The sequence below is a fragment of the Conexibacter arvalis genome (genome assembly GCF_014199525.1).
In the GTDB taxonomy this organism is placed as follows: domain Bacteria; phylum Actinomycetota; class Thermoleophilia; order Solirubrobacterales; family Solirubrobacteraceae; genus Conexibacter; species Conexibacter arvalis.
In genome coordinates, this window is record NZ_JACHNU010000001.1 from 846,182 (window position 1) to 955,577 (window position 109,396).

Below are 109,396 nucleotides of genomic sequence, written 5' to 3' on the forward strand. Positions count from 1 at the left end.
CGGCGCCGCCCCGGGGGGCGCGGCGGGCGCGCGGTCGGGTCCCCGGGGGGGGCCGCCGCGGCGCCCCCCCCCCCCCCCCCCGGGCGGGGGGGGGGGGGGGGGGGCCCCCCCCCCCCCCCCCCCGCCACTGCTCCCCCGGAGCTGAGCGGAGAAGGCGGCGCTCAGACCTGCGCGTGCTGGGGGACGTGGGAGGCGGCTTCGAGGAACAGCGCCATCGGTCTCGCCACCCCTTCGTTGACCCAGCCGTCGAGGACTCTCAGCTCGTCGACGACGAGCTGGGCGTCGATCGTGATGCGCTGGAAGCGCTCGTCCTCCTTGACCGCGTCGAGCTGGTCGTGGCTGCCGTGGAGCAGCATCATCCCGTCGATGCCGCCGCCCGGTCCGAGCAGCACCACGTCGAACCGCTCGATCCGGCCTTCGTCCTGCAACGTCGCGTAGTAGCCGACCGCGTCGTTGAAGACCTCGAGCGAGCGCGCCTCTCGCCCGCGGGCCACCTGGCCCCACGTCAGACAGAGCGTCCTGTCGGCCATGGTCACTCCTCTCTCTGTCGGCCGAGCCGGCCGCTCGGCCGTTCGGCACCCGACCCTCCCACCGGCTTCCGGTGCGCGCAAGGCCGCACGCGTGCCAGGCTCGCCGACGGCAAAATGAATACAGTTTGCGGACCAGGATGGAAGAGGAGGCCGCAGCGTCGTGAGTGTCGCCATCGTCAACATCGGTCGCTCGCATCGGGGCGATCTCGCCGGGACGCCGTTGGAGGGCGACGCGCTCGTCTGCGCCGACGGCGCGATCGCGTGGGTCGGGTCGTCGGCCGACGTGGCGCGCGGCGATCACGAGCGGGTGCTCGACGCCGGCGGCGCCGGCGTCGTCCCGGGCCTGATCGACTCGCACGTCCACATCACCTTCGGCGACTACACGCCGCGCCAGCAGACCGTCGGCTACCTGGAGAGCTATCTGCACGGCGGCACGACGCGCGCGATCACCGCGAGCGAGGTGCACACCCCCGGCCGGCCGTCGGACCCGGCCGGCGTGAAGGCGCTGGCGGTCGCCGCGCAGCGCTGCTTCGCCGGCTTCAGACCGGGCGGGGTGACCGTCCACGCCGGCTCGGTGATCCTCGAGCCGGGCCTCGAGCGCGCCGACTTCGACGAGCTCAGAGCGCAGGGCGTGTGGCTGGCGAAGGCCGGCTTCGGCGCCTTCGACGGCCCGCTCGACTACGTGCCGGTGGCGCAGGCGGCGCGCGCGGCCGGACTGCTCGTGACCTGCCACACCGGCGGCGGCTCGATCCCCGGCTCGCTCGACCGGATCGACGCCGGCGCGGTGATCGCGATGGGCGCGCACGTCTCCTTCCATGTCAACGGCGGGCCGACCGCGATGTCGCCCGAGGACAACGAGAAGATCGTCGTCGAGGGCGGCGAGGTCGCGCTGCAGCTGGCGATGGCCGGCAACCTCCGCTCGGCGCTCGACATCTGCCGGCTGGTGCGCGAGCACGACAGATACGACCGCCTGCTGATCTCGACCGACACGCCGACCGGCACCGGCGTCGTGCCGCTCGGTATGTTCCACCTGATCGCCGAGCTGGTGTCGCTGGAGGGCTTGAGCGCCGAGGCGGCGATCGCCGCGGCGACCGGCTCGGTCGGGCGCGTCTACGGGCTCGACGCCGGCCTGCTGGAGGTCGGCCGCCCGGCCGACCTGCTGGTGCTCGACGCGCCCCTGGGGTCGATGGGCGACGACTGGGCCGGCGCGCTGCGGGTCGGCGACGTGCCGGCGCTCTGCGCGGCGCTGACCGGCGGCGAGGTCCGCTTCACGAAGAGCCGCAACACGCCCGCGCCGAAGCGGCCGGTGCGCGAGCTGTAGCGAGGGGAGCGGCGGCGCGCCGGAGGCCGCCGCCGCGCCAGACGCCGTATCGTCCTCGGCATGGCCGCCGCCCCTCTGGCGCGGCGCAGCGGGGCGACGATCGCGAGCCTCACGCTCGCGTCGCTCGCCTACGCCGTGATGCAGATGATGGTCGTGCCGGCGCTGCCGGCGATCGAGCGCGACCTCGGCGGCGGGCCGGGCGGCGTCGCCTGGCTGATCTCGGCCTTCCTGCTCAGCACCGCGATCGCGACGCCGGTGCTCGGACGGCTCGGCGACATGTTCGGCAAGGAGCGCGTCCTCGTCGCCGTGCTGGCGCTGTTCGCGGCCGGCGGCCTGCTCGGCGCGCTCGCGACCTCGCTGCCGATGCTGATCGCGGCGCGCGCGATCCAGGGCTTCGGCGGCGCGATCTTCCCGCTCGCCTTCGCGATCGCGCGCGACGTGCTCCCGCCGCGCCGGCTGCCGCTGGCGATCGGGCTGATGTCGGGCACGTTCGGCGTCGGCGGCGGCATCGGCGTCGTCGCCAGCGGCGTGATCGTCGACCACGCCTCGTGGCACGGGATCTTCTGGCTCGGGATCGCGATGCCGCTCGTCGCGATCGCCGGCGTGCGGCTGTTCGTGCCGCCGTCGCCGGCGCGCGAGCGGGTCCGGATCGACTGGGTCGGCGCGCTGCTGCTCGCCGGCGGCCTGGTGCCGCTGCTGCTGGCGGTCTCGCGCGGCCAGGCGTGGGGCTGGGCCTCGCCGCCGGTCGTCGGGCTGTTCGCGGGCGGTGCGCTGACGCTGGCCGCGTGGGTGCGCTGGGAGCTCGGCCGCCGCGAGCCGCTGATCGACGTGCGGCTGCTCTCCAACCGCGCCGTGTGGACGGTCAACGCCGCCGCGCTGTGCATCGGCTTCACGCTGTACGCGACCAGCTACCTCGTGCCGCAGCTCGTCCAGAGAGATCCCGCGACCGCCGGCGTCGGCTTCGACGCCAGCACGACCGAGGCCGGTCTGTTCCTGCTGCCGGCGATGCTCGCCGGGCTGGTCTTCGGCCCGCTCGCCGGTCTCCTCTCCAGCCGCGTCGGCGCGAAGCGGCCGCTGCTGCTCGGCGTCGCGGTGATGGCCGCCGGCCAGGCGCTGCTCGCCTTCGCCCACGACGAGGCATGGCAGGTCCACGCCGGCACCCTGCTGGCGTACGGCATCGGCCTGACGTTCGCGATGACCGCGACATCGAGCCTGATCGTCGGCGGCGTCCCGCGGGGGCAGACCGGCGAGGCGACGGGGATGAACACGATGGTCCGCACCGTCGGCGGGGCCGTCGGCAGCCAGGTCGTGACGGCGCTCGTCATCTCCAGCGGCGCCGTCTCCAGCCACGGCTTCACGCTCGCCTTCGCCGTCTGCGGCGCGCTGCTGCTCCTCGCCGTGCCGCTGTGCGCGGCGGTCCCGGTCGCGCGGCGGCGCTGAGCCTAAGCGGTCGGTGCGACGAGCGCGTCGATCTCCTCGACTGCGTCGATCGCGTCGGAGAGCTCGATATGAGGCTTCTTCGCGATCAGACGCTCTGCTCGGGCGGGCACGGAGGCGTCGTCGTGGTGGCGGGTCATCCACATGGCAGTGGCGAGCCGTTCGAGATCTGTGACTCCCCGGCCTCCGAGCCATGACGCGACCCAATCGAGATCCTCGCCATACCGAGCCATCGTCTTCTGCATGCGGTGCTCGAGCGCTCGGCCGCGGTCGGTGACCTGCAGCTGCGGGCCGTACGGGAGACGGCGGGGCTCTCGCTCGATCAGGCGGTCGGACTGCATCGACGCCAGCTCGTCACGAAGCTCGAACGAGAACGGCCCGTGCTTGTACAGGATGAAGTCGAAGGCGAAGGGCACGCCTCTCAGCTCGTGGAGCAGGTACGCGGCCTTTTGGACATGCGTCTCTCCACCCCAGCTGTCCGCGTCTCGGAGACGGCGGACAAGTCCTACGAGCACAGCGTCTTGCGCCAACCGGTTCATGTCGTCACCTCCTCGTCGATCTCTTCGGTCTGCGCGTCGAGCGCCTCTTCGAGAATCTGCTCGCGCTCGCGCGAGATCCAACGCGCAAGCTCCGGGCGAATCGATCTGTCGGCCAGAACATATTCGTCCGGAGACGTCGGAAGCTTCCCGAAGACGTCGGACAGGCCGAGCGCCGAGACGCTTCTTCCGTCTCGGTCAAACACCGGGAAATCGGGGGCTGCGCCGCGTGAAGGGCTCGCGCCGTGGCGGACGAGCTCGGGGCTGAAACGCTCGGCAGCCGCATCGGCAAGAGCGCGAACGTCATCGCTGGAGTCGTCGGGAGAGCGGACATAGGCGACCTTGAAGTGGTCGCGGCTTACGATCCGTCGCGCGGCGCGATGGCCGGGAGCGCTCGGGCTTCTTGCGGCGAGCTTGATCGCGCACAGGACATCGCTGTCGTCTCGAGCGAGATGCGCGGATGGGTCGGCGGCAAATCTCCCGTCGGGCAGCCATTCGACGAGAAAATCCTTCAGATGCTCGTTGTACGCCAGACGCGTCGGGTGGTAGTAGACCTGGGAGAACATGAAGTACCGGGCGAGCAGGAGTGCCTCTGCGCTCTGGAGCCCACCGCGTTCACATCCGAGTGTCGGCTCCGCGAGGCCTTCACCTTCCCCTTCCTCGCGCGGAGCGGACGGCATGATTCGCAACGTGTCGATCAGGCGGTGGTGATCAAACCGGCCGTAGGTCGCACCAGTGTGCAGCGAGTCGCGCAGCAGGTAATCCATGCGATCGGCGCCGAACGCGTCGCCGACGATGATTTCCGCCAGGATCGCCTCCCAAGGGTCGAACTCGAGTCTGAGCCCGAGCTTCTCCGCCTTGCGCGGTCCAAGCGCAAGCTTGCCGACGAGGTCCGGTCTCACCGGTGGCACGAGGTCCGCGAGGATCGTCGCCATATCAGAGTGGAGGATGTCCCACGTGATCCGCTCGTGATCGACCCCGTCGGGCAAGAGCGCGTCCTCGGCCGCATGCGAGAACGGCAGATGGCCGAGATCGTGGCAGAGCGCGGCCATGCGGACCACGGTTCGCCAGTAGCCATGGTCCTTCGCACTGGGGAAGACATCCCGGACGGCGTCAGAGCGCTTGTCGTCCCGTGTGACCGTGTCGTAGATGCGCCCGGCAAGCTCCATCACGCCAAGGGAATGCTCGAAGCGCTTGTGAGAGGCGCCGGGATACACGAGGTAGGTGAGGGCGAGCTGATGGATGTTGCGAAGCCGCTGGAAGGGCACCGAATCGATGACCGCTCGTTCGTCATCGTCGAAGTGCACGAATACGTGAACGGGATCTCGGACCTCGTGAATGCGCTTGCTCACAAAGCGGAGTGTTCCTGAACCGGAATGGCGTCGCGCCAGGAGAACGGTCATGCGAACTTACGTTCGCAGTTGTGGTCGCGGTTCGCTACCCCATGTAACTGGGAACGGCGGCTGCAGCGGTTCCGGCGCCGTTCAGTGGACGTGCGCGTGGCCGTGGGCGGCCTCGTGCTCGAGCTCGGCGCGCGAGGTGTGCAGCGCCAGCCACGCCGCCAGCGCGGTCGTGAATGGGACGGCGGCGATCAGGCCGATCGAGCCGACGAGCGTCGCGACGACCTGCTCGGAGACGAGCTCGAGGTTGAGCGCCTCGTCGACGCCGAGCGCGCCGGAGGCGAAGATCAGCAGGACCGGCAGCGACGAGCCGGCGTAGGCGAGCACGAGCGTGTTGACGGTCGCGGCGACGTGGTCGCGGCCGACGTCCATCGCGCCCTTGAACAGCTGCGCGAAGCCGAGCGCGGGGTTGGCGGCGCGCAGCGCGAAGACGGTCGAGGACTGGCTGACGGTGACGTCGTCGAGCACGCCGAGCGCGCCGATGATCATGCCCGCGATCAGCAGCCCCTGGAGCGAGACGGTCGGGTCGGCGAGCCGCAGCGCGAACGCCTCCTCGCCGGCGAGCCCGGTCAGCCGCGTGGCGCTCGTGAAGAAGGCCGCGAGGCCGGCGGTGAGGAGCAGGCTCGCGATCGTCCCGAGCATCGCGGCGACCGATTTCGCGCCGCGCCCGTGGGCGAGCGCGATCGCGATCATCCCGATCGCCAGCGAACCGGAGATCGCGACCGCGACCGGCGGCTTGCCGTCGAGGATCGCCGGGATGATGTACAGCAGCACGATCAGCAGGCTGATCCCGAGGCCGGCGAGCGACAGCAGGCCGCGCAGCCGCGACAGCACGAGCACCATCACGGCGAACAGCCCGAACAGGACCAGCAGCGCCGGGCCGCGCTGGAAGTCGACGAGGTCGTAGGTGCTCTGGCCGTACTCCTCGTAGCCGGGGATCTCCTGGGCGCGCGCGACGCGCAGCTTGTCGCCGACGTGGACCGGCGGGTCGACGCCGTTGGCGTTCCACTGGATCACGCCCCTTCTGCCGGCGTCGTCGCCGCTGTCGACGTGGATCAGCACGCGCACGCAGCGATCGCTGACGGTCGCGCCGCACGGCCGGTCGTCGATGCCGGTGACGGTCGCGCGGTCGCTCGGCTGGACGACCTCGCTGAAGCGGTCGGCGACGCCGGTCGGCCGCATCACGACGATCGACACGATCGTGCCGAGCGCGACGAGCAGGATGAAGGCGCGCGCGGCGCCGAGCAGCGTGAAGCGGGAGATCGACGCATTGAAGCAGCGGAGCCTTAAACGCAACTCCGACGCCTCGCTTCACGTCTTGGAAGACATGAGCACGGGACAGGGACGGACCATCGCGGCGACGGCAGGGATGCTGCTGGGGCTCGCCGCCGCAGCGGCGGCACCGACCGCGATCGCCGCGCCGAAACCGGCCAAGCCGGCGATCGCGGTCGGCAGAAGCGCCGACGGGAAGGCGAGCTTCCGGCTCGAGGGGCGGAGGCTGATCGTCACCTTGCGCCAGCCGTTCGCGAGACGCAGAGCGGGCACGCGACCGCACGTGACGGCGATCTGCGGCGAGGCGCTCGACGGCGCGCCGGCCTCTCGCTACCGCAGATTCCGGGACGTCTTCCTGCTCGACCCGGCGCGCCGCGCCTTCACCGTTTCGCCGCGGGTCCGCAGACTCCGGCTGCAGCTCGACCGCGACATCGCGGCGCGGGCGAACTGGTGCGGAGTGCGGTCGAGCGTAAGAGGCGGGAGGCGCTTCCTCTGGGCGCGGACCACGCTGCGACGGGGCAGCCGGCCGGGCTGTGTGGCGACCGCAAGAAGCCCCGTCGAGTCCGAGCGGGCGATCGCCGAGTACGTCTACGGCTGGAAGAACGGTGCGGGTTCGGTCGGCGACTACGCGCTGCGGGCGTGTCTGAGACCCGACGGGCCGTGGCGGGTGCTCACGAGGGGCGTGTGGACGAAGTACGGGTCCACGGGACCCTGGGGCGCCGTCCTGAGCGGGAGCCGGATCGTCTGGGCTGTCGGCCCGACCGGCGACGGCTGCTCGATCTGGCGGACCGATCTCGCCGGCGGCGCTCCCGAGCGGCTCGCCTCCTCGCCCGATCCGACGCTCGCCGACGCCTGCCCGCGCGAGCACGGACTCGCGATGAACGGCAACCAGGGCGTGCTCGTGCTCGGCGAGGCCGGTGGTCTCGCGTGGATCGTCCGCGGATACGGGGAGCCCGTGCTCGATCAGCTCAACGTGGCCGACTCCGACGGCAGCACGGTCACGCTCGCGTCGGCGCCCGCAGAGTCGATCTCGGACATCGCGATCTCCGCCGACGGCCTCACCGTCACCTGGCGCGAGCACGGGATCGGGAGAAGCGCGCCGATGCCATGACGACTTCGACGTAATGCCCGGTGGGGAGGCGGCAGAAGGTCGTCGTGGGCCGCCTTCCTCTCACTTCGCTCTCAGCCAGATCGGCGAACATCGGGAGGATCGGCAAAGATTTATGTCGACGAGACGAGCGCAACTTGGTTGCGCTTGTCGTGTTGGCAGTGCCGGTAGGACCCGGATCCCCCGAGCTGGAGCGAAATTTGAGCTGTAGAGTCGCGGCGTGCGCCGCATCCGTGAGGCAGTAGCTGATGGCGGCGCGGCGATTCACACGACGCGGAGCGCTGAAGGCGGGCGCGGCCGGAGCGGCCGCGGTCGGCCTGTCCGCCTGCGGTGACGAGTACGAGCCGACCGGCGCGCGGTCCTCCGACGCGCCGAACGTCATCCTGGTCGTGCTCGACTCGACGCGGGCCGACTACATCGGCGCGTACAACCAGAACGCGCTCGCGAGAACGACGAACATCGACGCGCTCGCGAAGCGCTCGCTGAAGTTTGACCTGGCGATACCGGAGGCGATGCCGACCGGCCTCGTGCGCCGCACGCTGCTGACCGGGATGCGCAGCTTCCCCAACCGCGACTGGGTGCTGTCGCCGCCGATGCCGGCGGAGGTCGGCTGGACCCGCCCACTGCCCCACCAGCAGCTGATCACCGAGGTGCTCGGTCACGCCGGCGTCACGACCGCCTACGTCACCGACAACCCGTTCCTGATCGGCCCGCGCTACCTCGACTTCCGCCGCACGCTCGACATCGGGCGCCCCGACTTCTCGCAGGGCGCCTACCGCGCCTTCAACTCGCCGTTCAGACGCCCGGCGCCGCGCAGCGCGATCGAGAAGTACCTGATGCCGGCGCTGTCGGACACCGTCGAGGTCCGCCGCCTGCAGGACTACGTCGGCTGGAACTCGATGTACCGCGTCGGCGAGCGCAACTACTCCGCTGCGCGCGTCATGCGCGGCGGGATGGACGCGCTCGACGACCTCAAGGACAGACAGCCGTTCTTCCTCGGCGTCGACTCGTTCGACCCGCACGAGCCGTTCGACGCGCCGCCGGTCTACGTCCGCGAGATAGAGGGGCAGCCGAAGGGGATCCAGAAGAGAGGGATCCTGCCGATCCAGCCGTTCCTGACGCCGGCTTCCAGACTCGAGAAGGTCGACATCGACAGCGACACGCTCCAGCTGATCCGCGAGCTGTACGCCGCCGAGCTGACCTTCGTCGACGTCTGGCTCGGCAAGCTGCTGAACAAGCTCGACGACCTCGGCCTCACCGACAACACGGTCGTCTACTTCATCTCCGACCACGGCATCACGCTCGGCGAGCACGGCATCATCGGCAAGTCGACGCCGCGCCCCTATCGCGAGATCCACCAGATCCCGTACCTGATAAAGGACCCCACCGGGCGGATGGCCGGCAAGACGAGCAGATACTTCGCCTCGACGCACGACGTCGCGCGGACGATCCTCTCCTTCCAGGGCGTCCGGGCGCCCGGCGCGATGAACGGCGAGGACCTGACCGTCCTGTTCGACGGCCGCGAGCCGACGCCGCGCCCCTACTACACCTCCTGCTACCAGGAGACCTGGATCTGCGGCGACTACGAGTGGCTGATGATCTCGACGCCGGACGGCTCCAGAAGAGAGCTGTACGACCTCGTCAACGACCCGGGCAACACGAGAGACGTCGCGGCGACGGCGCCGGGCGCCAGAGAGAAGATCGACGAGCTGTGGAGGGTGCTGGTGAACGAGGCCGGCGGCACGCTCCCGGTCTTCCACGACCACATCGGCGTGGTGGGCGGCTGATGGGCGACCAGCGACGGATCTCGCGCCGCGCCCTGCTGCGCGGCGGCGGCGCCTCGGCCGGCCTCGCGGCGCTCGGCGGCGCCGGGCTGCTGTCGGCGGCCGCGAACGCACAGGCGCAGGAGGGCGAGAGAAGACGCCCGAACGTCGTGCTCGTCGTCCTGAGCGGCGTCCGCGCCGACTACGTCGGCGCCTACGACGACGTCTTCGACGATCGCGACGCCAAGACGCCGAACCTCGACAAGCTCTCCGACCAGTCGCTGCGCTGGAGATACGCGACGCCCGACGGCCTCGGCGCGGTGCCGATGCGCCGGGGGCTGCTGACCGGGATGCGCAGCTACCCGTTCCGCGACTGGCGGCGGACCGCGGGGATGCCGGCCGTCCCCGGCTTCAACAAGGTCTACGACTTCCAGCCGCTGCTGCCGGAGCTGGCCGCCGCCGCCGGGATCAGAACGGTCTACGTGACCGACAACCCGACGCTCGACGGCCCGCGCTTCCGCCCCTTCGTCCGCCGCACCGGCCGGCTGCCGCTGTCGAGCGGCTTCCAGCCGACCGAGCGCGACTACCTGCTGCCGCTCGGCGGCCCGGTGCAGCGGAGACGGGAGGAGCCGACGACGAAGACGCTGCGCGCCGGCGTCAGGCTGATCGACGAGCTGAAGGGGAGACAGCCGTTCTTCCTCGCGCTCGACGCCTTCGATCCGGCCGACGCGTTCACGATGCCGCGCCAGTACCGCGCCGGCGTCGGCCCGCTCCACGACGACGTCTCGCTGCCGAAGGACCACGTCTACACCGACAGCATCAAGGTCGAGGCCGGCGACGCCGTCAAGCGCGAGGTGCGCTCCCGCTACGCCGCCGAGGTCGAGGCGATCGACAAGGAGCTCGGCAGGCTGCTCGACAAGATCGACGACGCGGGGCTCGCGGACGACACGGTCGTGATGGTCGTCAGCGACGGCGGCGTCGCGCTCGGCGAGCAGGGCGTCTACGGCAGCCCCGTCGGCGTCTGGCACCGCCGCGCCTACCACGTGCCGTTCATGCTGCGCGACCCCGAGCGCCGCTGGGCCGGCGACACCAGCTCGTGGTTCGTCTCCACCCACGACATCCCGACGACGCTGCTCGCCTTCTGGGGGATCGTCGCGCCCGGCAAGATGCAGGGCGAGGACCTGACGACCCTGCTGGAGGAGTTCGACCTGCCGCCGCGGCCGTACTACACGACCGCGATCGACACGCACGTCGTCGTCGGCGATCGGCACTTCCTGCTGATAGGCCGCGCCGACCAGGACCGCTGGCGGCTGTACGAGGCCGAGGACGAGGACGATCCCGACGACCTGCGCACCGAGACCGTCAAGTCGCCGACCGTCCTGGAGCGGCTGAGACGGTACGCGCTGACCGCCGCCGGCGGGACGCTGCCGCAGTTCGACGACTTCTCCGCGATCCAGCCGCGCGAGCCCGACCCGCCGGACAAGAGAGTCGCCGACGACGGCACGCTCGACGAGGACGAAGCGAGAGCGAACGAGCTGCGATGAGCGCGAAGAAGGCAAAGACACGCGTCAACCCGCCCGCAGAGACCCTCCACGCGATCAAGTGGAAGGTCTTCGGCGTGATGATGATCGCGTGGTTCATGTCGATGCTCGACATGTCGATCATGAACACGGCGCTCCCGGAGCTGCAGCACGACTTCGAGACCAACCTCCCGAACGCGTCGTGGGTCGTCAACGTCTACAACATCGTCTTCGCGGTGCTGCTGGTCGCGACCGGCCGCCTCGCCGACCAGTTCGGCCGCAAGAAGATGTTCATCGGCGGTCTGCTCGTCTTCACCGTCGGCTCCGGCCTCTGCGCCGCGGCGTGGGAGATCGGCTGGCTCATAGGCTTCCGCGCGGTGCAGGCGATCGGCGCCGGCATGATCGCGCCGCTCGGCTTCGCGATGACGGCGCTCGTCTTCCCGCCGCAGCAGCGCGGCAAGGGCCTCGCGATGATCGCCGTCGTCGCGCTCGTCGCCAACGGCCTCGGCCCGGTGATCGGCGGCGGGCTGATCGAGATCGCCAGCTGGCACTGGATCTTCATCGTCAACCTGCCGCTCGGCGCCCTCGGCGTCGTGCTCGCGTGGCGCTGGTGGCCCGAGACCTACGACCTCAGCGCGACGCGGCGGATCGACTGGGTCGGGATGGCGCTGCTCGGCCTCGCCGTCTCGATGTTCACCTACGGCCTCGTCGAGGCCAACGTCAGAGGGTGGAACGACCCCCAGATCCTCTTCTTCATCCAGCTGTCGGTCGTCGTCGGGATCGGGTTCGTCTTCTGGCAGAACCGCGCGAAGGACCCGATGGTCCCGCCGGCGCTGCTGAGAAACCGGCAGTTCCTCTCGGCCAACCTGGCGATGGTGATCCTTGGCGCCGGCGCGGTCGGCGGCCTGTTCCTGCTGGCGCAGGTGTTCGTCAACCTGTGGGGCTTCTCGCAGCTGGAGGCCGGGCTCTGCCTGCTGCCGATCGGCGTCTGCGGCGGCCTCGTCTGGCCGCTGGTCGGACGGGCGGCCGACAACGCGCCGGCCTACCGGCTCGCGATCCCGGCGCTCAGCTCGCTCGCGATCGGCCTGATCTGGTTCTCGTTCATGCCCTCCACCTACGAGGGGGTCGGCGACTACCTGATCGTGCTGCCGGGCCTCGTCTTCATCGGCATGGGCATCGGCGTCGGCTTCCCGACGCTCAACGTCGGCGCGATGAACGCCGCGATGGGGCCAAACCTCGGCGTCGCCTCGGGCATCATCAACACCTCCCGCCAGCTCGGCTCGGCGCTCGGCGTCGCGCTGCTGATCACCGTCTTCACGACGACCGCGGGCTGGCACCTGTCGTGGAAGCGCGACCCGATCCACGACAACTCGTTCGTCTACGCCGTCCCCGACCCCGTCGCGTTCGGCGCCGTGCGGGCCGACATAGCCGAGTTCTCCGGCGCGGCGAAGCGCAAGGAGACCGCGCCGGTCGGCTACGACCGCTGGCTGCGCCGCGAGGCCGCGGGCGTCGCGCGCGACGGCTTCGGCTGGGCCTTCCGGATCGCCGCGCTGCTGCTGCTGGCGATGATCCCGGTCGCGCGCAAGCTGACGCTGACGCCGGCCGAGGCGCGCGCCAACGCGGCGCGGATGGCGCAGCAGGCGTCCGCCGGCGCGGCGGCCGCGCCCCCGGCCGGCGCGGGCGTCGGAGCGCCCGGCGTGGCGGCCGGCGTGCCCGCGATACCGGCGGGCGCCGGGGCGGTCGCGGCCGGCGCCGGCAACGGCGGCGTCGAAGGGCGGATCGCCGAGCTCGAGTCCGCGCTGCGCGGGCTGCGCGCCGAGCTGTCGGAGAGACAGGAGCGGCCGCGGTGAGCAGCCGCCCCCGCTGTCGGGGCGCGCGCCCCGCCCTCCGCGCGGCCGCCTCAGGCGGCCGCTTCGGCGGCGCGCGCCGCCGCCTGCTCCAGCTTGGAGAGGTCGGGCGCGTACCCGTGCAGCTCGTGCGCGAGGAAGGTTCTGAAGAGACGGTGCTCGGGACCGTGGTAGTCGGAGGAGCCGGTCGTCAGCAGGCCGAGCGCGGCGCAGCGGTCGGCGAGCAGCTTCGTCTGCGCGGCGTCGTGGGTCGGGTAGAAGACCTCGACGCCGTCGAGCCCGGCCGCTGCGAAGCGGTCGATCGCGCCGAGCACCTCGGCGTCGGCGTCGATGTCCCAGAAGGGATGCGCCCAGATCGCCAGGCCGCCGGCCTCGTGGATCCAGTCGATCGCCTCGAAGACGGTTGGATGCGTGCGCGCGAGGTATCCGGGCGTACCGGGTATCAGGTACGCAGGGATGAACGAGGAGACGTCATCGTGCCCCTCGCGCTCCAGGCGCTCCGCGTTGTCCGGGTGGATCAGGACCGCCTGCGCGAGGTGGGGACGCCCGATCGGCTTGCCGGCCGCGCGCCGGGCGGCGAGCGGCGCGTCGTCGACGGCGAAGCCGAGCTCGTTCAGCTTCTGCGCCATGCGCTCGGCGCGCAGCTCGCGGTCAGCGCGGGCGGCGCGCAGGCGCTCGGCGAGGGCGGGATCGCGATGGTCGATCCCGTAGCCAAGGACGTGGAGGTCCTCGTAGGACCCGTCGACCGCGGAGATCTCCGTGGACGGGACGATCGCGACGCCGTGGCGGGCCCCCGCGGCGATCGCCTCGCCGACGCCGTCGACGGTGTCGTGGTCGGACAGGGCGAGCAGCTGCACGCCGGCCGCGGCCGCGTTCGCGACCACCTCCGCGGGCGCCAGGACGCCGTCGGAGTGGAGCGAGTGCGACTGCAGGTCGAAGGTCGGCTTCGTCATGGCCGGTCACCTTATCGGTCGCGTGCGGACCGGCTGCCGCCCGGCGCATGCGCAGGTCGAGCAGCGGCGACGAGGAAGGAACGATGATGACGAGTGCCAACGTCACCTGGCACGAGGGAGCGGTCGGCCGCATGGAGCGGTGGCAGTCGCTCGGGGCCCGTGGCGCGACGCTCTGGTTCACCGGCCTGCCGGCCTCGGGCAAGTCGACGGTCGCCGCGGCCGTCGAGGCCCGCCTCGTGCGTGACGGTCGGGCCGCCTACCGGCTCGACGGCGACAACCTCCGCCACGGCGTCTGCGGCGACCTCGGCTTCTCGCCCGCGGACCGCGAGGAGAACGTCCGCCGCACCGCCGAGGTCGCGCGGCTGCTCGCCGACGCCGGCACGATCGCGATCGTCTCCGTCGTCTCGCCGTTCGCGGCCGGCCGCGCCGCCGCGCGCGCGCTGCACGAGCGCGACGGCCTCCAGTTCGTCGAGATCTTCGTCAACACCCCCGTCGAGGAGTGCATCCGGCGCGACCCGAAGGGGCTGTACAAGCGCGCCCGCGCCGGCGAGCTGCAGGGGATGACCGGCGTCGACGCGCCGTACGAGGCGCCGGTGGACCCCGACGTCGAACTGACCTTCGGCTGCGACGTCGGCGAGGCGGTCGAGCGGGTCCTCAGCGCGCTCGACCCGGCGCCCGCCGCAGTGCGAGGTACGCAGCCCGCGCGCTGAAGGTCTCGCGCATCTGCGCGGTGACCTCGTCGCGGAGCTCTTCGCGGTGGCGATGGCGCCGAGCGCCAGCCCAGCTCCGGCTTCACGCCGATCGGCTGCACGCGGCACCGCCGCCACATCGATAGGGGCGACAGCGCAAGTAGGAATCGCTACGCTCGATGTATGAAAGCGATCGTGTCCGAGAAGGGCCAGGTGACGATCCCGAAAGCGCTGCGAGATCGGCTCGGGATACGCGCCGGCGAGGTACTCGACTTCGAGGCCGAGCGCGGGCGCTTGGTCGCGCGCAAGCAGGTCGAGAACGATCCTGTCGACGCCGTGTACGGGATTCTCGACCTCGGCGCCTCGACTGACGAGCTGCTGACGGAGCTGCGCGGCAGCGCGTGATCACCGCCGTCGACACGAGCGTCCTACTCGACGTCTTGGGCGCTGATCCCGACTACGGCGACGCATCACGCGCTGCGTTGAGGGAATGCCTGCGCGACGGCGCGCTCGTCGCCTGTGACGTCGTCTGGGCGGAGACGGCTGCCTTCTTTCCCGACGCCCGGCGCGCGGCAACCGCGCTGGACCGGCTCGGCGTGCGCTTCTCCGCGCTCGATGAGGAGGCGTCGCTCGCCGCCGCGAGAGCGTGGCGGGCCTACCGCCGAAGGGGCGGCAGACGGGCGCGGGTCATCGGGGACTTCCTGGTCGGCGGACATGCCTCCATCCATGCCGATCAGCTGCTCACGCGCGACCGCGGCTTCTCGCGGACGCACTTCAGAGGGCTGCGGCTGCTGGACCCGTCGCGCTGACCGGACGGTCGGGGCGCGACGGATCGCTGGCGCCGCTCAGCCGCCGGTCACGTCGCGGCGCATGAAGACGAGCAGGGCGGCGATGAGCGACGGGACGGCGTAGAGGGCGCAGACCCAGGCCGAGCGGACGATCGGCGCCCAGTCGATCGGCTCGCGCAGCAGGCCCTGCCAGGCGTCGAACTGGGTCGACAGCAGGTAGGGGCGGATCGCGTCGAGGCCGGAGATCAGGCCGATGATCTGGAGGATCAGCGAGAACATCAGCGCGCCGACGACCGCCGCCGCCGAGTTGCGCGTGACGGTCGACAGCAGCAGCGCGATCGACGCGATCGCGAGCACCGGCATCAGGTACGCGAGCAGCGCCGCGCCGAGCAGCGTCAGCCCCCGCCCGGTCTCGATCGTCGTCCCCGACAGCGAGACGAGCGGGTCGAAGCCGTAGCGCAGGCAGCCGAGCAGCAGGCCGGTGCCGGCGAACAGGACCAGCGCCGTCACCGCGTAGGTGAACGCGGCGAGCACCTTCGCGACGAAGATCTGATGGCGGTCGACGGAGCGCGTGAGGATCGTCTTGAGCGTGCCGTTGCCGTCCTCGTTGGCGACGATGTCGCCTGCGACCAGCGAGACGATCAGCGGGAACAGCCAGATCGAGCTGAACAGCAGCAGCACCGGCGGGATCGCGAGCCCGGTCTGCGTCACGTAGCGGCCGAACGGGACCTCGTCGGGCCCGCTTCCCTGTGCCTCGAGCGCCGCGAGGAAGATGATCGGCACGATCACCGCCGCACCGAGCCCCAGGTACGTGCGCTTCTGCGCGCGCAGCTTCAGCAGCTCCCACTTGTAGACCGCGGCGGTCCGCGGCCGGCGGGCGCGGGCACGCGCGGCGCGCGCCGCCGCGGGGGCGGCCGCGCCGGAGCGGGCGTCGGCCGCGCCGCGCGCCGCCTGCCCGGCCGGGGCGCCGGGTGCGGAGGCGCGCGCGGCCGGCGCGGCGCCGCGGGCGGCGATCTCGGGCGGGCTCATGCGGGCACCTCCTGCTCGTCTCCTTCGGTGAAGCGGAAGAACAGCTCCTCCAGCGACGCCGCCGCCGGCACCAGCGCCGTGACGCCGACGCCGTTGTGCGCCAGCGCGAGCGACAGCAGCGCCGCCTCCTCCTCGTCGGCGGCGAAGGTGAGGCCGTCGGGGCCTCTGCGCAGATCGCTGACGTCGGGGCGGTAGGAGCAGACGTCCCACGCGCGCTCGTCGTCGGTCGTGCGCAGCCGGTAGCGCTGCCCGGTCGAGCGCAGCAGCGCGTCGAGCGCGCCCTCGTAGATCACCCTGCCGGAGCGGACGATCGCGACGCGGTCGCACAGCTCCTCGACCTCGCCCATCAGGTGGGAGGAGAGCAGCACGGTGATGCCGTCGGCGGCGAGCCGTCTCACCAGCTCGCGCATGTCGCGCATGCCGGCCGGGTCGAGGCCGGTCGTCGGCTCGTCGAGCAGCAGCAGCCTTGGGTCGCGCAGCAGCGCGGCGCCGATCCCCAGCCGCTGCTTCATCCCGTGCGAGTAGCCCTTCACCTTGTCGCCGTCGCGGCCGGCGAGGCCGACCGTCTCGAGCGCCGCGTCGATCCGGTCGGGGGCGTCGCCGCCGTCGAGCGCGGCCATCAGCTCGAGGTTGCGGCGGCCGCTCAGGTACGGGTAGAAGCGCGGCGCCTCGACGAAGCCGGCGACGCCGTCGAGCGCGGCCGCGCCCTCTTCGAGCGGGTCGCGGCCGAACAGCTTCGCCGTCCCCTCGTCGGGGCGGATCAGTCCGAGCAGCATCCGCAGCGAGGTCGTCTTGCCGGCGCCGTTGGGACCGAGATAGCCGTAGACGGTGCCGGCCTCGACAGTGATGTCGACGTGGTCGACCGCCGTCAGGTGGCCGTAGCGCTTGACCAATCCGCGCGCCTCGATCGGGTGGGGCGCGGCGACGGTCGCCGTCGGGGCGGAGGAGCGCGCCTCGGGCGTCAGCTCCTCCGACGCGATCCGAGGCCGCTGGTCGAGTGACGGGGCCATCAGCGCAGCTCCCGCGCCGCCGTCTCGGCCGCCTGCGGCGGGATCGAGCCGGCGACGACGTGGCCGACGCCGTCGCGCTCGAACGTCACGAGCGTGCCGAGCGCGGTCGCCAGCTCGCTGCCGGTCGCGCCGTCGATGTTGATCCGCGGCAGCTGCAGCCCATGGTCGCCGCCGCCGAACAGCGGTCCCCCGGCCGTCTCGTCGCCGACCTCGAACTGGGCGACGACGATCGCGCCGAGCCCCTCGCCGTAGGTGACGATCGCGGTCGGTCTGCCGTGCGGGCGCGCCAGCCAGACGGCGCGGCGCGGGAGGCCGGCGAGCGTCTTGGGCGCCGCGAGCTCGAACGGCAGCCGCGCCTGGACCGCGTCGACGCCGCGGACCGCGCCGAGCTTCGCGCCGCCGGCCGCGCCGGGCGCGCCGCGGCCGGAGGCGTCGTCGGCCGGGCTGAGGTCGGTGACCTCGGCGTCGTCGGGCAGGTCGGCGGCGAGGTCGTCGGCGTCCAGCGCGCCGTAGGAGACGTCGGTCGCCTCCAGCTCCAGCACCGGGTCGGACTCGCCCTCGGCGTAGACGGCGGCGCGCAGCGGTACGCCGTTGGCCGCGTCCCACGCCAGCGTCGCGGCGCCGAGCAGGCCGCCGTCGTGCTTGGGCGCGATCCGCACCGAGTAGCTCGGCCGGCCGGCGAGGTTGACCGCGTCGGGGCCGGCGAGCGACCACGTCTCGGCGAGCCGCGCGAGCCCTCTTCTGACCTGCTCGAGCGTCGGCGGGGTGCCGTGCGCTCGCTCCCCGCGCGCGTCGCCGTCGGCCTCGTCGGAGGGCAGCGCGATCCGGTAGGCGGAGTTGGAGCGGGCGTCGTAGACGGTCAGCGCTCTGCCGTCGGAGCTCACCTGCGCGTCGCCGCCGTCGGACTGCAGCTCGAGCCGGAAGCGGCCGTCCTCGGCCCACCACAGCCGGCCGGAGGCGCCCGACAGCAGCGGCGTCGGGCCGCTGTGGCCGCCGCTCGGCATCGCGCCCGACGGGATCAGGCGGTTGGTGAACTCGATCCGCGCGCTGACGCCCTCCACGCGCGGCGCCGTCAGCGCCTGGTGGATCGCGTTCGCAAGCGGGACCCGCGGCGGCACGCGGTCGCTGCCGCCGAGCGCGGCCTGCGCGATGCCGGCGCCGGCGATCAGCACGACCAGGCCGGCGATCACGGCGATCAGTCTGCGGGTCGAGATCGTTCGCAAGCGGTTCATGACGGTTCCTTCGCGTCGGGTGGCGCGTGAGTTGTATGCCCGTTCTTTGAGAGATCCTTGAGAGGGAGCTCCAACGTGAAGGTCGCGCCGGCGACGGTCGCGCGGCCGCCGTGGCGCGCCGCCGTCGCCTGCACGATCGCGAGCCCGAGCCCGGAGCCGCCCTCCGCCGCGCCCTCGCCGCGCCAGAAGCGCTGGAAGGCCCGCTCGGCCTCGTCGGGGCCAAGGCCCTCGCCCTCGTCGCTGACGGCGATCCTGGCGTGCCGCGCACCGCCGCTGACGGCGATCTCGATCCGGCCCTTGGGCGGGCCGTGGCGCTCGGCGTTCTCGACGAGGTTGCGGACGGCCCGCGCGAGCGCGTCGCGATCGCCGCGCACGAGCGCGTCGCCGCCGGCCGTCACGACCGTCGTGCGCGGATGGTCGGCGGCGACGTCGCGCGCCAGCGCGGCGAGGTCGACCGTCTCGCCGCCGGCCTGCGCGGCCTCCTCGGCGGCATCCTCGCGCGCGAGCGCGAGCAGGTCGTCGAGCAGCTGCGCGAGCCGCTCGGCGTCGTGCTCGATGTCGGCGAGCGCCGCCTCGTCGGCGCCGTGGCGGGCGACGTAGGCGGCGTTGCCGCGCAGCGCCGTCAGCGGCGTGCGCAACTCGTGCGAGGCGTCGTCGACGAAGCGGCGCTCGCGCGCGCGGGCGCGTGCGAGCGAGTCGAGCATCGTGTCGAGCGTCGCCGTCAGGCGCCCGACCTCGTCGCGCGCGGCGGCGCCGCGGCCGCCCAGCCGGCGCGACGGGTCGCCGGTGCGGGCGATCTCCTCGGCGTCGTCGGTCATGCGCGTGAGCGGTCGCAGCGCGCGCCGCGTCAGCCAGACGGCGAACAGCGCCGCGAGCGCCGCCGCGACGATCGCCGCGACCAGCACGAGCCCGCGCAGCGGGTCGACGATGTCGGCGATCCCGCTCGTCGTGCCGGCGACCGCGACCGCGCCGCCCGCCGCCGGCCCGCCGCCGACCGTCCCGATCGGCGCGGCGTAGACGCGCAGCTCCTCCTCGCCGAGCCGCACGTCGCCGAAGTCTGCGTCGCGCTCGTGGAGCGCTCGCCGCAGCGCCGCCGCCTCGGGCAGCACGCGGCCGCCGAGCGCGCCGGAGCGGGCGACGATCCGGCCCTGGTCGTCGACGACCTGAACGTACGCGGCGCTCGTGCCGACGCGCCCCTCCAGCACGCCGGCCGCGGTCAGCAGTCTCGGCGTCGTGGCGGCGAGGCGGGCGACCTCGACGGCGCGGTCGCGCAGGCCGTCGTCGAGCGAGCTGCGCAGCTGGCGGTCGACGAGCGTCAGCGTCGCCGCGCCGAGCAGCGCCACCGCGATCGCGATCGCGAGCGCCGCGGCGAGCGCGACGCGCACGCGCAGCGAGAGGCGGGACATGCGCTGAAGCGTAGTGCCGCGCGCCGCCGCCGACAGCGCCGGGCGGCCACGGATCTCCGACGGCACCGCGGCGCTGCTCCCGTCGCGTCGCGAACGCGGCTCCAGGTCCCTCGTCGGGTCCCGCGCGGCTCTCGCAGGCGGCTTCTCGGTTGACACACATCCGCTCTCGTGTCAATCTCGCGTACGCAGGTTGCGTTGACGATCCCGGAGGAGACGCAGTCATGTCATCTGTTGAGGGCGCGCACGACTCGTACGGCGACGAGGCGCACCACCACCATCACCACCACGACGACGGCGTCGAGCTGACGCCCGCGACGTGGAAGGACGGCAAGCGGTACGCCTGGCTGCTGGGGCTGATAGTCCCGCTCGCCCCGTTCATCGCCTGGGGGCTGGTCGAGGCGACCGGCGTCGACGCCTTCTGGTTCCTCGGCCCGGTGCTCGTCTTCGGCGTCTTCCCGCTGCTCGACCTGGCGATCGGGACCGATCCCGACAACCCGCCCGACAGCGTCCTCAAATGGCTCGAGCAGGACCGCTACTACCGCTGGTGCACCTACGCGTTCATCCCGCTCCAGTACGCCGGTCTCGTGCTCGCCTGCTGGCTGTGGGCCGACGGCGGGCTGTCAGTCGCCGCGTCGATCGGGCTGGCGCTGACGATGGGCGTCGTCAGCGGGATCGCGATCAACACCGCCCACGAGCTCGGCCACAAGCGCGCGAGCAACGAGCGGTGGCTGTCGAAGGTCGCGCTCGCGCAGAGCGGCTACGGCCACTTCTTCATCGAGCACAACCGCGGCCACCACGTCCGCGTCGCGACGCCGGAGGATCCCGCCAGCTCGCGCGTCGGCGAGTCGTTCTGGGAGTTCCTGCCGCGCACCGTCAAGGGCAGCGTCACGTCGGCGTGGGAGCTGGAGGCGGTCCGGCTCGACCGGCTGAGAGCGCGCCACCTGAGCCTCAAGAACGACATCGTCAACGCCTGGCTGATGACGGTCGTGCTGTTCGCCGCGCTGACGCTGATCTTCGGATGGGTCGTGCTGCCGTACCTGCTGCTGCAGGCGGTGATCGGATTCTCGCTGCTGGAGGTCGTCAACTACCTCGAGCACTACGGCCTGCTGCGGCAGAGACGCGAGGACGGCCGCTACGAGCGGACCCGCCCCGAGCACAGCTGGAACAGCAACAACGTCGCCTCGAACGTCCTGCTCTACCACCTCCAGCGCCACTCCGACCATCACGCCAACCCGATGCGGCGCTACCAGGCGCTGCGCCACATGGACGGCGCGCCGCAGCTGCCGACCGGCTACGCGGGGATGATCGTGCTCGCATGGATCCCGCCGCTGTGGCGGCGCGTGATGGACCACCGCCTGCTCGACCACTACGGCGGGGACGTGACGCGCGCGAACATCCACCCGCGCACGCGCGACAAGGTGCTGCGCCGCTACGGCGGCGGCAGCGGCGCGGCCGGGGCCGGCGGCGCGGCCGGCGCGGCGGCGGCCGGAGGCGCTGCATGAGCGCGGCGGGCCGCGCCCAGGGGGCTTGCCCGCTTGGCGCGAACTCGCCAGGGGCTCGTTCGCGGAAGTCGGCGGTGTCCCCATGAGCGCGTGGAGATGCCCCGGCTGCGGCTACGTCTACGACGAGGCCGCCGGCCACCCGCGCGAGGGCTTTCCGGCCGGGACGCCGTGGAGCGAGGTCCCCGACGACTGGGCCTGCCCCGACTGCGGCGTGCGCGACAAGGTCGACTTCGAGCCCGAGGAGTGAGGGCGACGGCCGTCCCGGCTGCCACCATTGGGGGGATGCGCCAGGCCCGCACCCCCTACGCCGTCGCGGCGAGAGAGCTGCTGCGCGAGACGCTGTTCGACGCCGCCCGCGACCTGATCCAGGAGCGGCCGTGGGCGGAGGTCACGATGGCCGAGGTCGCGGCCGCCGCCGGCGTCAGCCGCCAGACGCTCTACAAGGAGTTCGGCTCGCGCGACGAGTTCGCGCAGCTGTTCGTCGTGCGCGAGGGGACCCGCTTCCTCGAGGCGGTCGAGCAGGCCGTCCGCTCCCACTTCGGCGACTCCCGCGCCGCCCTCGCCGCGGCGCTCGGCGTCTTCCTCGACGCCGCCGCCGAGGACCAGCTCGTGATCGCGCTGCTGCGCGATGACGGCACCGGCGGGATGCTGCCGCTCGTGACGACCCAGTCGCAGCCGGTCGTCGCCTTCGCCTCCGCGCGGCTGGTCGACGTGATCTGCGAGGGCTGGCCGCAGGCCGAGCGCGCCGACGCCGAGGTGCTCGCCGAATGCCTCGTGCGCCTCGCGCTCTCCTACGCGATGCTGCCGAAGGACCCGCCGGAGCAGACGATCCCGACGGTGATGGCGCTGATCGAGCCGTTCGTCGAGCGGGCGCTCGGCGCGGGCTGAGCCGGACGGCCGGCGGGCGCGCGCCGGCGGCGGGCCCGATCCGCCGGGCGGCCGCCAGCGAACGCGGCGGGCGCGCGCCGGCGGCTCAGCCGGCGAGCACGAAGCCGACGCCGCGGACCGTCTTGATCAGCGGCGGCTCGCCGAGCTTCCTGCGCAGGTAGGCGACGTAGCGGTCGACGACGTTCGGCTGCGCCTCCCATTCGCCGCCCCACACCTCCTCCAGCGCCCGCTCGCGCGAGATCACCGCGCGCGGGTCGCGCAGCAGCAACGCGAGCAGCTCGGCCTCGCGCGGCGTCAGCTCGAGGTCGCGCTCGCCGCGCGTCGCGCGGCCGGTCGAGGGGTCGAGCGTCACGTCGGCGAAGGCGAGCAGCTCCGGGACGGCCTTGCCGCGCCGCAGCAGCGCGCGCAGCCGGGCGCTCAGCTCCTCGGTCGCGAACGGCTTGACGAGGTAGTCGTCGGCGCCGGCGTCGAGGCCGGCGACGCGGTCGGAGACGGCGTCGCGCGCGGTCAGCAGGAGGATCGGCGTCGCGAGGCCCTTCCCGCGCAGCCGCCGCGCGACGGCCAGCCCGTCGAGGCCGGGCATCGCGACGTCGAGCACGACGGCGTCGGGCACGGCGCGCTCGACGGCCGCCAGCGCCGCACCGCCGTCCGCGACCGCCTGCACGCTCCAGCCCTCGGCGGCGAGCGTCCGCTCGAGCATCCGTCGGACGGGGGCGTCGTCGTCGACGACGAGCACGGTCTGCTGCGGCATCGGCCCAGCGTAGCCCGCGCTCGGATGGCGGTCGGTACGGGCTGCACGAGGGTCGCGCCGCCCGCGTTCGCCGGGGCGGGCGCCGGACCTGGCGTAGACGCTGACGCGCCCGCTTGACGGGAAGCTGCTCCGAGATGCGGACAGACGGGAATCCGGCGTTAGGATGCCCTAAGTCGCGTGCCGCCCTCCCCGGCGCGGCAAGGCCCACACGACCCAGGAGTGACGATGACGACGCCCACTCCGCGCTGGCGGAAGGCCCTCGCCATGCTCGCTGCAGGCGCGGCGCTCGCGTTCGCGCTCGGCGCATGCGGCGGAGACGACGACGGCTCGGCCGGCGCGACGACCGACGCCGCCACGACCGCGACGGCCTCGATCGACTACCGCTCGATCCAGGCGTACCTCTTCGACCACACGCGGCGGCTGGTCGACCACACCGCGACGCTGCGCAGAGACGCGGAGGCCTACCACGCGCTCGCCGAGGCGGCCGACTTCGACTACGCGCGGCTGCTCGCGACGAGACGGGCCGAGGTCGCGAGAGCGGTCAGAGCGCTGCAGCGGGACCTGCGCACCGCCAACCCCTCCTACGAGGAGATGGAGGGCGTCGTCGCGGGCGTGCCGGAGCTGGCCGACTACGACCTGATCATCGACGCCGGCAGCGACGCCAGCGACCCGGAGAACGCCGTCCCCTTCTCGATCAGGACGCCGGCCGGCAGAACCTACAGACAGCCGGGCAACTTCTTCGCGCTGGTCGAGACCTCGGTCTTCGGCACCGAGCCGAGATTCACCGTCAGCGGCGTCAGAGCCGACCTGGACGGCGACGGCACCGTCGAGTTCGGGGAGGCGCTGCCCGACGCCGACTTCCTCGTCGCGACCGCGCGCGACTTCCACGCGACCGCGAGAGAGCTCGACGCCGCCGCCCATGACTGGGAGCCGGCGCCCGAAGACGTCTTCACCGCCGTCGTCGTGATGACGCCGACGATGTCGGAGTACTTCGAGGCGTGGAAGAACTCGCGCTTCATCGCCGGCGGCAGAGCGACCGAGTCGGGCTTCGTCGGCACCTCGCGCCTCTCCGACATCGCCGACATCCTTGGCGGGCTCGTGCTGGTGTACGACTCGATCGAGCCGACGATCGCCGACGTCGACGCGCAGCAGGCGCGGCAGACCGGCACGTCGCTGCGGCAGCTCACCCGCTTCGCCGAGCGGCTGCGCGACGAGGAGGCCGGCGGCCGCAGATTCACCGCCAGCGACGCCGACGCGCTCGGCGGCGAGGCGCAGGACCGGGCGGAGGCGATCGCAGGACAGGTCTCGCAGGCGGCGACGCAGCTCGGCGTCACGCTGCAGGAGTAGCGCGACGATGACGCACCGCCTCCGCGCCCTTCCACTGCTGCTGGCGCTCCTCGCCGCCGTGCTGGCGGCCGGGGCGGCCGGGGCGGCCGCAGCGGGAAGCGCCAGCGCCGCGGCGGCCGGGCAGGCGCCGCCGTGGCAGGTCGCGCAGCGCGTCAGCGGCCAGCTGTTCGAGGCGCAGACGGCGCTGATCCTTGGCACGCGCGCCGACGCCGTCCGCGAGGTCGACGGCGCCCGCGCCCGCTACGTGCGCGCGCTCGGCGCGACGGTCGGCGCGGCCGACCGCGACGCCGACGCGACGATCCGCGCCGGCTTCGCCGACGCCCGCCGCGCCGCGGCCGCCGGCGACCAGGCGCGGCTGGCGGGCGCGCGCGGGGAGGTCCGCGCCGCGCTCTTCGCCGGCTCGTTCGCCGTCACGCTCGACGCGGTGCAGGACGGCGACGCCGCGACGGCGCGGGCGTGGCTGCTGCTGCGCGAGTTCCGCACCGCGACCCGCTTCACCCGCCCCGGCGGCGACGCGACGCTCGCCGTGCGCCAGCTGAGCCGTCGCAGAATCCCGCCGGCCGAGGCGCGCGCGATCGTCGCCAAGGACCTGCTCGACGCCTACCAGGCGCGGCTGCGCGAGCTGCTCGACGACGCCGCCCGCGGCGACGCGCGCGACCTGCCCAACCGCCGCGCCGAGGCGGCGGCGCAGGCGGCCGGCTACTTCGCGATCCTGCTGCCGCGCTACGTGCAGGAGATGGGCGACGCGAGCGCCGACCGCGCGCTCGCCGCCTACGGGCGGCTGGCGCGCGCGGCGCGGGCCGGCGACCGGCCCGCCTTCCGGGCGGCGCGCGACGACGCGGTCGCGGCGCTGGAGGGCTTCACCGCCGCGCCGTTCACCGACGAGGAGGCGGCCCGCCGCGCCCAGCAGCTGCTGCGCTTCCTCGCGCTGGTGCCGGTCGAGTACGGCCGCGGCGTGAAGGACGGGCGCGTCACGCTCGACTTCGAGATCCAGGAGGCCGACGCCTTCCAGAGAGGCGCCCTCGCCGCCTTCCAGGACCTCCAGTCGACGCTCGCCAAGCGCGACCCCGCGAGCACCGAGCGGGTCGCCGGCCAGCTCGAGCAGCTCGGCGCGATCGTCGACGCGGCGACGAGAAGAACCGACGGCGTCGCCGATCCCGGCGAGGTCGAGCGGCTGACCTCGCGGATCGAGGACGGCCTGGAGGCGGCGATGCCCTCCGCCTGGAAGGAGGAGACCGACGAGTCCGACTACGACCTGATCGCGCTGACGCTCGACCGCATGGAGGCGGCCGCCGGCGCCGGCCAGTACCGCCAGGCCGAGCAGGCGCGGCTGGAGGCGTACGCCTTCTTCGAGTTCGGCCCGGAGCGGCGGCTGAAGGCGTTCGACCCCGGGCTCGCGCTCGACGTCGAGGGGCTGATCTGGTTCGGCGCGCTCGACCACGAGGGGCTCGCGAACCTGATCGACCGGCGCGCCCCGCGCCGCGAGATCCACGCGACGCGGCTGGCGCTCGACGAGCGGCTCGCCGACTCGGCCGCGACGCTCGGCGACAGCGCGAACAAGGCGCAGGTCGTCGTCAACTCGGCGATCCTCGTCTTCCGCGAGGGGCTCGAGGCGGTCCTGATCCTCGCCGCGATCACCGCCTCGTTCATCGGCGCCAAGCGGCGGATGCGGCGGCCGGTGCTGATCGGCGCCGGCCTCGGCCTCGTCGCCTCGCTGATCACGTGGGCGCTGGCGCAGACGATCCTGACCTCCCTGGACCGGTACGGCGAGAAGCTGGAGGCGATCGTCGGGCTGGTCGCGATCGCCGTCCTGCTGCTGATCACCAACTGGTTCTTCCACAAGGTCTACTGGTCGGAGTGGATCGGCAAGTTCCACCGCCGGCGCAGGCGGCTGGAGAGATTCGACACGATCGGCTTCCTCTCGGCGCAGGTGATCGGCCTCGTCCTGCTCGGCCTCACGAGCGTCTACCGCGAGGGCTTCGAGACCGTCCTCTTCCTGCAGTCGCTGGAGCTGAGCGCCGGCACCGCGACGGTCGTCGAGGGCGCCGGGCTCGGCCTCGCGATGGTGCTCGCCGTCGCGGTGCTCACCTTCGCCCTCCAGCGCAAGCTGCCGTACAAGAAGATGCTGGTCGTCACCGGCGTGATGATCGGCTTCGTGCTCGTCGTGATGGTCGGGCAGACGGCGCGCACGATGCAGGGGACCGGCTGGCTCCCGATCACGCCGATCGACGCCGACCCGCCCTACTGGCTCAGCCTCTGGTTCGGCGTCTACCCGACGTGGGAGACGGTCGGCGCGCAGGTCGCGGCGATGGCGTTCGTGATCGGCTCCTACTTCCTCGCGCAGGAGGTGCGCGTGAAGCGGCCGCAGCGGATCGCGCGCCGGCGCCGCGCGACGGCATCGGCCGAGCCGGCGCTCGCGGGCGCCGGCAGCGACGCCGGCGACGCGGGGGATCGAGGAGCTGGCTCCATCGCGCAGGCGGGGGCTGGCTCCAACGCGCCGCGCGCGGACGACCGCTAGCCTCCCCGACGTGCTCGACAAGATCACCGAGGTGGCGCGGGATGCCGTCACGACGGCCGGCTACCCCGGCATCTTCGCGGCGATGGTCGCGGAGAACGTCTTCCCACCGATCCCCTCAGAGGTCGTCCTCCCGCTCGCGGGCTTCGAGGTCGACGCCGGCAAGCTGGAGTTCCTGCTCGTCGTCCTGGCGGCGACGCTCGGCTCGCTCGCCGGCGCGCTGATCCTCTACGCGATCGGCCTCTACGGCGGCCGCCCGCTGACGCTGCGCTGGGGCAGAGTCCTGCGCGTCACCGCCGCCGACCTCGACCGCGCCGAGCGCTGGTTCGACCGCTGGGGCGACTGGGTCGTGCTCGTCGCGCGGGTGATCCCGATCGCGCGCAGCGTCGTCTCGATCCCGGCCGGCATGATGCGGATGACCTTGCCGCGCTTCATCGTCCTGACGACGATCGGCAGCCTCGTCTGGAACCTGATCCTGGTCTACGCCGGCAAGCAGCTCGGCGCCAACTGGGAGGACGTCACCGACGTCGTCGAGAGATACGGGCTGCCGCTGAGAATCCTCGTCGTGCTCGGGTGCGTCGCCGGGCTCGTCTGGCTGCTGCGCCGCCGCGCCCGCCGCGGCGACGCGACCCCGGCCGCGTAGCGGCGCGCCGCTAGATCATCCGCCGCTGCGCCGCCCACCGGGTCAGCTCGGCGCGGTTGGAGAGCTGCAGCTTGCGCAGGACGTTGGAGACGTGCGACTCGACCGTCTTGCGCGAGATGTGGAGCCTCGCCGCGATCTCCTTGTACAGGTAGCCGCGCGCGATCAGCAGCAGCACGTCCTGCTCGCGCGCGGTCAGCTGGTCGAGCTCGGGATCGGCGGAGGCGCCCGGCGCGCCCGCTCCGCCGTCGCCGCCGCCGCTGCCGAAGGCGTCGAGCACGAAGCCGGCCAGCCACGGCGAGAAGACGGCGTCGCCGTCGGCGACGCGGTGGATCGCGTCGAGCAGCTCGTCGGGCGCGATCGACTTCGTCACGTAGCCGCGCGCGCCGGCGCGGATCACCGCGACGACGTCCTCGGCGGCGTCGGAGACCGACAGCGCGAGGAAGCGGACGCCCGGCCGCTCGGCATGGACCGGGCCGATCACCGCCTGGCCGCCGCCGTCGGGCAGGTGGACGTCGAGCACGACGACGTCGGGGTCGAGCGAGCGGATCAGCGGCACCGCCTCCTCGACCGTGCCGGCCTCGCCGACGACGTCGATCGTCGGGCCCAGGCCGGCCTTCAGGCCGGCGCGGAAGATCGCGTGGTCGTCGACGATCACGACCTTGCGCAGCGGGCGGTTCATGGCGTCTTCCTCGGCAGCGTCAACTCGATCTCGGTGCCCTCGCCGGGCCGGGCGTCAATCGTCGCACGGCCGCCGTGGCGGGCCATCCGCGCCTCGATCGACTCGCGCAGGCCGCGGCGGTCGGGCGCGACGAGGGCGCGCTGGAAGCCGCGCCCGCGATCGCGCACGAAGACCGACGCCTCACCGTCGGTGACGCGGGCCAGCACCGAGACCTCGTCGACGCCGGCGTGCTTGGCGGCGTTCGTCATCGCCTCGCGCGCGGCGGCGACCAGCGCCTCGAGGTCGGCGTCGAGCGCCGCGTCGCGCGGCTGCACCAGTCTGATCCCGACGCCATAGTCGGCCTCGACCTCGTCGGCGGCGTGGCGCAGCGCGGCGGCGAAGGTCTGCGGAGCGCCGGCCTCCTCGCCGCCGTACAGCCACGCGCGCAGCTCGCGCTCCTGACGGCGCGCCAGCAGCTGGGCTCTGCGCGCGTCGGAGGTGCGCTGGATCAACGCGAGCGTCTGCAGCACCGAGTCGTGCAGCCGCGCGGCGACGAGCGCTCGCTCCTCGGTGCGGATCCGCTCGCCGCGCTCTGCCTCCGCCTCGACGCGGGCGCGGCGCAGGCGCGGGCCGACCAGCAGGCCGATCCCGGCGGCCGCGATGCTCGCGGCGATCGCCGCGGAGACGAACGCGGTCGCGTCGGCGCCGAGGCGCAGGAACAGCAGCGCGCCGCCGCCGACGAGCATCAGGCCCAGCAGCGTGCGGGCGACGTCGCGGGAGTCCGGCATGCCGGCCTGGGCGGCGAGCTCGGGGACGCTCGGCGCGCTGTCGGGCGACGCCTGGCGCCAGATCAGCGCCAGCCCGCCGAGCAGCAGGACGCCCGGGCCGAGCACGTCGAGCGGCAGCAGGATGCCGCTCTGCGACAGCACCGCGGCGCCGACGAACAGCAGCATGCCGAGCCCGAGCGCCTCCTGCGCGCGATGGCGGTACGGCCGGTGCGGGGCGCCGGGCGGCGGGCCGGGCAGCAGCAGGACGGCGGCGAGGTAGACGGCGATCCCGATCCCGCCGGCGACCGCAGCGACCGCGAAGGCGAGCCGCACCAGCACCGGGTCGACGCCGAGCGCCTCCCCGAGCCCGCCGCACACCCCGAACAGCACGCGGTGCTCGGCCGAGCGGACGAGCGGTCTGCGCGGGGCGGGCGGCGCGGGTGCGGCGTGCGGCGGCCGCTCAGCCACCCGGCGCGACCACCGAGGCGGAGCCGAGCGCGACGTCGGCGTCGAGCTGGAGGACCGGCGGGACCACCCGGGCGCGGCTGCCGGCTCGCCGCGCTGCGGCACGGTCGCCATCGCCCCGGCGCCCGGACCCTCGTCTCGCGCTGTCGGCGGCGGCCGCGCGCGACCGTCGCTCGGCCGCGACCTCGCGCGCGAGGCGGTTGACGCGCGCGACGCCGGTCGGCTCGGTCGGCCCGACCGACTCGACGCGCACGCCGCGCGGCAGGAAGACGGTCAGCGAGCCGGCGGCGACGCGGGCGCGCAGGTCGGTCGCGCCGGCCGGGAAGCTGACGTCGCGCAGGTCGAGGTCGAGCGATCCCACGCCGAGACGGTACTGCGAATGCAGATCGCCGGCCGTCGCCGGCCGCTCGCTGCGATCGCCGACCCCGCCGATCGCCGCGAGCGCGACCGCGCCGGCCGTCGCGATCGCGGCGAGCACGAGCGCGATCGTGCCGGCGACCAGCAGTCCGGTCCGCTGCTTGCGCCGCGGCCGCTCCGGGACCGTCGGTACGTGGACGGCGGTCGGCGCGGCGGCGCTGAGCACGGCCGTCGGTTCATCCGCGGGGTCGGCGGGCGGCTCGGCCCGGTCGGCGGCGCCGCCGCGCACCGCGGTCTGATCGTCGGTGCCGCCGCGTACCGCGGTCTCGTCCGCGGCGTCGGCGGGCGGCGCGGCCGGCGGCTGAGCTGGCACCGCCGGCCGCGAGACCGGCACCGGCAGCGGCGGGATCGCCGATGCCGCCGTCGATGCGGCGGCGTCCGCGCTGACAGCCGCGGCCGGCCCGGACGAAGCCGGCGCGACGCCGGCGGGCGGCGCCGCCGGGGACGGGGCCCCGGGGGCGACCGGCGCCGCCGGCGATGGCGTCCCGGAGGCGGCCGGCGCCGCCGCGACCGCGGGGCCGCGCGCGTCGCGGATCGCGAGCCAGACGATCGCGAAGCCGGCGAGCAGGAGCGAGCTGCGCGACAGCGCCGGCCAGACGAGCTGGCCGGGCTCGAAGCCCGCGGCCAGCAGCAGGAAGCCGGCCGACAGGACGACCGTCCAGCCGAGCAGCTGCTCGCGCCCGTCGGCCGGCTCGCCGCCGAGCAGCACCCGTCCGTCGTCGCGCGGGACGATCAGCGCCCCGGCCGCGTAGGCCGCGAGCACGAGCGGGAAGGCGAGCGCGGCGAGGAGCGCGGCCGCGGCGCGGACGAGCAGCGGCCGCACGTCGAGCGTGCGGGCGATGCCGCCGCAGACGCCGAGCAGGACGCGGTCGCCGGAGGCGCGCCGCAGCGGCGGCGCCGGGGAGGCGTCGTGAGGCATCGTGGGGGTCCTTTCGGGCGGTTCGGGGACGCGGGCCGGCCGCGCCCTCCGGGTCGGGGTCTCAGGTCGTGCCGATCACGATGGAGCAGCGCCGTGCGCGCCACCATCCGGCATGACCCGGAAGCGACCCTGAGAACGCTCCGGGACGGTGCAGGGTCGCGACGCCCGCTGGTCCGGGCGCGGGCGGCTCGGCGCCGCGGCGGGACGGTGCCGGGCCGCGGCGCCCGCCCGTCCCGACGCGGGCGGCTCGGCGCCGCGTCGCGATGCCGCGCCGCATGCGCCGCCCGATGCGCGGGAAGGTTGAGTGGGGCGAATGGCCGAGACGACGACACCCCACCGCGGCGCCACGGAGGAGGAGGTCGGGCCCCACGGTCGGCACGAGACCGAGTCCGAGCGGCTCGACCGCAACCTGCTCGAGCTGCTCAACGAGCTGCGCGTCGCGCTCCCCGGCGTCCAGGTGCTGTTCGCCTTCCTGCTCGCCGTCCCGTTCCAGCAGGGCTGGAGCGACGTCACCGCCTTCCAGCGCGACGTCTACTTCGCGACGCTCTGCTGCGCGCTGATCGCGACGGCGCTGATGATCGCGCCGACGGCGTACCACCGGCTCAACTTCCGCGCCAGACGCAAGCGCGAGCTGGTGATGATCTCCAACCGCCTCGCGATCGCCGGCGTCGCCTTCCTCGCGCTCGCGCTCGTCGGCACGATGGTGCTGATCGCCGACTACCTCTTCGGCGCGGTCGCGACGGCGGTCTTCGGCGGCCTCGCGCTGCTGCTGTTCGTGCTGCTGTGGTTCGTGCTGCCGAAGGCCAAGGACCTCGGCAGCGAGAGCGACGCCGAATGAATTAACATCTCGGTCAAATCCGCGCGCGAGCGGGTCGTTACGGTGAGGCGTCGATGCCGGCCCTCTCCGCAACGCGCCGCCGCCTGGCGCTCATGCTCGCGCTCGTCCTGATCGTGGCGGGGGCGGTCGCCGTCGCGGCGGTGGGCGGCGACGACGCTCCGGCGACCGTCGTCAAGGACGCGCACTTCATCGACGCCGACGAGCCGGGCGTGCTCACGTTCGAGAATGGCGACTGCTTCCGCGACCCGGAGAAGAATCGCGCGCACGGCGAGGAGATCCTCAACACGGTCGAGTGCGTCGGCGCCGACAACGAGGTCTTCGCCTTCCTCACCCTGCCCGACGGCCCGTGGGACGCCGCCGCGGTCGAGCGCGAAGGGGTCGCCGGCTGCGAGCGCGCCTTCGGAGAGCTGTGGGGCGAGCCGGGCTCAGGGCCGGCGAGGCTCGACGTCTATCCCGTGCTGCCGACCGAGCGCTCCTGGACCGGCGACGGCGACCGCAACGTGATGTGCGTCGTCTGGTCCCACCTCGGCGAATTCACCGCCGACCCGATCTCGCAGCGGGCGCAACGATGATTCACCTCGTCTTCACCGGCAGGTAACGACTCGCCGCCGGCGCGCGGGAAGCATCGACGTCGGTGCGGCCGCATGCCGCGCCACATCCCTCACCACGATGAATGAAGGAGAGCGCGTGACGTCCCTCCGTCCCGCTTCATCGCTCGCCGCCGGCAGGATGCTGCGGCGGGCCCTCTCGGTCTGCGCCGTCGCGACGGCGCTGCCCGCGGCCGCCCTGGTGCCTGGCACCGCCTTCGCGGCCGACGCCCCGATGCCGGCGATCGAGCGCTACGCCCCGTCGGCGTTGCCCGACCGCGTCGTCCTGATCCCGACCGACGACCCTGCGCGCAGCCAGCGCGTCAACTGGCGCTCCAACGCCGAGACGCCGAAGGCCCAGATCATCGAGGCGCCGGCCGCGTTCGGCGACGTGATGGTCGGCAACAGAGCGGTCGACGGCACCGACTACACGAGAATCGTGACCGTCGAGGCGACGACGACCGAGATGGACCCGAAGACCGGGTACAGAAACCGGTACCACATGGTCGAGTTCAGAGACCTGAAGCCGGGCACCCGCTACGCCTACCGCGTCGGCGACGGCAGCGACCCGACGAGAACCGGCTCGGGCGCCGGCAGCATCAACAACTGGAGCGCGTGGGAGGACTTCACGACCGCCGAGGCCGACCTGGAGCCCTACTCGTTCATCTACTTCGGCGACGCGCAGAACTACATCGACTCCTCGGTGCCGCGCGTCTTCCACCAGGCGGTGCTCGACCGCCCGGAGGCGAAGCTGATGCTGCACGCCGGCGACCTGATGAACCAGACCGGCACCTCCGACTCCTCCCTGCAGGTGCAGGACAAGGAGTGGGGCGAGTGGTTCGCCGCCGCCGGCTACAACAACCAGACGCGCAACGTGCTGGCGACGCCGGGCAACCACGAGTACAACAGCTCGACGGCGATCTCGGCCTTCTGGAAGCCGCAGTTCCCGTTCCCGGAGAACGGCCCCAGAGGCGCCGACGGCAGCGTCATGGAGGCGGTCGAGCGCAGCGCCTACTTCGTCGACTACCAGGGCGTCCGCTTCATCTCGCTCGACTCCAGCCCGCTCCAGAACGGCCCCGTCCAGCAGGACGTGCTCGAGGCGCAGACGAGATGGTTCGAGGAGGTCCTGAGCGATCCCGAGCGACCGAAGTGGACGGTCGTCACCTTCCACCATCCGATCTTCGCCGGCACCAGCTCGCGCAACAACCAGCTCGTGCGCGACAACTGGAACCCGCTGATCCGCAGATACGGCGTCGACCTCGTCCTGCAGGGGCACGACCACGTCTACAACCGCGGCAACATGGTCGCCGACGACAGCGCCGCCGACCCGGCGAAGTCGCACGGGCCCGTCTACTCGATCTCGGTCTCCGGCGGCAAGATGTACGCGCTCAACGCCGGCCAGAACTGGACCGCCAACGGCGCCAGACGCCGCGTCTTCGAGCAGAACATCCAGCTCTACCAGCTGATCGACGTCAAGCAGAACTCGCTGCTGTACCAGGCGCGCCTGGCCAACGGGAAGTTCTTCGACGGCTACCGCGTCGACAAGCCCGGCGACGGCTGGGACAACCCGAAGACGGTCACCGACCTCGAGCGAGATCCCGACGCGAGCCCGGTCGCGCCGGGCGAGGCGCGCGGCACGAGAACGACGCTCGGCGCCTCCAAGCGCCAGATCGGAAGCGGCGAGCAGGTCGTGCTCGAGGCGCGCGTCAGCCGCAGAGCGGTCGGCAGCGTGCAGTTCCACGACGGCGGCGCCGCGCTCGGCGAGCCGGTCGAGCTGGAGGACGGCGTCGCGACCTTCCGCACCGCGGTGCTCGGCGTCGGCGGCCACGCGCTGACGGCCGCCTTCACGCCGGATGACCCGACGAGATTCGCGGCCTCCAGCTCCGCCGGCGTGCTCGTCACCGTCGGCGACGGCTCCGGCGGCGGCGGGCAGGGCCCGAAGGGCGACAAGGGGGACAAGGGCGACCCGGGCGAGCCCGGCCCGGCCGGTCCCGTCGGCGCCGACGGCAGAGACGGCGCGCCCGGCCCGGCCGGCGCCGCCGGTCCCGCCGGCCCGGCCGGCCCCGTCGGCCCGAAGGGCGACAAGGGCGACAGAGGCCTCAACGGCCGCGACGCGCTCGTCACCTGCAAGGTGACCGGCTCCGGCTCGGCGCAGAGAGTCAAGTGCACGGTCACCTACGGCGCCCGCAGCGCTGCGGCGAGAGCGAGAGCGACCGCGAGAGCGCGCCTCCTCAGAAGAGGGCGCACGTACGCGAAGGGCCGCGTCCGCGCGCTCAAGCCGACGCGCAAGGTCTCGCGCGGCCGCTACACGCTGCGGATCGCGCAGGGCAAGAGAATCGTGACCGCGAAGGTCGCGGTCCGCTGACCCGCCGGCGCGGCCGGCCGCTCGCCGCGGCCGGCCGCGGCCGCCCGCGGGACGCAGACCTCCCGGTCATCGGCCTACTTCGACATCGCCTGGTACTTCCGCACCGCGAGCGGGGCGAAGATCGCGGTCAGCACGAGCGGCCAGACGATCGCCATCTCGATCGCGTGCTGGGCGACCCAGCTGTCGCTCGCCGGGCCGCCGTTGCCGAACAGCTCGCGCGCGGCGCCGACCGTCGAGGAGAGCGGGTTCCACTCGGCGATCGTCTGCAGCCAGCCGGGCATCTGCGACGGCGAGACGAAGATCGACGAGATCATCGTGAACGGGAACAGCAGGCCGCTGACGTTGCCGGCCGTCTCGATCGAGCGGATCTGCAGACCGGTCCAGATCCCGATCCACAGGACCGAGAAGCGCAGCAGCAGGAGCAGCAGCACGGCCAGCAGCGCGTTGACGATCCCGTCGTGCCAGCTCCAGCCGACGACGAGGCCCATCGCGATCATCACGACGAAGTTGACGACCGCGTTGATCATCGCCGCGACGCAGCCGCCGCCAAGGATCGCGACGCGCGACATCGGCATCGCGCGCAGCCGATTGGTGATCCCCCGCTCGGTGTCCATCGCGATGCCGAACAACGTCTCGGTGATGCCGAAGGCGGCCGCCATCACGAACAGGCCGGGCATCAGGTACTCGCGGTAGTCCTCGCCGCCGGGGACGACGATCGCGCTGCCGAAGACGTAGCCGAACAGCAGGATCGACATCACCGGGAAGGCGAGCGTCCAGGCGATCCGCGACGGCTCGTAGCGCCAGTGCAGCAGGTCGCGCTTGGTCAGCGTGAGCGTGTCGGAGATCGTCCAGCGCAGCGAGCTCATGCCGCCACCTCCTCGGCGTCGTCGGGGGTCGGGTCGGCCTCACCGCCGTCGGCGCGGCTGCCGGTCAGCTGCAGGAAGACGTCGTCGAGCGTCGGCTGGCGCAGCGCGACGTCCTCGACCGCGACGCCGGCGGCCTGCACCGCCTGCAGCACCTCGGTCAGCGACGCGACGCGGTCGTGGACCGGAGCGCTGACGCTCCGGCGCGAGCGGTCGACGACCGGCTCGGCGTCGGAGACGCGCGCGAGGATGCCCGCCGCGGCGGTGACGCCGTCGTCGTCGCGCAGCACGAGGTCGACCTGGCTGGCGCCGAGGCGGCGCTTGAGCGCGTCCGGCGTCCCCTCGGCGATCACGCGGCCGCGGTCGACGACCGAGATCTTGTCGGCGAGCTGGTCGGCCTCGTCGAGGTAGTGGGTCGTCAGCAGCACCGTCGTCCCGCCGGCGACCAGCTCGCGCACGACCGACCAGACCTCCATCCGGTTGCGCGGGTCCTGGCCGGTCGTCGGCTCGTCGAGGAACAGCACCTGGGGCGCGGTGATGAAGCTGACGGCGAGGTCGAGCCGCCGCTTCATGCCGCCCGAGTAGCCCTTCGCCTGGCGGTCGCCGGCCTCGGTCAGCCCGAACTGCTCCAGCAGCTCGGCGGCGCGCCGCTTCGACTCCCGCGGCGAGAGGTGGTGGAGACGCCCGAACAGCTCGAGGTTCTGGCGGCCGCTGAGGATCTCGTCGATCGCGTCGGTCTGGCCGGTGAGGCCGATCCGCGCGCGCACCTCCGGCGCATGCGCCGCGACGTCGAGGCCCGCGACCTCCGCGCGGCCGCCGTCGGCCCGCAGCAGCGTCGTGAGGATCGAGACGGCGGTCGTCTTGCCGGCTCCGTTGGGCCCGAGCAGGCCGAGCACGGTGCCGGCCGGCACCTCGAGGTCGAGCCCGTCGAGCGCGACCTTCTCGCCGAACCGCTTGCGCAGCCCCGCGGCGACGATGGCGGGTCTGCCATCTGTCACGGCATCGCTCCCTTCGTGAATTGGGTACAGCGTACGCTGCATTGCGTACACCATACGCACTTATACTGCGGCGTGCAATGGCGAGCCGGTCCAGAGACGCGCGAGCTGCCTTCGAGCAGACGATGGAGCTGCTGTGGGGAGCGAGCCCGCGGCCGGCACGCGGCCCGAAGCCGAGACTGACACGCGAGCGGATCGTCGAGGCGGGGATCGAGATCGCCGACCGCGACGGCCTCGCGGGCGCCTCGATGCGCGCCGTCGCCGGCGCGCTCGACGTCGGGACGATGTCGCTCTACCGCTACGTGCCGAGCAAGGACGCGCTCGTCGACCTGATGTTCGACGCCGTGCTCGCGCGGCAGCCGAAGGCCGACGCGCTGCCCGGCGACTGGCGCGCGAAGCTGGAGGCGCTCGCCCGGCTCGACCTCGCCCTCTACCTGCGCCACCCGTGGATCCTCGAGGTCTCGATCAACCGCCCCCCGCTCGGCCCCGGCGTGCTCGACACCTACGAGTCCGTGCTGCATGCCGTCGCCGACAGCGGGCTGCCGATGCGGGAGCTGAACGCCGCCGCCCACGGGCTCGCCGCCTACGTCCGCGGCGCCGCCCAGACGAGGCTGACCCAGCTGCGCGTCGCGCGCGAGAGCGGGATGAGCGACGAGGAGTGGTGGTCGGAGCGCAACGACTTCTGGGAGCGCTACTTCGATCCCGGCCGCTACCCGACGCTGACCGCGATCTACGCCTCGGGCGCCTACGACGACCCGCCCGACCCGTTCGACTGGGGCCTGCAGCGGCTGCTCGACGGGATCGCGGCGCGGATCGACGCCACCCGCGAATAGCGCGCCGCTCACAGCGCCAGCTCCCGCTCCAGCCGCAGGCCCTCGCGCAGCCGCAGGTCGTGGGTCGCGACGACGAGCGCGCCGGGCCATTCGGCGAGCGCCGCCTCCAGCGTCTCCAGCGAGGCGACGTCGAGGTGGTTGGTCGGCTCGTCGAGCAGCAGGCAGGTCGCGCGCCGGTGGCCGAGCAGCGCCAGCTCCGCGCGCGTCCGCTCGCCGGGCGAGAGCGTCGCCGCCGGCCGGGTCGCGGCGTCGGCCTCCAGCCCGAACGAGGCGAGCGCCGTGCGCGCGTCGGCCTCGCCAAGGCCGGTCTGCTCGCGCACCGCGGCGACCAGCGGGCGCGGATCGGCGGCGAGCAGGTCGCGCGCCTGGCCGAGCTGCGCGACGACCGCCGTCGGCGCCAGCCGCCGACGGCCGGCGGTCAGCTCCAGCTCGCCGGCGAGCGCCGCCAGCAGCGTCGACTTGCCGCTGCCGTTGGGGCCGCGCAGCAGCAGCCGCTCGCCGTGCCGGAGCTCCAGGTCGAGCGGACCGAGCGCGAAGGCGCCGCGGCCCACCACCGCCCCCTCCAGCGCGACGACGGCCCCGCCGCGCCGCTCCGCCGCGGTCAGCCGCAGCCGCAGCGGCCGCTCCTCCCACGGCTTGTCGGGCACCTCGATCCGCTCGGCCCGTCTGGCGACGACGCTCGCGCGATGTCTGACGCCGTCCGCGCGCGACTTGACCCATTCCTTCGCGTGCTTGTCGCCGTCGTTGGGGCGACGCGCGAAGCGGCCGGCCATCGCATTCGCACGGCGGCGCGTCTCGGTCGCGGCGGCGGTCAGCTGGGCGCGCCTGGCGAGCGCCTCCTCGTGCTCGGCGAAGGCGCGCTCGCGCGCGGCGTCGCGTTCGCGCTCGTAGGACTCCCAGCCGCCGGCGTACGCGGTCGCGCTGCCGTCGTGCGGGTCGAGCGCGATCACCTCGCGCGCCGCGTCGGCGAGCAGCGCGCGGTCGTGCGAGACGAGCACGACGCCGCCCGCGCGCTCGGCCAGCAGCGCGCGCAGCCGCTCGAGGCCGTCGGCGTCGAGGTGGTTGGTCGGCTCGTCGAGCAGGACGACGTCGAAGCGGGCGGTGCGCAGCGCGGCGAGGCCGGCGCGCGCCGCCTGGCCGCCCGAGAGCGTCCGCAGCGGACGGTCGAGCAGCCCGTCGTCGAGGCCGAGCTCGGCCGCGGCGGCGTGCAGCCGCGCCTCGGCGTCGGCGCCGCCGAGCGTCACCCAGCGGACGAGCGCGTCGGCGTGGGCGTCGATCGCGTCGAGCTCGCCGGCGTCGAGCCGCGCGGTCTCGCGGTCGAGCGCGCGCGTCGCCGCAGCGACGCCGATCCGCTCGAGGATCGTCTGGCGCACGGTCGCCTCGCCGGCGGCGCCGTCGTCGGCCGCCAGCTGCGGCAGGTAGCCGATCGTGCCGTGGCGCGCGACGGCCCCGCCGTCGGGCGTCTCCAGCCCGGCGGCGATCCGCAGCAGCGTCGACTTGCCGGCGCCGTTGGGCCCGACGAGCGCGATCCGGCTGCCGGCGTCGACGCGCAGGTCGACGCCGTCGAGGACGGTGCGCTCGCCGTGGCGGCGGACGATTCTGCGGGCGTCGAGCAACGCCGATGACATACGGACTCCTTCGGGGCGCGATCTCTACGGGGCGGGGCAGGCGCGGGGCCTGCGAGCGGGGTGACAGCCGCGGCGACCGGTGCGGGACCGGTGCTCGTTCGTGGCGGCTGTTATCGAGATCTGCGCATAAGAACGGCTGAAAAGCCGGCGGAGACCGTAGCACGGCTGTTGCGGATGGCGCAAGGGCGCGCGACGAATCGCCGCACCGCGCCGCGCCGCGGAGCCGCGTGTTACAACGGTGCGACGATGACGCGACGCGCCGCCCCGCTGGAGAACACGCGCGGCATCCTCGCCCCGGCCTCCGTCGCGACGACCTTCCGGCTCGCCCGCTTCCCGGTGGCGCCCGACCTCGCGCACGCCGTCGAGCGCCACTGGACCGTCGCCTGGGACCTGCGCGGTCGCGCGCCGTTCACGCAGGAGATCCTCAACCACCCGAACGTCAACCTCTCGATCGAGCCGGAGGGCGCCTTCGTCTGGGGCGTCGGCACGACCCGCACGCGGCACCGGCTCGACGGTCGCGGCTGGGTGCTGGGGACGAGATTCCGCGCCGGCGGCTTCCGCGCCTTCGCCGGGATCCCCGTCGCGCGGCTGACCGACCGCGTCGTCCCGCTCGCCGAGCTCTTCGGCGTCGCCGACGCCGCCGCGCTGGAGCGGGCGGTCCGCGCCGGCGAGGGGCCGGAGGAGCGGATCGCGCTGGTCGAGGCGTTCCTGCGCGAGCGCGACGCGGGGCCCGACCCGCGCGTCGCCGAGGTCGCGGCGATCGTGCGGATGCTGCTCGACGACCCGTCGATCACGCGCGTCGACCAGCTCGCGCGCCGCTGCCACCTCTCCGCGCGCACGCTCCAGCGGCTGTTCCACGACTACGTCGGCGTCAGCCCGAAGTGGGTCGTGCAGCGCCAGCGGCTGCACACCGCGGCCGAGCGGATCGCGGACGAGCCGGGCCTCGACCTCGGCCGCCTCGCGCTCGACCTCGGCTACTTCGATCAGGCCCACTTCATCAACGAGTTCAAGGCGGTCGTCGGCCGCCCGCCGGCCGAGTACGCCGCCGCCTGCGCGGCAATCTCGGCGCTGGCGGCGTAGCCGGCGGGCGCCGCCGCTACCCGACCGCCTCGACCCGGGCCGGGACGTGCTTGTGGAGCGGGGTCAGCGCCAGCGGGTCGCGGTGCTCCAAGGCGGTCAGCTCGTTGAGCGCGACGCCGGTCACGACCGGCGCGCCGTCGTCGTCCGGGTAGTCGACCCCGAGGCCGTTGGGCAGCGAAACGTGGCCGGGCTGCATCGCCTCGCTGACCTCGACGACCGCCTCGACCGCGCCGCGCGCCGTCGTCACGCGGGCGCGCCCGCCGCTCTCCAGCCCGAGCCGCTCGGCGTCGGCCGGGCTGACGCGCAGCGCGCCCCGCCCGTCGCGCTTGCGCCATGACGGGTCGCGGATGATCGTGTTCGCCGTCGAGCTGCGGCGCTCGCCGGCCGACAGCACCAGCGGCAGCTCCTTGGAGGTCCAGCGCGGCGGCTCGGCCGGCAGCGCGCGCAGCTCCTCCAGCAGCTCGGGGATCTCCAGCGCGATCCGCCCGCCCGGCGCTCTCACGTACCTCCACGCGTCCTCGTAGTCGTCGAGCGTGAAGGTGATCCCGGAGCGGCCGGCGAGCATCGCGTCGAACAGCGCCTCGCCGAGCGCCGGCCCCTCGCCCGCGTGGCCGGCGCGGCGGACGGCGTCGGGGTAGGTGAGCGCGCAGCGGTGGGCGAGGCCCCACAGCGCCGCGGCGCTCGCGGCGCCGTCGGGCAGCGTCGGCCCGAGCGTCTCGTACAGCGCCCACGGCGCCAGCGCGGCCAGCCGCGGGTCGGCGCCGGCGGCGGTCAGGAAGGCGGTCGCGAACTGCGGCCGGCCCTCGCGCGCGGCGGCCCGCAGCGGCTCCAGCGCGGCGTCGGGCAGCGGCGCCAGCGCGCGCACGATGCGGGCGTGGATCTCCGGCTCGGGCAGCGTCCCCGGCAGCGGCTCCAGCAGCGGGGCGCGCAGGTGGAAGGTGTTGCGCGGGAACTCGAGGTTGAAGAAGGTCGCCTCCCACTTCTCGAACTGGCTGGCGGCCGGCAGCACGTAGTCGGCGCAGCGGGCGGTCTCCGTCATCGCGACGTCGATCACGACGACGGTGTCGAGCGCCGCGAGCGCCTCCCGCCAGCGGGCCGAGTCGGCGAGCGAGTGGGCCGGGTTGGCGCTCTCGACCAGCATCGCGCGCAGCCGCCGCGGGTGGTCGGTGAGGATCTCGCCGGGGATCGCGTTGCACGGCACCATCCCGCCAAGGATCGGCGCGCCGGTCACGGGCGTGCGCGGCACGTCGACCTTGTAGCGCGCGAGCGGCGCCATCCACGAGTGGAGGTGCATCGCGCCCCGGCTTGCCGAAGCTGCCGCGCAGCAGCCAGATCAGCTTGTCGAGGTACGAGCAGAGGACCGAGTTGGGCGCCTGCTGGATGCCGAGGTCCTCGAAGGTCGCGACCGACTCGGCGGCGCCGATCCGGCGCGCGGCCGCCTCCAGCTCCGCGAGCGGCACGCCGCACGCCTCCGCGCAGGCGCCGATCGGCACCGCGCGCAGCGCCGCCAGCACGGCCTCCGAGCCGGTCGTGTGCGCGGCGAGGAAGGCGTCGTCGACGCGGCCGTCGCGCACGAGCAGCCCGAGCAGCGCGGCGAGGCACCAGGCGTCGGTGCCCGGGCGGACCTGGAGGTGGTGGTCGGCCAGTCTGGCGGTCTCCGTCGCGACCGGGTCGATCACGATCAGCGCGCGCTGCGGATCGGCGGCGATCTCCTTCAGGACGACGCGGGCGCGCGGGAACGACTGCGACTGCCACGGGTTCTTGCCGAGGAAGAGCGCGACCTCGGCATGCTCGAAGTCGCCGCGCGTGTGGCCGCCGTAGAGGTGGGCGTCGACGAAGCCCTCGCCCATCTTCTCCTGCGCCAGCGCGCTCGAGCGGTATCTCGCCCCGAGCGCCGCCATCACCGCGCGGGCGTAGGCGCCGCCGAGGTGGTTGCCCTGCCCGCCGCCGCCGTAGTAGAAGATCGTCTCGCCGCCGTGCTGGTCGCGGACGGCCGCCAGCCGCGCCGCGACCTCGGCGATCGCCGTCTCCCAGTCGATCTGCTCGAAGCCGCCGTCGGGCCGGCGCCGCAGCGGGCTCGTCAGCCGGTCGCGGCCGTTCTGGTAGTGGTCGAGCCGCAGCGCCTTGTTGCAGGTGTAACCCTGCGAGGCGGGGTGGGCGCGGTCGCCGCGGATGCGCGCGAGGCGGCGGCCGTCGAGCTCCACCTCGATCCCGCAGTTGCACTCGCAGAGGATGCACGCGCTCTGCCGCCAGGTCCGCTCCTGCTGCGCTTCGGCCATCGCTCCACCCTCCGCTCGCGCGCGTCTCGCGCGAAATAGGACGCCTGTCTTAGTGCTTGCCGACCCTACTAGGATGGGTGTCCTAGTCAAGCGGGTTCTCCCGCGTCCACGGAGCGGAGCAGGTCCTCAGATGGCATCGGACAGCCGGGAGCGAATGGTGCGCAGCGCGGCCTTCCTGCTGCGCGAGCACGGCTACGCGGGCACCGGCTTCCGCGACGTGATCGCCCACAGCGAGGCGCCGTGGGGCTCGATCTACCACCACTTCCCCGGCGGCAAGGCGCAGCTCGCCGAGGAGGCGGTGCGCTACGCCGGCGACCTCGTCGCGCAGCTGATCGAGCACAGCCCGCCCGACGACCCGGTCGCGACGCTGCGCGGCTTCATCGCGATCTGGAGACGCGGGCTGGAGGAGAGCGACTTCCGCGCCGGCTGCCCGGTCGTCGCCGTCGCGACCGAGGCGCCGGCCGATCAGCCGGCGCTGTCGCAGGCGGCCGCCCACGCCTTCGCGCAGTGGGAGCAGGCGCTCGCCGCGACGCTCCGCCGCGCCGGCATACCAAGGGCCCGCTCCCGCCGCCTCGCGACGATCGTCGTCGCCTCGATCGAGGGGGCGATCGTCCTCGCCCGCGCCCGCCGCACCACCCAGCCGCTCGACGACGTCAGCAGAGAGCTGGAGCTGGTCCTGCGAGCCGCGATCGCCGACGCCGCCGCCTGACCTCGGAGGTAATCGACGCGGTGACGGCGCCGCGGGAGAGTGGTCGCCAGACACCGACCACCGATCACCAAGGAGGCCGACATGGCTGAGATCGCCACCGTCGTCGACGACTACATCGCCGTCTGGAACGAGCCGGACCCGGAGCGCCGCGAGGCCCTCGTCGCCCGCACCTGGACCGAGGACGGCACCTACCTCGACCCGCTGATGAGCGGCGAGGGGATCGCCGGGATCAGCGCGATGGTCGGCGCCGCGCAGGCGCAGTTCCCCGGCCATCGCTTCGAGCTGACCGCCGGTCCCGACGCCCACAACGACGTCGTCCGCTTCACGTGGACGCTCGTCGCCGTCGACAGCGGCGCGCCGGCCGCCGTCGGCGTCGACTTCGCGACGGTCGCCGACGACGGCCGGCTGCGCAGCGTCACCGGCTTCCTGGAGCCGGTCGCGGCGGGCTGAGCGGAGCCGGAGACGTGCGGCGGCGGGCCTGGCCGCCGCGCGGGCGAGGCAGGGCGGGACGGCGCCGTGCTGAACTAGGTCGACGTGCGTCGCCCCGCCCTCCCGCTCCTGCTCGTCTGCCTCGCCGGCCTGCTGGCGCTGATCGCGCTGCCGGCGGTCTACGTCCGCGGCGAGATCGTCGATGAGCGGGCGCTCGCCGACCGCGTCGGTGCGGCCGCGACCTCCGCGCCGGTGCGGGCGGTCGCGGCGCAGCGGATCGTCGACGCGGCCGTCGACGCCGGCGCGGAGCAGCTGCTGATCACGCGCCCGCTCGCGATCGCCGGGATCGAGTCGCTGCTCGACACGCCGGTCGTCCGCCAGCTCGCCCGCGGCGCGGCGCGCGACGCCCACGCGCTGCTGGTCGAGGGCAGGGAGGGCACCTTCGTGCTCGACCTCGGCCGCGGCACCGCGCTCGTGCTCGACGGGCTCCGCAGCGTCTCGCCGAGAGCGGCCGAGGCGCTGCCGGAGGGCTTCGACCCCGAGGTGCTGCGGATCGACTCAGACGACCCGGCGCTCGCCGGCGTCCGGCGGCTCGTCGCGATCGGCGACTGGCTGGCGTGGGTCGCGCCGCTCGGCGCGATCGCCTGCGCCGCCGGCGCGCTGCTCCTCTCGCGCGACCGCAGGCGGACGCTCGTCCAGCTCGGCGGCGCGCTCGCCGTCGCGTCGACGCTGCTGCTCGTCCTGCTCGCGGTCGCGCGCAGAGCCGCGGTGCCCGGCGCCGAGGCGGCCCCCGACGTCGCCGCGGCGGCCGGCGCGCTGTGGGACGCGCTGCTCGGCGACCTCTCGCTGTGGGCCGAGACGGCGCTGCTGGCGGGCCTCGTCGTCGCCGTCGTCGCGGCCGCCAGGCGCGATCAGCAGCCGCAGGGGACGGTCAGCCGCCTGCTCAGCACCGTCTCGCGCGTGCGCCAGGCGCAGACCCCGCGCTGGCGGACGGTGCGCGCCTTCGCGCTGCTCGCCGCCGCCGCGCTGATCGCGTGGGAGCCCGAGCTGGCGCTGAGATTGACCGCGATCGGCCTCGCCGTCTACGCGATCTCGGAGCTGGCGGCCGTCCTCGACGCCTCCAGCGCGAGCTGGCTGCGCCAGCGGGCCGAGCAGCGCGCGGCGGCCGAGCGCGCCCGTGCGGCGGCCGAGCGCGCGGCGGCCGCGGGCGCGAGCGGCGGCGCGCGGGGCGCGGCGGCCGGGCCGGGCGGTCCCGGCGCGGGCAGAGGCGGCGGCGCGCGGGGCGCCGGGCGCTCCGGCGGAGGCGGAGGCGGCCGCCTGCGCGGCGCGTTCGCCGCGGCGCGCCAGCCGCGGCTGGCGATCCCGGCGGCGGCGGTCGTGCTCGCGGTCGCGATCGCGGCCGTCCTGACCGGCGACAAGCCGCAACCGCCCGCGAGGGCGGCCGTCCCCGCGACCGGCTGCAACGGCGCGCGCGCGTACTGCGACCTGCGCCTCGACCAGTACACCTTCGCCGGCACCCACAACTCGTACTCGGCGGCGCAGGAGCCGGGCTGGCTGATCCCCAACCAGCGCTTCGGGATCGCCCGCCAGCTCGACGACGGCATCCGCGCCTTCCTGCTCGACGTCCACGTCGGCGAGCAGACCGACCAGCTCGTCCGCACCGACCTGCGGGCCGAGGGGATGAACCGCAACAAGGTGACGCGCGCGATCGGGGCCGACAACGTCGCGCTCGCCGACCGCCTGATCGCGCGTGCCGGCGCCGGCACGCTGCGCGGCCGCCGCGAGCTGTTCCTCTGCCACACGCTCTGCGAGCTCGGCGCCGCGCCGGCGCTGGCGCAGATGCGCGCCTACGCCCGGTGGCTCGACAGACACCCGGGCGAGGTGCTGCTGTTCATGCTCGAGCCGTACGTGCCGCCGAGGCAGATCGTGCAGCTGTTCCGCCGCGCCGGCCTGCTCGACGACGTCTGGACGCTCGACCGCCAGGCGCCGCTGCCGACGCTCGGCGACCTCGTCCGCGCCGACCGCCGCCTGCTCGTCTTCACCGAGGCCGACGGCGGCGCGCCGCCGTGGTACATGAAGGCGTGGTCGTTCTTCCAGGACACGCCGCTGGGCGCCACGAAGGCGAGCGAGCTGCGCTGCCGGCGCCAGCGCGGCGACGCCGACAGCCCGCTGCTGCTCGTCAACCACTGGATCGACGCGTTTCCGCCGAGCCCCCGCGCCAACCGCGAGATCGGCGGCGCCTTCCTCGAGCGCCGGCTCGACAGATGCGCGCGCGAGCGCGACATGCAGCCGAACGTCGTCGCCGTCGACTTCCACCAGACCTCCGGCGTCGTCGAGGCGGCGAGCGCGCTGAACGAGGCCTCCGTCGAGGCGGCGCGCAGGCTGGAGGCGCTCGACTAGCCTCGCCGCGTGTCCGGTTCCCAGCGCGACGATCGTCCGAGAAGGCGTATGCGAAAGCGCACCCTTCTCCTCTCCGTCGCGCTCGGGCTGCTGGCGCTGCTCGTCGTCGTCAACTGGACCTGGGGCGACCTGCCCGGCGAGCCGCCCCCGCGCGGCGCCGCGGCGACGCTCGCCGGCATCGACGTCCGCTGGGTCGAGCGCTCGCCGGCCGGCGAGCGCCGTGCCGCTCCGCCGGTCGTGCTGCTGCACGGCCTGCCCGGGACGGCCGACGACTTCGCCCGCGTCACGCCGCTGCTGTCGGCCGCCGGCCACCGCACGATCGCGCTCGACCGGCCCGGCTTCGGCTTCTCCGACGGCGGCCACCACCCGCTCGACGAGCAGCTCGCGACGCTCGACGCGCTGCTCGACCGGCTGGCGCCCGAGCGCCCGATCGTCGTCGGCCACTCCTTCGGCGGCACGCTCGCGCTCGCCTACGCGGCGCGCAGACCGGAGCGGCTGCGCGGCCTCGTGCTGGTCGCGGCGTCGGCTGGGCGGCCCTCGACCGGCGCCGAGCGCGCGCAGGCGCGCTTCGCCCAGATCCTCTCGTGGCCGGTCGTCGAGCCGCTCGCGCACGTCACCTTCGGCCAGGCGCTCCTGCGCGTCTCGGCGCGCGCGGGCGTCGAGAGGGCTTTCGCGCCCGACCCGGTCGACCGGGAATACGAGCGGCGGCTGCTCGCCGTCTCGATGCAGCGCAGCGACCTCGACGCGATGGCCGGCGAGCGGCTCGCGGCGAACGACGTGACCGCGCGGGTCGGCCGGCAGATCGGCGCGATCGACGTGCCGGCGGTCGTGATCCAGGGCGCCGGCGACCGCCTCGTCGGCGCGGAGATCGGCCGCCGGCTGGCGCGCGAGCTGCCGCGTGCGCGGCTGGTCGAGGTGGCCCGCGGGCACATGGTCCCGCTCGTCGCCCCGGCGGTGATTGCCGAGGCGGTGAGAAGCTGCGCCGCCGGTTGTGGTACCCATTAAGCGCTCGATGAGCGAACCTGCCCTAGACGAACCTCCCGGTAGCAGTCCCAAGCGCATCCGTCCCCTGCGGCATTGGACGGGTGCGCGATGACCGAGCTGCTCCTGCTTGCGGCGGCGTTCGCGCTGGTGATCGCGTGCGGCCTCTTCGTCGCCGCCGAGTTCGCCTTCGTCACCGTCGACCGCGCGACCGTCGACCGCGCCGCCGAGGCCGGCGACGGCAAGGCGAGAGGCGTCCAGTCGGCGCTGCGCTCGCTCTCGACCCAGCTGTCCGGCGCGCAGCTCGGGATCACCGTCACGAACCTGCTGATCGGCTTCCTCTCCGAGCCGGCGATCGCGCAGCTGCTCGAAGGGCCGCTCGGCTCGCTCGGCGTGCCCGACGGGGCGACGAGAGGCATCTCGCTGACGCTCGCGCTGCTGCTGTCGACCGCCTTCACGATGGTCCTCGGCGAGCTGGTGCCGAAGAACCTCGCGATCGCGATGCCGCTGCAGACCGCCCGCGCGGTCCAGGGCTTCATGCGCAGCTTCACGCGCGTCAACCGCCTCGTCATCAGCGGCTTCAACGACATCGCCAACGCGACGCTGCACCGGCTCGGGATCGAGCCGCAGGAGGAGCTGGCCTCGGCCCGCTCCGCCGAGGAGCTGACCTCGCTCGTGCGCCGCTCGGCCGAGCAGGGGACGCTCGAGCTGGAGACGGCGACGCTGCTGCAGCGCTCGCTCGCCTTCGGCGACCGCCGCGCCGACGACGTCATGACCCCGCGCGTCCGCATGCGCACGGTCGCCGCCGACGAGCCGGCGATCCGCGTGATCGAGGCGGCGCGCGAGTCCGGCTTCTCGCGCTTCCCGGTCGTCGGCGAGAGCCCCGACGAGGTCGTCGGGATCGTCCACGTCAAGCATGCCGTCGGCATCCCGCACGAGCGCCGCGACGAGGTGCCGATCGCCGAGGTGATGGCGAGACCGGTGCTCGTCCCCTCCTCGATCGAGCTCGACCCGCTGCTCGCGATCCTGCGCGAGGGCGGCCTCCAGATCGCCGTCGTCGTCGACGAGTTCGGCGGCGTCGACGGCCTCGTCACGCTCGAGGACGTCGTCGAGGAGATCGTCGGCGAGGTCGTCGACGAGCACGACCGCCGCGACATGAGCGCGCGTCGGCGCCCGGACGGCTCGTGGACGCTGTCGGGGTTGCTGCGCCCCGACGAGGCGTCGCGCGCGACCGGCCTGCTGCTGCCCGAGGACGAGGAGTACGAGACGCTCGGCGGCCTGATCCAGGACGAGCTGAGCAGAATGCCGGCCGTCGGCGACGAGGTGCTGCTGCGGACGAGAGACCTCGAGGGCCGCCGCTGCGAGGTGACGCTGACGGTCGTCCGGCTCGACGGCCTGCGCGTCGACCGCGTCCTGCTCGAGTCCGCGTGCGTCGAGGACGAGGACGACGACGAGCCGCGCAACGGGAACGGCGGCCGCAACGGCAACGGCAGCGGCAACGGCGCCGAGCGAGGGCGCGCCTGATGGGCGGCGACCTGTTCGCGATCGGGCTGACGGTCGTCCTGCTGGCCCTCAACGCCTTCTTCGTCGGCGCCGAGTTCGCGCTGATCTCGGCCCGCCGCAGCGCGATCGAGCCGCGTGCGGAGGAAGGGACGTGGACGGCGCGGATCGCGCTCTACGCGATGGAGCATGTCTCGCTGATGATGGCCGGCGCCCAGCTCGGCATCACCGTCTGCACGATCGGCCTCGGCGTCCTCGGCGAGCCGGCGATCGCCCACCTGCTCGAGGGCCCGTTCAGCGACATCGGCATCCCGTCGGCGCTGGTCCACCCGATCGCCTTCGCGCTCGCGCTCGGCCTGATCGGCTTCCTCCACGTCGTCTACGGCGAGATGGTGCCGAAGAACATCGCGCTCGCCGGCCCCGACCGGGCCGCGCTGATCCTCGCGCCGCCGTTGGTCCTGATCGTCAGAGTGCTCCACCCCTTCATCGCCTCGTTCAACTGGGTCGCGAACGTGCTGCTGCGGCTCGCCGGCGTCAGACCGAAGGACGAGGTGACGAGCGCCTTCACGCGCGACGAGGTCGCGGGCCTCGTCGAGGAGTCGCGGCGCGAGGGCCTGCTCGACCCCTCCGAGGGCCACGTCCTGATCGAGGCGCTGAAGTTCGTCGAGCGCGACGCCAGCTCGGTGCTGCTGGGGCTCGACAGGCTCGTGACCGTCCGCGACGACGTCACGCCGGCCGAGGTCGAGCAGCTCGCGGCCACCACCGGCTTCTCGCGCTTCCCGGTCCGCGACGCCGACGGCGACTTCGTCGGCTACCTCCACCTGAAGGACGCGCTCGAGCTGAGAGAGCGCCACCGCACGCGCCCGATCGCCCAGCGCTGGATCCGCCCGCTGCCGCACGTGCAGGCGACCGACACGCTGCGCAAGGTGCTCGCGACGATGCAGCGCTCCGGCGCCCATCTCGCGCAGGTGCTCGACAGAACCGGCAGGGTCCTCGGCGTCGCCGCGCTGGAGGACGTGCTCGAGGAGCTCGTCGGCGAGATCCGCGACGAGAGCCGCGCCGCGTAACGGCGCCGGCCGAGCGACCGCCGCCCGCCTTTCGCGACCGTCGACGCTCCACTTCCCGGTTGCGCGCCGGCGCGCCGCCTGCTTGGATGCTCGCCGGCGTGCGCCCGCACGCCCGGAGTCAGAGCCGGGGACAGGGGAGCGTTGGCATGAGGAAGGTCCTGGGAGCGGTCGCTGCGGTGCTGCTCGTCCTGTGTGCGACGGCGGTGCCGGCGCGGGCCGCGACCGACGTCGTCGTCGTCTTCGACACGACCGGGTCGATGAGCGGCGCGATCGACGAGGCCAAGGACGAGATGCGCAACGTGATCGACGAGGTCGGCGCCCGCTTCGGCGACGTCCGCTACGCCGTCGCGGCGGTCTCCGACTACGGCGCGGTCGACGACTATGGCGACGACGGCGACGAGCCCTGGACGCTCGTCCAGCCGCTGACCGACGACCGGCTCGCCGTGCAGGCCGCGATCGACGCCCTCGACGCCTCCGGCGGCGGCGACGAGGCCGAGGCGTACGGGCGGGCGCTGCGCGAGGCCGACACCAGCGCCGCGATCGGCTTCCGCCCGGGCGCCCAGCGGCTGGTCGTGCTCGTCGCCGACTCGGTCCCGCACGACGACGACCTCAACGAGGGCGTCCCGGATGAGCTGCAGACCTACTCGTCGCCGTTCGACACCGGCGTCGACCCGGGGCCCGACGAGCGCTTCGGCACCGCCGACGACATCGACTGGCAGACGCAGCTGGCCGAGCTGAGAGCGCACGGGATCCCGCTCTACTTCGTCCTCTTCAAGGGCGGCAGCGACCTGCTCGGCTACTGGCGCCATTGGGCCGGGACGACCGGCGGGAGCGCGTCGACCTCCGGCGCCGGCGACCTCGGCTCGACGCTCGTCGACGCGATCAGCGCCGGCGCCGGCGGCTGCGCGCGCAGCTACAAGCGGGTCGGCACCGTCGACGTCTGCGCCGACGCGATCGCCGAGCAGGGCGACGGCACCTTCAGCGCCACCGGCGCGGTCCGCGTCGCCGCCGGCCTCGCGGTCGGCGACGGCCCGGTCGCGATCGACACCGGCGCGCAGACGGTCGCCGGCAGCGGCGCGCTCGCCGTCGTCCGCGGCGCGACGACGGTGCCGGTCGGCAGCGGCGCCTTCTCGATCGCGGCGGCCGGCGTGAACGACGCGACCTCCGGCCGCGAGCGGCTGGCGACGCTGTCGCTGGACGGGGCGACGCCGGCGTCGTTCGCGGTCGGCAAGATCGGCCTCAGCCCGTTCGCGGCGCTGTACGTCGACCCGGCCGACGGCGGCGGCGTCGTCGCGGTCGCCAACCCGCTCTTCAAGCTGCGCGGCGTCGGCCCGACCGGCACGCTCGCGATCGGCCTCCACGCCCGCTCCGCGACCGCCTACCGGGTGCTCGGCGGCTCGGCCGGCTGGTCGCTCAAGGTCGGCGAATGGGGGATCGGCGCGTCGCTGCAGTACGACGGCGGCGAGGACGTGTGGAAGCTCGAGGGCGAGGCCGACCTTCCGGGAGCGATCGGCGGCGCGAAGGTCTCCGGCTCCCTGCGCAAGGGCGAGATCGACGCGATCGGGATCGCGGCGAAGGCCGGCGATACCGGCGTGCCGCTCGGCGCGACCGGCTTCTTCTTCGACAGCTTCTCCGGCGAGCTCGCGGGCCTGGCGGGGAAGACGCAGCGGCTGAAGCTCGGCGTCACCGGCGGCTACGGCCCCAAGATCCCCGTCGTCAAGAAGCGCCCGATCGCGCTGGAGAAGGCCGACGTCACGGTGCGGACCGACCTCAGCGGCGCGATCGACGGCCGGATCGGGCTGGTCGACCGGCGGCTGGCCGGCGGCGACCTCGACGTCTCGATGCGGATGCGGCCGTCGTTCAGCGCCAGCGGCCGGCTCAACGCCGACGTCTCGCTGCTCGGCACCGGCTTCTTCGCGCGCACCGCGATCGACATGACCTCGCGCCACTTCACCGCGACCGGCGGCGCCGAGCTGCGAGTCGCGGGACGGCGGGCGCAGGGCGCGAGCGCGATCGTCTCCGACGAGGGCGCCGGCGCGAGCGGCAAGCCGTGCGCGATCTGCCCGACCGTCGGCGTCGGCATCCGCTGGCGCGACGCGTTGAAGTTCCCGCCGCAGCCGGAGTGGATCGGCGCCGACATCGAGCGCTACCGGACGACCCGCGCCGCGGCGGCGGCCGGCCGCCGCGGCCGCGTCCTGCGCGTCGCGCCGGGGACGGCCGTGCTCGCCGTCTACGGCAGCGCCGCGCGCGGCGGAGAGGCCGACGTCGAGCTGGTCGCGCCGGGCGGGCGCCGCTACCGGCTCGGGCGCAGAAGCGGCCCGTTCGCGCAGGTCGTGCGGGCGCCGGACGGCCGCATCGCCTTCACCGTCCTGCGCCCGAAGCCGGGCCGCTGGCGCCTGCTGAGCGGCGCCGCGACGACCGTCGAGGCGCAGCGCGTGCCGCGGATCGGCACCGTGCGGGCGCTGCGCGCGACGCCCCGCAGCGGCAGACGCGACCGCCTCCGCAGGGGGCGCGTGCGCGTGCGCTGGCGCGTCGACGGCCGGCTGCCGCGCGGCGCGCGCGTCGCCGTCCAGCGGGCGAAGGGCCGCGGCGGCGGGGTCACCGTCGCGACGGCCGCGGTGCGCCGCCGGACGGTGACGTTCAAGGTGCGCAGACTTCGCCGCGGCGCCAACCGGCTGTCGCTCGTCGTCAGCGCGAAGGGGGTGCCGTTCCGCCGGGTCGCGGTTCCCGGCGTCGTCTACCGCCGATGAGCAGCGCGGCGCCGAGCAGGCCGCTGACGAGCGAGCCGGCGAAGATGCCGACCTTCGCCGCGTCGGTCAGCGCGGCGTCGGCGAACGACAGGCCGGCGATGAAGATCGAGACGGTGAAGCCGATCCCGCCGAGCGCCGCGACGCCGTAGATCTGGTTCGGCGCCATCCCCGCCGGCAGCTTGCCGATCCCCGCCCGCAGCGCCAGCAGCGTCGCGCCGGAGATGCCGGTCAGCTTGCCGAGCACGAGGCCGGCGGCGACCGCCCACGTGACCTCGCTGGAGAGGGCGTCGCCGAGCATGCCGCCGCCGAAGTCGACGCCGGCGTTCGCGAGCGCGAACAGTGGCACGATCGCGTAGGCGCTGACCGGGTGGAAGCGGTGCTCGAGGAAGGTCTGGACGTCGCGGCCGCGGAAGGGGCGCGCCGGCACGAGCAGGCCGAGCGCGACGCCGGCGATCGTTGCGTGCACGCCCGACTCGTAGACGGCGACCCAGATCACCGCGGCGACCGGGAGGTACGCGAGCGCGCGCGAGACCCCGGCCCGCTGCATCAGCACGACCGCGAGCAGCCCGCCGAAGGCGACGACGACCCACAGGAACGACAGCGCGTCCGAGTAGAACAGCGCGATGATCGCGATCGCGATGATGTCGTCGACGATCGCGATCGTCAGCAGGAACAGCCGCACGCCGGCGGAGATGCGCGGGCCCATCAGCGCCAGCACGCCGACCGCGAAGGCGATGTCGGTCGCGGCCGGGATCGCCCAGCCGGCCGCCCCGTCGCCGCCGGCGGCGATCAGCGTGAAGATCAGCGCCGGCATCGCGACGCCGCCGGCCGCGGCGATCGCCGGCAGGACCGCCGCGCGGCGGTCGCGCAGCTCGCCGGTCACCAGCTCGCGCTTGATCTCCAGGCCGACGACGAAGAAGAAGACGGCCATCAGCAGGTCGTTGACCCAGTGCTGCAGGTCGAGGTCGATCGTCGCGCTGCCGACGCCGACCTCGACGTGCGTCGCCCACAGGTCGAAGTAGGCGTCGCTCCACGGGCTGTTGGCCCACACGAGCGCGATCAGCGCCGCGGCGAGCAGCAGCAGGCCGCCGGCGGTCTCGTCGTGGAGGAAGTCGCTCAGCGGGTCGACGACCTTCGCCTTGACGGCGGTGCGGAGACCGCGCGGCTCGTCGGCGGTCGGAGGCGGCTCGGGCGCGGAGGGCATCGGTCCTTTCGGGCAGGGATCGGCGAACGCCGACCAGACTTCCCGGCACACCCAGACCACTGAGGGTACCGGCTGACGTGCGCGGCGGGACGGCGGCGGGCGCGCGGGCGCCCGGAGGGGCCGGCCGGCGGCCGCAGGGTGGCGCGCGGGCAGGTCAGCCGACCGGTCCGCCGAGCAGCGCGACCGCGATGCCGGCCGCGGCGGCGAGCAGCAGCGTGAGCACGACGCCCCGGCGCGCGACGAGCAGCAGCAGCGCGCCGGCCGCGAGCACGACCGCCTGCCACGGCTCCGTCAGGCCGGCGGCGAGCGGGATCGCGGAGCCGGCGATCGCGCCGATCGAGGCCGGCCCCGCGCCGGCGAGGAAGGCGCGGGCGCTCGGCAGCGCGCTGAGGCGGTCGAAGCGGTCGGCGCCGAGCGCGATGAAGGCGAACGACGGCGCGAAGGCGACGAGCGAGGCGATCGCCGCTCCGCCGAGGCCGTGCGCGGCGTAGCCGACGACCGCGATCGTCTGCGTGACCGGGCCGGGGGTCGCCTGACCGAGCGCGACGGCGTTGAGGAACTCGGCGTCGCTCATCCAGTGGAAGCGGTCGACGGCGTCGGCCTGCATCAGCGGGACGATCACGAAGCCGCCGCCGTAGGAGAGCGCGCCGACCTTGAAGGCCGTCCAGCAGAGCGCCGCCAGCCCGCCGCCCGCGACGACCGCCGCGAGCACGGCCGCCGGCGCCGGCCACGCGACGAGGCGGGCAGTCGGGCCGCCGCCTGCTCCAGCGGTGCCGCCACTTGCGCCGCCGCCGCCTGCTCCGCCGCCCGGCCGGTCGGGCGCCGCGCGGTGCCACGCCAGCTCGATCAGGCCGCAGGCGAGCAGCACGAGCACGAGCCACGGGCCGAGCGTCGCGGTCGCGACCGCCCCGGCGAGCACCCACGCGACCCAGCGGCCGCGGCGCCCGCGTCCGCGCGCCCGCCGCCAGCTGCCGGGCAGCAGCCGCAGCGCCGCGTCGAGCGCGACCGCGGCGACGACCGCGCCCGCCCCGGCTCCGGCGCCGCGCACCCACGCCGGCGGGTCGCCGAGGAACAGGATCGCGAGCGCGACGATCACGATCAGCCCGGGCAGGATGAAGGCGGCGCCGCCGGCGAGCGCGCCCGCGACGCCGCGCAGCCGCCACGCGCAGTAGACCGCCAGCTGCGTCGAGGCCGGGCCGGGCAGCACGTTGGTCGCGGCGATCGCGTGCTCGAACTCCTCCTCGTCGATCCAGCGGCGGCGCGCCACGCACAGCTCGCGCAGCATCGAGACGTGGGCCGGCGGGCCGCCGAAGCCGAGGCAGCCGATGCGGCCCCACTCGCGCACGATCGTGCGCAGGGACGGAAGGTCGTCGCGGGTGCGCACGCTGGCGCGGACGATAGCCGGCGATCGGCGTCTTGTAGGGTGCTTGCCCGATGCACCGCTCCACCGCCGCCGCCCTGGCCCGGACGACGACGCGCTGATGGACCTCTGGCACGCGATCGTGCTCGGCGCCGTCGAAGGCGTCACCGAGTTCCTGCCGATCTCGAGCACCGGGCACCTGACGATCCTCGAGTCGGCCTTCGGCTACAGGGTCGACGACCCCGACATCACCGCCTTCACGGCGATCATCCAGGTCGGCGCGGTGCTCGCGACGCTGCTCTACCTGCGCGCCGACATCAAGAGAATCCTCGCCGCCTTCTTCCGCGGCGTGGCGCGCTCCGAGCACCGCCGCGACCTCGACTTCAAGTTCGCGATCGCGGTGCTGCTCGGCTCGATCCCGATCGGGATCGTCGGGCTGCTGTTCAAGGACGAGATCGAGACGACGCTGCGCAGCCTGTGGTTCGTCGGCTCGGCGCTGATCCTGTGGAGCTTCGTGATGCTGTTCGCCGACATGAACGCGAAGCAGGACCGCCACGAGCGCGACGTCACCTGGAAGGACACGCTGATCATCGGGGTCACGCAGTGCCTCGCGCTGATCCCGGGCGTCTCGCGCTCGGGCGCGACGATGTCGGCCGGCCTCCTGCGCGGGCTCGACCGCGTGACCGTGACGCGGCTGTCGTTCTTCCTCTCGATCCCCGCGCTCAGCGCCGCCGGCGTGCTCCAGGCGGTGACCGAGTTCGACAACATCTCCAACGGCGTCGGCTGGGGGCCGACGCTCGTCGCGACCGCCGTCAGCTTCGTCGTCGCCTGGTTCGCGGTCTCCTGGCTCCTGCGCTACATCGCCCGCCACAGCTACGCGATCTTCATCGTCTACCGCGTCGCGCTCGGCGCGCTGATCCTGCTGCTGGTCTCGACCGGCGTCCTGTCGGCGACCTGAGCGCCGCCGCGCCCGGTCAGGCCGGCCGCAGCGCGGATGGCCGGAAAGGTGGGCGATCCGTCATTGCTGCCATCGCCGAGCGCGGCGATCATGACGCCATGTCCCGCAGCGCGCACCGCGTCCTGATCGTCCTCTTCGACGGCGTCCAGAGCCTCGACGTCACCGGTCCGCTCGAGGTCTTCTCCGGCGCCGCGAGCCATCCCGGCTGCCAGGTGCCCTACGTCGTCGAGACCGCCTCGCTCGACGGCGCGCCGGTGCGCGCCAGCAGCGGCCTGCGGCTCGCGCCCGACGGGCCGCTCGCCGCGGCGCCCGACACGCTCGTCGTCCCCGGCGGCGCCGGCACGCGCAGACCCGACCCGCGCCTCGTCGCGTGGCTGCGCGAGACCGCGCCGCGGGCCGGCCGCGTCCTCTCCGTCTGCACCGGCGCCTATCTGCTCGCGGCGGCCGGGCTGCTCGACGGCCGCCGCGCGACGACCCACTGGGCCCACTGGCGGCGGCTCGCCGAGCGCCACCCGCAGGTCGACGTCGACCCCGAGCCGATCTGGGTCCGCGACGGCGACGTGATGACCTCGGCCGGCGTCACCGCCGGGATCGACGCGTCGCTCGCGCTGGTCGAGGAGGACGTCGGCCGCGAGGTCGCGCTCGCGATCGCCCGCCACCTCGTCGTCTTCCTGCGCCGGCCCGGCAACCAGACGCAGTTCAGCGCGCAGCTCTCGGCGCAGGTCGCGCAGCGCGAGCCGCTGCGCGAGGTCCAGCGCTGGATCGACGACAACCCGGCCGGCGACTGCTCGGTCGAGGCGCTCGCCGCCCGCGCCTGCCTGTCGCCCCGGCAGTTCGCGCGCGCCTTCGCGCACGAGGTCGGCGTCACGCCCGGGCGCTACGTCGACCAGGTGCGGCTCGAGACCGCGCGCCGGCTGCTGGAGGAGAGCGGCGACGGCGTCGAGGCCGTCGCGCGCGCCTGCGGCTACGGGACGCCCGAGGCGATGCGCCGCGCCTTCCTGCGCACGCTCGGCGTGCCGCCGCTGGAGTACCGCCGGCGCTTCCGCGCCGGCGCACCCGCCTGAGAAACCGACAGAGAGGAGCGGCGATGCGTGTCGCCGTCGTGCTGTACGACCAGTTCACCGCGCTCGACGCGGTCGGTCCCTACGAGGTGCTGAGCCGCGTGCCCGGCGCCGAGGTGACGTTCGTCGCCGCCCAGGCCGGGCCGGTCCGCACCGACACCGACCGCCTGGCGCTCGTCGCCGACGCGGCGCTCGACGAGCTGCCCGACCCCGACGTGATCCTCATCCCCGGCGGCCCCGGCCAGCTGGCGCTGATGGAGGACGAGCCGCTGCTGTCGTGGCTGCGCCGCGCCGACGCGAGCTCGACCTGGACGACCTCGGTCTGCACCGGCTCGCTGCTGCTCGCGGCCGCCGGCCTGCTCGACGGCCGTCGCGCGACGACCCACTGGCTGCTGCTCGACGACCTCGAGCGCCACGGGGCGACCGCCGTGCGCGAGCGGGTCGTCGTCGACGGCAAGGTCGTCACCGCCGCCGGCGTCTCGGCTGGAATCGACATGGCGCTGACGCTCGCCGCCGAGCTCGCCGGCGCCGACGTCGCCCAGACCGCGCAGCTGCTGCTCGAGTACGACCCCAAGCCGCCGTTCGACGCCGGGTCGCCGGCGACGGCGCCCGATGCGCTCGTCGCGGCGCTGCGCGAGGCGAGCCGCCAGCTGCTGGCCGCCTCCGACGTCCAGCGGGCCTGAGGTCGCCGAGGGCGGTCGCCGCTCGCCGGCGCTGCGGCGTCGCCAGCGGGCGCGCGGCTCGGAGTCCGTCGCTCGCCGGCGTGCCGCCGCCGCCGGCGCCCCTACGCCGCCGCCGGCGCGCCCTCGGCGACGAAGGCGCGCAGCTCGGCGAGCAGCGCCTGAGGCCGGTCGATCGGGACGAGCGTGTAGCTGCCGTCGAGCTCGACCAGCCGGCCCCGGGGCAGCAGCTCGGCGAGCCGGCGGCCGTGGTCGCGCGGCATCAGCCGGTCCTCGGTCGCCCACACGACGAGCGCCGGGCGGTCGAAGTCGCGCAGCCGCTCGGTCGCCGCGACCGTCTCCTCCCGCGCGAAGCGCGAGCCGGCGTACTTGGCGAGGTCGCGGCGGATCGCGCGCTCGCGCGTGGGGGCGAACCAGGCGCGCGCGACCTCCTCAGGCACCGGGCGCCGGCTCATCCAGCCGAACAGCAGCGGGAAGCGCCGCAGCCGGCGGCTGCGCAGCGGCTGCGCGGCGAGGCCGACCCCGACCGGGCCGAGGCGGCCGGCCAGGCCCGCCAGCCGGCCGGGGATGCCGGGCGGGAAGTTGTCGAACGCCTCGCAGGCGCACAGCACGAGCTTCCCGACGCGCTCGTCGAGCCCCATCTCGACGAGCAGGATCGGGCCGCCCCAGTCGTTCAGCACGAGCGTCGCGTCGCGCAGGTCGAGCGCGGCGAGGAAGTCGGCGACCAGGCGCGTCATCCCGCGCAGGTCGAGCTCGGCGTCGTCGCGCATCGCGACACGGTGGGCGCCGAGCGGCAGCGTCGGCCGGATCACGCGCGCATCGCGCGCGAGGCCGGGCGCGACCTCGTTCCAGAGGGAGCCGTCCATCAGCAGGCCGTGCAGCAGGACGACGACCGGCGCGTCGTCGCGGCCGGGCGGCTGGCCGCTGTCGTCGTACTCGATCGTGCCGGCCGGGAGCTCGACCGTCTGCATGGCGCACCTCGCAGTCTCCGCCGGAGCGGGCCGCTGCCGGCCCCGACGACTAGATAGATCGCTCTAGCGGGAACGGTAGCTATCATCGGCGCCGATGTCGAGCAGCAGCGGACAGCACGCTGACGCGCCCGAGCCGGTCGAGGTCCGGCCAGCGGGGCGCGGCGCCGCGCCGGACGCCGACGCGTCCCAGCCGCAGGCGGCCGACGCCGCTCCCACCACCAAGGAGCGGATCGTCTACGCGAGCGCCGAGCTGTTCCGTCGCCAGGGGTTCAGCGGCACCGGCGTCAAGCAGATCGTCGCCGAGGCGAAGGCGCCGTTCGGCTCGCTCTACCACCACTTCCCCGGCGGCAAGGAGCAGCTCGGCGAGCAGGTGATCCGGATCGCCGGCGGCATGTACGGGCAGCTGGTCGCCGCCGTCATCGACCCGCACGCCGACATCGTCTCCGGGATCGAGGAGGCGTTCCGCCTCGCCGGCGTCCACCTCGCCGACAGCGGCTGGGCCGACGCATGCCCGATCGCGACGATCACGCTCGAGACGGCCAGCTCCAGCGAGGCGATGCGGACCGCCTCCCGTGACGTCTTCGAGGCGTGGTTCGCCGCGCTCGCCGGCCGCTTCCAGGAGGCCGGCATTCCCGCGGAGCGCGCCCGCTCGCTGGCGATCTCGACGCTCGCGCTGCTGGAGGGGGCGTTCATCTTCGCCCGCGCGGCGCGCACGACCGAGGCGCTCGACGCCGCCGGTCGCACCGCCGCCGACGCGGTGCGGGCCGCGCTCGCGGAGCGGTGAGACGGGCCGGCGGCAGCTCCCGGTTCTTCAAGCGCACTTGAAGTCAAGGCCCGTGCGTGATTGACTGCCGCGCATGTCGGAGCAGCTGACGATCGGCGAGCTGGCAGAGCGCAGCGGCGTCGCCACCAGCGCCCTGCGCTACTACGAGGAGCGCGGCCTGATCAGGGCCGAGCGCAACTCCTCCGGACACCGCCGCTTCGCCCGGCCGGTGATCCGCCGCGTCGCCTTCGTCGTCTTCGCGCAGAAGGTCGGGCTGACGCTGGAGGAGATCGGCGAGGAGCTGAGCAAGCTGCCCGACGACCGCGTTCCCAGGCGCGCCGACTGGGCGAAGCTGTCGCAGCGTTGGAGCGCGCGGATCGACGAGCGGATCGCCGAGCTGGAGCGGCTCAAGTCGGGCCTGACCGACTGCATCGGCTGCGGCTGTCTCTCGCTCACGCGCTGCAGACTGGCCAACCCCGGCGACGTCGCCGCCCGCTTCGGCCCCGGTCCCGCCGTCTGGAACGGCGGGGGCGGCTGAGCGCGGCACGGCGGGACCGCCGCCGTCTGGAACGGCGGGGGCGGCTGAGCGTCGCGCGGGTTGTCAGCCGCCCGCGCGCGGCCGCTCGCCCGGCGCCGCGCCGTGCGGCTCGGTCCAGCGGTCGAGGCCCGTGTCCTCGAACGAGGCCGGGTCCTCGAGCGGCTCGAGGTGGGTGAAGACGGTCGCGTGGCCGAGCGCCTCGCGCAGCTCGCGGTCGAGCTGCTCGGCGAGGTCGTGGCCTCTCTGCACCGACCAGTCGCCGGGCACGAGCACGTGCGTGGAGACGAACGCGCGGCTGCCGGCGCGGCGGCTGCGCAGCGCGTGGAACTGGACCTGCTCGCCCGCGTGGCGTCTCAGCACGGCGTCGACCTTCGCCAGCTCCTCCTCGGTCAGCGCGCGGTCGAGCAGGCCGTCGGTCGAGCGCCGCACGAGCGAGACGCCGGTGACGACGATGTTGGCCGCGACGACGAGCGCGACGATCGGGTCGAGCGGCGTCCAGCCGGTGATCGCGACCAGCGCGACCGCGATCACGACGCCGGCCGAGGTCCACACGTCGGTCAGCAGGTGCTTGCCGTCGGCCTCGAGCGTCATCGACTGGTACTCCCTGCCGGCGCCGACCAGCTTGCGCCCGACGCCGAGGTTGACGAGCGAGGCGACGACCGCGACCGCGAGGCCGATCCCGACGTCGCTGATGTCGGCCGGGTTGAGGAGGCGGTCGATCGCGGTCACGCAGATCGTCGCCGCGGCGAGGATGATCAGCGCCCCCTCGACCCCGGCCGAGAGGTAGTCGGCCTTCTCGTGGCCGTAGGTGTGCTCCTCGTCGGGCGGACGGGTCGACCACTGCACGACGACGAGCGCGAACAGCGCCGCGACGAGGTTGACGACCGACTCGGCCGCGTCGGAGAGCAGGCCGACGGAGCCGGTCACGGCCCACGCGCCGAACTTCAGCGCGATCGTGACGACTGCGGCGGCGATCGACAGGTAGACGAGCCGCCGCAGGCGGGTACGGCGGTCTGCCTGGGTCATGACCCAGGCGAGGATAGTGCGTCGCGTTCCGGCGCGCCGGGGATTACCGGCGCACGAGCTTCATGCCGCGCTCGATCACGTCGAAGTAGTGGACCGGCACGGCGCGGGTCAGCAGCGAGATCGCCGTCGCGTCGGGGCCGATCAGGATCCGGTCCTTGCCCTTCAGGACGCCCTCGTGGATCGTCTTGGCCGCCTTTCTCGGCGACGTGCGGGCGATTCTGGCGAACTCCCTGACCATTCTCTCGTGGTCGGTGCCGCCCTGGTCGTCGACGTGGAAGCGGGCGTTCTTGACGATGTTCGTGCGGATGCCGCCGGGGTGGACGGTGATCGCGTTGACGCCGCTGCCGCGCAGCTCGTGGCGCAGCGCCTCGGTGTAGCCGCGCACCGCGAACTTCGACGCGCAGTAGGAGGACTGGGTCGGGAAGGTCATCAGCCCGAAGACGCTCGACACGTTCACGACCGCGCCGCTTCTCTGTCTCAACAGGATCGGCAGGTAGGCGCGGGTGCCGTTGACGACGCCCCAGAAGTTGACGTTCATCACCCACTCGTCGTCTTCGATCGAGCCCTCGGCGGCCGTCTGCGACACGGTCACGCCGGCGTTGTTGACGACGATCCCGAGCGGCGCCGGCGCCCAGTCGGCGACCTCCGCCGCGAAGGCGAGCGCGCCGTGGCGGTCGCTGACGTCGAGCCTGCGCGCCAGCACCGGGCCGGAGATCGCGGCGGCCGTCTCCTCGAGCCCGGCCTCGTCCCAGTCGCAGATCGCGACGGGGCAGCCGTGCTGCGCGAGCCGCTGCGCGAGCGCCCGCCCTATCCCCGACGCAGCGCCGGTGACGACCGCCGTACGCCCGTTGACCACTGTTGCTTGTGCCATGGTACGCCACGGTACCGCGCCGGCCGCGCCCACGCGCCGCCTCCTCGGCCGCCCGGCCGCCCCGCCCCGCCCCGGCACGGACCTCTGTCATCTGCCTGTCGCTCAGCAGCAGCTGGATGACAAAGGTCTGGTGGGATCCGTACATGAGTGGGACGGGTTGGATGCAGTGGTATGGTCGGAGCATGGCCCACGCGGAGCGTCATGTCACCGTCGGCGATCGCGGCCGCGTCGTGCTGCCGGCGGCGGTCCGCGCCGAGCTCGGCCTGGTGCCGGGGGCGAGAATGCTGTTGAGCACCGAGGCCGACGGGTCGGTGCGGCTGCGGCCCTACCGCGCCGTCGCCGACCGCAATCGCGGCCTGCTCGCCGAGCTGCTCGGGGCTGACCGCTCGCTCGCCGACGAGCTGGCGGAGGAGCGCCGGCGGGAAGCGGCGCGCGAGGACGAGGAGCAGCGCTGACGGTCCTCGACGCCTCGGCCTTCCTCGCGTATCTGCAGGACGAGCCGGGCAGCGAGGCGGTCGCCGACGCGATCGCCGACGGCGCGACGATCTCGGCGGCGAACCTCGCCGAGGTGCTCAGCCGCGTCGCCGCGCACGGCCTCGATCCGCTCCGTCTGCTCAGACGGCTGGTCGACCGCGGGCTGATCGACGGCGCGATCGTCGTGGAGCCGCTGACCACCGCCGACGCGGCGGAGATCGCGCGGCTGCGGCCGCTGACGAAGGCGGCCGGCCTGTCGCTCGGCGACCGCGCCTGCGTCGCGCTCGCCCGGCGGTTGCGGCGGCCGGCGCTGACCGCCGACCGCGCTTGGACCGGACTCGACCTCGGCGTCGAGCTGCGCCAGATCCGCGCCTGACGAGCGGACGAGGTCGTTGAAGCCCTGGGTCGGGTCCTTCTGTCATTCGATGGGTCGAGGAGACCCACCGGATGACACAGGTCGCCCGGGCGACCGGTCGGGCGGACCGGGGGGCGGGTCGTGGGCCGTTCGCGCCGTGACGCTCAGCAGGCCGGCTCGGCTGGCAGCGAGCTGACGTCGGCGTTGTCGACGACCCATCTGGCGAGCGTCGTCAGCGCGGTCGTGCCGCTCTCGTGGCTGCCGTCGCCCGGCTGGGCGGCGATCGCGACCGCGAGCGGCTTGCCGTCGACGGTCACGATCCCCATCTGGCGGTCGAGGTAGCCGCCGCCGCTGCCGGGGCTGGAGCCGGGGCCCCAGCCGCCCTTCAGCTGCGCCGGCAGACCGGTCGCGCCGAGTCCCCAGCGGTGAGCGGAGATCACCTCGCCCATCAGCCCGAGCACCTGGCCGCCCGCCTCGGTGCAGGCCATCCCGGCCGTGAAGCGGGCCTGGTCGGCGAGCGCCCAGTTCGTCTGCCCGAACGGCGTGAAGCCGGAGCGCAGCGTGCGCGACTCGGTCGCGGTCGCCTCGTCGCCGGCGGCGCGCAGCTGCGCGTCGGTCGCGGCGGCCGCCGCGCCGCCGCCGCCGAGCGCGTCCCACAGCCGCGTCGCCGCAGCGTTGTCGGAGGCGGTGATCGCCTGGCGCAGGTCGCCGTCGTTCGCGACCCCGGCGGAGATCGCCGCCATCGCGACCGGCACCTTGCTCGTCGACCACGCGACCGCGCTCTGCAGCGCGCCGAGCTGCTCGACCTGCTGGCCGCGCCCGGCGCCCGCGACGGCGACGCCGACCGGCCCGGAGAGCGAGCCGGCGAGCTGGTCGAAGCTCGCACGCGCCTGCGCGGAGAGGATCGCGCCGCCGCCGCCGGCGGAGCCTGAGCCGCTCGCGCCGCCGCCGGCGGCGCCCGGGTCGGCGTTCGCCGCGGCCTCGCTCGCGCGCTTGCGCTTCAGCCCGCTCAGCTCCTCGCGCAGCTTCTGCGCCTCGGCCTCGAGCTCGGTCGCGCGCGTCTCCTGGATGTTGCCGCGCCCGGTCGCCTGCTCCAGCTGCGTTCTCGCGCGCTCCTCGGCGCTGCTGCCGCAGGCGGCGAGCGCGACGGCCGACGCGACGGCGAGCAGCAGCGCGGCGAGCGGACGGGCGATGCGAAGCGGGGCGCGCACGGTCGCTGGATCCTGACGGATGGGGAGGCGCGATGAAGCGGTTCACGTCGTCCGCGCCGGGCCGCGGAAGCGCGACCGGCGGCGCGCCAGCTCGGATAAAGTCGCCATAAACCAGGTGCGATCCAGGGGCCTGGCCGGGGAAGCCACGAGTCATGAGGGACCGGATGTCTGCAAATCGACTGTTCGCCGTCGCGGCGACCGCGCTCCTCGCGAGCGGGGCGGCGGCGGCGCTCGGCGCCTGCGGCAGCAGCGGCGACGACAGACCGAGCGCCGAGCAGGTCGCGGCGATCAAGCGCGAGGCGATCCGCGAGGAGCGGGCCAAGCAGCGGACGGCGCAGGCCGAGCGCGAGCTGAAGCAGCTCAGACGCGAGATCCAGAAGTTGAAGAAGAGAGGCGGCGCGAGACCGGCCCCGTCGAGCGGCGGATCGTCCGGCGGCGGCTCCAGCTCCGGCGGCTCCTCATCGGGCGGCTCGTCGTCGTGCGGCGGTGGCGTCTCGGTCAACTCGGTGACCTCGTGTCCGTTCGCGGCCAACGTCGTGGCGGCCTTCCACGCGAACGGCCCCGGCACCGTCTACGCCTCCAGCCCCGTCACCGGCCAGACCTACGCGATGAGCTGCAGCGGCGGCGTGCCGACCGTCTGCACCGGCGGCAACGGCGCCGCCGTCTACATCCGCTGAGGCCGGGCGGCCGCGCCCGGCGCGCCGGGCAGCGATCGCCCGTCGGGCGCGGGCGCAATGGCGCCGCGGGGTAGGCGCAGGGTGAGAACGGCCACAAGTAGTTGCGCGCGCAACAACATGATATGGTTGCGCGTGCAACTGCACCAGAGGAGCGGACGATGAAGCTCGAGGCCCTGCACCACATCACGATGATCACCGGCGAGGCGCAGAAGAACGTCGCGTTCTACGCGGACGTGCTCGGCCTGCGGCTGGTGAAGAAGACGGTCAACTTCGACCAGCCGGAGGCGTACCACCTCTACTTCGGCGACGAGCAGGGCTCCCCGGGCTCGATCCTCACCTGGTTCGAGTTCCCCGGCGCCGCGCGCGGCCGCGCCGGCCTCGGGATGGTCCACACGCTCCAGCTCGGCGTCGCGGACGGGGCGTCGCTCGACTTCTGGGCCGAGCGCCTGGCGGCGCACGGCTACGACGCCGTCCGCGCCGACCCGCGCACGCTGCGCTTCGAGGACTACGACGGCCTCGGCCTCGAGCTGGTCGTCGCCGACGACGGCAACCCGCCGCTGCGCGCCGCGCATCCGGAGATCCCCGCCGAGCACGCGATCGTCGGCCTGGAGGGGGCGCGGGCGTACAGCATGTTCGCGAACGTCGAGGAGTCGGTCCTGACCGACACGCTCGGCTTCACCCACCTTGGCGGCGGCGAGTATCGCCTCGACGGCGACGAGCGCCACTTCCACTGGGCCTACGACCAGGCGACGAGAACGGGCACGCCCGGCGCCGGCACCGTCCACCACATCGCGTGGGCGTCGCGCGACGGCGACCATCTCGGCTGGCAGGAGCGGGTCCAGCGAGCCGGCGGCTTCGTCACCGACGTGCTCGACCGCGACTACTTCAGATCGATCTACTTCCGCGAGCCGCGCGGCGTGCTGTTCGAGATCGCGACGCTCTCGCCCGGCTTCGCCGTCGACGAGCCGGCCGACCGCCTCGGCGAGGAGCTGCGGCTGCCCAGGCAGCACGAGCATCTGCGCGCGCAGCTGGAGCAGGCGCTGACCCCGGTCGTCAACCCCCGCGCCGCGCGTCGGCAGGAGGCGAAGGCATGAGCGCGCTGACGTATCAGGAGCGTCCGGCCGCCGGCCGGGCCGAGGGGCTGCTCGTCCTCCACCACGGCCGCGGCGCCGACGACCGCGACCTGCTCGGGCTCGGCGACGTGCTCGATCCCGAGCGGCGGCTCCACGTCGTCACGCCGCGCGCGCCGCTGACGCTCGACGGCTGGCCCGGCTACCACTGGTACGTCGTGCCGCGCGTCGGCTACCCCGACCCGGCGACCTTCCGAGCGGCCTACGACAGGCTGGCCGCCTTCCACGACGAGCTGTGGGAGCGGACCGGCGTCGCGCCGGAGCGGACGATCCTTGGCGGCTTCTCGATGGGCTCGGTGATGAGCTACGCGCTCGGCCTCGCCGGCGAGCGGCCGAAGCCGGCCGGGATCCTCGCCTTCTCCGGCTTCGTGCCGACCGTCGAGGGCTGGCAGCCCGACGTCTCCTCGCGCGCCGGCCGCACCCGCGCCTTCGTCGCCCACGGTCGCCGCGACCCGGTGATGGCGGTCGACTTCGCGCGCCGCGCGAAGGAGCTGCTGGAGGCCGGCGGGGTCGAGCTCGAGTACCACGAGTCCGACGCCGGCCACCACATCGATCCGGCGCACGTCCCGGCCGCGGTCGAGTGGGTCGCGACGACGCTGCCCTCGCCGGCCGGCGAGCGGGCGGCCTGATGGCCGCGGCCGGCTTCCGGCACGACGAGGCGCAGCGGTCGATCGTCTTCGGCCGCGGCGCGGTCGGCGAACCGGCGACCGCCGAGCTGCTCGGCGAGGGCTACGCGCTGCTGACGACGAGCCGCGCCGCCGACGCCCTCCCGGCGCTCGCCGAGCGCGCGGCGCGGATCGTCGACGTCCCGCACGGCAAGGTCGACGTCGTCGCCGGCGACCTGCTCGCTTCCGGCGTCGAGCCGCGGCTTGAGGAGCGGCTGGTCGCGCTCGGCGGCGGCCGCGTGATCGACGTCGCGAAGGCGCTCGCCGCCGCCGGGGCGGTCGCGGGCCGTCCGCGTGCCGTCGCCGCGATCCCGACGACGCTGTCGGGCGCCGAGATGACCGGCGGCCACCGACACGCCCGCGGGGTCGACCCGTCGGCGCCGCGCGTGCGGCCGTCGCTGGTCGTCAACGACCCCGCTCTGAGCGCCTCGCACGCCGTGCCGGAGCTGGCGGCGTCGAGCGCCAACGCGCTCGGCCACGTGCTGATCGCGCTCGCCAGCGCCCGCACGACCCCGTTCGCCCGCGCCGTCGCGCGGGAGGCGGCGGTCCAGCTGGCGGCCGGGTGGGTCGGCGACGCGGGCGCCGGCCGCTCGCCGGCGGCGCCGTCGCGGGCGGGAGCGGACCCTGACCGAGACGTCGCCGCGCCCGGCGGCCGGCAGACCGACCCCGATCGCGACGCCGTCGCGCTCGGTGCGCTGCTGGCCGGCTGGGCGGTCGACGAGAGCGGCCTCGGCCTCCAGCACGTGCTGGCCCAGACGGCCGTCCGCATCGCCGGCGCCGGCCACGCCGAGGCCAACGCCGCGCTGCTGCCGGCGACCGCCGCCGCCGTCCGCCGCCGCGCCCCCGCGGTGCTCGAGCCGCTCGACGCGTTGCTCGGGATCCGCTTCGAGGAGCTCGCCGCGCGCCTGCGCAGCCGCGCCGGCGCCAGCCTCGGCCGGCTCGCGGACGACGACGAGCTGTTGGAGGCCGTCGTCGCCGCCGCCGGACGCCGCGCCGACGAGCTGCAGCGGATCGCCCCCGCGCCCGACGGCGACGAGCTGCGGGCGCTCTATCGCGCCGCGGCGGGCCCTACTTGAGCTCCTCGCGACGCAGGCGCCAGGCGCCGATCAGCAGCGGGAGGAGCATCCAGAGCGCGAGGGCGGTGATCGCTCTCGCCCACTGCTCGCCGCTCAGCAGCTCGCTCGTCATCGGCGCGAGCGCGCGCGAGCTGTCGACCCACTCGGCGATCTTCTCGAAGAACGAGAACTCGCCAAGGATGCCGAATGCCATCGGGAGGGCGAAGTAGAGGACGATCGCCGGCGCGGAGGCGAGCAGGGCCGCGCCGAAGCCGATCCCCATCGCCATCCCGGTCGCCATCATCAGGAAGTCCTGCAGCAGCAGGCCGACCGGCAGCGACCAGACCCCGTCGCCCTCCGGGGCGATGACGGCGACGGCGGCCGCGGCGATCGCGAGCGACAGCAGGAAGGCGGCGACCGCGAGCACCAGGCCGGCGGCCAGCTTGGCGACCAGCACGCGGCCGCGCTGGGGGACGAGCGCGAAGGTGACGAGCGCCGTCCGCTGCGTCCATTCGGAGGTGACGAGCAGGATGCCGATCACCGGCAGCAGGACGCTCGCCGGCGCGATCGCGACCTCCAGCATCGAGCGGAAGCGATGATCGGCGGCCTCGCCGGCGAAGCCGACGATCGCGATCGCGGCGAGCGTCAGCGCCGCGGTCGTGAGCAGCAGCCAGAGGCCGGCGCGGGTGTCGACCATCTTGCGCAGCTCGACGCCGGTCAGGCGCACGAGGCCCGGGCGGGCGTGCTCGGGCCCGATGCCGGCGGCGGGGGCGGTGGCGAGTGCGCTCATCGGGCGGCCTCCGTCAGGTCGGGATCGGTCGCGGCGGCCGGGAAGCTCTCCGGCGCGCCCTGGGTCAGGTCGAAGAACAGCTGCTCGAGGCCGGCGCCCTGCGAGAGCGCGAGATGGCGCAGCGCGACGCCGCCGGCGAGCGCGGCGCGGCCGACCTCCTCGGGCTCGGCCTCGACGACGAAGCCGCCGTCGCTGCCGGGCCGGGCGGCCAGGCCGGCCGCGTCGAGCGCGGCGCGCAGCGCCGCCTCGTCGCGCGCCTCGACGATCGTGCCGGTGCCCTGCAGCAGCTCGTCGCGCGTCCCCTGCGCCTGGATTCTGCCGTTGCCGATGATGACCAGCCGGTCGGCGGTCGCCTCGACCTCGTGCAGCAGGTGGGAGGAGAGCAGCACGGTCCCGCCGCGGTCGGCGAAGTCGCGCAGCAGCTCGCGCATCCAGCGCATCCCCTCCGGGTCGAGTCCGTTGGCCGGCTCGTCGAGGATCAGCACCTCGGGGTCGCCGATCAGCGCGTTGGCGATCCCGAGCCGCTGGCGCATGCCGAGCGAGTACTGGCGGACGCGCTTGCGGCCGGCGCTCTCGTCGAGCCCGACCCGTCTCAGCAGCTCGCCGACGCGCGACTCCGGCACGCCGATCACCTGCGCGGCGAGCGCGAGCACCTCGCGGCCGCGGCGGCCGGGGTGCTGCGCGGAGGCGTCGAGCAGGATGCCGACGCGGCGGCCGGGATTGGGCAGGTCGCGGTAGCGTCCGCCAAGGATCCGCGCGCTGCCGGCGTCGGCCGGCGAGAGGTCGCACAGCATCCGCATCGTCGTCGTCTTGCCGGCGCCGTTGGGGCCGAGGAAGCCGGTGACGGTGCCGGGCTCGCAGCGGAACGTGACGTCGTCCACCACCACCCGGCCGCCGAGTCGCTTCGTGAGGCCGTCGGATTCGATCATGACCGGGATCCTTCCCATCCGAGCGGACGTGCGCCACGGACCGCGGTCGACGCCGCCATCGACTTCGGTAGGGGGTCCGGCCGCGCCTCCGGTCGTACGCTGTGCCGCATGGCGAGCGAGCCGATCGACGACCTCGCCGGCGGCCACGCCGGCGTGCCGCGCTGGCAGCAGGCGCTGCTGCCGGGCGCGATGCGCGCCGCCCCCGACGGCCGCCGCTCCGCGCGCGACTGGTTCGTCGACGTGCTCATGTTCCTGCTGGCGCTCGGGATCGGCGCGCTGCTGCTCGCCGAGTCGTGGGACGACCACACGACGGCGACCGCCGCGATCGACGTCGTGCTCGGGATCGCGGCGACGATCGCGCTGTGGTGGCGCCGCCGGCATCCGGTCGCCGTCGCGGCCGGCAGCGGCGTGCTCGCGCTCGCCTTCGCCTTCCCGGCAGGTGCGGCGCTGATGGCCTACTTCAGCGCCGTGCTGCGCGTGCGGGTGCGGGCGCTCGTCGCGCTGTCGCTGCTCGGCGGAGGCGCTTCGATCACCTTCCCGCTGCTGTACCCGTCGCAGGACCCGACCTCGACCGAGATCGCGTTCGGCCTGATGCTGACGGTCGTCGTGCTGGGCTGGGGGCTGTTCGTGCGCGTCCAGCGCGAGCTGGTCAGATCGCTGCACGAGCGGACCGCTCGCGCGGAGTCCGAGCAGCGGCTGCGGATCGAGCAGGCGCAGGCCGCCGAGCGGCGCCGGATCGCGCGCGAGATGCACGACGTGCTCGCCCACCGCGTCTCGCTGCTGTCGCTGCACGCCGGCGCGCTGGAGTTCCGTCCCGACGCGCCGCCGGCCGAGATCGCCGAGGCGGCCGGCGTCGTGCGCGCGAGCGCCCGCGCCGCGCTGGAGGACCTGCGCACCGTGATCGGCGTGCTGCGCGAGGAGGGCGCGGACGGGAACGGGGCCGCGGCCCCCGAGCCGCCGCAGCCGACGCTCGCGCAGATCCCGGCGCTGGTCGAGCAGTCGCGCGCGACGGGGACGAGGGTCGGCTGCCGCATCGATCTCGCCGGCCTCGACGGCGCGACGGTCGGCGACGCGCTCGGCCGCACCGCCTACCGGATCGTCCAGGAGGGGCTGACCAACGCCCACAAGCACGCGCCGGCCGCGGCCGTCGAGGTGGCGGTCGTCGGGCTCGCGGCCGGCGACGGCGCCGCGCGGACCGAGCGGGGCCCGTCTGCCGACGGCCCGCGGCTCGTCGTCGAGGTCGTCAGCCGACCGGCCGTCGGGATGCCCCCGCCCGCGCGCGGCGAGATGCTGCCCGGCGCCGGCACCGGGCTCGTCGGCCTGAGAGAGCGGGTCGCGCTCGCGCACGGCGAGCTGGTCCACGGCCCGGATGCCCGCGGCGACTTCGTGCTGCGCGCGATACTGCCGCTGATGGGAGCCGGCAGGTGAGCGACGACGCGGCGGACGCGATCCGCGTCCTGCTCGTCGACGACGACGCGCTCGTCCGCTCCGGCCTGCGGATGATGCTCGCCGGCGCCGAGCGGATCGAGGTCGTCGGCGAGGCCGACGACGGCCGCGGCGTGCTCGCCGCCGTCGACCGCCACCGGCCCGACGTCGTGCTGATGGACATCCGCATGCCGCAGCTCGACGGGATCGCGGCGACGCGCCTGCTGCGCGCCCAGCCGGCGTCGCCGGAGGTGCTCGTGCTGACGACCTTCGACGCCGACGAGCTGGTGCTGCAGGCGCTGCGCGCCGGCGCCGCCGGCTTCCTGCTGAAGGACACGCCGCCGCGCGAGATCGTCCGCGCGATCGAGCTGGTCGCGGCCGGCGAGGCGATGGTCTCGCCGAGCGTCACGCGCCAGCTGATCGCGCTCGTCGCCGGCGACGGCGAGGCGGCGGCGCGCGGCGAGCGAGCGCGGAAGCGGCTGGCGACGCTGAGCCCGCGGGAGCGGGAGGTCGCCGACGCGGTCGGCCGCGGCCGCGCCAACGCCGAGATCGCCGCCGAGCTGCACATGAGCGTCGCGACGGTGAAGGCCCACGTCTCGCGCCTGCTGGCCAAGCTCGAGGTCGACAACCGCGTCCAGATCGCCCTGCTGGTGCAGGACGCGGGCGGCTGAGCCGAGCGCCGCCCTACGCGCCGGCGGCCGGCCGCGGCTCGCGCCGCATCAGCCAGACGCGCGGACCGTCGCTCGGCATCTCGACCTCGGCGGCGACGCGGAAGCCGAGCCGCTCGTAGAGACGGACGTTCGCCGCCGAGGAGGTGTCGAGCACGGCCAGCTCGCCGTCGCGGTCGAAGCCGGCGAGCGCCGGCGCGAGCACGCGCGTGCCGAGCCCGGCGCCCTGCCGCTCCGGCCGCACGCCGACGGCTGCGAGCACCCAGTGCTCGCCGCTCGGCGCGTGCGCGGCGAGCAGCTCGACGCCGGCGGCGACGTTGGCGATCCGCGAGCCGCTCAGCCGCGCGATCTCGGCGACCAGTCCTTCGCGCTCGAACAGTTCCTCCTGCTGCGCCGCCGCACGGCTGCTCGTCCACGCCGCGACGGCGGCGCAGTCGTCGCTGACCCACAGCTGCCCCAGCTCCAGCGCGACGCGCAGGTAGATCGCGTACAGGCCCTCGAGCCGCGCGGGGTGGTCATCCGGGTCGACGACCCAGCGCGTCCACGCGTAGTCGGCGAAGGCGGCGGCGAGCGTCGCCGTGGCCGCGGGCAGGTCGGCGGCGTCCGCGCGGCGGATGGCGGGGGAGGCGCTCATGCGGTTCCCCCAAGGGTAGGCGCAGGCGGGCCGGCCGCGTCGCGACATCGGCCGGTTGACCGCCGCCCGCGGCGGTGACAACAGTGGCGATGCGTGCATCGGCCGACAGCTCGGGCGGCTGGAAGCGCGCCGCGCTGCTGCGCGCCGCGGCGGTCGCCGCGCTCGCGGTCGTGGGGCTCGTGCTTGCGTTCGCGGCCGACGGCACCGTCTCCGACGTCGGCTACACGTTGTTCGGCATCGCGTTCGTGCTCGCCCTCTCGCTCGCCTTCCTGGAGGTCGGCTACAGCGAGGATCGCGCCCGCGCGCGCGAGGAGCGCCGCAGACGCGGCAGCGGACCGCCGGGCTGACGTTCCGGCGCTCGGCGGCTAGCATCGGGGGCATGTGCCGGAACATCAGAACGCTCTACAACTTCGAGCCGCCGGCGACCGAGGACGAGGTCCACGCGGCGGCGCTCCAGTACGTGCGCAAGATCAGCGGCTTCACGAGACCGTCGCAGGCGAACGCCGAGGCGTTCCAGCGGGCGGTCGAGCAGGTCGCCGCGATCTCGCGCGAGCTGCTCGACGAGCTGACGACCAACGCGCCGCCGAAGGACCGCGAGGTCGAGGCGGCGAAGGCGCGCGCCCGCGCCCAGCAGCGCTACGCGGCGTAGCGCCGCGCCGGCGGGCGCGTGCGGCGATACTCGGGGCCGCGGCCGGGCTGGGACCAGGCCGCCGGCCGCGGGTCAGCCGCCGGCGAGGACGGCGTCGAGGCCCTCGGCTCTGAGGACCTCCATCACCGTCTCGCGGTGATCGCCCTGCAGCTCGATCACGCCGTCCTTGGCGGAGCCGCCGACGCCGCAGCGCTTCTTCAGCCTGCCGGCCAGCTCGCGCAGGGCGTCGTCGCCGAGCCCGACGTTCGAGACCGTGGTGACCGTCTTGCCGCGCCGGCCGGAGGTCTCGCGGCGGACCTTCACGCGGCCGCCGCCAGCGCCGCCGCTCGGCTGGGCGGGGCCGCGGTCGCGCCGGTCGCGGCCGGCCTTGCGCCGGTCGCCGTCGTCGGAGGACCAGACGACGGCGCTCGCTTCGTCGCTGCGTGAGATGCGCTTCGGCATGGCGCTGAGGCTAACGGACGCCGCCGTGCGGACTCTTCGCGACGGTTACGCGGCCGGCCGGAGCGCCGCGGCCGAAAACCTCTAGCGGCGAACCGGGGCCGCGAGCGAAGGTGCTGCTCCGATGAACGAAAGGAGCAGCACCATGGATCTCGAACTCGCAGGCAAGACCGCCGTCGTCACCGGCGCCAGTCGCGGCATCGGCCTCGCCGTCGCGCAGGCGCTCGCCGCCGAGGGCGCCCGCGTCGTCGCCGGCGCCCGCACCTCGTCGCCCGAGCTGGCGGCGGTCGCCGCGACCGTCGTGCCGGTCGACCTCGCCGCCGCCGGCGGGCCGGAGCGGCTCGTCGCGACCGCGCTCGACGCGCACGGCGCGATCGACCTGCTGGTCAACAACGTCGGAGGCAATCCTGGACCGACGAGGACGGCCCCGGCGCGGCGATCGCGCGGACGGCCGGACTCGACCGCGAGGCGCTCATCGAGCAGCTGCCCGGCATGATCGGCATGACGAGCGGCCGCTTCGCCGAGCCGCGCGAGGTCGCCGCGCTCGTGCTGCTGCTCGCCTCCGGCGCGGCGCCGAGCGTCCGCGGCGCCGACCTCGTGATCGACGGCGGCGCGCTGAAGGCGATCTAGCGGAGACGCGCACCCCGGACCGCGCGGCCTTGACTTCAAGCCGCCTTGAAGTGTCACCCTGGGTGGCATGGCCGCCGCGCTCCAGCTCCGCGATCGCTCCGACGCCGGCAAGCTCGCCGTCTCCGGCCCCGACGCGGCCGCCTTCCTGCAGGCGCTCCTGACCGCCGACCTCGCGGGCCTCGCGCCGGGCAGCGGGACGGCGACCGCGCTGCTGGCGCCGAAGGGGCAGGTGCGCGCGCTCGGGCGGGTGCTCGCGGTCGAGCGCGGCTACCTGCTCCACTGCGAGCGGCCGGCGCTGGAGGGGCTGTTCCGCGGGCTGTGGAGCGGGCGGGTCGGCTGGCGGGTGGAGATCCACAAGCTGACGCTCCAGCAGGGCCTCGTCACCGTGCTCGGCGACGACGCGGCGCAGCGGCTCGGCCTGTCGCTTCCCGCCGGCGCACCGGAGCACGCCCATGTCGCGACCGACCTCGACGGGATTCCCGTCCGCGCGGTCCGCTCGTGGGCCGGCGTCGACCTCGTCGTGCGCGCCGACAGGGTCGCGGCGCTGCTGGAGGCGGTCGCGGCGCGCCCGGCCTGCGGCGCCTGCGACGAGGGGAGCTGGACGGCGCTGCGGGTCGCCGCCGGCCGGCTCGCCTACGGCTGCGACGCGGGCGAGGCCTCGCTGCCGGCCGAGCTGGCGCTCGGCGAGGCGACCGTCGCGACCGGCAAGGGCCTCTACCCGGGCCTCCAGACCGTCCTGCGCCAGCAGCGCTCGGGGACGATCCACCGGCGCGTCTGCCGCGTCCACGCCGCCCGCGCGCTGCTCGCGCCCGGCGACGAGCTGGTCGCCGGCGGCGCGGGCGCGGACAGAGCCGGCGCCGGCGCACGGGTCGTCGGCGCCGTCACGAGCGCCTGCGCCTTCGACGCGCTCGCGATCGTGCGCACCGGCGCGGAGGGCCCGCTCGTCCATCGCGAGACCGGCACCCCCGTCGCCGTGACGCCGATCGACGAGGCGCGCCCGTCGTTGTAGCGGCGGCCGTTCGCTGCGACGATCCCTCCATGTTCGAGCGGACGGAGATCGAGGGCTTCGCGGCGGTGCGGCTGCGCGACGGCGACGACGACGCGCTGGAGGCGACCTTCCTCCCCGGCGCGGGCATGCTCGGCCTCTCGCTGCGGGACGGCGGCGAGGAGCTGCTCGGCCAGCACCGCGGCGTCGACGCCTACGTGCGCGAGGCGAGAACGCTCGGGATCCCGTTGCTGCATCCGTGGGCCAACCGGCTGTCGCGCGACGCCTACGCGGCCGCCGGCGCGACGGTCGAGCTGGCGCCGGACGCGCCCGGCGTCCACCGCGACGGCAACGGCCTCGCGATCCACGGCCTGCTCGCCGGCGCGCCCGAGTGGGTCGTCGAGCCGCTCGACCCCACCGGCTTCGCCGCGACCTTCGACTTCGCCGCCCGCGCCGACCTGCTGCCGTCGTTCCCGTTCCCGCACCGGCTGCGGATCGAGGTGACGCTCGCGCGCCGCACGCTGCGCCTGGAGACGACCGTCACGGCGACCGGCGAGCGCTCCGTCCCGCTCGCGTACGGCTTCCACCCCTACCTGCGCATCCCCGGGCTGCCGCGCGTCGACTGGGAGGTCGAGCTGCCGGCGCTGCGCCACCTCGCGCTCGACGGGCGCGGCATCCCGACCGGCGCCGCCCACGCCGAGCCGGCCGCCGCCTTCCTGCTCGGGACGCGCACCTTCGACGACGCCTACGATCGCGTCGAGCCGGGCGCCGTCTTCGCCCTGCAGGGCGGCGGCCGGCGGATCGAGGTCGCCTTCGAGCAGGGCTTCCCGGCCGCCCAGGTCTACGCGCCCGCCAGCGAGGATGTGGTCTGCTTCGAGCCGATGACGGCGCCGGTCGACGCGCTCGTCAGCGGCGACGGCCTGCGGCTCGTCGGGCCCGGCGAGAGCGACACGTCGGTCTTCTCGATCGCCGTCTCGCGCACGCTGGCGTGAGCTAGACGACGCCGACGCCGCGCACGACCTCGTAGACGAGGTTGGTCTCGGCGTGGGCGACCGACGGGTGGCTGGCGAGGTGCTCGACGACGAACTCGCGCAGGTCGCCCGGGTCGGCGGCGGCGACGCGCAGCAGGTAGTCGTCGCCGCCGGTCATGTGGAAGAGCGTCAGCACCGCCGGCAGCGCGCGGACGTGGGCGGTGAAGCTCTCGATCTGCTCGCGCGAGTGGACCGACAGCCGAACCGCGATCATCGCCTGCAGCGGGCGGCCGAGCGCGGCCGGGTCGACCTCGGCGTGGAAGCCCCGGATCACGCCGCGCTCGATCAGCGCCCGCACCCGCGCGAGACAGGTCGAGGGCGCCACGCCGACCGCCTCGGCGAGGCGGGCGTTCGGCATCCGCGCGTCGGCGACGAGCAGCTCGACGATCCGGCGGTCGATCGGGTCGAGCGGGTCCGAGGGCGCGAGCGGCGATGCGACGACGTTCGGCGACATTGCACAAGCCTACCTGTCAAACCGCAGAAACGAGAGCGAAATCGGCGATATTCCGATGATTCTGCGGATGTCAAATCGATTGGCCGAACGCCCGCTACGCTCGAACGATGAGCCTCCACCGCACCGCCACCGAACCGGTGATCGCCGACTCGATCCTCGAGACGATCGGCGACACCCCGCTGGTGCGCCTGGCCCGCTACGGCGCCGGCCTCACGCCCCAGCTCGTCGCGAAGGTCGAGTCGTCGAATCCCGGCGGCTCGATCAAGGACCGCGTCGCCGTCAGCCTGATCGAGGCCGCCGAGCGCGACGGCCGCCTCCAGCCCGGCGGCACGATCGTCGAGCCGACCTCCGGCAACACCGGCACCGGCCTCGCGATCGCCGCCCGCATCAAGGGCTACCGCGTGATCGCCGTGATGCCGGACAAGATGTCGCGCGAGAAGATCGACCTGCTGCGCGCCTACGGCGCCGAGGTCGTGATCGCGCCGACCGACGTCCCGCCCGACTCGCCGCGCTCCTACTACCGCGTCGCCGACCGCCTCACCGAGGAGATCCCCGGCGCCTTCCAGCCCAACCAGTACCGCAACCAGGCCAACCCGGCCGCCCACGAGGCGAGCACCGGGCCGGAGATCTGGGAGCAGAGCGGCGGACGGATCACCCACCTCGTCGCCGGCGTCGGGACCGGCGGGACGATCACGGGCATCGGCCGTCACCTGCGGAGGATGAAGCCGGAGATCGAGATCGTCGGCGCCGACCCCGAGGGCTCGATCTACTCCGGTCCCGAGGACCAGGTCCGCCCGTACCTCGTCGAGGGCGTCGGCGAGGACTTCTGGCCCGAGACCTTCGACCGCTCGATCGTCGACCGCTACGTCACCGTCAGCGACAGAGACTCCTTCCTCGCGGCGCGCAGACTGGCGATGACCGAGGGGATCCTCGCCGGCGGCTCGGCCGGCACCGCGCTGCACGCCGCGGTCGAGGTCGCGAAGGGGATCGACGACCCGGCGGCGATGGTCGTCGTCGTGCTCCCCGACGGCGGCCGCTCCTACCTCAGCAAGGTCTTCAACGACACGTGGATGAGCGAGCACGGCTTCCTCGGCGGCGGCCCCTCCGACGCCCGCGTCGGCGACGTTCTGCGCGCCAAGCACGACAGCTCGCCGCCGCCGCTGGTCACCGTCCACGCCCACCAGCGGGTCCGCGACGCCGTCTCGCTGCTGCACGAGCACGGCGTCTCGCAGCTGCCGGTCGTCTCCGCGCACGACCCCGACGCGATCGTCGGCTCGGTCGGAGAGCGCGGCCTGCTCGCGCACGCCGTCGGCGACGCCGCGCTGCTCGACGCCGAGATCGTCCACGTGATGGAGCCGCCGCTGCCGGCCGTCAGCGCGACCGACCCGGTCCGCGACGCGGTGACGCTGCTGAGCGGCGAGCGCCAGGCGCTGCTCGTCACCGACGGCGGCCGCGCGGCGGGGATCGTCACGCGCACCGACCTGCTGGAGGCGCTCGCGAGATGACGTCGTTCCAGACGCGCGCCGTCCACGCGGGCCTCAGACCGGACCCGAGCTACGGCTCGGTGATCCCGCCGATCCACCAGACCTCGACCTACCGCCAGTCGGCCGTCGGCGAATTCGTCGGCGACTACGACTACGCCCGCTCCGCCAACCCGACGCGGTCGGCGCTGGAGGAGGCGCTCGGCGCGCTGGAGGGCGGCAGCGCCGTCGCCTTCTCCTCCGGGCTCGCGGCGGCGCACGCGCTGCTCGTGCACGTGATGAGAAGCGGCGACCACATGGTGCTGCCGGCCGACCTCTACGGCGGCACCTTCCGGCTCGTCGACAAGGTGCTGGTCCGGTGGGGCCTGCGCTACACGCTCGTCGACCAGACCGACCTCGACGCGCTCGCGGCGGCGATCGAGCCCGACACGCGGGTCGTCTGGGTCGAGACGCCGACCAACCCGCTGCTGAACGTCGTCGACGTGCGCGGCGCCGTCGAGCGGGCGGCGGCCTCCGCGGCGCGCCCGCTGGTCGTCGTCGACAACACCTTCGCGACGCCGTTCAACCAGCGGCCGCTGGAGCTCGGCGCCGACGCCGTCGTCCACTCGACGACGAAGTACCTTGGCGGCCACTCCGACGTCGTCGGCGGCGCGGTGATCGCGAAGGAGGAGGCGCTCTACGAGGGGATGCGGTTCGTGCAGAACGCGGTCGGCTCGGTCCCCGGCCCCTTCGACAGCTTCCTCGTCCACCGCGGCCTGCGGACGCTGCCGCTGCGGATGCGCGCGCACGCCGAGAGCGCCGCCGCGGTGAGCGAGTTCCTGCGCTCCGCGGAGGGCGCCGCCGCCGGCGCGAGCGACGTGCGCTGGCCCGGCTTCAGCGGGATGGTCTCGTTCCGCCACCCCGACGCCGTCGGGATCGCGCAGCGGACGCGGCTGTTCACGCTCGCCGAGTCGCTCGGCGGGGTCGAGTCGCTGATCGAGGTCCCGCAGGCGATGACCCACCAGTCGGTCGAGGGCTCCGACGCGGCTGTCCCCGCCGATCTCGTGCGGCTCTCCTGCGGCGTCGAGGAGCCGGCCGACCTCGTCGCCGACCTGCGCGCGGCGCTGGCCGGCTGAGCCGCGACGCCGGCGCGCGCCTCGCCACCGGGTCGGCAGCCGGTCGAGCGAGACGGTCGTCGATCGCTGCGCAGTTCCGGCGCGCTCCGGTGTTGATCCGTCGCGGGCGGCACCTCCAGTCTGCGAACGATGCGAGCGAGACGGAGTGAGTACCCCGCGAAGCGACTGCTGGCCGACGTGAGGAAGGCGCGCGCCGCCCTTCCCGCCGAGCATCGTCGACTGCTCGACGAGATCGGCGCCCAGGAGACCGTCGTCGCGGACTGGCCCCAAGGCGTCCTCAACTTGTACCTGACGCTGCGAGAGCGCCCGCCGTCGCCGGTGCAGCTCGAACGTGCGGCTGCGGCGTGGCTCGAGGCCCGCCGCACCGTCGCCTTCAACCTTGCCTTCTTCACGACGATCGTCGAGGGCCTCGACGATCGGGCTCGCGAGCAAGTGGTCGCGCACGTCGCCTGGCACGAGTACGGCCACGCGCTGAGCGTTACGCGGTCGACGTGGCACCAGCGTCGCGAGGGCCCGCGTCTCCACGCGCTGCTGCCTCCCGATCTGCGCGACGCAATCGACTTCCCGGGCCTTTATCGTCGGGATCAACTGTTCGATGAGGTAATTGCCACGATTTATCCAGTAATGGTCGAACGCGTCCGGAACGGTGACTACCGTGCAGCGGAGTTCCTGCACCCAGAGGTGCGCCGTGCGTTCGAGGAGATGATCCCGTGGCCGCCGAGCCGACCGACAGATCAGACGTGACCGTGTTCCCCGCCAGCCAGGTCGTCCCGCTGCTGCGCGCGATCGCAGATCCGGAGGGCACCGGGCGCGTTCGGCCCGACGACGCGGCCACGCTGCGCCAGGTCGAGCGCAACGTCGCCGCATACGAGCGCCGCGACGACGCCTGACGTACAGCGCCGCGTCAGCTCGGCCCGGCGCCGGGAGGCGAGACGCGGCCGGCTGCCGGCCGCCGCCCGCGCCGATGCTGTTGCATCTGCCTGCGTCAGCGGCCGGTCAGCGCGTCAGCAGCCGATCGAGCGTGATCTCGGGGTGATCGCGCTCCAGCCGCTGGAGCACGAACTCGCTGCGGAAGACGGCGAGGTGGGTGCCGTCGGCGCGTACGAGCACCTCGGCTCCGGTCGCCTCGCGGACCGTCGGGACGTCCTCGGGCTCGGTCCGCCGCGCGACCGTCCACGGCGCCTCCTCCAGCCGCACGGCGGCGTTGAACTCGTGCTCCATGCGGTTGACGGCGACATCGAACTGGAGGCGGCCGACGCCGGCCAGCACCGGCACCGGGTCGCCGGCGGCCTCGCGTCTGAGGACGTGGACGACGCCCTCCTCGTCGAGCTGCTCCAGCCCGCGGCGGAACTGCTTGTAGCGGGAGACGTCGCCGTTGCGGACGAACATGAAGAACTCGGGCGCCAGCGACGGGATCGCCGGGAAGCGCGCCGGCTCCTCGAGCCACAGCGTGTCGCCGACGCGCAGGTCCTGCGCCCCGACGACGCCGACGACGTCGCCCGGGAAGCCCTCCTCCAGCAGCGACCGCTCGCGGCCGAAGACCTCGTGCGCGTGGGCCATCGCGAGCGTGCGGCCGGTGCGCTCGTTGGTGACGCGCATGCCGCGCTCGAAGCGGCCGGAGCAGATCCGCACGAAGGCGATCCGGTCGCGGTGACGCGGGTCCATGTTCGCCTGCACCTTGAAGACGAGCCCGGCGAACGGCGCCTCCAGCTCCCGCACGCCGTTCGGCTCGCCGGCGGCGTCGACCTCGTGGCGCGGCGCCGGCGCCGGCGCGATCGCGACGAGCGCGTCGAGCAGCGGTCCGACGCCGAAGTTGGAGACGGCCGAGCCGAAGAACAGCGCGGTCGCGCGGCCGTCGCGGAACGCGGCGTCGTCGAACTCCTCGTCGACGGCGTCGAGCAGCTCCAGCTCCTCGCGCGCGGTCGCCCACGCGCCCTCGTCGGCGCCCGCGGCGCTCTCGGCGTCGAGCACCTCGACCGGCGCGATCGTCGCGCCGCCGCTGGTGCGCGTGAAGCGGTGGAAGAGGTCGGTTCTGCGGTCGATCACGCCCTCGAAGGAGCCCGGCAGGCCGACCGGCCAGTTGAGCGGGATCGCCTCCAGGTCGAGCACGCTCGCGAGGTGGTCGAGCACCTCCAGCGGCTCCATGCCGGGGCGGTCGTACTTGTTGACGAAGGTCAGCAGCGGGATCCTGCGCGCCCGCGCGACCTCGAACAGCCGCAGCGTCTGCGGCTCGACGCCCTTCGCCGCGTCGATCAGCATCACGGCCGCGTCGACAGCCGACAGCACGCGCAGCGTGTCCTCGGAGAAGTCCTTGTGGCCGGGCGTGTCGAGCAGGTTGAAGACGGTGCCGGCGTGCTCGAAGCGGAGCACCGTCGAGGAGACCGAGATCCCGCGTCGCTTCTCCAGCTCCATCCAGTCGGAGGTCACCTCGCGCCGGCCCTGTCTCGCCTTCACCGAGCCGGCCTCGGCGCCGCCGAGCGCGCCGGCGTACAGCAGCAGCTTCTCCGTCAGCGTCGTCTTGCCGGCGTCGGGATGGGAGATGATCGCGAACGTCCGCCGACGCGCCGCTTCCGCGGCGATCGATCCGGTCGCCGCGGGGGCGGGTGGCGCGCTGCTCATGCCCCTCATGGTGGCAGCCGCACCGACCGCCCGCTGCCACCGGACTAGAGTGGGGCGGCATGGCAGATCTCCACGCAAGCGACTCCACCGCCACCCGCGTCCTGATCGCCGGGGGCGGCATCGCGGCCGTCGAGACGCTGCTGGCACTGCGCGCCGCCCCGCGCGGCGGGCAGCTGGCGGTCACGCTCGTCTCGGCCGGCGACCAGCTCGAGTACCGGCCGCTGAGCGTGCTGGAGCCGTTCGGGCCGGCGCCGCTGCGGCGCTACCCGCTCGAGCGGATCTGCGCCGAGCACGACGCGACGCTCGTGTGCGACCGCGTCGTCGCGGTCGACGGCGACGACAGAGCGGTGCGGCTCGCCGGCGGCGGCGCGCTGCCCTACGACGCGCTCGTCGTCGCGGTCGGCGCGCGGCGCGAGCCGGTGCTGGCGCATGCCCACACCTTCCGCGCCGAGGACGACGGGGACGGCACGCAGTGGATCGTGCGCGAGCTCGAGCAGCAGCTCGCCCGCAACGTCACGTTCGTGGTGCCGGAGGGCAGCGGCTGGTCGCTGCCGCTCTACGAGCTGGCGCTGCTGACCGCCCGCCACGCGGAGGCGAGAGGGATCGGCGACGTCGCGCTGACGCTCGTCACGTGCGAGCCGGAGCCGCTCGCGATCGTCGGCGGCGAGGCCAGCGCGGCCGTCGGGCGCCTGCTCGGCCGCGCCGACGTGCGCGTGCTCGCGGGCCGCCGCGCCGTCGCGTGGGACGGACGCATCGTCACGCTCGACCCGTCCGACGCGGAAGGGCCGCTCGTCGCCGACCGCGTGATCGCGCTGCCGCGCCTGCACGGCCCGGCGATCGAGGGCCTGCCGGCCGACGAGCGCGGGTTCATCGAGGTCGACGGCCACATGCGCGTGCCGGGCCTCGACGGCGTCTACGCCGTCGGCGACGCGACGACCGTCCCCGTCAAGCTGGGCGGCCTCGCCGCCCAGCAGGCCGACCTCGCCGCCGCCCTGATCGCCCGCGCCGCGGGCCCCGACGCCTCCCGTTCGGCGGTCCTGCGCGCGATCCTCCTGACCGGCAGCGCGCCGCTCTACATACAGGCGCTGATCGAGGGCGACCACCCGAAGGCCTCCTCCGTCTCCAAGGAGCCGCCGTGGTCGCCGCCGCAGAAGGTCGCCGCCCGCTACCTCGCGCCCTACCTGGAGGGCTGGCAGGAGCGGGCGTCGGGCGGCGACGCGTAGGCGCTCGGCGCCAGGAAGCGGATCGCGGGGCGGCCGGGGCCGGCGGCGTCGGGGAGGACCTCGGCGGCGACCTCGTAGACGTCGGCGATCAGCGCCGGGGTGAGGACGTCGGCGGGGCGGCCCGCGGAGACGAGGCGGCCCGCTCTCAGGACGATCACGCGGTCGCAGAAGAGCGCCGCGAGGTTGAGGTCGTGGAGCGCGACGACCGTCGTCAGCGGCAGCCGGCCGACGAGCGCGAGCAGGTCGAGCTGATGGCGCACGTCGAGGTGGTTTGTCGGCTCGTCGAGCAGCAGCTCGCGCGGCTCCTGGGCCAGCGCGCGGGCGATCTGGACGCGCTGCTGCTCGCCGCCGGAGAGCGTGCGCCAGCGGCGGTCGCGCAGCGCGGACGTGCCGGTCTCGGCGAGCGCGCGCTCGACGGCGCGCGCGTCGGCGTCCGCGTCGCCCGACCAGCTGCCGCGATGCGGGATCCGGCCGAGCCGCACGACCTGCTCGGCGGTCAGGTCGACCTCGGTCGACGCCTGCTGCTCGACGACCGCGACCCGCCGTGCGACCTCGCCGCGGCGCAGTGTCCGCAGCTCGCGCCCGTCGAGCAGGACCGCGCCGCCGTCCGTGCCGCGCAGCCCCGCCAGCAGCCGCAGCAGCGACGACTTGCCCGAGCCGTTGGGGCCGAGCAGCCCGAGCGTCTCGCCGTCGCGCAGCGCGACCGAGACGCCGTCGACGATCAGCCGCCCGCCGGCCGACCAGCTGACCTCTCTCGCGGCCAGCGTCATGTCATGACACGATCGTCGACGTCATGACATGACGCGGAGGAGGAGAGACGCGCACGCCCGCTCGGCTCACGCCGCCCGCCCCCGACGCGCGAGGATCAACGCGAAGGCCGGCACGCCGAGCAGCGCCGTGACGACCCCGACCGGCAGCTCCTGCGGCTCGAACAGCGTGCGCGCCGCGGTGTCGACCCAGACGAGGAAGATCGCGCCGGCGAGCGCCGTGATCGGCAGCAGCCGGCGGTGGACCGGGCCGACGAGGATCCGCGCGGCATGCGGCAGCACCAGGCCGACGAAGCCGATCGCGCCGGCCGCGCTCACCAGCACGGCGGCCAGCAGCGCCGTCGTCGCGAGCAGGAGCGCCCGCACCCGCCGCACCGCGACGCCGAGCGTGGCGGCCGCGTCCTCGCCGAAGGCGAAGGCGTCGAGGGCGTCGGCCTGCGTCAGGCACAGCGCGAGGCCGAGCGCGCAGACCGCGCCGCACAGCGCCACGTCGCCCCAGCCGGCGCCGCCGAGCGAGCCGAGCAGCCAGAACAGCACGCCGCGCGTCTGCTCCGCGTCGGCCGAGGAGAAGACGACGAAGGTCGTCACCGCCGCGAACAGCTGGGTGCCCGCGACGCCGGCGAGCACGACCCGGTCGGGGCCGCCGCCGGCGGCCGCGGCCAGCGCCAGGACGAGCGCGAAGGCGGCGAGCGCGCCGGCGAAGGCGCCGCCCGAGAGCGCGATCGCGCCGCCGCCGACGCCCGCGACGACGACCAGCACCGCGCCGGTCGAGGCGCCGGAGGAGATCCCGAGCACGAACGGGTCGGCGAGCGGGTTGCGCAGCAGCGACTGGAGGATCGCGCCGCAGATCGCCAGCCCGGCGCCGCAGACCGCCGCCAGCAGCGTGCGCGGCAGGCGCAGCTCCCAGACGATCCCCTCCTCGATCCGCGTCACGCCGGCGTCGCCGAGGCCGAGCTGCTGGGCGACGACCGCGTAGACGTCGCGCAGCGCGAGGTCGGCCGGGCCGATCGTGATCGCGACCGCGATCGACAGCAGCAGCGCCGCCGCGCCCGCGGCGCCGAGCAGCCACGGGCGCGCGGCGCCGCCGCCGGCCGCGCGCCCCCGCAGGCCGCCGCCGGCCCGGCCGCGCAGGCCGCTGGCGACGCTCCGGCCGCGCCACCGCGGCTCACGGCCAGCCGGATCCGGCGCCTGCGACGGCGCCGCGGGATCGGGCTGGGGCGGCGCCGTCGCGCTCACTTCACGCCGAGCACGACGTAGTCGTCGAGCAGCTGCCACGCCGTGCCCGCCTCGGCGAAGCCGGCCTGTGCCAGCGCCGCGACGTGGAAGTCGACGGCGGTCGGCGGCGGCGACGGGCGGCCGTCGAAGCGGCGGTCGCGCTCGGCCGCCAGCAGCTCCGCGCCCGGCCGTGCCCGCGCCGCCGCCCACCACGCATCCCACGTCGGCGCGCCGGCGGCGTGCGCGCGCCGCTGCGTCGCCTCGTCGTGGATCGCGGCGAACCGCCGCAGCGCCGGCGAGCGGCTGTCGAAGCGGAAGTGGTCGCCGTTCAGCAGCACGCCGCCGTCGCGCAGCAGCGTCGCCGCCTCGGCGTAGACGCGCACGAGCTGGTCGGGCGCGAGCCAGTGGAGCGCCGTCGTCGAGACGAAGGCGTCGGGGGTCTCGCCGCCGAGCGCGTCGCGCACGAGCGCCGGCCATCCCTCTGCGGCGAGGTCGGCGTCGAGCAGCGTCAGGCGGTCGCCGTGGAGCGGGTCGAACGCGCGCGAGGCGAGGTCGAGCAGCAGCGGGTCGTGGTCGACGCCGAGCACCCGCGCGCCTGGCAGCGCGTCGAGCACGCGGGCGCTCAGCGAGCCCGGCCCGCAGGCGAGGTCGACGACCAGCGGCGCCGGTCCGCAGGCCAGCTCCAGCAGCTCGACGACGATCCGGAAGCGCCCCTCGCGATCGGCGATGTACGCCGCCTGCTGCTCGTCCCAAGCGGCGAGCAGGCCGGCGGGGGTGGAGAGGTCGGCGGTGGCGTGCGGTGCGGCGGCGGGCGGTGCGGCGGCGGGCGGTGCGGCGGCCGGCGGTGCGGCGGCCGGGTCGAGCGCGGTCATCTGCCCGCCACCCCCAGTCTGCGCAGCCCGGCGGCGACCGTCTCGATCGCGTCGACGTTGCGCAGCGACGGATCCATGTCGGAGCCGGCGAGCACGACGTACCGTCTCTCGCGCACCGCCGTCAGCCGCTTCGCGACCGGGTCGCGCTCGAGGAACCTGATCTTCGCCTCGGCGCTGTCGCCCTCGTCGCCGCGCGTCAGGTCGGCGAGCACGAGCACGTCGGGATCGCGGTCGAGGATCGCCTCCCACGAGATCTCCGGCCACAGCTGTCTGTTGTCGGCGAAGGCGTTGTCGGCGCCGAGCGCGCGCGTGACGATCCCGGGCGCGCCGCAGCAGCCGGCGATGTACGGCGCCTTCGTCGCCGAGTACCACCACATCAGCGAGACCCCCTCGGCGTCGAGGCCGTCGGCCGCTCTCGCCTGGCGCGCTCTCAGCGACTCAACCAGCCGCTCGCCGCGCTCGGCCACGCCGAAGATCCGCGCGAGGTCGCCGATCTCGGCGTAGAGGTCGTCGAGCGTCAGCTCGTCCTCCTGCGTCGCCTCCTGCCCGCCGCACTCCGACGCCGACTGGTAGGTCGGCACGCCGAGGCGCTCGAAGCGGTCGCGCGGGGCGACGCCCTCGTCGGTGAACGACCAGTCGAAGGTCGCGTAGACGAAGTCGGGATCGTCCTTCAACACCCGCTCGAAGGAGGGGAAGTCCCGGCTGATCACCGGCACCTTCGCGTTCTCCTCCGCCAGGCTCGGCAGCACCGGGTCGTTCCACGACGCGCTGCCGGCGAGCCGGTCGGCGAGTCCGAGCGTCAGCAGCAGCTCGGTCGCCGGCTGGTTGATCGAGATCGCCCGCTCCGGCGGCGCCTCGACGACCACCTCGCGGCCGCAGTTCTCCAGCCGCACCGGGAAGCCGGCGTCGGATGGCGCGGCGGCGGTCGCCGCGGCCTTTGCGCCGGCGGTGGTCGTGCCGGCGGCGGTCGCGGAGGGCGCGTCCGAGGATCCGCAGCCGGCGAGCGGGATCGCCGCGAGCGCGGCGGCGAGGGACAGGAGGGGGACGGTGCGAGCGCGCTTGGACACGCGGTGCCTTTCGATCTGGGACCCGATCGCGGAGCCCGTTGGACGATCCGGCACGACGGCGCAGGGGATGCGCCGGCGGGCCGCAAGCCAGCAGGTCTTCGGGCTCGGGATCGTCCGGCCGGAGCGCCTTCCCGGTCCCCTCGCGGGGCCAGTGGCCGATGCTCCGCCCGTCCCCCATACCGCTGCGCGTCAGCTCCGGCTTCTCACCGGATTCCCTGACCCACGGGTGGGTGCGACTGGCTCGCGCGGCACCTTAGCGGAAGTCGCGCAGTGCGCACGCCCGCGGCGCGCCATCCGCCCCCGAGCGCGAGCTCGTCGCCGAGCTATGCGAGCGGCCGCGCCCAGACGCCGCGCGCCAGGACGCCCGCGAGCGCGAGGTCGTCGCCGAGCACCACGAGGTCGGCGTCGCGGCCGGGCGCGATCGAGCCCTTGCGGTCGGCGATCCCGAGCAGCTGCGCCGGGGTCGTCGCGGCCATGCGCGCGGCCTGCTCGACCGGCACGCCGCAGAACGCGACCGCGTTGCGCAGCGCGCCCTCCATCGTCAGCGCCGCCCCGGCGATCGTCTCCGCGCCCGCCAGGGTCGCGCGGCCGCCGGCGACCGCGATCGCCCGCCCGCCGAGACGGTAGTCGCCGTCGGGAAGCCCGGTCGCCTCGATCGCGTCGGTCACCAGCAGCGTCCGCTCCGCGCCCTTCAACCGCTGCAGCAGCCGCACCATCACGGGGTCGACGTGGACGCCGTCGGCGATCACCTCGCAGGCGAGCGCGGGGAGGTCGAGCGCGGCCGCGAGCAGGCCGGGGTCGCGATGGTGGAGCGGGCGCATCGCGTTGAAGGCGTGCGTGACGGCGCGCGCGCCGGCCGCGACCGCCCGCTCGACCTCGGCGTAGCTGGCGTCGCTGTGGCCGAGCGCGACGAGCGCGCCGGCGTCGCGCAGCCGCGCGATCAGCGCGAGCGCGCCCGGCAGCTCCGGCGCGATCGTCATCGAGCGGACGGGCCCGGCCGCCAGCAGCGCGTCGAGCGCCGCGGCGTCGGGGTCGAGGAATGCGGCGCCGTCCATCGCGCCCGGCCAGCGCGCGCTCAGGAACGGCCCTTCGAGGTGGGCGCCGAGCACCTCCGCGACCCCGTCGAGCGGCGCGGCGTGCGCGACCTCGATCGCCTCCAGCGCGCCGACCAGCTCGTCGACCGGCGCGGCGACCGTGCTCGCCAGCAGCGCGGTCGTCCCGTGCGCGGCGTGGAAGCGCGCCGCCGCGCGCACCTCGTCGGGATCGGTCGTGTTGAACTGCGCCCCGCCGCCGCCGTGGACGTGGAGGTCGACGAAGCCGGGCAGCAGCCAGCGGTCGGCGAGGTCGACGACCTCCGCGGCCCCGCCGCCCGCGCCGTCGACCTCCGCCACCGCCGCGATCCGCCCGGCGCGCACGACGACGTCGGCGGCGCGGACGCCGCCGGGCGTGACGACGCGCCCGCCGCGCAGGATCAGGTCGCCCATCGGCTCATCTGATCCCGGCCGCAGCGCATGCCTCTCTGTAGGCGTCGGTGCAGATCTGCTCCGCCGTCGCGAACCCGTCTCTGACGATCGTCTCCTGGATGTTGCCTCTCGTGATCACGATCGTGTCGAGCAGGACCGCCGGGACTCTTCTGGAGCCGCCGTTGTCGACCTCGGTCGTCGTGATCGGCGGCAGCTCCTCGCCTCTCGCCAGCGGGACGGCCAGCTCGGCCGCGGTCGAGGCGATCTCGTTGATCGGCTGGTAGACGGTCATCAGCTGGTCGCCGGCGAGGATCCGCTGGAGCGCCGCGACCTCGGCATCCTGACCGGTCACCGGCACGCGCGCCGGGTCGATCCCGTTCGCTCTCATCGCCGCGATCACGCCGCCGGCCATGCCGTCGTTGGCGGAGTAGACGCCGTCGAAGCCGTCTCTGCCCTCACTCGCGATCGCCTGCTCCATCTCCGTCTGCGCTCTGTCCGGGCTCCAGTCCGGGGTGTCGTACTCCTTCACGACCTCGACGCCGGCGCGGTCGAGCACGTCGTGGGCGCCCTCCTTGTACGGCGCCGAGTTGGAGTCGGTCGGCGAGCCGTTGATCATCACGATCCGGGCGCCGTCGCCGCCGTCGGGCAGCGCTCTCAGCAGCGCCTCGCCCTGCTGCTGGCCGACTTCGAAGGGGTCGATCGAGACATACGCGTCGAGGTCGGCGTCGGCGATCAGGCGCGCGTAGCTGACGACCGGCACGTCCTGCGCTCTGGCGGCGTTGGCGATCGCGGCGGCCGACTTGACGTCGACGGCGTCGACGACGAGCACGTTCGCGCCGTTGGTGATCGCCTGCTCGGCCTGCTGCTGCTGCTTGGCCGGGTCCTGCTCGGCGTTGGCGTAGAGCACCTCGCAGTCGGGGCAGAGCTCTCTGACCTTCTCGGTGAAGCGCGGCCGGTCCTGGTTCTCGTAGCGCGTCGTCTTGCTCTCCGGCAGCAGCAGCGCGACCTTCGGCGCCTCGCCGCCGCCACCGCCACCGCCGCTCGCGCCCGTCGTCGCGCCGCCGTCGTCGTCGCCGCCGCATGCGCCGGCGCCCACCGCCAGCGCGGCGGCGAGCGCCAGCGCGGCGCTCGTGCGGATGATCGACATACCCCACGCTCCCATCCGGTCGTTGCAAGCCGGCCGCCCCGCGCGTCGAGGGGCGACGCTGCCGCGAACGTAGCTCGCTGGACTAGACCAGTCAAACGGTCGAGTGCGCGCGGTGACACGGCCGCTCGCGGGGGTTCGCCGATCCGACGCGGCTGCTGGTATACACCACGCATGAAGCGCGCCCGCAGCCGACCGCCGTCTCCGCCGTCCGTCGAGGAGCTCGCCCCGCTCGACCGCTCGGCGCCGAAGGGCGCCCAGCTGCGCGCGGCGCTGGAGCAGCTGATGGCGGGCCTCGGCGCCGGCGCGCTGCTGCCGTCGGAGCGGATGCTGGCCGAGCGCTTCGGCGTCGCGCGGATGACCGTCCGGCGTGAGCTCGACCGTCTCTGCGCCGACGGTCTCGCCTACCGCGTCGAGCGCCAGGGGACCTTCGTCGCGGAGCGGCCGATCGTCCAGTCCGACGCGCTCTCCTCCTTCAGCGAGGACATCCTCGCGCGCGGCATGACCCCGGGCGGCACCGTGCTCGCGCAGGAGGTCGTGAAGGCGCCGGACGCCGTCGCCGCCGCGCTCGAGCGGCCGCCGGGCGTGCCGGTCGTGCTGATCCACCGCGTGCGTACCGCCGACGGCGTCCCGCTCGCGGTCGAATGGGCCCACCTGCCGGCCGACGACTTCCCGCTGCTGGAGCGCGCCGCGCTCGACGACCGCTCGCTCTACCGTCTGCTGCGCCGCAGATACGGCGTCGCCTTCGGCGAGGCGACCCAGCGCGCCAGCGCCGTCGCGCTGACGGAGGAGGAGGCGCGGCTGCTGGAGACCGCGCCCGGGGCGCCGGCCTTCCTCTTCCGCCGCGTCACCCGCCGCGTCAGCGGCCGCGTGATCGAGTCGGCCCGGTCGCTCTACCGCGGCGACCGCTACGAGATCGACATGCACCAGCGGCCGCGCTGACCAGCCACGTCTGGCCCACACGGATATGAGCGCAGGTCTGTGGGTCTCAGCGACCAGCAGACCTGCACAGTGCGCCGCGTGACGCCGCTGCGGGCGCGGGTACGCTCGCCCGCATGGAGCGATTCGACTGCGTGGTGATCGGGGCGGGGCCGGGCGGCCGGGCGGTCGCGCCGGTGCTCGCCGGGGCCGGCTGGAGGGTGGCGGTCGTCGAGGCCGAGCTGGTCGGCGGCGAGTGCCCGTACTGGGCGTGCATCCCCTCCAAGACGCTGCTGCGGCCCGGCGACCTGCGCAGCGAGGCCCGCCGCGCGCCCGGCGTCGGCGAGCCGTCGCTCGACTGGGACGCCGTGCGCGACTACCGCGACTACATGGTCTCCGGACTCGACGACGCGAGCAAGGCGCAGGCGCTCGAGGCGAGAGGCGTCGTGCTCGTGCGCGGCGAGGCGCGCGTCGCGGAGCCCGGCCTGGTTGTCGTCGGCGAGCGCGAGCTGCGCTGCCGCGAGATCGTGATCGCCAGCGGCTCGCGCGCGGTCGTGCCGGAGCTGCACGGGCTCCAGCGCGGGCGCGTCTGGACCAGCCGCGAGGTGACGACGCTGCGCGAGGTGCCCGGCTCGGCGATCGTCGTCGGCGCCGGGCCGGTCGGGATCGAATGCGCGCAGTACCTCGCCGAGCTCGGCAGCACGGTGACGTTGATGGGCCGCTCGCCGCGGCTGCTCCGGCGCGAGGACCCGGAGGTCTCCGAGCACGTCTTCGACCTGCTGAGAGCGCATGGCGTCGAGGTCCGCACGCGCGCCGCCGTCGCCGCCGTCACCCACGACGACGCCGGCGCGCAGGTGCGGACCGACGACGGCGGCCTCCACCACTCCGAGCGGCTTGTCGTCGCGACCGGCCGCGCCCCGCGCGTCGAGGGGCTCGAGGGCGCCGGCGTCACGCTCGACGAGCGTGGCGCGATCGCCGTCGACGAGCGCTGCCGCGCCGCGGAGGGGATCTGGGCGGTCGGCGACGTGACGGGCGTCGCGCCGTTCACCCACGTCGCCAGCTACCAGGGCCGCGTCGCCGTCGCCAACCTGCTCGGCGGCGACGCACGGGCCGACTACCGCGCGATCCCGCGTGTCGTCTTCGGCTCTCCCGAGGTCGCCGCCGTCGGGCTGACGGCCGCGCGGGCGGAGGAGGCGGGGATCGCGACCGAGTCGGCCCACCTGCCGCTGCGCGACGCCGACCGCGCCGAGATCTATGGCACCGACCTCGCCGGCGGCGTCGGCCTGCGCGTCGACCGCGACCGCGGCGTCGTCGTCGGCGCGTGGGCGGTCGGCCCGCACGCCGGCGAGTGGATCCACACCGCGGCGCTCGCCGTCAAGGCCGAGCTGCCGGTCGCGGTGCTGCGCGACTTCGTGCCGCAGTTCCCGACCTTCGACGAGCTGTGGTCGCAGGCGGCGCGGGCGCTGTGAGCGGCTGAGCGGATCGGCGCCGCTCACGCGGCGCCGAGGTCGAGCCGCTCCAGCGGGCTTGGCTCTCCGCGCGCGCGGCGGCGCCGTCCGGTGACCTGCTCGGCGACGATCACGGCCACGACGATCGCGAGCACGAGCGCGGCCAGCGCGAGCCCGTCGAGGTCGCGGCCGAGCAGGCCGGCGAGCAGGCAGGCGAGCGCGCCGCCGAGCCGCTTCCGGCTGAGCGAGCCGGCCATCCGCAGGCGGAAGAGGACGTGGCCGAGCAGGTAGATCGCCGGGCCGCCGGCGACGACGGCGACCTCGGCGTCCGGCAGCGCCTCGGTCGGGTGGGCGATCGTCAGCTCGTCGCCGACCGCAGAGACGATCACGCCCGCGACGAGCACGACGTGCAGGTAGGTGTAGCCGTCGCGCGCCAGCTGCGTCCGGTTCGGCGCAAGCTCCAGCCGCCGCTCGGCGATCCGCGCGACGTAGTCGAAGTACAGCCACCACAGCGCCGCCGTCGTCAGGAAGGCGACCGCGAAGGCGAGCACGCGGCTCGTCGTCAGCTCCAGGTCGGAGGTCGTCGCGCCGGTCAGCACGATCGTCTCGCCGAGCGCGATGATCACGAACAGCTGGAAGCGCTCGGCGAAGTGGGTGACGCTGACGTTCCACGCCTCCGGCGTCACCCGTCTCATCCCCGGCACCAGATACGTGACGCGCGGGGCGCCGTAGTCGATCGCGAGCGCGACCAGCCACAAAGCCGTCCGCGTCGACCCGTCGGCCAGCGCGCCGGCGATCCAGAAGACCCCCGCGGCGCAGAACCAGATCAGGATCCGGCTCGCGCGCATCCGCTCGGGCGTGCCGCGGCCGGCGGCGGCGAACGTGAGGAAGAGATGGCGGCCGACCTGGATCGCGACGTAGGAGCCGGCGAACAGCAGCGCGCGGTCGCCGAACGCCTCCGGGATCGCGACCGCCATCAGCAGCGACGCCAGCATCAGCGCGATCATCAGCAGCCGCACGACCCCCGACTCGGGATCGAGCTCGTTCGTCACCCACGTCGTGTAGTTCCACGACCACCAGACGACGAGCAGCACCAGCGCCGACTGCCCGAGGCCGGTCCAGTCGAGGTCTCTCAGCAGCAGGTGCGAGACCTGCGTGACGGCGAAGACGAAGACGAGGTCGTAGAACAGCTCCAGCGTCGTCGACCGCTGCTCGTGCGGGTCGCCGACGCGCTGGAAGCGGCTCATCCCCGGCCGCTCCCCGCGCACGCCGCGACCGCGCGGTCTCCGCCGACCGCCTCCGGCGAGAGGTCGAGCGAGCGCAGCAGCTGCGCGTTGAGCGCGACGACGATCGTCGAGACGCTCATCAGCACCGCGCCGACCGCCATCGGGAGCACGAACCCCGCCCACGCCAGCACGCCGGCGGCGAGCGGGATCGCGACGAGGTTGTAGCCGGCCGCCCACCAGAGGTTCTGGATCATCTTGCGGTAGGTCGCCGCCGACAGACGGCGCACGGCGGCGACCGCGCGCGGGTCGTCGGAGGCGAGCACGATCCCGGCCGACTCGATCGCGACGTCGGTGCCGGCGCCGATCGCGATCCCGACGTCGGCGCGCGCCAGCGCCGGCGCGTCGTTGACGCCGTCGCCGACCATCGCGACCGCCTGGCCGCCGGCCTGCAGCCGCTCGACGGCGCCGTCCTTGTCCTCCGGCAGCACCTCGGCGAAGACGTGGTCGATCCCGAGGTCGCGCGCGACCGCCTCGGCGACCGCGCGCGCGTCGCCGGTGATCATCGCGACCGCGACGCCGTCGCGCCGCAGCGCGGCGACCGCCTGCCGCGACTCCGGCCGCACGCGGTCCTCGAGCGCCAGCGCTCCGACGACGGCACCGTCGCGCACGACGCTCAGCACCGCCGCGCCGCGCTCCTCCCAGCGCACGATCTCCTCGCGCAGCGCGGCCGGCTGGGAGAGCCCGCGCTCGCGCAGCAGCGCCGGCCCGCCGACCGCGACCGCCGCGCCGTCGACCCGCGCCGCGACGCCGCGGCCGGCGGTCGCGCTGAAGTCGTGCGCCGGCGGCGGGTCGAGGCCGCGGTCATGCGCCGCCGCGACGATCGCGCGCGCGAGCGGGTGCTCGCTGTCGGTCTCGACCGCCGCGGCGAGCGCCAGCAGCGCGGCGTCGGAGTCGCCAGCGCCCGCGCCGCCCGCACCCGCGCCGTCCATGCCCGCGTCGCCCGCGCCCGCGCCGTCGAGGGCCGCCACGTCGGCGACGACGTGGCGGCCCTCGGTCAGCGTGCCGGTCTTGTCGAACAGCACCTCGCCGACGACCCGCATCCGCTCCAGCGAGAGGCGGTCCTTGACGAGGATCCCGGCGCGCGCCGCCTTCGCCGTCGCGATCGAGGTGACGAGCGGGATCGCCAGGCCGAGCGCATGCGGGCAGGCGATGATGAGGACGGTGACGGCGCGCTCGACCGCCGCCTCCGGCTCGCCGAGCAGCGACCAGACGAGCGCCGTCGCGGCCGCGGCGGCGAGCGCGACCCAGAACAGCAGCGCGGCGGCGCGGTCGGCGAGCGCCTGCGTGCGGGAGCGCGACTCCTGCGCCTCGGCGACCAGCCGCTGGATCCCGGCGAGCGCGGTGTCCTCGCCGACGGCGTCGACCCGCACGCGCAGCGCCCCGCCGGCGACCGTCGCGGAGGCGACGACCCGCTCGCCGGCCGCGCGCTCGACCGGGCGCGACTCGCCGGTCAGCGTCGACTCGTCGATCTCGGCGCTGCCCTCGGCGATCGTGCCGTCGGCCGGGACCGCGGCGCCGGGGCGGACGAGCACGACGTCGCCGACGCGCAGGTCGGCGATCGGGACCGTCTCGACGGCGCCGTCGTCGCCGACCCGCTCGGCCTCGTCGGGCAGCAGCGCCGCGAGCGCGGCGAGCGCCCCCTGCGCCTGCCCGATCGCGCGCATCTCCATCCAGTGGCCGAGCAGCATGATGTCGATCAGCAGCGCCAGCTCCCACCACACCTCGACGTCGAACAGGTCGAGGCTGGCGGCCATGCTGCTGGCCCAGGCGACCGTGATCGCCATCCCGATCAGGAGCATCATCCCCGGCCGGCGGGCGCGCAGCTCGCCCCACCCGCCGACGAGGAACGGCTGTCCGCCGTAGAGGAAGATCGCGCTCCCGAACAGCGGCGAGACGACCCCCTCGCCGTCGAACATCGGCGGCATGAAGCCGAGCCACTCCTGCAGGTGGTGGCTGTAGAGCAGGACCGGGACGGTCAGCGCGAGCGACAGCCAGAAGCGGTCGCGGAACTGCGCTGCGTGGTCATGGTGATCCACACCCCGGGTCCTACCCGGCGACCGGACCTGTGTCATCCAACTGCTGCTCAGCGACAGCTGGATGACAGAGGTCCGGAGCCGCGGCGGGCGGGCCCGCGGGCTGGGCCGGCTCGGCGGGCGGCGCTACCTTCACCGTATGAGCGCGCTCGACGGTGAGATCGCCGTCTGGGGACGGCGGCTCGCCGGCCCGGCGCGCCCCAGCGCGCGCGACCGCGCGACGGCGCTGCTGAGCCGCGATCCGGCGCTGCGCGCCGCCCTCTTCCGGGTCGTCGACGTCGCGCCGGCCTGCGACGGCCCCGGCGAGCTCGCCGACCATCTCGCCGCGTACCTGGAGGAGGCCGCGCGCCCGCGCGGCGGGGGAGCGCCGGCGGGATCGGACGCGGGCTCGCGGCTCGCGCCCGTGCTCGCTGCGGCGGGCGCGCGCGTCGCCGGCTCGCGCGCCGGCCGCGTTCCGGCGGGCGTCGCGGCGCGGCTGGCGGTGCGGGCGACGGCGCGCCGCTTCATTGCCGGCGCGACCCCGGCCGCCGCGGCGCCTGAGCTCGGGCGGCTGTGGAGCGCGGGGATCGCGAGCACGGTCGACCTGCTCGGCGAGGCGACCGTCACCGCCGCCGAGGGGCGCGCCTACGCGGCCCGCTGCGCCGACGCGCTCGACACGCTCGCCGCGACCGCCGCGCGCTGGCCGCCGGCCCCGCTGCTCGAGGCCGACGCCGCCGGCCCGCTGCCCCGCGCGAGCCTGTCGGTGAAGGTGACGGCGCTGACGCCGCTGGTGCGGCCGGCCGCTCCCGAGCGCGGCCGCGCCGACGCCGCGGACGCGCTGCGCGACCTGCTGCGCCGCGCCCGCGACCACGGCGCCCACCTCCACGTCGACATGGAGTCGCTCGACGCCCGCGAGCTGGTGCTCGAGCTCGCGCTGGAGCTGCTCTCCGAGCGCGAGTTCCGCGACGGCCCGTCGGCCGGGATCGTCGTGCAGGCCTACCTGCGCGACAGCGAGCAGCAGGTCGACCGCGTGCTGGCGTGGGCGCGCGCCGCCGACCGCTCGGCGTCGCTGACGGTGCGGCTGGTGAAGGGCGCCTACTGGGACCAGGAGACGATCGAGGCGCTCCACCGCGGCTGGACGCCGCCGGTGTGGTCGCGCAAGGGCGACAGCGACCGCTGCTTCGAGCGGATCGTCCCGCGCCTGCTCGCCGCCTTCCCCGCGGTCCGCACCGCGGTCGCCACCCACAACCTGCGCTCGGTCGCGCACGCGATCGTCGCGGCCCGCCGCGCCGGGCTCGCGCCGGCCGACCTCGAGCTGCAGGTGCTGCGCGGCCTCGGCGACGAGCTGGCCGCGGCGCTCGCGGCGGAGCGGCTGCGCGTGCGCGCGTACTGCCCCGTCGGCGACCTCGTCGCCGGGATGGCCTACCTCGTCCGGCGGCTGCTGGAGAACACCGCCAACGACTCGTTCCTCGCGACGCGCGCGACCGGCGCGGCGCTCGACCGGCTGCTGGAGGCGCCGTGAGCGCGCCGCGCCGACAGCCGCGCGGAGCGCCCCGCCGTCCGGCGACGGGAGGGCGGCGGACGCCATGAGCGCCCCCTTCCGCAACGAGCCGCTGCTGGAGCTGCGCCGCGCGAGCGTCCGCGACGAGCTGCGCGGCGCGCTCGCGGCGCTCGACGCGCGGCTGCCGCTGGAGGTGCCGGTCGCGATCGGCGGCGAGCGCCGCCACGCACCGGTGCTCGACTCGGTCGATCCCGGGCGGCCGGAGCGGGTCGTCGCGCGCGCGACCGTCGCGACCGGCGCCGACGTCGACGCCGCCGTCGCGATCGCCGCGCAGGCGGTCGGCGCGTGGCGCGACGCGCCGGCAGGCGAGCGGGCGGCGGTGCTGGCGCGGGCCGCCGGCGAGCTGCGCGGCCGCCGCCGCGAGCTGGCGGCGCTGTGCGTGCGCGAGGTCGGCAAGCCATGGCCGGAGGCCGACGCCGACGTCGCCGAGGCGATCGACTTCCTCGAGTTCTACGGGCGCCAGGCGGTCGCGCTGGAGGCGCGCGCCGAGCTGGAGCAGCTGCCGGGGGAGCGCAACACGCTGCGCCACCGCGGCCGCGGCGTCGCGGCGGTGATCGCGCCGTGGAACTTCCCGCTGGCGATCGCGACCGGCATGACCGCCGCCGCGCTGGCGGCCGGCAACGCGGCGCTGCTGAAGCCGGCCGAGCAGTCGCCCGGCTGCGCGCTGGCGCTGGCGCAGGCGCTCGAGCGCGCCGGGCTGCCGGCCGGGCTGTTCGCGCTGCTGCCCGGCGCCGGCGAGGTCGGCGCCGCGCTCGTCCGCCATCCCGGCGTCCACACGATCGCGTTCACCGGCTCGGGCGCGGTCGGGCTGGAGATCGTCGAGCGGGCGGCACGGGTCGCGCCGGGCCAGCGCCACCTGAAGCGCGTCGTCGCCGAGATGGGCGGCAAGAACTGCACGCTCGTCGACCGCGACGCCGACCTCGACGACGCGGTGCCGGCGCTGCTCGCCTCGGCCTTCGGCTACGCCGGGCAGAAGTGCTCGGCGACGGCGCGCGCGCTCGTCCACGAGCGGCTCCACGCGCCGCTGCTGGAGCGCCTTCGCGGCGCGCTCGACACGCTCTCCGTCGGGCCGGCCGACGACTTCGCCAGCGACCTCGGTCCGCTGATCGAGGCCGACGCCCGCGACCGCGTCGAGGGCGCGCTGCGCGACGCCGCGGCGGCCGGCGCGCGGGTCGACCGCACCGTCGGCGAGCTGCCCGACGACGGCTGGTTCGTCGCGCCGGCGGTCGTCGCCGGCGCTCCGGCCGACGGCGCCGTCGTGCGCGCGGAGCTGTTCGGACCGGTCCTCTCGGTCGAGCCGGTGCGCGGCATGGAGGAGGCGTGCGACCGCGTCGACGAGCAGTCGTACGCGCTGACCGGCGGCCTCTTCTCGCGCGACCCGCGCACGATCGAGCTCGTCAGCCGCCGCACGCCGGTCGGCAACCTCTACGTCAACCGCGGCACGACCGGCGCGATGGTCGCGCGCCAGCCGTTCGGCGGCAACCGCCTCTCCGGGACCGGGACGAAGGCCGGCGGCCCCGACTACCTGCTCCAGTTCATCGAGCCGGTCGTGATCTGCGAGAACACCGTCCGCCACGGGCTGACGTTCGGGTGAGGAGCGACCGCCGGGCCTGCCGCACGGCGACCGCGCTAGGGTGCCGCGCCGTGAGCGAACGGAACGGCGGGAACGAGCGAGGGCGGGTGCTGTGCGCCCCTGACAAGCTGCGCGGCGCGCTCGACGCGGCCGAGGCGGCGGCGGCGCTGGCGGCCGGCGCGCGGGCGGCGGGGGCGGCGGCGGTCGAGCTGCCGATCGCCGACGGCGGCGAGGGGACGCTCGACGCCTTCCGCGACGGGGCGACGCTCCATCGGGTCGCCGTCCACGACGCGCTCGGGCGGCCGCGCGAGGGGCGGATCGCCAAGCTCGACGACGTCGGCACGTTCCTGGTCGAGGCGGCCGAGGCGGTGCCGCTCCACGGCCTCGCCGAGCACGAGCGCGACGTCGAGCGGGCCTCCTCGCGCGGCGTCGGCGAGCTGATCGCGGCGGCGCTCGACCGCGGCGCGCGGCGGCTGCTGGTCGCCGTCGGCGGGACCGCGACGATGGACGGCGGCGCCGGCATGCTGCGCGCCCTCGGCGGCCGCTGCGCGAACGACGGCGCCGGCCTGCTCGCCGACCCGTCGGTCGACCTTAGCGGCGTCGACCCGCGCCTGGCCCAGGTCGAGCTCGAGCTGCTGGTCGACGTCGCCGCGCCGCTGACCGGTCCCGACGGCGCCGCCCGCCGCTTCGGCCCGCAGAAGGGCGCGACCGGCGCTCAGGTCGACGCGCTCGACACCGCTCACGGCCGCTGGGCCGAGGCGCTGGGGATCGACCCCGCGACGCCCGGCGCCGGCGCCGCCGGCGGCCTCGGCGCCGCGCTGCAGGCGCTCGGCGCCCGCACCGTCGCCGGCGCCGACGCCGTCCTCGACCTGAAGCGCTTCGACGCCCTGCTGGCCGGCTGCGACCTCTGCCTCGCCGCCGAGGGCTCGGTCGACCCCTCGACGCTCCAGGGCAAGGCGGTCGCCGCCGTCGTCGCCCGCTGCGCGCGGGCCGGCGTCCCGGTCGTCGTGCTCGGCGGCCGCGTCGAGGCCGAAGCCGCCGCCGAGCTGCGCCGCCGCGGCGCCCGCGACGTGCGCGCGATCGGCCCCGCCGACCGCCCGCTGGCGGCGGCGCTGGCGGCCGCCGGCGAGGAGCTGGAGGCGGCCGCCCGCGCCGCGGTCGCGGAGGCCTGAGCCGGACGAGCACCCGGCGCGCCGGCGCCGCCGCTCGCGCCGCCGCGCCGCCCGCGGCGACCGGCCGCCCGCGCCGCTACGCCCGCTCGACGACCCGCTCGCCGCCGTCGGGCGTCCAGATGCGGATCACGAGCGCTCTCCTGTCCGCTCGCAGCCCGACCAGCGAGACCTCGCTGAGGTCGAGACGGAAGAGGTGGGAAGGGCCGTCGGCGGCCGCCGCACCGTTGAGGCGGCGGACCGTCTCCTCGTCGGTGATCTCCTCGACGATGCCCGCGAGCTTCGCGTCGCCCTTCCAGTCGTCGGGCTCGTCGGAGCCGCTGTGGAGCGCGAAGCGCGGGTCGCGGCGCAGGTCTCTCGCCTTGCGCGCCTGCCACATCGAGCCGATCCACAGCTCGCCGTCGGCGAAGGTCGACTCGGTGCCGGAGATCCGCGGCGCGCCGTCGCGGCGCACCGTCGCGATCGTCTTGTGCGTGTGTGCGTCGAGCCGCTCGCGCACCTGCGCGGCGAGCGCGGGGGCGGCGGCCTCGAACTCGGACCATGAGGGCATCGGCCGATCGTCGCCGACGCCGGCGCCGCCGTCGAGCAGGAGGTCGAATTCGATCAAATGCGGCGACGCCCGCCCCGCGCGCCCGCGCCCCGTGGCGCCGCGCCAGCCGCGCGAGGCGGGAGGATGTGCGGCGATGGCCGACCGTCTGCGCGAGCTGATCGATCTCGTCCTCGCCTCGCTCGACGAGCCGGGGACCGACGGCCGCGCGCTCGCCGACCGCGCCCACTTCTCGCGCGACCACCTCGACCGCCTGCTGTCGGCGGCGACCGGCGAGACCCCGGTCGGGCTGCGCCGCCGCCTGCTGCTGGAGCGCGCCGCCTGGCAGCTGCGCGCCGCCGGCGCATCGGTCTCGGAGGCCGCGGCCGGCTCCGGATACGGCTCGCTGGCGGCCTTCTCGCGCGCCTTCACGCGCGCCTACGGCGTCGCTCCCCGCGGCTTCCCCGGCTCCGGTCGGCCGGTCGAGCTGGAGGCGCCGAACGGCATCCACTTCCATCCGCCTGCCGGCCTGCTGCTGCCGGCGCCGGGCGCCGCCGGCGGCGCCGCCGGCCGCGCCCGGCGCAGCCGCGACCTCGCCGACCGGCTCGTCACCCACCATCTCGACCGCGTCGACGAGCTGCTGCGGGCCGCCGCGGCCCTCCCGGCCGCCGAGCTGGCGCGACCGCTGCGCCCCGGCTTCGTCGCGGTCTGGTTCGAGGGCGAGGAGGCGAGCGCGGCGCTGATGGCGCAGCGGCTCGTGCGGACGCTCGAGGTGTGGGGCGCGGCGATCGCCGGCGAGCCGGAGCCGCAGCCGCGGCTCGACGACGCCGTGCCGCTGGAGCCGGCGGCGCTGCGCGCCCGCTTCCGACCGGCGGCGCGCGCCTTCGCGCGCCACGTCCGCGCGATCCGCGACCGCGGTGCGTGGGACGACGCCTTCGTCGACGCGCTCTGCGAGCCGCCGCAGGCGTTCACCTACGGCGGCGTCGTGGCGCACGTCGTCGAGTTCGGCGCGATCCGCCGCGAGATGCTCGCCTCGCTGCTCGCCGAGCTGGGCGCCGACGGCCTCTCCTCACCCGACGCGATTGTCTGGGAGCAGGGGTAGGGGCGGCGCCGGCGTTCGCTTCGCGCCGGCCGTTCCGCGCCGCGCGCGCCGGCGTTCGCTTCGCGCCGGCAGCTCCGCGGCACGCGCCCCGCGTTCGCTCCGCGCCGGCCGTTCCGCGGCACGCGCGCCCGCGTTCGCTCCGCGCCGGCCCGGTGCTACCGGCTGGCCGTGAAGACGAGCTGCCGGCCGTCCTTCGCGAGCACGAGCTTCGCGCCCTCGAAGGACGCCGCGACTCTGCCGTCGAGGATCGCGGTGACCGTCGCCTCAACCCTGTTCGTGGCCTCGTCGCAGGCCTTGCGCGTCAGCGCGATCGGGCCGAAGACGACGAAGCCTTCGCGCACCCGCGCGCTGCCGCCGCCGCCGTTGCAGCCCGCGAACAGCTCGACCGCGCCGTCCTCGCCGATCAGCAGCGTCGGTGCCGCGACGCCGGCCGGCACGCTCGACGCCGTCCCGTCGGAACCGCCCTCGGCGATCGTCTCCAGCGTCCACCTCGTGCCGGCGATCGGCGGCGGGTCGCTCGGGCGGTCGCGCTCGACCAGCTCGATCGCGGCGCCGTCGTCGCCGGTCAGCGTCAGCCGTCTGCCGTCGAGCGCGATCCGCGGATGCGAACCAAGGAGCGTGCGCATCCGCTCCTCCTGCCGCATCAACGCCGGCTCGCAACCCATCTCCGTCTGGAACAGCTCGTCCGCGATCAGGCGGCCGTCGGCGATCTCGTAGCGGCCGCCGATGCCGTTGCAGCCGGTCGAGGCCCCGAGCCGGCCGTCTCTGAACGCGATTCTCGCGTCGGACCCGGCGACCGGCGGAGCGCCGTCGATCCGCCGCGCGGCGAAGTCGCGTCCGTCGAGCTGGTCGGCGGTCGGAGGCGCCGCGGTCGTCGTCGTCGCCGGAAAGCTCCCGCCGGTGCTCGCCGCCCCGCCGTCGTCGCTGCTCCCGCAGCCGGCGAGCGCGGCCGCGACGAGCGCGACCATGATGCCGCTGCGCCACATGCCGGCGAGCATACCCGGCCCGCCTGCGCGCCTCCGGCGCATGCCCGCCGCCGACGCCCGCCTGCGCGCCCCGTCCACCTCCCGCGCATGCCCGCCGCCGACGCCCGCCCGCCCCCGCGGCCAGGCCCCTCACGGCCCCTGCGGCTGCTCCTCCTGCGGCGCCGCGCCGCCGACCGACGGCGGCGTCGCGGTCGTCGGCGCGGGCGTGGGGGCCGTCTCGGACGGCGCCGTGCGCGTGGCGGGCGCCTCCTGCTCGGTCGTCGGCGACGGCGTCTCCTGCTCGGTCGTCGGGCGATCGGCAGGCGGCGTCGTGGTCTGCTGCGGCGTCGTCTGCTCGGCCGGCGTCGTCGAGGTCGTCGCCGGTCTCTCGTCGCCGCCACCGCGCTGGCGCGGGGAGAAGAGCGAGCTGGAGCCGCCGCGCCCGGTGATCGCGCTGCCGGTCGTGAGGTCGGCGACGACGAAGAAGCCGACGGCGATCGCGAACGCCAGCGCGCCGGTCACGAGCGCCAGCCTGATCCGCCTGCGGTCCCAGCCGCGGTGGTCGCTGCGCGGGTACTCGTGGACGACCTCGCGGCCGGCCTCGGCGTCGGAGCGCCGCCCGTGCGCAGGTCGCTCATGCGTCGGATCGAGGGGCTCGGCCGGCTCGGGCACCGGCGGCGCGACCGGATGCTCGCGCGCCGACGCCGGCGGGCCGCCTCTGCCGCTCGGCCGCAGCGGCGCGAGCGCGGCGCTTGGGGAGGGGACGGCCTCGATCGGCTTGCGTACCAGCTCGGAGACGAGCGCGACGACGACCGGCGTGACCGCGGCGCCTATCAGGGTGCCGGGCGCCCACAGCGACGAGACGAGGAACGCGGCCGCGACCGACGCGACGCTCGCGACCGTCAGCGTCCGCCACGAGATGCGCGACTCGGCCGGCCCTTCCTGCCGTGCTCGCGACCGCTGCTCGCCCGATGCCTCCATTCCGCTCTCCTACCCGCGGCCCGCCGCGCGCCCGCGCCGGGGCGGCGATGAGTTCGGCGGGCTCGCGCGGTCTGATTCCCGAACGTTCCCGACGACAGGAGACGACCAGATGATGCTCGACGGCAAGCGGGCCGTGATCTACGGCGGCGGCGGCTCGATCGGCGGCGCGGTCGCGCGCGCCTTCGCGCGCGAAGGCGCGACCGTCTTCCTCGCCGGCCGCACGCAGGAGCCGCTCGACCGCGTCGCGGCCGACATCCGCGCCGCCGGCGGGCGGGCCGAGACGGCGCTGGTCGACGCGCTCGACGAGCGCGCGGTCGACGCCCACGCGGACGAGATCGCGGCCGGCGGCGGCATCGACGTCTCCCTCAACGTCGTCGCCCACGGCGACGTGCAGGGGACGCCGATGGCCGAGATGGCGGTCGACGACTACCTGCGGCCGGTCGAGACCGCGGTGCGGACCTCGTTCATCACCTGGCGCGCCGCGGCGCGCCACATGGCCAGCGACGGCGGCGGCACGATCCTCGTCTTCGGCGGCGACGGCGACCCGATGCGCGGCTACAGTCTCGGTGGGCTGCAGACCGCGTTCACGGCGCTGGAGTCGATGCGCCGCCAGCTGGCGATGGAGCTCGGGCCGCAGGGCGTCCGCGTCGTGACGCTGCGGACGGGCGGCGTGCCGGAGTCGATCCCCGCCAGCTTCGCCGGCCGCGAGGCGATCGAGCGGTCGATCACCGAGCTGACGATGCTCGGCCGCGCCGCGACCCTGGAGGACGTCGGCAACGCCGCCGTCTTCGCTGCCTCCGACTGGGCCCGCACGATGACGGCCGCGACGATCAACGTCAGCTGCGGAGCGCTGATCGACTGACCGCGAGCCGCTCAGCCGCCGGCCGCGAGCTCCCCTTCCAGCTCCCGCTTCAACGTCGCGCAGTCGGCGTCGAACTGGCGGCGGAGCCTGCGGGCGAGCAGCGGCTCCATCAGGCGCATCGCGCCGGTCGGCTGGCCGTGGGCGTGGAAGGAGAGATGGGTCGCGCTGCCGTCGCGCACCGGCGCGAAGTGCAGGTCGGCGTCGACCGGCAGCGCGCCCTCGACGACGTGCAGGTCGAAGCGCCGCGGCGGGTCGAAGGCGGCGACCACGACGAGCGAGCGCAGCTCGCGGCCGCCGGGGGCGCGGTGGACCTCGCGCAGCCGGGCGCCGAGCGCGACCGGTCCGCCGCCCTCGACCTCGGAGGAGACGGTGCCGGCCTGCCAGCTCGGCAGCTTCGCGGGATCGGTCGCGTAGGCGAAGACGTCGGCCGGCGGTCGCGCGATCTCGGTCTCGATCGTGAAGTCGATCATCCTCGCTCCCTCCTGCTGGTTGTCTCCAACCGCGGCCGAACGCATGCCTGCTGGGCACGCTAGGGCCGCAGGTCGATCACGACGCCGGCGTGGTCGGAAGGTCAGAGGCGCCCGATCGCCGTCGTCGACGTGCGGTTGAGCGGGTTGCGGCCGGTCACCCAACCCCACTTGCGCCCGTGCGGCCGCGGGGCTGGTGCGCGGCGTGGCGCGATCAGCCGGCCTGTGCGGCGGCCTCTGAGGCCAGCTCGGCGAAGGTCGGCGTCCACAGCCGCTCGGCGCGGCGCAGGCCGGCGACGAGATCGAGGCTCTCGACCAGCACGTCGAGCGCGTCGCGGCGCTCGAAGCGGTGAGCCGGCGGCGCGATCGCGAGCATCCCGCCCAGCGGCAGCGTCCGCCCGACCGCCGCCTGGAAGGCGAGGTGGAACGACGACGGGCTGGCGGCCTCATCACGCGCCACCGGGATCCGCACGAGCCCGTCGTCGCCGCGCGTCGGCCGGGCAGCCGGCGCGCCGCCGGGCAGCGCGACGTAGGCAGCCCCCGCCGCTCGCAGCGCATCGGCCGCGGCGTCGGTGGCGCCCGGGTGGCTGCTGCCGGGCGCGTCGGCGTCGGTGGCGCCCGCGTCGGCCGCACGCTCCTGGCGCGTGTCGGCGCTGCCGCCCGGCTCGCCGGCGCCGGCCGTGAGCAGCGCGCCGGCCGGTTGGGCGCCGGCGTCGCGCAGCGCGGCGAAGCCGTCGGCGAGCGCGTCCGGCTCGGTCGTGTCGGCGAGCAGGCCGACCTCGTTGGCCGACAGGTCGATCATCTCGAGCGCGAACGGCTCGGCCGTCGCGATCTCGGGCTCGACGAAGAAGGTGGCGTACAGCTGCCGGTCGCTCAGCACGCGCAGCAGCGTCGGCAGCGCCGGCGTCACGGGATGGTCGGGCGCCGGCGTCGCGAGCCCGGCGAAGGCGACCGCGACGGCGGCCGGACGGCGATCGGGGCCCCAGGGCGGCATCGCGCCGAAGCGTAGCGGCGACCGCGCGGCCCGCGTCGTCGCGGCCCTCGTCACGCGTCGCTCGCCGCGCCGCCGCTCCCCAGCCGCCGCTCGTCCCGCCGCTCGCCGCGCCGCCGCTCCCCACCCGCCGTTTGCCGGCGACGGCGTCGGGTAGCGGCTCGCAGATCCCCGCGAAAGGAGCACGCCATGGCCCGCTGCGAGGTCTGCGGCAACGACTACGACAAGCCGATCGAGATCACGGTCGCCGGCGCCCATCACGTCTTCGACTCGTTCGAGTGCGCGATCCATGCGATCGCGCCGCGCTGCGAGCACTGCGGCTGCGCCGTCATCGGCCACGGGACCGAGGCCGACGGCCACTTCTTCTGCTGCGCCCATTGCGCCTCGGAGAAGGGCTTCGCCCAGATGACCGACCGGGTCGACCAGCCCGCGCACGCCTGAGCCGAACCGATCAATGGCGTTCTGTACAGGCCATTCCTGTACGGACCGCCACTGATCGGATTCCGCGGCTGTCAGGAGGAGGGCGTCCAGGGGCCGAGCCGCTCCAGCAGCGGGCCGCGCCGCTCCATCGCCCAGCGCGCCTGCGGCGGCCACGAGGCCCACGCCTCGGCGGTCGCGCCGTCGCCACCGCCGTTCGCGCCGGCGCCGCTCGCGCGCAGCGCCGCCTCGGCATGCAGCGGCCAGTTGGGGTCGTCGAGGGCCGTGCGGCCGAGCGCGACGAGGTCGGCCTCGCCGTCGGCGACGATCGCCTCGGCGTGCGCCGGGTCGACCACCAGTCCGACCGCCATCGAGGCGACCCCGGCCTCCCGCCGGACGCGGGAGGCGTAGGGCACCTGGTAGCCGTAATGCTCGGGATGGGCGTAGCGCTTCCCGACGCCGCCCGAGGAGCAGTCGACCACATCGACGCCGACCGCCCCGAGCTCGCGCGCGAACGCGACCGTGTCGTCGGCGGTCGTGCCGGTCAGCTCGCCGTCGACCGCCGAGACGCGCGCGAACAGCGGTCTGTCGTCGGGCACCACGGCGCGCAGCTCGCGCACGATCTCGAGCGGCAGCCGCATGCGGCCGGCGAGGTCGCCGCCGTACTCGTCGTCGCGGTGATTTGCGAGCGGGGAGAGGAAGGCGTTCAGCAGATAGCCGTGGGCGCAGTGCAGCTCGATCACGTCGAAGCCGGCCGCCAGCGCCCGCCGGGCGGCGGCGACGAACGCGGCCTTCACCTCGGCGATCCCGTCACGGGTCAGCTCGGCCGGCTCCGGCCACCCCTCGACGGCGGCGCGCGCGCTCGCGGAGACCGTCGGCCACGCCGGCTCGCCGCGCGCGGCGTCGGCCTCGGTCAGCGGGCCGAAGCCCTGCCACGGCCGCTGCGTGCTCGCCTTCGGGCCGGCGTGGCCAAGCTGGATCCCCGCGGCGGCGCCGTACGATCTGATCAGCCGCGCGATCCGCGCCAGCGGCTCGATCTGCTCGTCGGACCAGATGCCGAGGTCGCCCGGCGTGATCCGCCCCTCCGGCACGACGGCGGTCGACTCGGCGATCACGAGGCCGAAGCCGCCCATCGCGAAGCGGCCGAGGTTGACGAGGTGATGGTCGCCGGGGAGGCCGTCGGTCGCCGAGTACTGGCACATCGGCGAGACGACGAGGCGGTTTCTGAGCGTGAGCCCGCGCAGCGTCAGCGGGCTGAGCAGGCGCGGCGCGCTCACGAGACGGCGATCCGGTAGAGGCGGTGGGGCAGCTCGACGACGGTCGTCTCGCCCTCGTAGGCGAAGCCGCAGCGCTCGATCGTCGCGACCGCCCGCGGGTTGAGGTCGGGCATCGCGAAGGCGACGACCGACTCGAGCCCGCGGATCGCGTGCGCGTGCGCGAGCGCGCTCGTGGTCACCTCGGCCGCGTAGCCGCGACCCCAGCGGTCGGGCGCGAGGATGAAGCCGGCCTCGACCTCGGCGCGCCCCGCGACGACGGTGTAGCTGAGCCCGACGTGGCCGACGATCTGCTCGCCGTCGCGCTCGCGGACGGTCCACGGCCCGAACCCGTGGGCCTCCCAGTGGGCGTCGTAGCGGGCAAGCCAGGCGTACGTCTGCTCGCGCGTGCGCGGACCGCCGAGGTGCGCCGGCCACATCGTGCGCGCGATCGCCTCGTCGGCGAACAGCGGCGCGAACGCGTCGAGCTCGCCCTCGGCGTCGCAGCGGGTCGCCACGAGCCGCTCGGTCTCGATCCGTTCAGGGAAGGCGGTCATCCGGTCCTCTCGTGTCAGATGGTGCGTTGAGCGCACAAATGTGCGTCATCATCAGCGACGGGCGCGAGCGAAACCCCGTGCCGACTGGCAAATCGTAGCGGCAACCGGCCCGACCAATTGTGCGCATTGCGATTGCTCGGGCGATATGCGAACATCGCCCTCACGGTCGCCACGCCCATCCGGCGATCGCTGCAAGCAACTGAGAGGGAGCAGTGGAGTGGCGTATCGCGTAGCGATCGACATCGGTGGCACGTTCACGGATCTCGTTCTGGAGGACGTCTCCGCGGGCCGGCTGAGCACGGCGAAGGTGCTCTCGACCCCGGGCCATCTGGTCGACGGTGTCGTCGCGGCCGTGCGCGCGAGCGAGGTCCCCGCCGCCGAGATCGAGCTGTTCGTCCACGGTACGACGGCCGGTCTGAACGCGCTCCTCGAGCGCCGCGGCGCCAAGGTCGCGCTCGTCACGACGCGCGGCTTCCGCGACGTCTATCCGATCGGCCGCGGCAACCGCCCGCAGATGTACGACCTCCACTACGTCAAGCCGGAGGCGCTCGTCGACCGCGCGATGATCTTCGAGGTCGACGAGCGGATCGCCGCCGACGGCAGAGAGCTCGAGCCGGTCGACCTCGCCTCGGTCGACCGCACCGCGGAGGCGATCGCGGCCGGCGGCTTCGACGCCGTCGCCGTCTCGCTGCTGCACGGCTACGCCGACGGCGCCCACGAGCAGCAGGTCGCCGACCGCCTCGCGGAGAAGCTCGGGCTGCCGGTCGTCACCAGCCACGTCGTCGCCCCCGAGTGGCGCGAGTACGAGCGCACCTCGACGACGGTGATGTCGGCGTACATCACGCCGATCATGCGCAGATACCTCGACGAGCTGACGAGAGCGCTCGCCGCCGAGGGCCTCCAGGTCCCCGTCTACATCACCGAGTCCAACGGCGGCATGATGAGCGCCGCCGTCGCCGACGACAAGGCGATCCTGACGCTCTTCTCCGGCCCCGTCGGCGGCGTCGTCGGAACGCGCGCCGCCGGCGCCGCGCTCGGCCTCGAGGACTTGATCACGATCGACATGGGCGGCACGTCGTTCGACGTCAGCCTCGTGCGCGGCGGCGAGGCCGGCGTGATGTCGGAGTTCGAGCTGCAGGGCCTGCCGGTGCTCGCCCCGGCCGTCGAGGTCCACACGATCGGCGCCGGCGGCGGCAGCCTCATCCGCGAGGTCGGCGGCGCGCTGCGCGTCGGCCCCGAGTCGGCCGGCGCCCGTCCCGGCCCGGCCTCCTACGGCAACGGCGGCGCCGAGCCGACGATCACCGACGCCAACGTCGCGCTCGGGCGGCTCCCCTCCGGCCAGCGCCTCGCCGGCTCGATGGAGCTCGACCGCGACGCCGCGATCGCCGCGCTGGAGCAGGTCGGCGCGAGATTCGGCATCGGCGCGACCGAGCTGGCCGAGCAGGCGCTCGAGATCGCCCACTTCGCGATGGCCGAGGCGATCCGCGAGCTGACGATCGAGCGCGGCCTCGACCCGCGCGACTTCGTGCTCTGCGCCTTCGGCGGCGCCGGCGGCCTGCACGCGACCGCGCTCGCCGAGGAGCTGGAGATCAGACGGGTGCTCGTGCCCGCGATGCCCGGTGCCTTCTCCGCGTGGGGAATGCTCCAGGGCGATGTCCGCCACGACGCCGTCCAGACCTTCTACCGCTCGCTCGAGCGCGCCCCGGCCGACCTCCCCGGCGCCGCCGCCGAGCTGGAGCAGCGCGTCGCGGGCCTGCTCGCCGCCGACGGCGTCGACGGCCGCCCGGTCCGCTTCGAGGTCGCGGGCGACCTGCGCTACCTCGGTCAGGAGTACACGCTGACGCTGCCGCTCGCCGAGCACGAGGTCGCCGACCTGGCGGCCCACTCCGACGCGCTCGTCGCGCGCTTCCACGCCGCGTACCACGAGCGCTACGGCCACGCGAGCGCCGACCAGCCGGTCGAGTTCGTCGCGATCCGGATCGCCGCGATCGCCGAGCTGGAGCGCTCCGCGAACGGCGACGGCGGCGGCGCCGCCCCCGCCGCCGCCGACGGCTCGCCGCTCGGCAGCTCGACCTACCTTCAGGACGGCGCCGAGCTGGAGGCGGCCCTGTGGCCGCGCGCCGCGATCGCCGGCCCGGTGCAGGGCCCGGCGATCGTGCTGGAGCAGACCTGCACCACGGTCGTCGGCCCCGGCTGGACCGCACGACCCGTCGCCGACGGCCACCTGCTGCTGGAGAAGGACTGATGTCGACGCAAACGATCCCCACCCCCGCGACGGTCGAGGTCGTCCGTCACGCCTTCATGTCGGGCGCCGAGCAGATGCGCCGCAACCTCTGCCGCTCGGCCTACAGCCCGGTCATCTACGAGATGAAGGACTGCTCGGTCGGCCTCTACGACGTCCGCGGCGACCTGCTCGGCCAGGCGCCCGGCCTGCCGTTCTTCCTCGGCAGCCTCGCCGGCACGATCAAGCTCGCGATCGAGCAGGTCGGCCTCGACGCCTTCTCCGACGGCGACGTCTGGGTCGTCAACGACTCGGCGATCTGCGGCAGCCATCTCAACGACGTGACGCTGTTCGCGCCGGTCTTCGTCGACGGCGAGCTGCGCGGCTTCACCGCCTCGAAGGCGCACTGGAACGACATCGGCGCCAAGGAGGCCGGCTACGTGTCGGACTCCGTCGACATCTTCCAGGAGGG

General features: G+C 74.7%; 104 protein-coding genes, 1 pseudogene and 1 riboswitch (1 of these 106 only partly in view). Of the genes and pseudogenes, 61 read left to right on the forward strand and 44 right to left on the reverse strand.

Annotated features, from left to right (window positions below):
• Positions 1-161: 161 nt before the first annotated feature.
• A complete protein-coding gene (locus tag BDZ31_RS04005) occupies positions 162-530 on the reverse strand; it encodes a hypothetical protein (RefSeq protein ID WP_183339219.1) in 369 nt (122 codons plus the stop codon).
• Between the two features lie 160 nt (positions 531-690).
• On the opposite strand from BDZ31_RS04005, the gene BDZ31_RS04010 reads away from it, so the two are divergent.
• The gene (locus tag BDZ31_RS04010) at positions 691-1,851 is read left to right on the forward strand and encodes an amidohydrolase family protein (RefSeq protein ID WP_183339221.1); all 1,161 of its coding nucleotides are present in this window, start codon (positions 691-693) and stop codon (positions 1,849-1,851) included.
• Between the two features lie 60 nt (positions 1,852-1,911).
• Complete coding sequence (locus BDZ31_RS04015; RefSeq protein WP_183339223.1) at positions 1,912-3,291, forward strand: MFS transporter; 1,380 nt, start codon at positions 1,912-1,914, stop codon at positions 3,289-3,291.
• 2 nt (positions 3,292-3,293) lie between these two features.
• Here BDZ31_RS04015 and BDZ31_RS04020 read toward each other — a convergent pair whose 3' ends face one another.
• The 3 genes from BDZ31_RS04020 to BDZ31_RS04030 all read right to left on the reverse strand — a co-directional run bounded on the left by BDZ31_RS04020 (position 3,294) and on the right by BDZ31_RS04030 (position 6,520).
• Complete coding sequence (locus tag BDZ31_RS04020; protein WP_183339225.1) at positions 3,294-3,827, reverse strand: hypothetical protein; 534 nt, start codon at positions 3,825-3,827, stop codon at positions 3,294-3,296.
• Complete coding sequence (locus BDZ31_RS04025) at positions 3,824-5,227, reverse strand: HD domain-containing protein (RefSeq protein WP_221242803.1); 1,404 nt, start codon at positions 5,225-5,227, stop codon at positions 3,824-3,826. The genes BDZ31_RS04020 and BDZ31_RS04025 overlap by 4 nt, the downstream gene beginning before the upstream one ends.
• Before the next feature lie 81 nt (positions 5,228-5,308).
• Positions 5,309-6,520: a YibE/F family protein gene (locus tag BDZ31_RS04030; RefSeq protein ID WP_183339227.1), complete on the reverse strand. Its 1,212-nt coding sequence runs from the start codon at positions 6,518-6,520 to the stop codon at positions 5,309-5,311.
• Positions 6,521-6,551: 31 nt separating this feature from the next.
• Here BDZ31_RS04030 and BDZ31_RS04035 point away from each other — a divergent pair, with 31 nt between their 5' ends.
• The 4 genes from BDZ31_RS04035 to BDZ31_RS04050 all read left to right on the forward strand — a co-directional run bounded on the left by BDZ31_RS04035 (position 6,552) and on the right by BDZ31_RS04050 (position 12,737).
• A complete protein-coding gene (locus BDZ31_RS04035; RefSeq protein ID WP_183339229.1) occupies positions 6,552-7,607 on the forward strand; it encodes a hypothetical protein in 1,056 nt (351 codons plus the stop codon).
• 245 nt (positions 7,608-7,852) lie between these two features.
• Positions 7,853-9,391: a sulfatase gene (locus BDZ31_RS04040; RefSeq protein ID WP_183339231.1), complete on the forward strand. Its 1,539-nt coding sequence runs from the start codon at positions 7,853-7,855 to the stop codon at positions 9,389-9,391.
• The gene (locus BDZ31_RS04045; RefSeq protein WP_183339233.1) at positions 9,391-10,911 is read left to right on the forward strand and encodes a sulfatase-like hydrolase/transferase; all 1,521 of its coding nucleotides are present in this window, start codon (positions 9,391-9,393) and stop codon (positions 10,909-10,911) included. Before BDZ31_RS04040 ends, BDZ31_RS04045 begins: the two co-directional genes overlap by 1 nt.
• Entirely contained in the window at positions 10,908-12,737 is a 1,830-nt protein-coding gene (locus tag BDZ31_RS04050; protein WP_183339235.1) for a DHA2 family efflux MFS transporter permease subunit, read from the forward strand. Before BDZ31_RS04045 ends, BDZ31_RS04050 begins: the two co-directional genes overlap by 4 nt.
• Positions 12,738-12,787: 50 nt before the next feature.
• Here BDZ31_RS04050 and BDZ31_RS04055 read toward each other — a convergent pair whose 3' ends face one another.
• The gene (locus BDZ31_RS04055) at positions 12,788-13,687 is read right to left on the reverse strand and encodes a PHP domain-containing protein (RefSeq protein WP_183339237.1); all 900 of its coding nucleotides are present in this window, start codon (positions 13,685-13,687) and stop codon (positions 12,788-12,790) included.
• A gap of 86 nt (positions 13,688-13,773) precedes the next feature.
• Between BDZ31_RS04055 and cysC the strand changes: the two genes are divergently transcribed.
• The 3 genes from cysC (at position 13,774) to BDZ31_RS04070 (ending at position 15,185) form a co-directional block, all read left to right on the forward strand.
• Positions 13,774-14,397, forward strand: coding sequence for an adenylyl-sulfate kinase (cysC, locus tag BDZ31_RS04060; RefSeq protein ID WP_183339239.1), 624 nt, complete (start codon positions 13,774-13,776; stop codon positions 14,395-14,397).
• 162 nt (positions 14,398-14,559) lie between these two features.
• Positions 14,560-14,781: an AbrB/MazE/SpoVT family DNA-binding domain-containing protein gene (locus tag BDZ31_RS04065; protein ID WP_183339241.1), complete on the forward strand. Its 222-nt coding sequence runs from the start codon at positions 14,560-14,562 to the stop codon at positions 14,779-14,781.
• On the forward strand, positions 14,778-15,185 hold the full coding sequence (locus BDZ31_RS04070; protein ID WP_343075515.1) for a PIN domain-containing protein: 408 nt from the start codon (positions 14,778-14,780) through the stop codon (positions 15,183-15,185). Before BDZ31_RS04065 ends, BDZ31_RS04070 begins: the two co-directional genes overlap by 4 nt.
• A 36-nt stretch (positions 15,186-15,221) precedes the next feature.
• Here the strand turns inward: BDZ31_RS04070 and BDZ31_RS04075 are convergent, their stop codons facing one another.
• Genes BDZ31_RS04075 through BDZ31_RS04090 form a run of 4 tightly spaced genes read right to left on the reverse strand, consistent with a single transcriptional unit; the run spans position 15,222 to position 19,841 of the window.
• On the reverse strand, positions 15,222-16,193 hold the full coding sequence (locus BDZ31_RS04075) for an ABC transporter permease (protein ID WP_183339245.1): 972 nt from the start codon (positions 16,191-16,193) through the stop codon (positions 15,222-15,224).
• Positions 16,190-17,203, reverse strand: a complete 1,014-nt coding sequence (locus BDZ31_RS04080; protein ID WP_183339247.1) for an ABC transporter ATP-binding protein — start codon at positions 17,201-17,203, stop codon at positions 16,190-16,192. Before BDZ31_RS04080 ends, BDZ31_RS04075 begins: the two co-directional genes overlap by 4 nt.
• Positions 17,203-18,435 carry a hypothetical protein gene (locus BDZ31_RS04085; RefSeq protein ID WP_183339249.1) on the reverse strand — a complete coding sequence of 411 codons (1,233 nt, stop codon included), beginning with the start codon at positions 18,433-18,435 and terminating at the stop codon, positions 17,203-17,205. Before BDZ31_RS04085 ends, BDZ31_RS04080 begins: the two co-directional genes overlap by 1 nt.
• Positions 18,432-19,841, reverse strand: coding sequence for a sensor histidine kinase (locus BDZ31_RS04090; protein WP_183339251.1), 1,410 nt, complete (start codon positions 19,839-19,841; stop codon positions 18,432-18,434). Before BDZ31_RS04090 ends, BDZ31_RS04085 begins: the two co-directional genes overlap by 4 nt.
• Before the next feature lie 221 nt (positions 19,842-20,062).
• Between BDZ31_RS04090 and BDZ31_RS04095 the strand changes: the two genes are divergently transcribed.
• The 3 genes from BDZ31_RS04095 (at position 20,063) to BDZ31_RS04105 (ending at position 22,231) form a co-directional block, all read left to right on the forward strand.
• Positions 20,063-21,343, forward strand: a complete 1,281-nt coding sequence (locus BDZ31_RS04095) for an alkane 1-monooxygenase (RefSeq protein WP_183339253.1) — start codon at positions 20,063-20,065, stop codon at positions 21,341-21,343.
• Positions 21,344-21,425: 82 nt separating this feature from the next.
• Positions 21,426-21,590, forward strand: coding sequence for a rubredoxin (locus BDZ31_RS04100; protein ID WP_183339255.1), 165 nt, complete (start codon positions 21,426-21,428; stop codon positions 21,588-21,590).
• Between the two features lie 35 nt (positions 21,591-21,625).
• Entirely contained in the window at positions 21,626-22,231 is a 606-nt protein-coding gene (locus BDZ31_RS04105) for a TetR/AcrR family transcriptional regulator (protein ID WP_183339257.1), read from the forward strand.
• 85 nt (positions 22,232-22,316) lie between these two features.
• On the opposite strand, the gene BDZ31_RS04110 is transcribed toward BDZ31_RS04105, so the two are convergent.
• Positions 22,317-22,982: a response regulator transcription factor gene (locus BDZ31_RS04110; protein WP_183339259.1), complete on the reverse strand. Its 666-nt coding sequence runs from the start codon at positions 22,980-22,982 to the stop codon at positions 22,317-22,319.
• Positions 22,983-23,246: 264 nt separating this feature from the next.
• Here BDZ31_RS04110 and BDZ31_RS04115 point away from each other — a divergent pair, with 264 nt between their 5' ends.
• The 3 genes from BDZ31_RS04115 to BDZ31_RS04125 are packed head-to-tail and all read left to right on the forward strand — an operon-like array spanning position 23,247 to position 27,487.
• A complete protein-coding gene (locus BDZ31_RS04115) occupies positions 23,247-24,329 on the forward strand; it encodes an EfeM/EfeO family lipoprotein (RefSeq protein ID WP_183339261.1) in 1,083 nt (360 codons plus the stop codon).
• A gap of 7 nt (positions 24,330-24,336) precedes the next feature.
• Positions 24,337-26,847, forward strand: a complete 2,511-nt coding sequence (locus BDZ31_RS04120) for an FTR1 family protein (RefSeq protein ID WP_183339263.1) — start codon at positions 24,337-24,339, stop codon at positions 26,845-26,847.
• Between the two features lie 10 nt (positions 26,848-26,857).
• Entirely contained in the window at positions 26,858-27,487 is a 630-nt protein-coding gene (locus BDZ31_RS04125; RefSeq protein ID WP_183339265.1) for a VTT domain-containing protein, read from the forward strand.
• A 10-nt stretch (positions 27,488-27,497) separates the two neighbouring features.
• Here the strand turns inward: BDZ31_RS04125 and BDZ31_RS04130 are convergent, their stop codons facing one another.
• The 3 genes from BDZ31_RS04130 to BDZ31_RS04140 are packed head-to-tail and all read right to left on the reverse strand — an operon-like array spanning position 27,498 to position 30,713.
• Positions 27,498-28,166 (reverse strand): response regulator, encoded by a 669-nt coding sequence (locus BDZ31_RS04130; protein ID WP_183339267.1) that lies wholly within the window; start codon positions 28,164-28,166, stop codon positions 27,498-27,500.
• Entirely contained in the window at positions 28,163-29,380 is a 1,218-nt protein-coding gene (locus tag BDZ31_RS04135; protein ID WP_183339269.1) for a PspC domain-containing protein, read from the reverse strand. The genes BDZ31_RS04130 and BDZ31_RS04135 overlap by 4 nt, the downstream gene beginning before the upstream one ends.
• Positions 29,373-30,713, reverse strand: a complete 1,341-nt coding sequence (locus BDZ31_RS04140; protein WP_183339271.1) for a PspC domain-containing protein — start codon at positions 30,711-30,713, stop codon at positions 29,373-29,375. Before BDZ31_RS04140 ends, BDZ31_RS04135 begins: the two co-directional genes overlap by 8 nt.
• Positions 30,714-31,026: 313 nt before the next feature.
• Here BDZ31_RS04140 and BDZ31_RS04145 point away from each other — a divergent pair, with 313 nt between their 5' ends.
• From BDZ31_RS04145 to BDZ31_RS04155, 3 genes are all read left to right on the forward strand, one after another.
• Positions 31,027-31,551 carry a DUF6328 family protein gene (locus BDZ31_RS04145; protein ID WP_183339273.1) on the forward strand — a complete coding sequence of 175 codons (525 nt, stop codon included), beginning with the start codon at positions 31,027-31,029 and terminating at the stop codon, positions 31,549-31,551.
• 53 nt (positions 31,552-31,604) lie between these two features.
• Positions 31,605-32,123, forward strand: coding sequence for a hypothetical protein (locus BDZ31_RS04150; RefSeq protein ID WP_183339275.1), 519 nt, complete (start codon positions 31,605-31,607; stop codon positions 32,121-32,123).
• Positions 32,124-32,238: 115 nt separating this feature from the next.
• Positions 32,239-34,503, forward strand: a complete 2,265-nt coding sequence (locus BDZ31_RS04155; protein WP_343075516.1) for a metallophosphoesterase — start codon at positions 32,239-32,241, stop codon at positions 34,501-34,503.
• A gap of 74 nt (positions 34,504-34,577) precedes the next feature.
• Here the strand turns inward: BDZ31_RS04155 and BDZ31_RS04160 are convergent, their stop codons facing one another.
• Complete coding sequence (locus BDZ31_RS04160) at positions 34,578-35,369, reverse strand: ABC transporter permease (protein ID WP_183339277.1); 792 nt, start codon at positions 35,367-35,369, stop codon at positions 34,578-34,580.
• The gene (locus BDZ31_RS04165; RefSeq protein ID WP_425492716.1) at positions 35,366-36,364 is read right to left on the reverse strand and encodes an ATP-binding cassette domain-containing protein; all 999 of its coding nucleotides are present in this window, start codon (positions 36,362-36,364) and stop codon (positions 35,366-35,368) included. Before BDZ31_RS04165 ends, BDZ31_RS04160 begins: the two co-directional genes overlap by 4 nt.
• 77 nt (positions 36,365-36,441) lie before the next feature.
• Here BDZ31_RS04165 and BDZ31_RS04170 point away from each other — a divergent pair, with 77 nt between their 5' ends.
• Positions 36,442-37,194, forward strand: coding sequence for a TetR/AcrR family transcriptional regulator (locus BDZ31_RS04170; RefSeq protein ID WP_183339281.1), 753 nt, complete (start codon positions 36,442-36,444; stop codon positions 37,192-37,194).
• A gap of 8 nt (positions 37,195-37,202) precedes the next feature.
• Here BDZ31_RS04170 and BDZ31_RS04175 read toward each other — a convergent pair whose 3' ends face one another.
• On the reverse strand, positions 37,203-38,822 hold the full coding sequence (locus BDZ31_RS04175) for an ABC-F family ATP-binding cassette domain-containing protein (RefSeq protein ID WP_183339283.1): 1,620 nt from the start codon (positions 38,820-38,822) through the stop codon (positions 37,203-37,205).
• Between the two features lie 246 nt (positions 38,823-39,068).
• Between BDZ31_RS04175 and BDZ31_RS04180 the strand changes: the two genes are divergently transcribed.
• Positions 39,069-39,902, forward strand: coding sequence for an AraC family transcriptional regulator (locus tag BDZ31_RS04180; protein WP_183339284.1), 834 nt, complete (start codon positions 39,069-39,071; stop codon positions 39,900-39,902).
• A 16-nt stretch (positions 39,903-39,918) separates the two neighbouring features.
• Here the strand turns inward: BDZ31_RS04180 and BDZ31_RS25805 are convergent.
• A pseudogene (locus BDZ31_RS25805) lies at positions 39,919-42,181 on the reverse strand (molybdopterin-dependent oxidoreductase).
• Between the two features lie 130 nt (positions 42,182-42,311).
• Between BDZ31_RS25805 and BDZ31_RS04190 the strand changes: the two are divergent.
• From BDZ31_RS04190 to BDZ31_RS04220, 7 genes are all read left to right on the forward strand, one after another.
• The gene (locus BDZ31_RS04190; RefSeq protein WP_183339286.1) at positions 42,312-42,890 is read left to right on the forward strand and encodes a TetR/AcrR family transcriptional regulator; all 579 of its coding nucleotides are present in this window, start codon (positions 42,312-42,314) and stop codon (positions 42,888-42,890) included.
• Between the two features lie 81 nt (positions 42,891-42,971).
• The gene (locus BDZ31_RS04195; RefSeq protein ID WP_183339288.1) at positions 42,972-43,340 is read left to right on the forward strand and encodes a nuclear transport factor 2 family protein; all 369 of its coding nucleotides are present in this window, start codon (positions 42,972-42,974) and stop codon (positions 43,338-43,340) included.
• Positions 43,341-43,424: 84 nt separating this feature from the next.
• Entirely contained in the window at positions 43,425-45,719 is a 2,295-nt protein-coding gene (locus BDZ31_RS04200; protein WP_183339290.1) for a phosphoinositide-specific phospholipase C-related protein, read from the forward strand.
• Positions 45,720-45,767: 48 nt separating this feature from the next.
• On the forward strand, positions 45,768-46,724 hold the full coding sequence (locus BDZ31_RS04205) for an alpha/beta fold hydrolase (RefSeq protein WP_183339292.1): 957 nt from the start codon (positions 45,768-45,770) through the stop codon (positions 46,722-46,724).
• Between the two features lie 87 nt (positions 46,725-46,811).
• The gene (locus BDZ31_RS04210) at positions 46,812-48,224 is read left to right on the forward strand and encodes a hemolysin family protein (RefSeq protein ID WP_183339294.1); all 1,413 of its coding nucleotides are present in this window, start codon (positions 46,812-46,814) and stop codon (positions 48,222-48,224) included.
• Positions 48,224-49,267 carry a hemolysin family protein gene (locus tag BDZ31_RS04215; protein ID WP_183339296.1) on the forward strand — a complete coding sequence of 348 codons (1,044 nt, stop codon included), beginning with the start codon at positions 48,224-48,226 and terminating at the stop codon, positions 49,265-49,267. The genes BDZ31_RS04210 and BDZ31_RS04215 overlap by 1 nt, the downstream gene beginning before the upstream one ends.
• A gap of 146 nt (positions 49,268-49,413) precedes the next feature.
• Entirely contained in the window at positions 49,414-52,017 is a 2,604-nt protein-coding gene (locus BDZ31_RS04220) for a vWA domain-containing protein (RefSeq protein WP_183339298.1), read from the forward strand.
• Here the strand turns inward: BDZ31_RS04220 and nhaA are convergent.
• Both nhaA and chrA read right to left on the reverse strand, forming a co-directional pair.
• Positions 51,956-53,221: a Na+/H+ antiporter NhaA gene (gene nhaA, locus BDZ31_RS04225; RefSeq protein WP_183339300.1), complete on the reverse strand. Its 1,266-nt coding sequence runs from the start codon at positions 53,219-53,221 to the stop codon at positions 51,956-51,958. The genes BDZ31_RS04220 and nhaA overlap by 62 nt on opposite strands.
• 154 nt (positions 53,222-53,375) lie before the next feature.
• Complete coding sequence (gene chrA / locus BDZ31_RS04230; RefSeq protein WP_183339302.1) at positions 53,376-54,605, reverse strand: chromate efflux transporter; 1,230 nt, start codon at positions 54,603-54,605, stop codon at positions 53,376-53,378.
• A 97-nt stretch (positions 54,606-54,702) separates the two neighbouring features.
• Between chrA and BDZ31_RS04235 the strand changes: the two genes are divergently transcribed.
• The 3 genes from BDZ31_RS04235 to BDZ31_RS04245 all read left to right on the forward strand — a co-directional run bounded on the left by BDZ31_RS04235 (position 54,703) and on the right by BDZ31_RS04245 (position 57,283).
• The gene (locus tag BDZ31_RS04235; RefSeq protein ID WP_183340988.1) at positions 54,703-55,539 is read left to right on the forward strand and encodes an undecaprenyl-diphosphate phosphatase; all 837 of its coding nucleotides are present in this window, start codon (positions 54,703-54,705) and stop codon (positions 55,537-55,539) included.
• A gap of 98 nt (positions 55,540-55,637) precedes the next feature.
• Positions 55,638-56,603 (forward strand): GlxA family transcriptional regulator, encoded by a 966-nt coding sequence (locus tag BDZ31_RS04240; protein ID WP_183339304.1) that lies wholly within the window; start codon positions 55,638-55,640, stop codon positions 56,601-56,603.
• 23 nt (positions 56,604-56,626) lie between these two features.
• Entirely contained in the window at positions 56,627-57,283 is a 657-nt protein-coding gene (locus tag BDZ31_RS04245) for a DJ-1/PfpI family protein (RefSeq protein ID WP_183339306.1), read from the forward strand.
• A gap of 101 nt (positions 57,284-57,384) precedes the next feature.
• Here BDZ31_RS04245 and BDZ31_RS04250 read toward each other — a convergent pair whose 3' ends face one another.
• A complete protein-coding gene (locus BDZ31_RS04250) occupies positions 57,385-58,251 on the reverse strand; it encodes an alpha/beta fold hydrolase (protein WP_183339308.1) in 867 nt (288 codons plus the stop codon).
• 94 nt (positions 58,252-58,345) lie between these two features.
• On the opposite strand from BDZ31_RS04250, the gene BDZ31_RS04255 reads away from it, so the two are divergent.
• Positions 58,346-59,035, forward strand: coding sequence for a TetR/AcrR family transcriptional regulator (locus BDZ31_RS04255; RefSeq protein ID WP_183339310.1), 690 nt, complete (start codon positions 58,346-58,348; stop codon positions 59,033-59,035).
• A 73-nt stretch (positions 59,036-59,108) separates the two neighbouring features.
• Positions 59,109-59,552, forward strand: coding sequence for a redox-sensitive transcriptional activator SoxR (soxR, locus tag BDZ31_RS04260; protein WP_183339312.1), 444 nt, complete (start codon positions 59,109-59,111; stop codon positions 59,550-59,552).
• Positions 59,553-59,615: 63 nt separating this feature from the next.
• On the opposite strand, the gene BDZ31_RS04265 is transcribed toward soxR, so the two are convergent.
• A complete protein-coding gene (locus BDZ31_RS04265) occupies positions 59,616-60,578 on the reverse strand; it encodes a cation diffusion facilitator family transporter (RefSeq protein ID WP_183339314.1) in 963 nt (320 codons plus the stop codon).
• Positions 60,579-60,621: 43 nt separating this feature from the next.
• Positions 60,622-61,449 carry an SDR family NAD(P)-dependent oxidoreductase gene (locus BDZ31_RS04270; protein ID WP_183339316.1) on the reverse strand — a complete coding sequence of 276 codons (828 nt, stop codon included), beginning with the start codon at positions 61,447-61,449 and terminating at the stop codon, positions 60,622-60,624.
• Positions 61,450-61,631: 182 nt separating this feature from the next.
• Between BDZ31_RS04270 and BDZ31_RS04275 the strand changes: the two genes are divergently transcribed.
• Both BDZ31_RS04275 and BDZ31_RS04280 read left to right on the forward strand, forming a co-directional pair.
• A complete protein-coding gene (locus BDZ31_RS04275) occupies positions 61,632-61,904 on the forward strand; it encodes an AbrB/MazE/SpoVT family DNA-binding domain-containing protein (protein ID WP_183339318.1) in 273 nt (90 codons plus the stop codon).
• Complete coding sequence (locus BDZ31_RS04280) at positions 61,901-62,299, forward strand: type II toxin-antitoxin system VapC family toxin (protein ID WP_183340990.1); 399 nt, start codon at positions 61,901-61,903, stop codon at positions 62,297-62,299. Before BDZ31_RS04275 ends, BDZ31_RS04280 begins: the two co-directional genes overlap by 4 nt.
• A gap of 143 nt (positions 62,300-62,442) precedes the next feature.
• Here the strand turns inward: BDZ31_RS04280 and BDZ31_RS04285 are convergent, their stop codons facing one another.
• On the reverse strand, positions 62,443-63,489 hold the full coding sequence (locus BDZ31_RS04285) for a hypothetical protein (protein ID WP_221242805.1): 1,047 nt from the start codon (positions 63,487-63,489) through the stop codon (positions 62,443-62,445).
• Between the two features lie 164 nt (positions 63,490-63,653).
• Here BDZ31_RS04285 and BDZ31_RS04290 point away from each other — a divergent pair, with 164 nt between their 5' ends.
• The 4 genes from BDZ31_RS04290 to BDZ31_RS04305 all read left to right on the forward strand — a co-directional run bounded on the left by BDZ31_RS04290 (position 63,654) and on the right by BDZ31_RS04305 (position 67,037).
• A complete protein-coding gene (locus BDZ31_RS04290; RefSeq protein ID WP_183339320.1) occupies positions 63,654-64,166 on the forward strand; it encodes a hypothetical protein in 513 nt (170 codons plus the stop codon).
• Positions 64,167-64,324: 158 nt separating this feature from the next.
• Complete coding sequence (locus BDZ31_RS04295) at positions 64,325-65,260, forward strand: VOC family protein (RefSeq protein ID WP_183339322.1); 936 nt, start codon at positions 64,325-64,327, stop codon at positions 65,258-65,260.
• Entirely contained in the window at positions 65,257-65,925 is a 669-nt protein-coding gene (locus BDZ31_RS04300) for an alpha/beta hydrolase (protein ID WP_183339324.1), read from the forward strand. Before BDZ31_RS04295 ends, BDZ31_RS04300 begins: the two co-directional genes overlap by 4 nt.
• Positions 65,925-67,037 carry a dehydroquinate synthase/iron-containing alcohol dehydrogenase family protein gene (locus BDZ31_RS04305; RefSeq protein WP_183339326.1) on the forward strand — a complete coding sequence of 371 codons (1,113 nt, stop codon included), beginning with the start codon at positions 65,925-65,927 and terminating at the stop codon, positions 67,035-67,037. Before BDZ31_RS04300 ends, BDZ31_RS04305 begins: the two co-directional genes overlap by 1 nt.
• Here BDZ31_RS04305 and BDZ31_RS04310 read toward each other — a convergent pair.
• Together BDZ31_RS04310 and BDZ31_RS04315 are read right to left on the reverse strand one after the other, a co-directional pair.
• Positions 67,030-67,806: an ABC transporter permease gene (locus BDZ31_RS04310; RefSeq protein ID WP_183339328.1), complete on the reverse strand. Its 777-nt coding sequence runs from the start codon at positions 67,804-67,806 to the stop codon at positions 67,030-67,032. The two genes, BDZ31_RS04305 and BDZ31_RS04310, sit on opposite strands and share 8 nt — an antisense overlap.
• A complete protein-coding gene (locus tag BDZ31_RS04315; RefSeq protein ID WP_183339330.1) occupies positions 67,803-68,735 on the reverse strand; it encodes an ABC transporter ATP-binding protein in 933 nt (310 codons plus the stop codon). The genes BDZ31_RS04310 and BDZ31_RS04315 overlap by 4 nt, the downstream gene beginning before the upstream one ends.
• A gap of 189 nt (positions 68,736-68,924) precedes the next feature.
• Between BDZ31_RS04315 and BDZ31_RS04320 the strand changes: the two genes are divergently transcribed.
• On the forward strand, positions 68,925-70,163 hold the full coding sequence (locus BDZ31_RS04320; RefSeq protein WP_221242908.1) for a sensor histidine kinase: 1,239 nt from the start codon (positions 68,925-68,927) through the stop codon (positions 70,161-70,163).
• Entirely contained in the window at positions 70,160-70,831 is a 672-nt protein-coding gene (locus BDZ31_RS04325; protein WP_183339334.1) for a response regulator, read from the forward strand. The genes BDZ31_RS04320 and BDZ31_RS04325 overlap by 4 nt, the downstream gene beginning before the upstream one ends.
• A 13-nt stretch (positions 70,832-70,844) precedes the next feature.
• On the opposite strand, the gene BDZ31_RS04330 is transcribed toward BDZ31_RS04325, so the two are convergent.
• The gene (locus BDZ31_RS04330; protein WP_183339336.1) at positions 70,845-71,462 is read right to left on the reverse strand and encodes a GNAT family N-acetyltransferase; all 618 of its coding nucleotides are present in this window, start codon (positions 71,460-71,462) and stop codon (positions 70,845-70,847) included.
• An 89-nt stretch (positions 71,463-71,551) separates the two neighbouring features.
• On the opposite strand from BDZ31_RS04330, the gene BDZ31_RS04335 reads away from it, so the two are divergent.
• Positions 71,552-71,809 (forward strand): hypothetical protein, encoded by a 258-nt coding sequence (locus tag BDZ31_RS04335; RefSeq protein WP_183339338.1) that lies wholly within the window; start codon positions 71,552-71,554, stop codon positions 71,807-71,809.
• Between the two features lie 32 nt (positions 71,810-71,841).
• Complete coding sequence (locus BDZ31_RS04340; RefSeq protein WP_183339340.1) at positions 71,842-72,111, forward strand: DUF2277 domain-containing protein; 270 nt, start codon at positions 71,842-71,844, stop codon at positions 72,109-72,111.
• A gap of 72 nt (positions 72,112-72,183) precedes the next feature.
• Here the strand turns inward: BDZ31_RS04340 and BDZ31_RS04345 are convergent, their stop codons facing one another.
• Complete coding sequence (locus tag BDZ31_RS04345; RefSeq protein WP_183339342.1) at positions 72,184-72,552, reverse strand: translation initiation factor; 369 nt, start codon at positions 72,550-72,552, stop codon at positions 72,184-72,186.
• A 142-nt stretch (positions 72,553-72,694) separates the two neighbouring features.
• Between BDZ31_RS04345 and BDZ31_RS04350 the strand changes: the two genes are divergently transcribed.
• From BDZ31_RS04350 to BDZ31_RS04360, 4 genes are all read left to right on the forward strand, one after another.
• Entirely contained in the window at positions 72,695-73,045 is a 351-nt protein-coding gene (locus BDZ31_RS04350; RefSeq protein WP_246344417.1) for an SDR family NAD(P)-dependent oxidoreductase, read from the forward strand.
• Positions 73,042-73,179, forward strand: a complete 138-nt coding sequence (locus BDZ31_RS24730) for an SDR family oxidoreductase (protein ID WP_281381463.1) — start codon at positions 73,042-73,044, stop codon at positions 73,177-73,179. The genes BDZ31_RS04350 and BDZ31_RS24730 overlap by 4 nt, the downstream gene beginning before the upstream one ends.
• Positions 73,180-73,246: 67 nt before the next feature.
• A complete protein-coding gene (locus BDZ31_RS04355) occupies positions 73,247-74,188 on the forward strand; it encodes a YgfZ/GcvT domain-containing protein (RefSeq protein ID WP_183339343.1) in 942 nt (313 codons plus the stop codon).
• 29 nt (positions 74,189-74,217) lie between these two features.
• Positions 74,218-75,156, forward strand: coding sequence for an aldose 1-epimerase (locus BDZ31_RS04360; protein ID WP_183339345.1), 939 nt, complete (start codon positions 74,218-74,220; stop codon positions 75,154-75,156).
• A 1-nt stretch (position 75,157) separates the two neighbouring features.
• Here the strand turns inward: BDZ31_RS04360 and BDZ31_RS04365 are convergent, their stop codons facing one another.
• Entirely contained in the window at positions 75,158-75,649 is a 492-nt protein-coding gene (locus tag BDZ31_RS04365; RefSeq protein ID WP_183339347.1) for an Lrp/AsnC family transcriptional regulator, read from the reverse strand.
• A gap of 107 nt (positions 75,650-75,756) precedes the next feature.
• Between BDZ31_RS04365 and BDZ31_RS04370 the strand changes: the two genes are divergently transcribed.
• The 4 genes from BDZ31_RS04370 (at position 75,757) to BDZ31_RS04385 (ending at position 79,135) form a co-directional block, all read left to right on the forward strand.
• Positions 75,757-77,154, forward strand: coding sequence for a cystathionine beta-synthase (locus BDZ31_RS04370; protein WP_183339349.1), 1,398 nt, complete (start codon positions 75,757-75,759; stop codon positions 77,152-77,154).
• The gene (locus BDZ31_RS04375; RefSeq protein WP_183339351.1) at positions 77,151-78,245 is read left to right on the forward strand and encodes a PLP-dependent transferase; all 1,095 of its coding nucleotides are present in this window, start codon (positions 77,151-77,153) and stop codon (positions 78,243-78,245) included. Before BDZ31_RS04370 ends, BDZ31_RS04375 begins: the two co-directional genes overlap by 4 nt.
• Positions 78,246-78,422: 177 nt before the next feature.
• Entirely contained in the window at positions 78,423-78,989 is a 567-nt protein-coding gene (locus BDZ31_RS04380; protein WP_183339353.1) for a hypothetical protein, read from the forward strand.
• Positions 78,990-78,991: 2 nt separating this feature from the next.
• Positions 78,992-79,135, forward strand: a complete 144-nt coding sequence (locus BDZ31_RS04385; protein ID WP_183339355.1) for a hypothetical protein — start codon at positions 78,992-78,994, stop codon at positions 79,133-79,135.
• Positions 79,136-79,241: 106 nt separating this feature from the next.
• Here the strand turns inward: BDZ31_RS04385 and BDZ31_RS04390 are convergent, their stop codons facing one another.
• The gene (locus BDZ31_RS04390; protein WP_183339357.1) at positions 79,242-80,864 is read right to left on the reverse strand and encodes a peptide chain release factor 3; all 1,623 of its coding nucleotides are present in this window, start codon (positions 80,862-80,864) and stop codon (positions 79,242-79,244) included.
• 59 nt (positions 80,865-80,923) lie between these two features.
• Here BDZ31_RS04390 and BDZ31_RS04395 point away from each other — a divergent pair, with 59 nt between their 5' ends.
• Positions 80,924-82,087: an FAD-dependent oxidoreductase gene (locus BDZ31_RS04395; protein ID WP_183339359.1), complete on the forward strand. Its 1,164-nt coding sequence runs from the start codon at positions 80,924-80,926 to the stop codon at positions 82,085-82,087.
• On the opposite strand, the gene BDZ31_RS04400 is transcribed toward BDZ31_RS04395, so the two are convergent.
• The 6 genes from BDZ31_RS04400 to BDZ31_RS04425 form a co-directional block, all read right to left on the reverse strand.
• Positions 82,042-82,857: an ABC transporter ATP-binding protein gene (locus BDZ31_RS04400; RefSeq protein ID WP_183339361.1), complete on the reverse strand. Its 816-nt coding sequence runs from the start codon at positions 82,855-82,857 to the stop codon at positions 82,042-82,044. The genes BDZ31_RS04395 and BDZ31_RS04400 overlap by 46 nt on opposite strands.
• A gap of 66 nt (positions 82,858-82,923) precedes the next feature.
• Positions 82,924-83,961, reverse strand: a complete 1,038-nt coding sequence (locus BDZ31_RS04405; RefSeq protein ID WP_425492722.1) for a FecCD family ABC transporter permease — start codon at positions 83,959-83,961, stop codon at positions 82,924-82,926.
• Between the two features lie 125 nt (positions 83,962-84,086).
• On the reverse strand, positions 84,087-84,941 hold the full coding sequence (locus tag BDZ31_RS04410; protein WP_183339365.1) for a class I SAM-dependent methyltransferase: 855 nt from the start codon (positions 84,939-84,941) through the stop codon (positions 84,087-84,089).
• Positions 84,938-86,008 carry an ABC transporter substrate-binding protein gene (locus BDZ31_RS04415; protein ID WP_343075518.1) on the reverse strand — a complete coding sequence of 357 codons (1,071 nt, stop codon included), beginning with the start codon at positions 86,006-86,008 and terminating at the stop codon, positions 84,938-84,940. Before BDZ31_RS04415 ends, BDZ31_RS04410 begins: the two co-directional genes overlap by 4 nt.
• A gap of 72 nt (positions 86,009-86,080) precedes the next feature.
• Positions 86,081-86,264, reverse strand: a riboswitch (cobalamin riboswitch).
• A 67-nt stretch (positions 86,265-86,331) separates the two neighbouring features.
• The gene (gene nagA, locus BDZ31_RS04420; protein ID WP_183339367.1) at positions 86,332-87,492 is read right to left on the reverse strand and encodes an N-acetylglucosamine-6-phosphate deacetylase; all 1,161 of its coding nucleotides are present in this window, start codon (positions 87,490-87,492) and stop codon (positions 86,332-86,334) included.
• A 4-nt stretch (positions 87,493-87,496) separates the two neighbouring features.
• Positions 87,497-88,618: an ABC transporter substrate-binding protein gene (locus BDZ31_RS04425; protein WP_183339369.1), complete on the reverse strand. Its 1,122-nt coding sequence runs from the start codon at positions 88,616-88,618 to the stop codon at positions 87,497-87,499.
• A gap of 171 nt (positions 88,619-88,789) precedes the next feature.
• Here BDZ31_RS04425 and BDZ31_RS04430 point away from each other — a divergent pair, with 171 nt between their 5' ends.
• Together BDZ31_RS04430 and BDZ31_RS04435 are read left to right on the forward strand one after the other, a co-directional pair.
• On the forward strand, positions 88,790-89,557 hold the full coding sequence (locus tag BDZ31_RS04430; RefSeq protein WP_183339371.1) for a GntR family transcriptional regulator: 768 nt from the start codon (positions 88,790-88,792) through the stop codon (positions 89,555-89,557).
• 113 nt (positions 89,558-89,670) lie between these two features.
• Positions 89,671-91,002 carry a dihydrolipoyl dehydrogenase family protein gene (locus tag BDZ31_RS04435; RefSeq protein WP_183339373.1) on the forward strand — a complete coding sequence of 444 codons (1,332 nt, stop codon included), beginning with the start codon at positions 89,671-89,673 and terminating at the stop codon, positions 91,000-91,002.
• A 23-nt stretch (positions 91,003-91,025) separates the two neighbouring features.
• On the opposite strand, the gene BDZ31_RS04440 is transcribed toward BDZ31_RS04435, so the two are convergent.
• Both BDZ31_RS04440 and BDZ31_RS04445 read right to left on the reverse strand, forming a co-directional pair.
• The gene (locus BDZ31_RS04440; protein WP_183339375.1) at positions 91,026-92,228 is read right to left on the reverse strand and encodes a low temperature requirement protein A; all 1,203 of its coding nucleotides are present in this window, start codon (positions 92,226-92,228) and stop codon (positions 91,026-91,028) included.
• Complete coding sequence (locus BDZ31_RS04445; protein WP_183339377.1) at positions 92,225-94,339, reverse strand: heavy metal translocating P-type ATPase; 2,115 nt, start codon at positions 94,337-94,339, stop codon at positions 92,225-92,227. The genes BDZ31_RS04440 and BDZ31_RS04445 overlap by 4 nt, the downstream gene beginning before the upstream one ends.
• A gap of 100 nt (positions 94,340-94,439) precedes the next feature.
• Here BDZ31_RS04445 and BDZ31_RS04450 point away from each other — a divergent pair, with 100 nt between their 5' ends.
• The 3 genes from BDZ31_RS04450 to BDZ31_RS04460 all read left to right on the forward strand — a co-directional run bounded on the left by BDZ31_RS04450 (position 94,440) and on the right by BDZ31_RS04460 (position 98,585).
• Positions 94,440-95,801: a proline dehydrogenase family protein gene (locus tag BDZ31_RS04450; RefSeq protein ID WP_183339379.1), complete on the forward strand. Its 1,362-nt coding sequence runs from the start codon at positions 94,440-94,442 to the stop codon at positions 95,799-95,801.
• Positions 95,802-95,865: 64 nt separating this feature from the next.
• The gene (locus BDZ31_RS04455; protein ID WP_183339381.1) at positions 95,866-97,434 is read left to right on the forward strand and encodes an aldehyde dehydrogenase family protein; all 1,569 of its coding nucleotides are present in this window, start codon (positions 95,866-95,868) and stop codon (positions 97,432-97,434) included.
• 50 nt (positions 97,435-97,484) lie between these two features.
• Complete coding sequence (locus BDZ31_RS04460) at positions 97,485-98,585, forward strand: glycerate kinase (RefSeq protein WP_183339383.1); 1,101 nt, start codon at positions 97,485-97,487, stop codon at positions 98,583-98,585.
• A gap of 76 nt (positions 98,586-98,661) precedes the next feature.
• Here BDZ31_RS04460 and BDZ31_RS04465 read toward each other — a convergent pair whose 3' ends face one another.
• Positions 98,662-99,132: a pyridoxamine 5'-phosphate oxidase family protein gene (locus BDZ31_RS04465; RefSeq protein WP_183339385.1), complete on the reverse strand. Its 471-nt coding sequence runs from the start codon at positions 99,130-99,132 to the stop codon at positions 98,662-98,664.
• A gap of 133 nt (positions 99,133-99,265) precedes the next feature.
• Between BDZ31_RS04465 and BDZ31_RS04470 the strand changes: the two genes are divergently transcribed.
• On the forward strand, positions 99,266-100,210 hold the full coding sequence (locus tag BDZ31_RS04470; protein ID WP_183339387.1) for a helix-turn-helix transcriptional regulator: 945 nt from the start codon (positions 99,266-99,268) through the stop codon (positions 100,208-100,210).
• Between the two features lie 155 nt (positions 100,211-100,365).
• On the opposite strand, the gene BDZ31_RS04475 is transcribed toward BDZ31_RS04470, so the two are convergent.
• Together BDZ31_RS04475 and BDZ31_RS04480 are read right to left on the reverse strand one after the other, a co-directional pair.
• The gene (locus BDZ31_RS04475) at positions 100,366-101,196 is read right to left on the reverse strand and encodes an META domain-containing protein (protein WP_183339389.1); all 831 of its coding nucleotides are present in this window, start codon (positions 101,194-101,196) and stop codon (positions 100,366-100,368) included.
• Positions 101,197-101,325: 129 nt separating this feature from the next.
• Positions 101,326-102,156: a hypothetical protein gene (locus tag BDZ31_RS04480; RefSeq protein ID WP_183339391.1), complete on the reverse strand. Its 831-nt coding sequence runs from the start codon at positions 102,154-102,156 to the stop codon at positions 101,326-101,328.
• A 109-nt stretch (positions 102,157-102,265) separates the two neighbouring features.
• Here BDZ31_RS04480 and BDZ31_RS04485 point away from each other — a divergent pair, with 109 nt between their 5' ends.
• Positions 102,266-103,018, forward strand: a complete 753-nt coding sequence (locus tag BDZ31_RS04485) for an SDR family NAD(P)-dependent oxidoreductase (protein WP_183339393.1) — start codon at positions 102,266-102,268, stop codon at positions 103,016-103,018.
• An 11-nt stretch (positions 103,019-103,029) separates the two neighbouring features.
• Here BDZ31_RS04485 and BDZ31_RS04490 read toward each other — a convergent pair whose 3' ends face one another.
• On the reverse strand, positions 103,030-103,488 hold the full coding sequence (locus tag BDZ31_RS04490; RefSeq protein ID WP_183339395.1) for an SRPBCC family protein: 459 nt from the start codon (positions 103,486-103,488) through the stop codon (positions 103,030-103,032).
• Positions 103,489-103,699: 211 nt separating this feature from the next.
• On the reverse strand, positions 103,700-104,479 hold the full coding sequence (locus tag BDZ31_RS04495) for a polysaccharide deacetylase family protein (RefSeq protein ID WP_183339397.1): 780 nt from the start codon (positions 104,477-104,479) through the stop codon (positions 103,700-103,702).
• 186 nt (positions 104,480-104,665) lie between these two features.
• On the opposite strand from BDZ31_RS04495, the gene BDZ31_RS04500 reads away from it, so the two are divergent.
• On the forward strand, positions 104,666-104,917 hold the full coding sequence (locus BDZ31_RS04500) for a hypothetical protein (protein WP_183339399.1): 252 nt from the start codon (positions 104,666-104,668) through the stop codon (positions 104,915-104,917).
• A gap of 71 nt (positions 104,918-104,988) precedes the next feature.
• Here BDZ31_RS04500 and BDZ31_RS04505 read toward each other — a convergent pair whose 3' ends face one another.
• On the reverse strand, positions 104,989-106,170 hold the full coding sequence (locus BDZ31_RS04505; RefSeq protein ID WP_183339401.1) for an oxidoreductase: 1,182 nt from the start codon (positions 106,168-106,170) through the stop codon (positions 104,989-104,991).
• Positions 106,167-106,703 (reverse strand): GNAT family N-acetyltransferase, encoded by a 537-nt coding sequence (locus BDZ31_RS04510; protein ID WP_183339403.1) that lies wholly within the window; start codon positions 106,701-106,703, stop codon positions 106,167-106,169. The genes BDZ31_RS04505 and BDZ31_RS04510 overlap by 4 nt, the downstream gene beginning before the upstream one ends.
• Before the next feature lie 217 nt (positions 106,704-106,920).
• Here BDZ31_RS04510 and BDZ31_RS04515 point away from each other — a divergent pair, with 217 nt between their 5' ends.
• Together BDZ31_RS04515 and BDZ31_RS04520 are read left to right on the forward strand one after the other, a co-directional pair.
• Positions 106,921-108,948, forward strand: coding sequence for a hydantoinase/oxoprolinase family protein (locus tag BDZ31_RS04515; protein ID WP_183339405.1), 2,028 nt, complete (start codon positions 106,921-106,923; stop codon positions 108,946-108,948).
• Positions 108,948-109,396, forward strand: the start of a protein-coding gene (locus tag BDZ31_RS04520; RefSeq protein WP_183339407.1) for a hydantoinase B/oxoprolinase family protein. The gene runs 1,183 nt beyond the window's last position; the window shows 449 of its 1,632 coding nt (coding positions 1-449); the start codon lies at positions 108,948-108,950; the stop codon falls past the right edge of the window. Before BDZ31_RS04515 ends, BDZ31_RS04520 begins: the two co-directional genes overlap by 1 nt.

Coding starts and splice junctions, on each gene's coding strand:
- BDZ31_RS04005 (WP_183339219.1), bottom strand. CDS start 530: ATGGCCGACAGGACGCTCTGTCTGACGTGGGGCCAGGTGGCCCGCGGG.
- BDZ31_RS04015 (WP_183339223.1), top strand. CDS start 1,912: ATGGCCGCCGCCCCTCTGGCGCGGCGCAGCGGGGCGACGATCGCGAGC.
- BDZ31_RS04020 (WP_183339225.1), bottom strand. CDS start 3,827: ATGAACCGGTTGGCGCAAGACGCTGTGCTCGTAGGACTTGTCCGCCGT.
- BDZ31_RS04025 (WP_221242803.1), bottom strand. CDS start 5,227: ATGACCGTTCTCCTGGCGCGACGCCATTCCGGTTCAGGAACACTCCGC.
- BDZ31_RS04035 (WP_183339229.1), top strand. CDS start 6,552: ATGAGCACGGGACAGGGACGGACCATCGCGGCGACGGCAGGGATGCTG.
- BDZ31_RS04040 (WP_183339231.1), top strand. CDS start 7,853: ATGGCGGCGCGGCGATTCACACGACGCGGAGCGCTGAAGGCGGGCGCG.
- BDZ31_RS04045 (WP_183339233.1), top strand. CDS start 9,391: ATGGGCGACCAGCGACGGATCTCGCGCCGCGCCCTGCTGCGCGGCGGC.
- BDZ31_RS04050 (WP_183339235.1), top strand. CDS start 10,908: ATGAGCGCGAAGAAGGCAAAGACACGCGTCAACCCGCCCGCAGAGACC.
- BDZ31_RS04055 (WP_183339237.1), bottom strand. CDS start 13,687: ATGACGAAGCCGACCTTCGACCTGCAGTCGCACTCGCTCCACTCCGAC.
- cysC (WP_183339239.1), top strand. CDS start 13,774: ATGACGAGTGCCAACGTCACCTGGCACGAGGGAGCGGTCGGCCGCATG.
- BDZ31_RS04065 (WP_183339241.1), top strand. CDS start 14,560: ATGAAAGCGATCGTGTCCGAGAAGGGCCAGGTGACGATCCCGAAAGCG.
- BDZ31_RS04075 (WP_183339245.1), bottom strand. CDS start 16,193: ATGAGCCCGCCCGAGATCGCCGCCCGCGGCGCCGCGCCGGCCGCGCGC.
- BDZ31_RS04080 (WP_183339247.1), bottom strand. CDS start 17,203: ATGGCCCCGTCACTCGACCAGCGGCCTCGGATCGCGTCGGAGGAGCTG.
- BDZ31_RS04085 (WP_183339249.1), bottom strand. CDS start 18,435: ATGAACCGCTTGCGAACGATCTCGACCCGCAGACTGATCGCCGTGATC.
- BDZ31_RS04090 (WP_183339251.1), bottom strand. CDS start 19,841: ATGTCCCGCCTCTCGCTGCGCGTGCGCGTCGCGCTCGCCGCGGCGCTC.
- BDZ31_RS04095 (WP_183339253.1), top strand. CDS start 20,063: ATGTCATCTGTTGAGGGCGCGCACGACTCGTACGGCGACGAGGCGCAC.
- BDZ31_RS04100 (WP_183339255.1), top strand. CDS start 21,426: ATGAGCGCGTGGAGATGCCCCGGCTGCGGCTACGTCTACGACGAGGCC.
- BDZ31_RS04105 (WP_183339257.1), top strand. CDS start 21,626: ATGCGCCAGGCCCGCACCCCCTACGCCGTCGCGGCGAGAGAGCTGCTG.
- BDZ31_RS04110 (WP_183339259.1), bottom strand. CDS start 22,982: ATGCCGCAGCAGACCGTGCTCGTCGTCGACGACGACGCCCCCGTCCGA.
- BDZ31_RS04115 (WP_183339261.1), top strand. CDS start 23,247: ATGCTCGCTGCAGGCGCGGCGCTCGCGTTCGCGCTCGGCGCATGCGGC.
- BDZ31_RS04120 (WP_183339263.1), top strand. CDS start 24,337: ATGACGCACCGCCTCCGCGCCCTTCCACTGCTGCTGGCGCTCCTCGCC.
- BDZ31_RS04130 (WP_183339267.1), bottom strand. CDS start 28,166: ATGAACCGCCCGCTGCGCAAGGTCGTGATCGTCGACGACCACGCGATC.
- BDZ31_RS04140 (WP_183339271.1), bottom strand. CDS start 30,713: ATGCCTCACGACGCCTCCCCGGCGCCGCCGCTGCGGCGCGCCTCCGGC.
- BDZ31_RS04145 (WP_183339273.1), top strand. CDS start 31,027: ATGGCCGAGACGACGACACCCCACCGCGGCGCCACGGAGGAGGAGGTC.
- BDZ31_RS04150 (WP_183339275.1), top strand. CDS start 31,605: ATGCCGGCCCTCTCCGCAACGCGCCGCCGCCTGGCGCTCATGCTCGCG.
- BDZ31_RS04160 (WP_183339277.1), bottom strand. CDS start 35,369: ATGAGCTCGCTGCGCTGGACGATCTCCGACACGCTCACGCTGACCAAG.
- BDZ31_RS04170 (WP_183339281.1), top strand. CDS start 36,442: ATGGCGAGCCGGTCCAGAGACGCGCGAGCTGCCTTCGAGCAGACGATG.
- BDZ31_RS04175 (WP_183339283.1), bottom strand. CDS start 38,822: ATGTCATCGGCGTTGCTCGACGCCCGCAGAATCGTCCGCCGCCACGGC.
- BDZ31_RS04180 (WP_183339284.1), top strand. CDS start 39,069: ATGACGCGACGCGCCGCCCCGCTGGAGAACACGCGCGGCATCCTCGCC.
- BDZ31_RS04190 (WP_183339286.1), top strand. CDS start 42,312: ATGGCATCGGACAGCCGGGAGCGAATGGTGCGCAGCGCGGCCTTCCTG.
- BDZ31_RS04195 (WP_183339288.1), top strand. CDS start 42,972: ATGGCTGAGATCGCCACCGTCGTCGACGACTACATCGCCGTCTGGAAC.
- BDZ31_RS04205 (WP_183339292.1), top strand. CDS start 45,768: ATGCGAAAGCGCACCCTTCTCCTCTCCGTCGCGCTCGGGCTGCTGGCG.
- BDZ31_RS04210 (WP_183339294.1), top strand. CDS start 46,812: ATGACCGAGCTGCTCCTGCTTGCGGCGGCGTTCGCGCTGGTGATCGCG.
- BDZ31_RS04215 (WP_183339296.1), top strand. CDS start 48,224: ATGGGCGGCGACCTGTTCGCGATCGGGCTGACGGTCGTCCTGCTGGCC.
- BDZ31_RS04220 (WP_183339298.1), top strand. CDS start 49,414: ATGAGGAAGGTCCTGGGAGCGGTCGCTGCGGTGCTGCTCGTCCTGTGT.
- nhaA (WP_183339300.1), bottom strand. CDS start 53,221: ATGCCCTCCGCGCCCGAGCCGCCTCCGACCGCCGACGAGCCGCGCGGT.
- BDZ31_RS04235 (WP_183340988.1), top strand. CDS start 54,703: ATGGACCTCTGGCACGCGATCGTGCTCGGCGCCGTCGAAGGCGTCACC.
- BDZ31_RS04240 (WP_183339304.1), top strand. CDS start 55,638: ATGTCCCGCAGCGCGCACCGCGTCCTGATCGTCCTCTTCGACGGCGTC.
- BDZ31_RS04245 (WP_183339306.1), top strand. CDS start 56,627: ATGCGTGTCGCCGTCGTGCTGTACGACCAGTTCACCGCGCTCGACGCG.
- BDZ31_RS04250 (WP_183339308.1), bottom strand. CDS start 58,251: ATGCAGACGGTCGAGCTCCCGGCCGGCACGATCGAGTACGACGACAGC.
- BDZ31_RS04255 (WP_183339310.1), top strand. CDS start 58,346: ATGTCGAGCAGCAGCGGACAGCACGCTGACGCGCCCGAGCCGGTCGAG.
- soxR (WP_183339312.1), top strand. CDS start 59,109: ATGTCGGAGCAGCTGACGATCGGCGAGCTGGCAGAGCGCAGCGGCGTC.
- BDZ31_RS04265 (WP_183339314.1), bottom strand. CDS start 60,578: ATGACCCAGGCAGACCGCCGTACCCGCCTGCGGCGGCTCGTCTACCTG.
- BDZ31_RS04270 (WP_183339316.1), bottom strand. CDS start 61,449: ATGGCACAAGCAACAGTGGTCAACGGGCGTACGGCGGTCGTCACCGGC.
- BDZ31_RS04275 (WP_183339318.1), top strand. CDS start 61,632: ATGGCCCACGCGGAGCGTCATGTCACCGTCGGCGATCGCGGCCGCGTC.
- BDZ31_RS04290 (WP_183339320.1), top strand. CDS start 63,654: ATGTCTGCAAATCGACTGTTCGCCGTCGCGGCGACCGCGCTCCTCGCG.
- BDZ31_RS04295 (WP_183339322.1), top strand. CDS start 64,325: ATGAAGCTCGAGGCCCTGCACCACATCACGATGATCACCGGCGAGGCG.
- BDZ31_RS04300 (WP_183339324.1), top strand. CDS start 65,257: ATGAGCGCGCTGACGTATCAGGAGCGTCCGGCCGCCGGCCGGGCCGAG.
- BDZ31_RS04305 (WP_183339326.1), top strand. CDS start 65,925: ATGGCCGCGGCCGGCTTCCGGCACGACGAGGCGCAGCGGTCGATCGTC.
- BDZ31_RS04310 (WP_183339328.1), bottom strand. CDS start 67,806: ATGAGCGCACTCGCCACCGCCCCCGCCGCCGGCATCGGGCCCGAGCAC.
- BDZ31_RS04315 (WP_183339330.1), bottom strand. CDS start 68,735: ATGATCGAATCCGACGGCCTCACGAAGCGACTCGGCGGCCGGGTGGTG.
- BDZ31_RS04320 (WP_221242908.1), top strand. CDS start 68,925: ATGCGCGCCGCCCCCGACGGCCGCCGCTCCGCGCGCGACTGGTTCGTC.
- BDZ31_RS04330 (WP_183339336.1), bottom strand. CDS start 71,462: ATGAGCGCCTCCCCCGCCATCCGCCGCGCGGACGCCGCCGACCTGCCC.
- BDZ31_RS04335 (WP_183339338.1), top strand. CDS start 71,552: ATGCGTGCATCGGCCGACAGCTCGGGCGGCTGGAAGCGCGCCGCGCTG.
- BDZ31_RS04340 (WP_183339340.1), top strand. CDS start 71,842: ATGTGCCGGAACATCAGAACGCTCTACAACTTCGAGCCGCCGGCGACC.
- BDZ31_RS04345 (WP_183339342.1), bottom strand. CDS start 72,552: ATGCCGAAGCGCATCTCACGCAGCGACGAAGCGAGCGCCGTCGTCTGG.
- BDZ31_RS04350 (WP_246344417.1), top strand. CDS start 72,695: ATGGATCTCGAACTCGCAGGCAAGACCGCCGTCGTCACCGGCGCCAGT.
- BDZ31_RS24730 (WP_281381463.1), top strand. CDS start 73,042: ATGATCGGCATGACGAGCGGCCGCTTCGCCGAGCCGCGCGAGGTCGCC.
- BDZ31_RS04355 (WP_183339343.1), top strand. CDS start 73,247: ATGGCCGCCGCGCTCCAGCTCCGCGATCGCTCCGACGCCGGCAAGCTC.
- BDZ31_RS04360 (WP_183339345.1), top strand. CDS start 74,218: ATGTTCGAGCGGACGGAGATCGAGGGCTTCGCGGCGGTGCGGCTGCGC.
- BDZ31_RS04365 (WP_183339347.1), bottom strand. CDS start 75,649: ATGTCGCCGAACGTCGTCGCATCGCCGCTCGCGCCCTCGGACCCGCTC.
- BDZ31_RS04370 (WP_183339349.1), top strand. CDS start 75,757: ATGAGCCTCCACCGCACCGCCACCGAACCGGTGATCGCCGACTCGATC.
- BDZ31_RS04375 (WP_183339351.1), top strand. CDS start 77,151: ATGACGTCGTTCCAGACGCGCGCCGTCCACGCGGGCCTCAGACCGGAC.
- BDZ31_RS04390 (WP_183339357.1), bottom strand. CDS start 80,864: ATGAGCAGCGCGCCACCCGCCCCCGCGGCGACCGGATCGATCGCCGCG.
- BDZ31_RS04395 (WP_183339359.1), top strand. CDS start 80,924: ATGGCAGATCTCCACGCAAGCGACTCCACCGCCACCCGCGTCCTGATC.
- BDZ31_RS04400 (WP_183339361.1), bottom strand. CDS start 82,857: ATGACGCTGGCCGCGAGAGAGGTCAGCTGGTCGGCCGGCGGGCGGCTG.
- BDZ31_RS04410 (WP_183339365.1), bottom strand. CDS start 84,941: ATGACCGCGCTCGACCCGGCCGCCGCACCGCCGGCCGCCGCACCGCCC.
- nagA (WP_183339367.1), bottom strand. CDS start 87,492: ATGGGCGACCTGATCCTGCGCGGCGGGCGCGTCGTCACGCCCGGCGGC.
- BDZ31_RS04425 (WP_183339369.1), bottom strand. CDS start 88,618: ATGTCGATCATCCGCACGAGCGCCGCGCTGGCGCTCGCCGCCGCGCTG.
- BDZ31_RS04430 (WP_183339371.1), top strand. CDS start 88,790: ATGAAGCGCGCCCGCAGCCGACCGCCGTCTCCGCCGTCCGTCGAGGAG.
- BDZ31_RS04435 (WP_183339373.1), top strand. CDS start 89,671: ATGGAGCGATTCGACTGCGTGGTGATCGGGGCGGGGCCGGGCGGCCGG.
- BDZ31_RS04440 (WP_183339375.1), bottom strand. CDS start 92,228: ATGAGCCGCTTCCAGCGCGTCGGCGACCCGCACGAGCAGCGGTCGACG.
- BDZ31_RS04445 (WP_183339377.1), bottom strand. CDS start 94,339: ATGACACAGGTCCGGTCGCCGGGTAGGACCCGGGGTGTGGATCACCAT.
- BDZ31_RS04450 (WP_183339379.1), top strand. CDS start 94,440: ATGAGCGCGCTCGACGGTGAGATCGCCGTCTGGGGACGGCGGCTCGCC.
- BDZ31_RS04455 (WP_183339381.1), top strand. CDS start 95,866: ATGAGCGCCCCCTTCCGCAACGAGCCGCTGCTGGAGCTGCGCCGCGCG.
- BDZ31_RS04465 (WP_183339385.1), bottom strand. CDS start 99,132: ATGCCCTCATGGTCCGAGTTCGAGGCCGCCGCCCCCGCGCTCGCCGCG.
- BDZ31_RS04470 (WP_183339387.1), top strand. CDS start 99,266: ATGGCCGACCGTCTGCGCGAGCTGATCGATCTCGTCCTCGCCTCGCTC.
- BDZ31_RS04475 (WP_183339389.1), bottom strand. CDS start 101,196: ATGTGGCGCAGCGGCATCATGGTCGCGCTCGTCGCGGCCGCGCTCGCC.
- BDZ31_RS04480 (WP_183339391.1), bottom strand. CDS start 102,156: ATGGAGGCATCGGGCGAGCAGCGGTCGCGAGCACGGCAGGAAGGGCCG.
- BDZ31_RS04485 (WP_183339393.1), top strand. CDS start 102,266: ATGATGCTCGACGGCAAGCGGGCCGTGATCTACGGCGGCGGCGGCTCG.
- BDZ31_RS04490 (WP_183339395.1), bottom strand. CDS start 103,488: ATGATCGACTTCACGATCGAGACCGAGATCGCGCGACCGCCGGCCGAC.
- BDZ31_RS04495 (WP_183339397.1), bottom strand. CDS start 104,479: ATGCCGCCCTGGGGCCCCGATCGCCGTCCGGCCGCCGTCGCGGTCGCC.
- BDZ31_RS04500 (WP_183339399.1), top strand. CDS start 104,666: ATGGCCCGCTGCGAGGTCTGCGGCAACGACTACGACAAGCCGATCGAG.
- BDZ31_RS04510 (WP_183339403.1), bottom strand. CDS start 106,703: ATGACCGCCTTCCCTGAACGGATCGAGACCGAGCGGCTCGTGGCGACC.